97 protein-coding genes, 2 tRNA genes and 1 pseudogene (1 of these 100 only partly in view) are annotated in these 115,343 nt (G+C 41.0%); 50 read left to right on the top strand and 50 right to left on the bottom strand.

Annotated elements, in window-relative coordinates:
- Positions 1-77 precede the first annotated feature (77 nt).
- From RM347_RS15440 to RM347_RS15415, 6 genes are all read right to left on the bottom strand, one after another.
- Entirely contained in the window at positions 78-3,386 is a 3,309-nt protein-coding gene (locus RM347_RS15440; RefSeq protein WP_322716612.1) for a GAF domain-containing protein, read from the bottom strand.
- Positions 3,387-3,505: 119 nt separating this feature from the next.
- Positions 3,506-3,979, bottom strand: a complete 474-nt coding sequence (locus RM347_RS15435; RefSeq protein WP_322716613.1) for a chemotaxis protein CheW — start codon at positions 3,977-3,979, stop codon at positions 3,506-3,508.
- Between the two features lie 128 nt (positions 3,980-4,107).
- Positions 4,108-4,470, bottom strand: a complete 363-nt coding sequence (locus RM347_RS15430; protein ID WP_322716614.1) for a response regulator transcription factor — start codon at positions 4,468-4,470, stop codon at positions 4,108-4,110.
- A gap of 350 nt (positions 4,471-4,820) precedes the next feature.
- The gene (locus tag RM347_RS15425; RefSeq protein ID WP_322716615.1) at positions 4,821-6,020 is read right to left on the bottom strand and encodes a response regulator; all 1,200 of its coding nucleotides are present in this window, start codon (positions 6,018-6,020) and stop codon (positions 4,821-4,823) included.
- A 528-nt stretch (positions 6,021-6,548) separates the two neighbouring features.
- The gene (murQ, locus tag RM347_RS15420; RefSeq protein ID WP_322716616.1) at positions 6,549-7,475 is read right to left on the bottom strand and encodes an N-acetylmuramic acid 6-phosphate etherase; all 927 of its coding nucleotides are present in this window, start codon (positions 7,473-7,475) and stop codon (positions 6,549-6,551) included.
- A gap of 170 nt (positions 7,476-7,645) precedes the next feature.
- Positions 7,646-8,074 (bottom strand): DUF3110 domain-containing protein, encoded by a 429-nt coding sequence (locus RM347_RS15415; protein ID WP_322716617.1) that lies wholly within the window; start codon positions 8,072-8,074, stop codon positions 7,646-7,648.
- 265 nt (positions 8,075-8,339) lie between these two features.
- On the opposite strand from RM347_RS15415, the gene RM347_RS15410 reads away from it, so the two are divergent.
- Positions 8,340-14,315 (top strand): translocation/assembly module TamB domain-containing protein, encoded by a 5,976-nt coding sequence (locus tag RM347_RS15410; RefSeq protein ID WP_322716618.1) that lies wholly within the window; start codon positions 8,340-8,342, stop codon positions 14,313-14,315.
- 57 nt (positions 14,316-14,372) lie between these two features.
- On the opposite strand, the gene RM347_RS15405 is transcribed toward RM347_RS15410, so the two are convergent.
- On the bottom strand, positions 14,373-15,302 hold the full coding sequence (locus RM347_RS15405; RefSeq protein WP_322716619.1) for a carbohydrate ABC transporter permease: 930 nt from the start codon (positions 15,300-15,302) through the stop codon (positions 14,373-14,375).
- Positions 15,303-15,458: 156 nt separating this feature from the next.
- Here RM347_RS15405 and RM347_RS15400 point away from each other — a divergent pair, with 156 nt between their 5' ends.
- Together RM347_RS15400 and RM347_RS15395 are read left to right on the top strand one after the other, a co-directional pair.
- On the top strand, positions 15,459-16,121 hold the full coding sequence (locus RM347_RS15400) for a GIY-YIG nuclease family protein (protein WP_322716620.1): 663 nt from the start codon (positions 15,459-15,461) through the stop codon (positions 16,119-16,121).
- 236 nt (positions 16,122-16,357) lie between these two features.
- On the top strand, positions 16,358-17,026 hold the full coding sequence (locus RM347_RS15395; protein ID WP_322716621.1) for a DUF1003 domain-containing protein: 669 nt from the start codon (positions 16,358-16,360) through the stop codon (positions 17,024-17,026).
- 250 nt (positions 17,027-17,276) lie between these two features.
- On the opposite strand, the gene RM347_RS15390 is transcribed toward RM347_RS15395, so the two are convergent.
- The gene (locus RM347_RS15390; RefSeq protein ID WP_322716622.1) at positions 17,277-17,768 is read right to left on the bottom strand and encodes a cupin domain-containing protein; all 492 of its coding nucleotides are present in this window, start codon (positions 17,766-17,768) and stop codon (positions 17,277-17,279) included.
- A 180-nt stretch (positions 17,769-17,948) separates the two neighbouring features.
- On the opposite strand from RM347_RS15390, the gene RM347_RS15385 reads away from it, so the two are divergent.
- The gene (locus RM347_RS15385; protein WP_322716623.1) at positions 17,949-19,130 is read left to right on the top strand and encodes a low temperature requirement protein A; all 1,182 of its coding nucleotides are present in this window, start codon (positions 17,949-17,951) and stop codon (positions 19,128-19,130) included.
- A 402-nt stretch (positions 19,131-19,532) separates the two neighbouring features.
- On the top strand, positions 19,533-19,751 hold the full coding sequence (locus RM347_RS15380) for a hypothetical protein (RefSeq protein ID WP_322716624.1): 219 nt from the start codon (positions 19,533-19,535) through the stop codon (positions 19,749-19,751).
- Positions 19,752-20,484: 733 nt separating this feature from the next.
- Here RM347_RS15380 and ftsH3 read toward each other — a convergent pair.
- The 4 genes from ftsH3 to RM347_RS15360 all read right to left on the bottom strand — a co-directional run bounded on the left by ftsH3 (position 20,485) and on the right by RM347_RS15360 (position 24,575).
- Entirely contained in the window at positions 20,485-22,326 is a 1,842-nt protein-coding gene (gene ftsH3, locus RM347_RS15375; protein ID WP_322659564.1) for an ATP-dependent zinc metalloprotease FtsH3, read from the bottom strand.
- Positions 22,327-22,464: 138 nt separating this feature from the next.
- Positions 22,465-23,259, bottom strand: a complete 795-nt coding sequence (locus RM347_RS15370) for an aminotransferase class IV (protein ID WP_322716625.1) — start codon at positions 23,257-23,259, stop codon at positions 22,465-22,467.
- Between the two features lie 17 nt (positions 23,260-23,276).
- Entirely contained in the window at positions 23,277-23,696 is a 420-nt protein-coding gene (locus RM347_RS15365; RefSeq protein WP_322716626.1) for a GNAT family N-acetyltransferase, read from the bottom strand.
- A 93-nt stretch (positions 23,697-23,789) separates the two neighbouring features.
- The gene (locus RM347_RS15360; RefSeq protein ID WP_322716627.1) at positions 23,790-24,575 is read right to left on the bottom strand and encodes a hypothetical protein; all 786 of its coding nucleotides are present in this window, start codon (positions 24,573-24,575) and stop codon (positions 23,790-23,792) included.
- A gap of 529 nt (positions 24,576-25,104) precedes the next feature.
- Between RM347_RS15360 and RM347_RS15355 the strand changes: the two genes are divergently transcribed.
- From RM347_RS15355 to RM347_RS15345, 3 genes are all read left to right on the top strand, one after another.
- Entirely contained in the window at positions 25,105-25,611 is a 507-nt protein-coding gene (locus RM347_RS15355; protein WP_322716628.1) for a hypothetical protein, read from the top strand.
- A gap of 104 nt (positions 25,612-25,715) precedes the next feature.
- Positions 25,716-26,552, top strand: coding sequence for a hypothetical protein (locus tag RM347_RS15350; protein ID WP_322716629.1), 837 nt, complete (start codon positions 25,716-25,718; stop codon positions 26,550-26,552).
- Positions 26,539-27,510 carry a hypothetical protein gene (locus RM347_RS15345; protein WP_322716630.1) on the top strand — a complete coding sequence of 324 codons (972 nt, stop codon included), beginning with the start codon at positions 26,539-26,541 and terminating at the stop codon, positions 27,508-27,510. Before RM347_RS15350 ends, RM347_RS15345 begins: the two co-directional genes overlap by 14 nt.
- A gap of 146 nt (positions 27,511-27,656) precedes the next feature.
- Here the strand turns inward: RM347_RS15345 and RM347_RS15340 are convergent, their stop codons facing one another.
- Positions 27,657-28,886 carry an acetate kinase gene (locus tag RM347_RS15340; RefSeq protein ID WP_322716631.1) on the bottom strand — a complete coding sequence of 410 codons (1,230 nt, stop codon included), beginning with the start codon at positions 28,884-28,886 and terminating at the stop codon, positions 27,657-27,659.
- A gap of 220 nt (positions 28,887-29,106) precedes the next feature.
- Between RM347_RS15340 and RM347_RS15335 the strand changes: the two genes are divergently transcribed.
- From RM347_RS15335 to RM347_RS15285, 11 genes are all read left to right on the top strand, one after another.
- Positions 29,107-29,985 carry a M48 family metallopeptidase gene (locus RM347_RS15335; RefSeq protein WP_322716632.1) on the top strand — a complete coding sequence of 293 codons (879 nt, stop codon included), beginning with the start codon at positions 29,107-29,109 and terminating at the stop codon, positions 29,983-29,985.
- Positions 29,986-30,230: 245 nt separating this feature from the next.
- Complete coding sequence (locus RM347_RS15330) at positions 30,231-31,355, top strand: alpha-hydroxy acid oxidase (protein WP_322716633.1); 1,125 nt, start codon at positions 30,231-30,233, stop codon at positions 31,353-31,355.
- A 106-nt stretch (positions 31,356-31,461) separates the two neighbouring features.
- Positions 31,462-31,545, top strand: a tRNA-Leu gene (locus RM347_RS15325).
- Between the two features lie 33 nt (positions 31,546-31,578).
- The gene (locus RM347_RS15320) at positions 31,579-31,803 is read left to right on the top strand and encodes a hypothetical protein (RefSeq protein WP_322716634.1); all 225 of its coding nucleotides are present in this window, start codon (positions 31,579-31,581) and stop codon (positions 31,801-31,803) included.
- Positions 31,804-32,217: 414 nt separating this feature from the next.
- Positions 32,218-32,352 (top strand): hypothetical protein, encoded by a 135-nt coding sequence (locus RM347_RS15315; protein ID WP_322716635.1) that lies wholly within the window; start codon positions 32,218-32,220, stop codon positions 32,350-32,352.
- The gene (locus RM347_RS15310; RefSeq protein ID WP_322716636.1) at positions 32,324-33,121 is read left to right on the top strand and encodes a WecB/TagA/CpsF family glycosyltransferase; all 798 of its coding nucleotides are present in this window, start codon (positions 32,324-32,326) and stop codon (positions 33,119-33,121) included. Before RM347_RS15315 ends, RM347_RS15310 begins: the two co-directional genes overlap by 29 nt.
- 463 nt (positions 33,122-33,584) lie before the next feature.
- Positions 33,585-35,066, top strand: a complete 1,482-nt coding sequence (locus tag RM347_RS15305; RefSeq protein ID WP_322716637.1) for a lipopolysaccharide biosynthesis protein — start codon at positions 33,585-33,587, stop codon at positions 35,064-35,066.
- A 189-nt stretch (positions 35,067-35,255) separates the two neighbouring features.
- A complete protein-coding gene (locus tag RM347_RS15300; RefSeq protein ID WP_322716638.1) occupies positions 35,256-36,392 on the top strand; it encodes a polysaccharide pyruvyl transferase family protein in 1,137 nt (378 codons plus the stop codon).
- Between the two features lie 33 nt (positions 36,393-36,425).
- The gene (locus RM347_RS15295; RefSeq protein ID WP_322716639.1) at positions 36,426-37,271 is read left to right on the top strand and encodes an FAD-binding protein; all 846 of its coding nucleotides are present in this window, start codon (positions 36,426-36,428) and stop codon (positions 37,269-37,271) included.
- 560 nt (positions 37,272-37,831) lie between these two features.
- Entirely contained in the window at positions 37,832-38,044 is a 213-nt protein-coding gene (locus RM347_RS15290) for a hypothetical protein (protein WP_322716640.1), read from the top strand.
- Between the two features lie 130 nt (positions 38,045-38,174).
- Positions 38,175-38,246 (top strand) — tRNA-Gln (locus RM347_RS15285).
- Between the two features lie 90 nt (positions 38,247-38,336).
- Here RM347_RS15285 and RM347_RS15280 read toward each other — a convergent pair.
- Positions 38,337-38,816 (bottom strand): hypothetical protein, encoded by a 480-nt coding sequence (locus RM347_RS15280; RefSeq protein ID WP_322716641.1) that lies wholly within the window; start codon positions 38,814-38,816, stop codon positions 38,337-38,339.
- Positions 38,817-39,042: 226 nt separating this feature from the next.
- Here RM347_RS15280 and RM347_RS15275 point away from each other — a divergent pair, with 226 nt between their 5' ends.
- Positions 39,043-40,341 carry a hypothetical protein gene (locus tag RM347_RS15275; protein ID WP_322716642.1) on the top strand — a complete coding sequence of 433 codons (1,299 nt, stop codon included), beginning with the start codon at positions 39,043-39,045 and terminating at the stop codon, positions 40,339-40,341.
- Positions 40,342-40,508: 167 nt separating this feature from the next.
- Here the strand turns inward: RM347_RS15275 and RM347_RS15270 are convergent, their stop codons facing one another.
- The 14 genes from RM347_RS15270 to rppA all read right to left on the bottom strand — a co-directional run bounded on the left by RM347_RS15270 (position 40,509) and on the right by rppA (position 58,445).
- On the bottom strand, positions 40,509-41,654 hold the full coding sequence (locus tag RM347_RS15270; protein WP_322716643.1) for a SpoIID/LytB domain-containing protein: 1,146 nt from the start codon (positions 41,652-41,654) through the stop codon (positions 40,509-40,511).
- 278 nt (positions 41,655-41,932) lie between these two features.
- Positions 41,933-44,146: a GumC family protein gene (locus RM347_RS15265; RefSeq protein ID WP_322716644.1), complete on the bottom strand. Its 2,214-nt coding sequence runs from the start codon at positions 44,144-44,146 to the stop codon at positions 41,933-41,935.
- A gap of 605 nt (positions 44,147-44,751) precedes the next feature.
- Positions 44,752-45,711, bottom strand: coding sequence for a ribonuclease Z (locus RM347_RS15260; RefSeq protein WP_322716645.1), 960 nt, complete (start codon positions 45,709-45,711; stop codon positions 44,752-44,754).
- Positions 45,712-45,973: 262 nt separating this feature from the next.
- Entirely contained in the window at positions 45,974-46,363 is a 390-nt protein-coding gene (locus RM347_RS15255; protein WP_322716646.1) for a hypothetical protein, read from the bottom strand.
- Between the two features lie 453 nt (positions 46,364-46,816).
- A complete protein-coding gene (locus RM347_RS15250; protein ID WP_322716647.1) occupies positions 46,817-48,703 on the bottom strand; it encodes a CHASE2 domain-containing protein in 1,887 nt (628 codons plus the stop codon).
- A gap of 107 nt (positions 48,704-48,810) precedes the next feature.
- Positions 48,811-49,488: a response regulator transcription factor gene (locus tag RM347_RS15245; RefSeq protein ID WP_322716648.1), complete on the bottom strand. Its 678-nt coding sequence runs from the start codon at positions 49,486-49,488 to the stop codon at positions 48,811-48,813.
- Between the two features lie 147 nt (positions 49,489-49,635).
- Positions 49,636-50,295, bottom strand: a complete 660-nt coding sequence (locus RM347_RS15240; protein ID WP_322716649.1) for a hypothetical protein — start codon at positions 50,293-50,295, stop codon at positions 49,636-49,638.
- A gap of 322 nt (positions 50,296-50,617) precedes the next feature.
- Positions 50,618-52,021, bottom strand: a complete 1,404-nt coding sequence (locus RM347_RS15235) for an HlyD family secretion protein (protein WP_322716650.1) — start codon at positions 52,019-52,021, stop codon at positions 50,618-50,620.
- 24 nt (positions 52,022-52,045) lie between these two features.
- On the bottom strand, positions 52,046-54,196 hold the full coding sequence (locus RM347_RS15230; RefSeq protein WP_322716651.1) for a peptidase domain-containing ABC transporter: 2,151 nt from the start codon (positions 54,194-54,196) through the stop codon (positions 52,046-52,048).
- 120 nt (positions 54,197-54,316) lie between these two features.
- Positions 54,317-54,622, bottom strand: a complete 306-nt coding sequence (locus tag RM347_RS15225; RefSeq protein ID WP_322716652.1) for a hypothetical protein — start codon at positions 54,620-54,622, stop codon at positions 54,317-54,319.
- Positions 54,623-54,895: 273 nt separating this feature from the next.
- On the bottom strand, positions 54,896-55,141 hold the full coding sequence (locus RM347_RS15220; protein ID WP_322716653.1) for a CTB family bacteriocin: 246 nt from the start codon (positions 55,139-55,141) through the stop codon (positions 54,896-54,898).
- 158 nt (positions 55,142-55,299) lie between these two features.
- Complete coding sequence (locus RM347_RS15215; RefSeq protein WP_322716654.1) at positions 55,300-55,551, bottom strand: CTB family bacteriocin; 252 nt, start codon at positions 55,549-55,551, stop codon at positions 55,300-55,302.
- 771 nt (positions 55,552-56,322) lie between these two features.
- Positions 56,323-57,678 carry a two-component system sensor histidine kinase RppB gene (gene rppB / locus RM347_RS15210; RefSeq protein ID WP_322716655.1) on the bottom strand — a complete coding sequence of 452 codons (1,356 nt, stop codon included), beginning with the start codon at positions 57,676-57,678 and terminating at the stop codon, positions 56,323-56,325.
- Positions 57,679-57,713: 35 nt separating this feature from the next.
- Positions 57,714-58,445, bottom strand: a complete 732-nt coding sequence (gene rppA / locus RM347_RS15205) for a two-component system response regulator RppA (RefSeq protein ID WP_322716656.1) — start codon at positions 58,443-58,445, stop codon at positions 57,714-57,716.
- 542 nt (positions 58,446-58,987) lie between these two features.
- Between rppA and RM347_RS15200 the strand changes: the two genes are divergently transcribed.
- From RM347_RS15200 to RM347_RS15185, 4 genes and pseudogenes are all read left to right on the top strand, one after another.
- Positions 58,988-59,416, top strand: a complete 429-nt coding sequence (locus RM347_RS15200; RefSeq protein ID WP_322716657.1) for a fasciclin domain-containing protein — start codon at positions 58,988-58,990, stop codon at positions 59,414-59,416.
- Between the two features lie 72 nt (positions 59,417-59,488).
- Positions 59,489-59,665, top strand: a complete 177-nt coding sequence (locus RM347_RS15195; protein ID WP_428850559.1) for an Hsp70 family protein — start codon at positions 59,489-59,491, stop codon at positions 59,663-59,665.
- Positions 59,665-60,476: pseudogene (locus RM347_RS15190) on the top strand (Hsp70 family protein). Before RM347_RS15195 ends, RM347_RS15190 begins: the two are co-directional and overlap by 1 nt.
- 6 nt (positions 60,477-60,482) lie before the next feature.
- On the top strand, positions 60,483-60,734 hold the full coding sequence (locus RM347_RS15185) for a cation:proton antiporter (RefSeq protein ID WP_322716658.1): 252 nt from the start codon (positions 60,483-60,485) through the stop codon (positions 60,732-60,734).
- Between the two features lie 197 nt (positions 60,735-60,931).
- Here RM347_RS15185 and RM347_RS15180 read toward each other — a convergent pair whose 3' ends face one another.
- The 3 genes from RM347_RS15180 to RM347_RS15170 are packed head-to-tail and all read right to left on the bottom strand — an operon-like array spanning position 60,932 to position 64,279.
- Positions 60,932-63,433 (bottom strand): glycoside hydrolase family 65 protein, encoded by a 2,502-nt coding sequence (locus tag RM347_RS15180; protein WP_428850558.1) that lies wholly within the window; start codon positions 63,431-63,433, stop codon positions 60,932-60,934.
- On the bottom strand, positions 63,348-63,917 hold the full coding sequence (locus RM347_RS15175; RefSeq protein WP_322716660.1) for a PfkB family carbohydrate kinase: 570 nt from the start codon (positions 63,915-63,917) through the stop codon (positions 63,348-63,350). Before RM347_RS15175 ends, RM347_RS15180 begins: the two co-directional genes overlap by 86 nt.
- On the bottom strand, positions 63,914-64,279 hold the full coding sequence (locus RM347_RS15170; RefSeq protein ID WP_322716661.1) for a carbohydrate kinase family protein: 366 nt from the start codon (positions 64,277-64,279) through the stop codon (positions 63,914-63,916). Before RM347_RS15170 ends, RM347_RS15175 begins: the two co-directional genes overlap by 4 nt.
- A gap of 532 nt (positions 64,280-64,811) precedes the next feature.
- Between RM347_RS15170 and RM347_RS15165 the strand changes: the two genes are divergently transcribed.
- Entirely contained in the window at positions 64,812-65,135 is a 324-nt protein-coding gene (locus RM347_RS15165; RefSeq protein WP_322716662.1) for a hypothetical protein, read from the top strand.
- Between the two features lie 27 nt (positions 65,136-65,162).
- Here the strand turns inward: RM347_RS15165 and RM347_RS15160 are convergent, their stop codons facing one another.
- Together RM347_RS15160 and cobU are read right to left on the bottom strand one after the other, a co-directional pair.
- Positions 65,163-65,582: a hypothetical protein gene (locus RM347_RS15160; protein WP_322716663.1), complete on the bottom strand. Its 420-nt coding sequence runs from the start codon at positions 65,580-65,582 to the stop codon at positions 65,163-65,165.
- Positions 65,583-65,634: 52 nt separating this feature from the next.
- Positions 65,635-66,207, bottom strand: coding sequence for a bifunctional adenosylcobinamide kinase/adenosylcobinamide-phosphate guanylyltransferase (gene cobU, locus RM347_RS15155; protein ID WP_322716664.1), 573 nt, complete (start codon positions 66,205-66,207; stop codon positions 65,635-65,637).
- A gap of 214 nt (positions 66,208-66,421) precedes the next feature.
- Between cobU and RM347_RS15150 the strand changes: the two genes are divergently transcribed.
- The 6 genes from RM347_RS15150 to RM347_RS15125 all read left to right on the top strand — a co-directional run bounded on the left by RM347_RS15150 (position 66,422) and on the right by RM347_RS15125 (position 73,635).
- Positions 66,422-67,231, top strand: coding sequence for a hypothetical protein (locus RM347_RS15150; RefSeq protein ID WP_322716665.1), 810 nt, complete (start codon positions 66,422-66,424; stop codon positions 67,229-67,231).
- Between the two features lie 134 nt (positions 67,232-67,365).
- Positions 67,366-68,298: a glycosyltransferase family 2 protein gene (locus RM347_RS15145; RefSeq protein WP_322716666.1), complete on the top strand. Its 933-nt coding sequence runs from the start codon at positions 67,366-67,368 to the stop codon at positions 68,296-68,298.
- A 23-nt stretch (positions 68,299-68,321) separates the two neighbouring features.
- A complete protein-coding gene (locus RM347_RS15140) occupies positions 68,322-69,278 on the top strand; it encodes a glycosyltransferase family 2 protein (protein ID WP_322716667.1) in 957 nt (318 codons plus the stop codon).
- A gap of 67 nt (positions 69,279-69,345) precedes the next feature.
- Complete coding sequence (gene hpsU, locus RM347_RS15135) at positions 69,346-69,927, top strand: hormogonium polysaccharide biosynthesis acetyltransferase HpsU (RefSeq protein ID WP_322716668.1); 582 nt, start codon at positions 69,346-69,348, stop codon at positions 69,925-69,927.
- A gap of 604 nt (positions 69,928-70,531) precedes the next feature.
- Positions 70,532-72,928: a hybrid sensor histidine kinase/response regulator gene (locus RM347_RS15130; RefSeq protein WP_322716669.1), complete on the top strand. Its 2,397-nt coding sequence runs from the start codon at positions 70,532-70,534 to the stop codon at positions 72,926-72,928.
- 218 nt (positions 72,929-73,146) lie between these two features.
- A complete protein-coding gene (locus tag RM347_RS15125) occupies positions 73,147-73,635 on the top strand; it encodes a hypothetical protein (RefSeq protein ID WP_322716670.1) in 489 nt (162 codons plus the stop codon).
- A 136-nt stretch (positions 73,636-73,771) separates the two neighbouring features.
- On the opposite strand, the gene RM347_RS15120 is transcribed toward RM347_RS15125, so the two are convergent.
- From RM347_RS15120 to RM347_RS15110, 3 genes are all read right to left on the bottom strand, one after another.
- Positions 73,772-74,170 (bottom strand): nuclear transport factor 2 family protein, encoded by a 399-nt coding sequence (locus tag RM347_RS15120; RefSeq protein ID WP_322716671.1) that lies wholly within the window; start codon positions 74,168-74,170, stop codon positions 73,772-73,774.
- Positions 74,171-74,208: 38 nt separating this feature from the next.
- A complete protein-coding gene (locus RM347_RS15115; RefSeq protein ID WP_322716672.1) occupies positions 74,209-75,216 on the bottom strand; it encodes a zinc-binding dehydrogenase in 1,008 nt (335 codons plus the stop codon).
- A gap of 89 nt (positions 75,217-75,305) precedes the next feature.
- Complete coding sequence (locus tag RM347_RS15110; RefSeq protein WP_322716749.1) at positions 75,306-76,100, bottom strand: aspartyl/asparaginyl beta-hydroxylase domain-containing protein; 795 nt, start codon at positions 76,098-76,100, stop codon at positions 75,306-75,308.
- Between the two features lie 117 nt (positions 76,101-76,217).
- Here RM347_RS15110 and RM347_RS15105 point away from each other — a divergent pair, with 117 nt between their 5' ends.
- A complete protein-coding gene (locus RM347_RS15105) occupies positions 76,218-77,717 on the top strand; it encodes an amidohydrolase family protein (RefSeq protein ID WP_322716673.1) in 1,500 nt (499 codons plus the stop codon).
- A gap of 5 nt (positions 77,718-77,722) precedes the next feature.
- On the opposite strand, the gene RM347_RS15100 is transcribed toward RM347_RS15105, so the two are convergent.
- From RM347_RS15100 to RM347_RS15080, 5 genes are all read right to left on the bottom strand, one after another.
- The gene (locus RM347_RS15100; RefSeq protein ID WP_322716674.1) at positions 77,723-78,634 is read right to left on the bottom strand and encodes a DUF4437 domain-containing protein; all 912 of its coding nucleotides are present in this window, start codon (positions 78,632-78,634) and stop codon (positions 77,723-77,725) included.
- A gap of 106 nt (positions 78,635-78,740) precedes the next feature.
- Positions 78,741-79,040 carry a protealysin inhibitor emfourin gene (locus RM347_RS15095; protein WP_322716675.1) on the bottom strand — a complete coding sequence of 100 codons (300 nt, stop codon included), beginning with the start codon at positions 79,038-79,040 and terminating at the stop codon, positions 78,741-78,743.
- A gap of 194 nt (positions 79,041-79,234) precedes the next feature.
- Positions 79,235-80,314, bottom strand: a complete 1,080-nt coding sequence (locus tag RM347_RS15090; protein WP_322716676.1) for a M4 family metallopeptidase — start codon at positions 80,312-80,314, stop codon at positions 79,235-79,237.
- Positions 80,315-80,732: 418 nt separating this feature from the next.
- A complete protein-coding gene (locus RM347_RS15085; RefSeq protein ID WP_322716677.1) occupies positions 80,733-81,449 on the bottom strand; it encodes a class I SAM-dependent methyltransferase in 717 nt (238 codons plus the stop codon).
- 142 nt (positions 81,450-81,591) lie between these two features.
- Entirely contained in the window at positions 81,592-84,621 is a 3,030-nt protein-coding gene (locus RM347_RS15080) for a type ISP restriction/modification enzyme (RefSeq protein ID WP_322716678.1), read from the bottom strand.
- 392 nt (positions 84,622-85,013) lie between these two features.
- On the opposite strand from RM347_RS15080, the gene RM347_RS15075 reads away from it, so the two are divergent.
- A complete protein-coding gene (locus RM347_RS15075; RefSeq protein ID WP_322716679.1) occupies positions 85,014-86,210 on the top strand; it encodes a HAMP domain-containing sensor histidine kinase in 1,197 nt (398 codons plus the stop codon).
- A gap of 99 nt (positions 86,211-86,309) precedes the next feature.
- Here the strand turns inward: RM347_RS15075 and RM347_RS15070 are convergent, their stop codons facing one another.
- Positions 86,310-88,580 carry a RelA/SpoT family protein gene (locus RM347_RS15070; protein ID WP_322716680.1) on the bottom strand — a complete coding sequence of 757 codons (2,271 nt, stop codon included), beginning with the start codon at positions 88,578-88,580 and terminating at the stop codon, positions 86,310-86,312.
- Between the two features lie 291 nt (positions 88,581-88,871).
- On the opposite strand from RM347_RS15070, the gene patD reads away from it, so the two are divergent.
- Positions 88,872-89,225: a heterocyst frequency control protein PatD gene (gene patD / locus RM347_RS15065; protein ID WP_322716681.1), complete on the top strand. Its 354-nt coding sequence runs from the start codon at positions 88,872-88,874 to the stop codon at positions 89,223-89,225.
- 206 nt (positions 89,226-89,431) lie between these two features.
- On the opposite strand, the gene RM347_RS15060 is transcribed toward patD, so the two are convergent.
- Positions 89,432-90,025 carry a TetR/AcrR family transcriptional regulator gene (locus RM347_RS15060; RefSeq protein ID WP_322716682.1) on the bottom strand — a complete coding sequence of 198 codons (594 nt, stop codon included), beginning with the start codon at positions 90,023-90,025 and terminating at the stop codon, positions 89,432-89,434.
- Between the two features lie 297 nt (positions 90,026-90,322).
- Between RM347_RS15060 and RM347_RS15055 the strand changes: the two genes are divergently transcribed.
- From RM347_RS15055 to pstB, 9 genes are all read left to right on the top strand, one after another.
- Positions 90,323-91,912: a DHA2 family efflux MFS transporter permease subunit gene (locus RM347_RS15055; RefSeq protein WP_322716683.1), complete on the top strand. Its 1,590-nt coding sequence runs from the start codon at positions 90,323-90,325 to the stop codon at positions 91,910-91,912.
- 753 nt (positions 91,913-92,665) lie between these two features.
- Entirely contained in the window at positions 92,666-93,391 is a 726-nt protein-coding gene (gene cysH, locus RM347_RS15050) for a phosphoadenosine phosphosulfate reductase (RefSeq protein WP_322716684.1), read from the top strand.
- Between the two features lie 68 nt (positions 93,392-93,459).
- Positions 93,460-94,713, top strand: coding sequence for an exonuclease SbcCD subunit D (locus tag RM347_RS15045; RefSeq protein WP_322716685.1), 1,254 nt, complete (start codon positions 93,460-93,462; stop codon positions 94,711-94,713).
- Between the two features lie 325 nt (positions 94,714-95,038).
- Positions 95,039-95,176: a hypothetical protein gene (locus RM347_RS15040; RefSeq protein ID WP_322716686.1), complete on the top strand. Its 138-nt coding sequence runs from the start codon at positions 95,039-95,041 to the stop codon at positions 95,174-95,176.
- Positions 95,177-95,440: 264 nt separating this feature from the next.
- Positions 95,441-96,598: a sulfate ABC transporter substrate-binding protein gene (locus RM347_RS15035; protein WP_322716687.1), complete on the top strand. Its 1,158-nt coding sequence runs from the start codon at positions 95,441-95,443 to the stop codon at positions 96,596-96,598.
- Positions 96,599-96,686: 88 nt separating this feature from the next.
- The gene (locus RM347_RS15030; RefSeq protein ID WP_322716688.1) at positions 96,687-97,688 is read left to right on the top strand and encodes a PstS family phosphate ABC transporter substrate-binding protein; all 1,002 of its coding nucleotides are present in this window, start codon (positions 96,687-96,689) and stop codon (positions 97,686-97,688) included.
- A 49-nt stretch (positions 97,689-97,737) separates the two neighbouring features.
- Complete coding sequence (gene pstC / locus RM347_RS15025; RefSeq protein ID WP_322716689.1) at positions 97,738-98,679, top strand: phosphate ABC transporter permease subunit PstC; 942 nt, start codon at positions 97,738-97,740, stop codon at positions 98,677-98,679.
- Positions 98,680-98,684: 5 nt separating this feature from the next.
- A complete protein-coding gene (pstA, locus tag RM347_RS15020) occupies positions 98,685-99,584 on the top strand; it encodes a phosphate ABC transporter permease PstA (protein ID WP_322716690.1) in 900 nt (299 codons plus the stop codon).
- Between the two features lie 52 nt (positions 99,585-99,636).
- Positions 99,637-100,464 (top strand): phosphate ABC transporter ATP-binding protein PstB, encoded by an 828-nt coding sequence (pstB, locus tag RM347_RS15015; RefSeq protein ID WP_322716691.1) that lies wholly within the window; start codon positions 99,637-99,639, stop codon positions 100,462-100,464.
- Between the two features lie 212 nt (positions 100,465-100,676).
- Here the strand turns inward: pstB and RM347_RS15010 are convergent, their stop codons facing one another.
- On the bottom strand, positions 100,677-101,534 hold the full coding sequence (locus tag RM347_RS15010; RefSeq protein WP_322716692.1) for an Rpn family recombination-promoting nuclease/putative transposase: 858 nt from the start codon (positions 101,532-101,534) through the stop codon (positions 100,677-100,679).
- 305 nt (positions 101,535-101,839) lie between these two features.
- Between RM347_RS15010 and RM347_RS15005 the strand changes: the two genes are divergently transcribed.
- Both RM347_RS15005 and RM347_RS15000 read left to right on the top strand, forming a co-directional pair.
- A complete protein-coding gene (locus RM347_RS15005; RefSeq protein ID WP_322716693.1) occupies positions 101,840-102,265 on the top strand; it encodes a hypothetical protein in 426 nt (141 codons plus the stop codon).
- A gap of 105 nt (positions 102,266-102,370) precedes the next feature.
- Positions 102,371-104,563, top strand: a complete 2,193-nt coding sequence (locus tag RM347_RS15000; protein ID WP_322716694.1) for a single-stranded-DNA-specific exonuclease RecJ — start codon at positions 102,371-102,373, stop codon at positions 104,561-104,563.
- Between the two features lie 78 nt (positions 104,564-104,641).
- Here the strand turns inward: RM347_RS15000 and psb30 are convergent, their stop codons facing one another.
- Entirely contained in the window at positions 104,642-104,776 is a 135-nt protein-coding gene (gene psb30 / locus RM347_RS14995; protein WP_199784655.1) for a photosystem II reaction center protein Ycf12/Psb30, read from the bottom strand.
- Between the two features lie 232 nt (positions 104,777-105,008).
- On the opposite strand from psb30, the gene RM347_RS14990 reads away from it, so the two are divergent.
- The 3 genes from RM347_RS14990 to RM347_RS14980 all read left to right on the top strand — a co-directional run bounded on the left by RM347_RS14990 (position 105,009) and on the right by RM347_RS14980 (position 106,262).
- Positions 105,009-105,359, top strand: coding sequence for a YkgJ family cysteine cluster protein (locus tag RM347_RS14990; protein ID WP_322716695.1), 351 nt, complete (start codon positions 105,009-105,011; stop codon positions 105,357-105,359).
- Between the two features lie 101 nt (positions 105,360-105,460).
- Positions 105,461-105,892, top strand: coding sequence for a TMEM165/GDT1 family protein (locus tag RM347_RS14985; RefSeq protein ID WP_322716696.1), 432 nt, complete (start codon positions 105,461-105,463; stop codon positions 105,890-105,892).
- A gap of 67 nt (positions 105,893-105,959) precedes the next feature.
- The gene (locus tag RM347_RS14980) at positions 105,960-106,262 is read left to right on the top strand and encodes a TMEM165/GDT1 family protein (RefSeq protein WP_181928888.1); all 303 of its coding nucleotides are present in this window, start codon (positions 105,960-105,962) and stop codon (positions 106,260-106,262) included.
- Between the two features lie 27 nt (positions 106,263-106,289).
- Here RM347_RS14980 and RM347_RS14975 read toward each other — a convergent pair whose 3' ends face one another.
- Positions 106,290-107,216: a cobalamin-binding protein gene (locus RM347_RS14975; protein ID WP_322716697.1), complete on the bottom strand. Its 927-nt coding sequence runs from the start codon at positions 107,214-107,216 to the stop codon at positions 106,290-106,292.
- A 490-nt stretch (positions 107,217-107,706) separates the two neighbouring features.
- Here RM347_RS14975 and RM347_RS14970 point away from each other — a divergent pair, with 490 nt between their 5' ends.
- Positions 107,707-109,935, top strand: coding sequence for a hybrid sensor histidine kinase/response regulator (locus RM347_RS14970; protein WP_322716698.1), 2,229 nt, complete (start codon positions 107,707-107,709; stop codon positions 109,933-109,935).
- Positions 109,936-109,994: 59 nt separating this feature from the next.
- Here the strand turns inward: RM347_RS14970 and RM347_RS14965 are convergent, their stop codons facing one another.
- From RM347_RS14965 to RM347_RS14955, 3 genes are all read right to left on the bottom strand, one after another.
- Positions 109,995-110,438 carry a GNAT family N-acetyltransferase gene (locus RM347_RS14965; protein WP_322716699.1) on the bottom strand — a complete coding sequence of 148 codons (444 nt, stop codon included), beginning with the start codon at positions 110,436-110,438 and terminating at the stop codon, positions 109,995-109,997.
- 171 nt (positions 110,439-110,609) lie between these two features.
- Complete coding sequence (pruA, locus tag RM347_RS14960) at positions 110,610-113,666, bottom strand: L-glutamate gamma-semialdehyde dehydrogenase (protein ID WP_322716700.1); 3,057 nt, start codon at positions 113,664-113,666, stop codon at positions 110,610-110,612.
- Between the two features lie 68 nt (positions 113,667-113,734).
- Positions 113,735-113,893 (bottom strand): hypothetical protein, encoded by a 159-nt coding sequence (locus tag RM347_RS14955; protein WP_322716701.1) that lies wholly within the window; start codon positions 113,891-113,893, stop codon positions 113,735-113,737.
- A 129-nt stretch (positions 113,894-114,022) separates the two neighbouring features.
- On the opposite strand from RM347_RS14955, the gene RM347_RS14950 reads away from it, so the two are divergent.
- Positions 114,023-114,673 (top strand): HD domain-containing protein, encoded by a 651-nt coding sequence (locus RM347_RS14950; protein WP_322716702.1) that lies wholly within the window; start codon positions 114,023-114,025, stop codon positions 114,671-114,673.
- Between the two features lie 97 nt (positions 114,674-114,770).
- Here the strand turns inward: RM347_RS14950 and RM347_RS14945 are convergent, their stop codons facing one another.
- On the bottom strand, positions 114,771-115,343 hold the 3' portion of the coding sequence (locus RM347_RS14945) for a HEAT repeat domain-containing protein (RefSeq protein ID WP_322716703.1). 153 nt of this gene lie beyond the right edge of the window; 573 of the gene's 726 nt are visible here — the last part of the coding sequence; its start codon lies off the right edge, out of view; the stop codon is at positions 114,771-114,773.

Here is a 115,343-nt window from a genome sequence, read left to right as displayed (position 1 = left end):
ATTTGGAAATCAAATGGTGATTTATATAATGAATGCTTTGACCAAATAACTCCTAACTCCTAACTCCTAACTACTTTTTATTTCACTTTAAACTTACTAGCAGTTGTTAATAACTCTTGTGCCATTCCTGATAACTCTTGAAACACAGTAGCAATTTCTTGAGATTCACCAAAAGTTTTATTAGCAATTTCTGCTACATCTTGCATTGATTTAGTTACTGTTACAGATTGCGCCATTTGTTTTTGAGTCGCTGCGGTAATTCGCTCGATTAGCTGACTAATTTCGGCAGTTGCAGAAACGATCGCATTTAAGTTTTGGCGAGTGTCACTAACAAGATTTGTACCTTCTACTACCTGCTGAATACCAGTTTCCATCGCCACTGCAACTTCCCCTGTTTCTGCTTGAATCTCCTGGACTAACTTTTCAATTTCGATGCTGGCTGCTGCTGACTGGCGAGATAAAGAACGGACTTCATCAGCTACAACTGCAAAGCCTTTGCCATATTCACCGGCACGGGTGGCTTCAATGGCTGCATTCAAAGCCAGTACGTTTGTCTGTGTGGCAAAATTACCAATCAAATTCACCACTTTGGAGATTTTTTGCGAGGATTCGCTGAGGCGTTTAATCTTTTTGCTGGTTTGAGCAACGGTTTCACGAATTCCTTGGATTGCTTTGACAGTTAAGTTCATCGCAGTATCGCCTGACTCTACGGTTTGATTGGCTTGTCGTACTGCTAGTTGCACTAACTCAGCATTCGCCACTACAGCTTGAGTAGAGTCCACCATCTGTTGAATGTCACCTAAAGCTGCGGTAATTTCCTCAGATTGTTGTTGCGCCAGATTGGTTAGTCCTGCTAGTGAAGCGTCGCTATTGCTAGAGGTTTGGGCAACTTGTTGAGCAGCCCCTTGTACCTGAATAACGATTTGCCGCAGCGCTTGCAGAGTATTATTATAGGCATCGGCGATCGTGCCTAGCTCGTCTTCTGTAATCGGTGCGCGTACAGTTAAGTCGCCGTTGAGAGCGGGTCTAAGGGCTGTTAAGAGTTGAATAGAGCGTTGTTGTAGTAACTCCTTAGCTGCCTTTTCCCGTGCTGCTGCTTCTGCTAATTTTGCTGACTGCGCTTGTACTTGTTGCAAATATTCGGTATGTTGTAATGCCAGTCCTAACTGGCTGCCAATGCGTGCTAACAAAGTGACTTCCGATTCTTCCCAATCACGAATTCCCGAATTCTGATAAGCTGCCAGCAATCCCCACAATTGTTCGCCAGCAAATACAGGAACAATTACATAAGCTTTGGCTTCAAATTGCTCTAAAACTTCAATGTGACAAGGAGAATGACCTACCTGATAGATATCATTTACAACAAAGTTTTCCCCTTGGGCATATCGACCTCCCTGAGTTTCTTGTAAGTGGGTATCTTCCCAGACGGTTTTGATATCGGGGCCTACCAGTTTTACCCACAGATGGCCTGCTGACTCTGCAACAAATTCACCACTCCAGTTAGGATTGAAGCGATACACGGCAACGCGATCGCATCGCAGTAATTGCCTGACTTCTTGAGTAGTTGTTTTGAAGATTTCTTCTACATCTAAAGATTGCCGGATGCGGTTACTGATCTTGGTGAGAGCTTTCTCTTGTTCCGCTATCTGAGCTAGTTTCTCAGATTTCACCCGCACTAATTCCAAATAATCTATCTGTGATTTAGCTAGGCTAAATTGCAAGCTAGTCTGAACTAAAAAGTTCACTTCCCAGGTTTGCCATTCACGGGTGCTGGAATTTTGATACGCTGCCAGCAAACCCCACAATTTATCCCCGAAAAATATCGGAACAATTATGTAAGCTTTGGCTTCAAACTGCTCTAAAATCTCAATGTGACAGGGAGCAAGCCCTACTTGATAGATGTCATTAACGATAAAGTTTTCACCTCTGACATATCTACCTCCTTTAGTTTCTTGCAAGTAGGTATCGTCTAAAACGGTTTTAATATCAGGGCCTACCAGTTTTGTCCAACCAGTGGCCACAGACTCAGCCACAAATTCGCCGCCCCAGTCAGGGTTAAAGCGATAGACAGCGACGCGATCGCATTGCAGTGATTGACGCACTTCTTGAGTAGTAGTTTTGAAGACGCTTTCTACATCTGAAGATTGTCGGATGCGGTTGACTATCTTAGTGAAAACTTTCTCTTGTTCAACTATTTGAGCTAGTTGGTCAGATTTCGTCTGCACTTGTTCCAGATATTCCCCTTGTGAGATAGCCACACCAAATTGCAACCCAATTTGAGTTACAAAGCTTTCTTCCCAAGGTTGCCAATCACGAGGCCCAGAATTTTGGTAAGCTGCCAGCAAACCCCATAATTTTTCTCCAGCAAATATGGGTGCAATGATGTAAGCCTTCATTTCATACTGCTCTAAAATGTCAATATGACATTGAGCATGGCCCATTTGATAAATGTCATTAACCACAAAGCTTTCACCCTTGGCATAACGTCCTCCTTGAGTGTCTTGTAAGTGGCTATCTTCCCAGACCATGTAAAAATCAGGGCCGACCATTTTTATCCAACCGTTACCCACTGACTCAGCTACAAACTCGCCACTCCAGTCAGGTTTGAAGCGATAGACACCAACGCGATCGCATTTTAGTAATTGACGTACTTCTTGAGTGGTTGTTTGAAAAAGCTTATCAACATTTGATACCCGCAAAATTTTGTCGATGACTTTAGCTACCGATTTTTTTGCTAGTAGCCGCTGTTGCTGTTCTTTTTTGAATTCAAAGCTCTGCAATTTGTAGGTCAGTTCTGTTGTAATTTGAGATAGGAGACTAATTTCTACTTCTTGCCACTGTCGCATTGAGTTGCAATTATTTACTGCCAGTAACCCCCACACTTTACCTTCTACTAAAATCGGTAAACTCAAACTAGCTTTAATTTGAAATTTATCTAGCAGTTGCTTTTGATAGGGTGTAAGTTGGATCTGATTGATATCGTCAATAACTACAGATTCTATATAGTCTTGATTCGTATATAATCCAAAAGTAATTCCGGGAATATTTTCGCCTAAAGTTGGTGTCCAACCTAGTGTTCTGGATTCTGCTAAAACTTTACCTGACTCCAAGGAATTAAACTGATAAATTAAGGCGCGATCGCAGCCAATCTTTTCTCTAATCTGCGCTACAGTAATTTTGAGTAATGTGTCAAAGTCTGGCGCTTGGCGCATATGAGTCGTGATATCTTGCAACTGCCGCCGCCAGGTTTTAAATTCTTGAGCGATCGCATTTAATAAAGATATTTCATTGCTAGCAATATTCGCTATATTAGCGTTACCATTTTGATTGTCCAATTCAGAAATTAGATGTTGATTTTCATGGCTATTATTATACAAAAATGTCATGGGATTAACCTCAAAACTTGTGAAAGATAATAGTTTGATATGTGGCAGATAAGAATGAAATGGCATGTGATTTTTAAGGCTTGTCGAAATAATATGCCTAATCACCCATTAGTAAATGATCAATTATGAATTCCCCATGTGGGAGCTTGGATAATAGTTATGGCATCCAAATTAAAAAGCATCTCCTCAGAATCATTAATAAAGTATCCCTGTAAGAAAGGTGATATTTTAGGATAAAATAATTCAGCAGTTGCGGGTTTCATTTGCTTAGTATCCAGCCATTCAATATCTATAAGCTGTCGCACCAATAGTCCCAAATACTTACCCTTATTTTCTAGAATAATCGCCATCATTCTTGAAAGTAAATTTGGCCCTTGCGAAATTGGAGAATAACCTAACATCGCTTCTAAATCCACTAACCAAAGCATCTCACCGCGCCAGTTATAAATACCCAAGACGCTACTGGGCATCTGAGGAACGCCACATATTTCTGGTAATGATACTTGTAAAACTTCTGTGATGTGTTGTAACGAAATTACAGCTGTATCACTTACTCCCAAATTAAAACTTAAAAACTTTTCCTTGGTTTCCAAAGTTATTTATCCTTTGTCCTTGAATATTTATCTTTAGCCACTATTTGCAGTTATTGTTTGAGCTTGCAAAGTTATATATTAGTAATAGTGAGTTGGAGTGGTGATTGGTTTATTACACTTGTACTAAATTAACTAATCAATCGCTTTAAAATTACTACTAGTTCTTCTCGATCAATTGGTTTTGAGAGATAACCATCAGCACCCAACATATTACCCCAAATTTTATCTACATCACTATTCTTTGTAGAGCAAAAAACCACAGGTATTTTGCTAGTGTTGGGATTGTTTTTCAGCTCTCGGCAAATTTCAAATCCACTTTTACCCGGTAAAATTACGTCGAGAAATATTAAATCTGGCTTATTTTTATCTATTTTATCTTGAGCTTCTTCACTGCTTGTAGCACTAATCACAGAATAACCTGCCTGTTGTAAGTAACGGCTGATTATTTCCATATCTGTTAAGCCATCTTCAACAACTAAAACAGTATTCATAGCAATTACTCGTTAAACTTTTCTCAGCATGTAAACAAATTAGACATATAAATCCTAAATGATTCCTCAACAAAGACATGGAAGGGACTAGAGACTAGCCCTAACCCCTTTGCCCTAACCAATATTTCACAAATCAAATAGGACTGCTATAAATACAAAAAATCGTATTTATCTAATTTTGATTCAATCTTTATGTATCAACCTCAGAAGAAGTACGTAATAAACATAAATTAATATATTTCATTGACTATAAAATACTTTTATCACCTCAATATTTTTATTTTTAATGAGGTGATGAATTTAGAAATTTTAAAGAATAGTTCAAAAACAAAAATAGCTTCTAATTCTCCCTAATTACAAATCTCTAAATTAGATTTATTCTTGCCGATGGATACATTCTGTGTAGGTAAATATTTACGTACTATACCCATTACCTTATCAGCCACTACAGGTTTAGTGATAAAATCTGTAGAACCAACTACTTTGGCACGAACTCTATCTAAAAGACCATCACTGCCTGTTAATATAATTATTGGTGTGTTGGCAAAGGTAGATATTCGTCGCAACTGAGTGCAAATTTCGTAACCACTGGCAACTGGCATAATCAAATCCAAGAAAATCAGGTCTGGTTTATCCTGAATTAAGCTTGGTAGAGCTTGTATAGCATCTTGAATCTTGACAAACCTCAATCCATTGGAAGTGATGATATCCTCTAGCATTTTACATACCTGAGGGCTATCATCAACGCAAGCCACTAGTGGAGCAATCCGCTTCTTTGGTTGTGTGGTAGTAGAGTTATTGTTGACTCCAGTAACTCCTAATGGCAAGTCAGGTACTTCCACCAATTCAATGATTCCTTTCAGGATATAGGGAAGCAACGAACGGGTGAGTGGCAATACACTCTGCTTCATTTTCATGGCTAAATCTCGCAGAGTGAATTTGCCGTTGATTAAATTCACAAAGTTTTTGTAGACAGATGGACTTACCATCTGCTCAAGTTGCTCTGGTCGGCGCAGAACTGGTGCTAAGTCAGGAGAAAAATTTGCTAAACCAGCTTCTGACCAAATTTTCCACGAGTCTTGCATGTGCTTTACAGACATTTCTGCACTCGTGAAGCTCATTGGCGTTTCTAAGATAACTTCTTGGCTGCGATTGCAACTTATAGAAGCAAAGTTTCCTTGCAGAGCTAGGTCAAATAATAGCTCTGTTATCGTGTTATCGACAATAGAGTTAATCTGTTCCCGCTGGATTTTCTGTTTTTTATAGAAGATTTCTAGAAGGCGATAGTCCCAGTAATCGATTGATAGGTCTTGCAAACGCAACTGCAACTTATCAACATCAATCTGGGGACAATTCTGAGCCATATGTCTGCGCCAGCGGCGGAAGGGATGAGTTCCCCCTGTTGCCCAAACTATCCGTCCCAGCCGATAGTAAAAAGTCCATTGGCTGCCCTTTGAACTTTTAATATTTAATTTGCCATTATATTGCAGTTGGGTACAAATTTTAAATTCATTTACTAAATTATTTGAAATAAGTTCCTGATGGGGCATAGTTTGTTCCTTTATTAAAAACCCAACCCTTGAAAAACCCACTCTAGCTATATAGTGGTCAGCAGATATGTGAGGAAGTCCAAATACATTTGGTATATAGCAGTCTAAATCAAGATTATTAAAAGCAAGAAAGATGGGAAGATAGCGAAACTATTGCTAGTAAATAATTTATCTAGCATAGAGTTTTTCTTGGCAGACTTTAGTTTTCTGCTAATATTTATTACTAAAGGTGGTTGCCATAATCCACATCATAATGTATCTAGTATTGATATATTATTTTAAGAATTTTCATACTAAATTATATCCGTATAAGTTCTGAATTTTTGTTTAAAAAAGGTTAGAAATCTCTAAAGAGCTTTGCTTTAGTTATTGAGATTGACAATAAATGTTAAAAATATTTATTTAAATTTACTATTCTTAATTATGTTAGTTAATATTAGCTTTTTTAGAGAATATTATTCTTAAAAAAAGGCGTGCTACTAAGACAAGTAGCAGCCATATATAGAGTATTTATCTAGGAAAATTTTTTCAAGGTTGCTTGTGGTTTTCATAGCTGACAACAGCTGCTCTGAGATTACTTTGGTGTTCTGAAAGAAGCCGATCGCCCTCGTCTTTTTCCAAACCAGTCCAGTGCATCAATAGTGCTAGCTTAACCCATTTACCACTACGTTCTAGTAAAAAGCCAGCAGCTTCCCGACTTAAACCTGTGAGGTCTTGCAAAATTCGCAAAGCGCGATCGCGTAACTTTTGATTTGTTACTGCTACATCCACCATCCGATTGCCATAAACTTTGCCTAGTTTGACCATTACCCCACTAGAAAGAATATTTAAAGCTAATTTCGTGGCGGTACCAGCTTTCAGGCGAGTTGAGCCGGCGATTATTTCTGGCCCTGTTAATAGCCGAATGTCAATATCAGCATCAAAGCTAACTTGTTCCGCTGGAACACAAGCGATAAAAATAGTAGTGGCTCCCCGCTGCCGAGCAGCATGAAGGGCACCGTGGACATAAGGCGTTGTTCCACCAGCAGTAATACCAACTACTACATCTAGCTGGGTAATATGTCGCCCAGCGATCGCAGCCTCGCCATCTTCGATGCTATCTTCTAAATCCTCGGAACTGCGTACCAGCGCCCCAGCGCCACCAGCAATAATTCCCTGTACCAACTCTGGGGGCGTGCAAAAAGTAGGTGGACACTCAGCAGAATCTAACACCCCTAACCTGCCACTTGTGCCCGCACCAATATAAAATAGGCGTCCTCCGTGGCGCAAACGCTCTGCGGTGCGCTCAATTGCTTCAGCCAACTGAATTTTCGCCGCTGCAACCGCCTCGACTGCTTTTTGGTCTTCGCTATTAAACAGCTCCACCAATTCCAGAGAACTGAGCTGGTCTAAGTTTAGACTGTTAGGATTTACCAGCTCGGTTAAAAGATGCCCACGTTCCTGCAAGTTTGTCATTTGTCCTTTGTCCTTTGTCCTACCCTATGGGCGTCTATGTCCTTATGTCATTAGTCAGTTAGCGACCAATGACCAGTGACCAATACTTCTCTGCGAGACGCTATGCGAACGGCTACGCTCAGTACAAGTGACCAATGACCAATGACCAATGACTAATGACTAATGACTAATTACAACAATCCTTCCAATTTGCGACGCATCTTCTCTAGTTCAGAATCAGATAATTCTGGTTCTTCTAGTGGCTGTTGATTGAGAGGGAAGTTGTCTTCAACAGTATCCTCCTTCTGGGCGTTTGCTTGCCAGTCAGTTTCTTCTACGTTTAGTTCTGGGGGAGTGACAACTAAATTGCTGTTTTCTGGGATGATTTCCCATTCATATCCAGCACTTTCACAAAATTCCTTGATTTCCTCAGCATCGATCGGCTCAGGTGTAGGTGAGGGAAAATCTTGAGCTTCCAGCATCAGGGCAAAACGCGTGGCGTCGTCTTCTGACTCGAACATCAGAATTTTATTGCGATCGCCTTCCCGAATTGTGTGAATCCCCTCATTTTCCGTTCGAGCATTAAAAATTAACACAAAAACACGCATTGGTGTAATCATCTGTCTTTTTTAAGGTCTATTCATATTAAAGTTCTAGGTTGTGCCTCAAGGAAAGTCACAGGAACAATTTTCACTCTATTCAGATCAGATTTACCTGAAAACGCCAATATTATTAAGCATAAGTATTGGATCAAGCAAATACCGTAACTTAACCAATGAGGTCTTGGGTTTAGTTGGCGTATCCTGGAAATGGCATACTGAATCAGTGTGTCGGTTAATGCTTGTGTGTGCCAGCGACATCTGGCAATTAATACAGTGAAAGCAAATGACTAAATCTCCCAATCAAGATATTCTCTCCCCCTCCCCTATCCGCAAGCGTCTGTGGTTGCTGGTGTTGAGTCGGGGTAGCATTGCTTTGGGCGGACTTTTGCTGTTAGGAGTTATTGTCGGTATTTGGCGGTTGTGGACTTTTGTCCAAACAGAGTTAACACCCTTAGCACAACAAAGTCTGACTACTACACTCAATCGTCCGGTAAAACTGGGAAGAGTCACACAATTTTCGTTGACGGGAGTGCAGTTTGGCGCTTCAGCTATCCCGGCGACAGCTACAGATCCAGATCGGGCCGCAGTCGAAACTGTAGAGGTGGGTTTTGATTTGCTACAACTAATCTTTAACCGCCACCTAAAGCTAGATGTTACCTTAGTCAACCCAGATATTTACATTGACCAGGATGAGCAAGGGCGCTGGGTTTCCACTAGCATCGCATCGTCAGGTGGAGACGGTGCAATTAAAACTGATTTGGACTACCTGCGGTTTCGCAATGCCAAGCTGGCCTTAATGCCGCAGAAGAGTGCAGGGGAGGCAGCACTTCGACTCCCTTCGGCTTCGCTCAGGACAAGCCGCTCAGTGACCGGGGGAGCAGGGGAAGGAATATCTTCCGCGTCCCCCACCTCCCCCGTAACATTTTCTCAATTCAACGGTTCTGCCCAACTTTTAGCAAACAACCAGTTGATCAGGTTTGAAGTGGGGGGACAAGCAGACAGTGGTGGCAATATTTCCATTCAAGGAGAGACACGTTCTAAGGTGCTAGCAGGCAACTTTCAGTTGCAAGCCCAAGATTTGTTAGCTGCGGATATTACTCGGTTAATTAAGTTACCAGTAAGCTTACAGGCAGGCCGAGCTAATGGTGACTTGTTAGTTCGGTTGACACCAGGACAGCAGACTTTATTGTATGGCAACGCTGCTGTGCAAGGGGTAACACTTCAAATACCCAAAGTCCCGCAACTATTGAGCAATAGCCAAGGAAACCTCCGTTTTCAGGGAACGGAGTTACAGTTAAACAATGTTACTACCAACTACGGCAAAATTCCTGTAGTGGCTACGGGAATCATCGACACTCAAGCAGGCTTTAAGTTGGCAGGGCGTGTAAATGCGGTGAGTTTGGCTAATGCCCAGGAGACTCTCAAGGTAAAATTACCTGTGCCGATCGCTGGACAAGTACAAGCAGACTTACAGATTACCGGATCAACTAAAGAGCCAATTCTCTCAGGCACAGTTGCCACAATCCAAACTGCCCGGATTGATAAAGTTGATTTTAATCGCATCAGTAGTAAGTTTGAGCTTGTTACTAGTTCATCTTTAATTACCCTGAAAGATATTCAAGCTAAAGCCAAAGTTGGTGGTGACATCACGGGCGCTGGCACAATTCAACTTGGTAAAACGCCGCGACTGGATTTAAATTTCGCTGCTAAGAATGTTTCAGGGGATGCGATCGCAAAAGTTTATGAAACAACACCTACCTTTCAAATCGGCAATGTCTCAGGTACAGCTCAATTAACTGGCGCTCCTACCAATGTCCAAACTTTGGTACAGTTCCAGGCTCCTAACGGAACTTACCCTGGAACTGGTGAAGTTGCGATCGCTCCAAATCGCAACGTCTCTTTCCGCAATGTGGCTCTGAATGTAAGTGGTGGTACAGTCCGGGCAACTGGTAGTTACGCCAATGAGCGTTGGCAAGCTGTGGCTGTTGCCTCTGGGGTAAAATTGGAACCCTTTGTAGACAAAAGTCAACTGCAAAATGTCTCTTTGGCGGGGGCGCAGTTTAATGGTCGGCTCATCCTCTCAGGCAGCACAGCACCATTTAAAATTGCCACAATTCGCAGTGATGGTGCAGGAGTTCAAATTGGTGGCGGTACAGTTGCAGTTTCTAATATCCAACTGCAAGAACAAAACTTTTCTGCTCAACTTGTAGCGAATGGTGTACGGTTGGGACAAATATTGAAACAGTCTCCCCCAGCTTTAAATAATCCATTGGCGGGAACGTTCCAAATCGCAGGCAGCAGAGATGACTTCAGCCTGAAAACCATGCGTGGCAGTGGTGAAGGTAGCCTTGCTATTGGCGGTGGGACGGTTACAGCCTCTAATATCCAAGTGGGTAATGGTGTATATCAGGCGCAAGTTCAGGCTAAGAATGTGCCTGTGCAGCAGTTGGCAACAGTACCAAAGCAGTTTCAAGGGGCATTAACTGGTCAGTTCGATGTAGCGGGTTCTGTTGATTCTTTTAAGCTGCAAACTATTCAAGCCAACGGTCAAGCGCGGGTAAATGTTGCGCGTGGGACTATTACAGCCTCTAATATCCAACTTGCAAATGGTGTGTATCAGGCGCAAGTTCAGGCTAAGAATGTACCTGTGCGGCAGTTGGCAGCAGTACCGCCACAGTTCCGAGGGACGTTAACTGGTCAAGTAAACGTGGCAGGTTCTGTTGAGTCCTTCCAACCGCAAACTATCCAAGCCAGCGGTCAGGGAGAGATAAATATTGCAGGTGGAACCATTACAGCCTCTAATATCCAAGTCGGTAATGGTGTATATCAGGCGCAAGTTCAAGCAAATAATGTACCGTTGCAGCAGTTGGCAGCAGTACCACCGCAGTTCCGAGGGACGTTAACTGGTCAAGCAAACGTGGCGGGTTCTGTGGAGTCCTTCCAACCGCAAACTATCCAAGCTACTGGTCAGGGACGGTTGGATGTTGCAGGTGGAACGATCGCAGCTTCTAATATCCAATTGGCTAATGGTCGCTATCAAGCTGTAGTTAATGCTGACGGTGTGGAATTAAATCGTTTCAATCAGCAATTGCGAGGTCAGTTTGGCGGTCAGTTGCAATTAGCTGGCAATGTCGGATCGTCCAAATTAGCTGATGTACGTGCTGCTGGACAGGTGCAATTATCCCAAGGTATCCCTGGTCTTGAGCAACCTCTGACGGCTGCGATCGCTTGGAGTGGTGAAAGGCTTACCATTGAGCGAGCAACTGCTCCCGGTTTAAGTGTTACTGGTAACATATTAGCCAATGCTCAGGGAGTAGGCATACCAGAAATTACTGCCCTAAATCTCAACGTCCAAGCCCAGAATTACAACTTAAAACAGTTACCGATCAATTTTCCTAATCAGGTTGCTGTGGCGGGGAGAGTAGATTTTAATGGTCAAATTACTGGCAAGCTGCCCTTGCCAAATGTAGTAGGGCAAATCAACTTACGAGACTTAGTTGTTCAAGATATTGCTTTTGAGCCGTTGTTAACTGGAAACATCGATTCCGCACAGGGACGCGGGTTGAATTTGAACTTGGCGGGTAATAGCGATCGCCTGGCCTTTAATTTAGATGCCAATAATCGCCCGAAATCTTTCTTAGTAAAATGGCAGCAAGCATCAGCAACAGGTAATGTTCAAGGCAATGATTGGGCGCTCAAAGTTGCAAATTTCCCCTTACAACTATTGAATTTGACTCCGCCACCAATTACTCGCCTGGGTACTGGTAAGATCGCTGGCTTGTTAACTGGAGATTTGCTGTTTAATCAGCAGACATTCGCAGCTACGGGAAATTTAGCGATCGCCGATCCGCAAATTGGCCGGGTTAAAGGCGATCGAATAGCTGCTCAATTCCGCTACAGTAACGGTAAAGCCACACTCGCCAGTAGTGAATTTGTCAAAGGCAAAAGTAGCTACGCCCTTGTCGGTACTTTTGCTCAAACCCCTAAAGGCCCTCAACTACAAGGTAAACTGAACGTCAACCAGGGTGAGATCCAAGATGTTCTAGCTGTAGCACAGGTATTTGATTTACAAAATTTGCAAGGTGGTTCAGCACCAATCTACGGCACAGCAGCGGATCTAACCACCAATCCTCAAGGGTCGCAAAATGAGCCTTTATTAACCCAAATCCAAAGGTTTTCTGAAATTGAAGCTTTGGTGGCAGAACAGGAACAACAGCGACTTGATTCCACTCCCATACCGGATTTGGCAGACTTAAAGGGCACTTTCAACGGGGAAGTTGCTGTAAATACAGCTACAGCCAATGGATTATCAGTGGAATTTAATTTGAATGGACAAAACTTTGCCTGGGGTAAAAAGGAAGAACGAAATCGTTTTTATACTGCCGACAAAGTGATTGCCGAAGGCAACTTTGAAAACGGTGTTTTGAGTTTGCGACCTTTACGGCTCGAATCTCAAAACAGGCTGATTGCCTTCACGGGTAACGTTGGCGGTGATGAACAATCTGGCCAGCTACGAGTAAATAATTTTCCAGTACAAGTACTGAATAATTTTACCAAACTACCAGTTGGAATCACAGGCAATCTTAACGGTACAGCAGCTTTAGCAGGCAGCATTGCTAATCCCCAAGCTAGAGGGGAATTGCAAATCACAGAAGGAATATTAAATCAGAACAAAATAGAGTCAGCGATCGCAAGTTTCAGCTATGCCAACGGACGCTTAAACTTTGGTAGTACTGTAGCAGTTGCTGGGCCAAAACCTGTTGATATTACTGGCAGCATCCCTTATAAATTGCCTTTTGCAACCGTTGCACCAGACAGTGAGCAAATCAGTTTGGATATGAAGTTGGAAAACGAGGGATTAGCACTGTTAAACGCATTGACTAATCAAGTGGTATTTGAGAAAGGTGAAGGAGAAATAGACCTCAAGGTACGCGGAACATTGCAAAAACCCGAAGTAGATGGAATTGCTACTATCAATAATGCTACTTTTTCAGCCCAGGCATTGCCAGGTAAGCTGAGACGTGTCACAGGTAGAGTGCTGTTTAATTTTGACCGCATCTTAGTAGAAAATCTTCAGGGTAGATTTAGCCGTGGGAAAGTAGAAGCTGCTGGAGAAATTCCGATTTTTAACAATGAGAACTTGACTATCCAGAATCCCCTAACCGTTAATCTTGATCAGCTGGCGTTGAATCTCAAGGGGCTTTACTTGGGAGGCGCTAGCGGCAATTTACAGATTACTGGTTCTGCCCTTAACCCGGTAATTGGCGGTAAAGTAAATTTATTTGATGGTCAGGTATTGTTGGCAGAATCTACCGACGCGACTTCATCTGCAAATGGTGGTATTGGCGTATCACCCACAAAAGATAATAAGCAGAGTAAACCTGAAATTGGGAATGGGATGGGAAATGCATTGGCGGCACCCTTGCCGTCAGGCATCGCTAGATTTAATAATCTAGATTTAGAACTAGGTAAAAACGTCCAAATTTCCCGTCCTCCTATTCTCAACTTCCGGGCAACTGGTAATCTCATAGTTAACGGCTCAATCAATCAGCCCGTCCCCGATGGCACTATTCGGTTAGAACAAGGTGGGGTGAATTTATTTACTACGCAATTTAACCTCGCTCGTGGCTATAAACACACCGCAACTTTTAGTCCCTCTCAACCCCGTGACCCCAACTTGGATATACAGCTATTTGCCAAGGTACTGGACGTAACTCAAAGTAATGACTTCAGCCGGGTAAATTCCACAGGTTTATCAGCCTTAGAGAGTGTTCGAGTCGAAGCCACTATCAACGGTCTCGCCAGCAAACTAAATGAAAATCTAGAACTAACAAGCAGTCCGTCACGTAGTCAAACCGAAATTGTTGCTCTTTTAGGAGGTGGTTTTGTAGACACCCAAGGACGTGGCGACAGTACTTTGGGACTGATTAACATCGCAGGTTCAGCGGTGTTCAATAATTTTCAGTCAGCTTTTAACCAAATTGGGAGTACCTTTGGCTTAAGCGAACTGCGGATATTTCCAACCGTTATTTCTGAGAATCCCGAAGCTGGAAGGAGCAGTTCAACTTTGGAATTGGCAGCAGAAGCTGGAGTTGATATTTCTTCCAAGATTTCCGTTTCCAGTATCAAGATTTTGACAACAAATGATCCTTTCCAATGGGGAATTAATTACCGGATAAACGACGAGTTTCGCGTGCGTGCTTCCACTAATTTAACCGATGACAGTCGTGCAGTTGTGGAGTATCAAACGCGATTTTAACTCTGTCTAGGTTTCAGACTTTTTCTTACATCGAACTCAGGTTAAATTAAGTCAATATCAGATTGTGATATTATCGTCCCCCTGCTGATTAATAACTAATCGCAAAATCGATAACCCTAAAATTATCAAAAATAGCACTAAACCAATTGTGCAAGCATAGCTGATTTCCAAATTGGTGAAAGCTTGCTCATATAAATAATAAACAATCGTTTTCGAGCTACTGAGTGGGCCTCCTTGGGTCATAATGTATACTTCTTCAAACACTTTGGTCGCAGAAATAGCCGAAATCACCGCCACTAGTGCTAGATACGGCTTCATCAAAGGTATGGTAATATCCCAATGTTTGCTAATACCATCAGAGCCATCGATCGCAGCAGCTTCGTACACATCAGCAGGAATTGATTGCAACCCCGCTAAATAAATCACCATGTAGTAGCCTAGTCCTTTCCACACGGTGACAGCCATGACACTGGCAAGAGAAATTGGTACAATACCAAAAATTTTTGCTGGGCTAGTTAGCCAAGGAATACCTTCTGGAAAAAGGCCCAAAGCTTTCAGCAACTGATTCAGTAATCCGTTTTCTGCATACAGCCATTTCCAAGCTATTCCCGCAACTACCATTGAAATTACCACTGGGGTGTAGTATGCCGATCTAAACCAATTCATCCCCCGCAGTTTCTGATTTACCAAAATTGCCAGTACTAAGGGAGCAATTACTAAAATTGGTACTACACCCACAAGATATAGAAAAGTGTTTTCCAAGGTTTTCCAAAAAACTGCATCCTTCCAAAGCTTGAGAAAGTTGGCCAAACCTATCCATTGTGGCGGCTGGGCAATATCTTCATAGCTAGTAAAGCTGAGGTAAAACGCTTGCAGTGCAGGCCAAAAGACTGTTAACGCCAAAAGAACTAAGGCGGGTAGTAAAAATAAATAAGGGGTCAGCCGCTGTTTAATGAATATCCAATTTTTAGGTATCAATTGATTCATATAAGGTCTAATAGTTGTTTTTGCTTTCTCAGAATCCTTAAGAAGAATTTAGGGATGTGAGTAGATTTAAGCTTCAATATTCTAAAGGGATATATTTGCGTAGCGCTTCGCGCTTGCCGTTAGCATCGCTAATTAATAACTCAGAGATAAACTGCAATGGAAACTCAGCACAACCCGCCAATTGAACATCAAAATGTCCCCATAAACCACCGTGGACTACATGACTTTTTGTACAGTTCAGATGATGAACACGTTGCCACTGAGGTGAGTATAACTCTTGAATTGGCAAACAATGGTACTGAAATCATTGACCTTGAGGCTTGGTCTGCGGCTGCTCAGAACGCTAAAATTGCAGGTGTTTACGCAGTATTAGACGCAGAACGCCGCACGCAGCACATTGGCTATTCTCGGAATGTGTTGCTTTCCCTAAACGGTCATATTCGGCAAAATGGTCAGCAAAAGTGTGCTTTTGTCCGCGTGCAAGCATTCAAATTCCCGAAGCGTGAAGAAATGGAGGATTTGCGAGATGCGTGGATAGCAGAACTCGAAAGCACACCACCTGGTAATGCAACTGATCGCAGAATGTGGGCTAGCACGGTAGGGGAAGCTGCCAAGGCGGTAATGTCACAGGCGGAACGTCAAGCCTACGAGGAGAAAAAGCTAAAACTACGGAAAGCAATGGCTGACACAACTCTTTCTAAAGAGTCAGAAACAACAGATGCGAGTGAAGCCGAACGTCAGCGTCAACTTGAAGCTGCTGTGAAAAATGATGACTGGAGTGTAATTATCGACGCACAGACACAGGAAACCAAGTCTTAGGATGAGTGTTCAGTCTTCTCGTTATTTTCTCGCTTGGAGACCCCATCCCTTTACAAGATGGGGTCTCCAAGTGTTTAAATGAATGTTTTTGCTGGCTTTGGGGATCTGTCTTAAGGTAGTTTTTTGCCTATAATCACTTTTATCTATCGTTTTGAAAAGAAACAATATTTGCTCCTATCGTTCGACCAGCGTACATTAAAGGTCATCAGGATAAACACAGACCCAAGAGGTGCAATATGAATACATTAAAAAAAGTATCGTCCAACAATGTTGATGCAAAAGTAGTTCAAAAACCTCAAATTGTGGAGATACAGCCAGCAGCCCAAAACACTTCCACAGAACAACTGACTCGCGGACAACGCCTTGCCGATAAATTTGCAACGCAAGTGGGTTCTTGGGGATTTCTGATTGGGCAAAGCGCCGTTTTAGCGGGATGGGTTGGTATCAACGCCATGCCTGGGGTTCCCCACTGGGACGATTCACCGTTCATGATGCTCAACTTAGTATTTTCATTTGCCTCAGCTTACACAGCTCCCATCGTTTTGATGAGTCAAAATCGCCAGTCGGATACCGATCGGAAAAACGCCGAAATTGACCACCAAGTGAATTTGAGAGCTGGACAAAATATTGAACTGCTCCATGAAAAATTGAATGACATACATACTCAACAACTCAACGAACTAACTCAAATAATCAAAGAGCAACAGCGAGTTCTCAGTGAGCTTAAAGTTACTTTAGTGCCTACTTCCAAAGAGACTAAAGAAGTTAAGTTGAGTGTATTTTCAGGACTCCACGCCCAAAGTAACGCCAAATTCCCCAAAGAAACTTCTAGTAATAAACCCTTCGTTAGCGAACAACAACTTGGGGAAAATAACAAAGTTGTTGAAAAACTGATTCGTCAATAAGAGTGAATCACAAATGCTTTTTTTATCGCTGCGATCGCAAGAGAGCCTAAATGTTACTTTACTCTATACATTTCAAGGTTAAAGCTTAGACTCTCTCACTCTTAATCAAAACAGTCCTTTTAGGATTTTAATCAAAAAAAATATTTTATTTTATTAAGCAGCTTCAAAGAATCAAATTATACTTTGTGCGCTTAATTTAAAGCAGGCAAACCCTACAAATTGAATTGAAGATGCTACACTCCACGCTTGCTTAACTTGTCACAAATTGAACATACTTCGCGGCAATGACAACGGCTTTTTCAAAGTCGGCGGGATTCACAATGCCCAAAAGAGAGCGTTCTTCCTCATTCAAAGGTAAGTTTACAGGTTTTCCTACCTCTACAAAAAACTGCTCACCCCCTGCTGGTGTAACCCAAGTCAGCATTTTGGCAGGTTTTGACCCAATGTTCTTAAAAGTATGACATTGACCCTTAGTAAAATTCAGGAAGGTTCCGGGAGTTGCGATGATAGTCTGCTCGTCAATTTGGTACTCAACCTCTCCCTCAAGAATGTAGTGCGCTTCGTTGGTTTGGTCATGAAAGTGGGCTGGTATAGTACTTTGCGGTTGCATCACAGCCTCGAATACGCCATACTCTCCACCTGTATCTTTTCCTGTAGCCAGAATGGTATATAAGTCACCTAGCACTAAATATGTGGAACCCTTACCTGGCGGAACAAACATAGATTTAAAATTGACTGTCATAATAATTACTCTCGTTTATTTATCGTTAGTAAATTAAACTTTGCAATAGTGTTTCACAATTCGTGTCTAATTTAATTGTATTATCAGCAGCTTTTTAGCAACTTATGCAGAAACGTTTACGCACTCGCTAATGGATGACAGCTAATGGTAAAAATCAATTAGCGATTCGCAATTAGCATTATGGCAAATTTTCTCCAACCGCCAAGGTTACGCATTGGTGAGGACACCGAAGAAGAACGACACGCCACTTGGCTAGAACTTTTTTATGATTTGGTGTTTGTAGTTGCTGTTTCTCAACTCGCTCACAATCTCAATGAGGATATCTCGCTATCAGGATGGTTTGGCTTTGTAGTTCTATTTATACCCGTTTGGTGGTCATGGATTGGCACCACATTCTACGCCAACCGCTTTGACAGCGATGATGTGGGACATCGACTGCTGATTTGTATACAAATGCTGACAGCAGCAGCAATGGCTATTAATATCCACCACGGTTTAGGTGAGAGTTCCCCTGGTTTTGCGATTTCCTATGCTCTCGGTCGGGCTGTGCTTGTAATAGAATACGTCCGTGCTGGAAGACATATCTCTTCAGCGCGTCCTTTGACTACTCGCTACGCTATTGGTTTTGCGATCGCAGCCTTTATTTGGTTAATATCAGCATCTGTACCCATTCCTTGGCGGTTCGGATTCTGGACACTGGGAATCATTATTGATTTTGCTACACCCTTAACAGGACATAAGTTTCAGATCGGGTTACTCCCCCACGCCTCCCACTTACCAGAACGTTTCGGGCTATTTACCATTATTGTTTTGGGTGAAGCAATCATTGCAGTAGTCAATGGTGTTTCTGAGCAGAAATGGGATGTTTTAACGGTGATTTCCGCCGTGTTTGGTCTAATTATCGCTTTTAGCTGGTGGTGGGTTTATTTTGATAACTTGGGTGGTAAACCGATTGAGATGGCGCGAACACATGGAAAAGTTGGTGTTGTCAATCTTTGGCTCTACACTCATTTACCGTTAGTGATTGGGATTGCTGCTGCTGGAGTTGGTGTAGAACAAATTTTGTTGAGTAAACCAACTTTAGCACTACCCGATTCCCAGCGATGGCTTATCTGTGGTTCAGTAGCATTATGCTCTCTAGCTGTCAGTATCCTCCACAGATTTGGGGTGATCCGTTATTGCAAAATTCGTTCCCAGTATCGACTTGCGGGTGCAGTTGTGCTGCTAGCGATCGCCATTTTAGGCAAAGGTTTGTTACCTGTTGCAGTCATTACCCTTGTAGCTGTAGTTTCTGCTATCCAAGTCGTTCAAGATTTGTATCAGAGTCGTCCCACTACCCGTTTGGTTGACCCAGAAATCTAGCTCATAACCCAGTGGCGCACAGATAGATGTGCGCCACTACAACATATCTATGTAATTTCTATACAAAAAGCATTTTCTGAAACGCATCTATCTTATGGAGTATTTTATACTAAATATAAATAAATATTTATATAGTTATTTAAGAATAATGTAATCTCAGCATTCAAACTCGACGCTGTAAAGCTGAAAACTCAAGGTATTGCCGTCTATCAGAGGTGACACAACCAAAGGGGGAATGTCAAGGTTAGGAGATGTACCTTTTGGTAGTGAAGTCAAGTAGGTGAAATATTTATTAATATTATTAATAGGAAGTGTAAATTCAGGATCAGGAGTCAGAAAAAATTCTTAATGGCAGGTATTTCGCATCAATCACTAAATTTCTCATCAATGGAACAGAAGATCATGAAAGATCAACAAACATCAGACTCTAAGGAATTCGTCGGAAATCTCAAGAATGGGATTTGGCTGTTTGGACTCTCATCCTGGGTATTCGGCATTACCGATCGCAGTATTGCTTCATTTGCAGATGGCTATCTATCTGCTTTGGATTTGACGCAACTATTCACAGCGGCTACTTTCTTTGTGGCGTGGCTATTTTTGAAACCGACATCCAGAGTTTAAGATAGGCAACTGGTTAGTATCCAGTCACTCTTCACGCTAGTCATGTCAAAATTCGGAAAGTTATCTAAAGGAGAACACTTTTGATCGCCATAAGGGGTGCGCCACAGAATGCATAGATGTTTTTGGATTCAAAACAATCAGGCTAATTCTGAAATTTTACAGAATTAGCCTGATTCCTAGTTTTCATCAATAAACTCAAGTTGCTAGTTATGGAAGAAAACAACAGGAGATAAATATGTAAATTTTTAATCTATAGCAATCGGATTTGATTTATGAAAAAATCTAAGTTTGTGTAGTGTTACAGAAACCGTAACGCACCATCCGAAGATTTTGGTGCGTTAGCCTACGGCATAACACACCCTACATGTATTTCAAAAATTAAATACTAGTCCTATACTTGTGGTAAGTAAATTTTATCTTTTTCCTTTTTAAGTCAGAGTTATAGCTTCTTTTACTTGGGTGTATCCAGAAAAATTTTTCTAATTTTCCGGAATTGGTTATGCTCAGGTGGTAGTCTCTATCAGACTAGCGATTTATACTGAAACTCTATAACTAAACTTTGGGGAATATAACCCCATTTCGGATTAAAAGCCCGGTCTTCATGGCCGGGCTTTTGACAAGGAACTTACAGCAGAATTAAAAAAATGGGGCAACTCTGGAAAATCACAGAATTACCCCAAATTTTAAAAATTAGGAGTTAGGAATTATTCTTAACTCCTAACTACTCATTAAATTAGGCAAACGCAGCAGTTGTCACATCGTTATTTGACAGAATTTCTTGCAACTCTTCGGCGTCTACGGTTTCTTTATCAACTAGCATTTGCGCTAGCTGATCTAGAATGTGGCGGTTGCCCACTAACACTTCTTTAGCGCGTGTATAGGCTACATCTACAAGTTTACGGACTTCTTCATCAATGGCAGCGGCGGTTTCTTCAGAAAAATCACGCTCTGACATGATATCCCGTCCAAGGAACATGTTACCTTGTTGACGACCAAGGGCAACAGGGCCTAAGCGATCGCTCATCCCAAATCGGGTGATCATTTGACGGGCAACACGGGCTACTTGCTGGAGGTCATTAGAAGCACCAGTGGTAACTTCTTCTTCACCAAAGATTAATTCTTCAGCAATTCGACCACCCAAAGCCACAGCCATCTGATTTTCCAGATAAGCGCGGCTGTATAAACCAGTGTCCATCCGGTCTTCGCTGGGGGTAAACCAAGTTAAACCACCTGCACGACCGCGAGGAATGATGCTAATCTTCTGCACAGGATCGTAGTCTGGCATTAAAGCACCAACTAAGGCGTGACCAGCTTCGTGATAAGCAACCAAGGTTTTGCGCTTTTCGCTCATTACCCGGTCTTTTTTCTCTGGGCCAGCTAATACGCGATCAATTGCGTCGTTGATTTCATCCATTGAAATTTCAGTCAAATTCCGGCGTGCTGCCAGAATTGCGGCTTCATTCAGCAGGTTGGATAAATCTGCGCCAGTGAAACCAGGGGTACGACGGGCAATTTTATCCAAGTCCACATCTTTCGCCAAGGTCTTGCCACGGGCGTGTACCTTGAGGATTTCGCTGCGTCCGGCATAGTCGGGACGGTCTACCACAACTTGACGGTCAAAGCGACCTGGACGCAACAGGGCTGCATCTAGGACATCAGGACGGTTGGTAGCAGCAATAATGATGATGCCAGTATTACCTTCAAAGCCGTCCATTTCTGTAAGCAACTGGTTGAGGGTTTGTTCCCGCTCATCGTTACCACCACCTAAACCTGCACCCCTTTGACGACCTACGGCGTCAATTTCATCGATGAAGACGATACAAGGAGCATTGGTCTTAGCTTGTTCAAACAAATCGCGGACGCGGGATGCACCCACACCTACGAACATTTCCACAAATTCTGAACCGGAGATCGAGAAGAAGGGTACACCTGCTTCGCCTGCTACGGCACGAGCTAGGAGGGTTTTACCTGTACCAGGAGGGCCAACTAACAGTACACCTTTAGGAATTTTTGCACCAACGGCGGTAAAGCGATCGGCGTTTTTCAGAAAGTCTACGACTTCGTTTAATTCCAACTTGGCTTGGTCAATACCAGCAACATCGCCAAATGTCACCTGAGTTTGTGGTTCCATTTGGACTCTGGCTTTGGATTTGCCAAAGTTCATCGCTTGGCTGCCTGGGCCACTTTGAGCGCGACGTAGTAAGAAGAATAAGCCAACCAAAAGCAATACAGGGAAAAATAAGCTGCTCAGTGCCTTAAACCAAAATCCTTCGTCGGTTTGGGGCAAAACAGAAATATCAACGCCTTTAGAAGTCAGAGTATTGATCAAGTCTGGATCGTTGACTAAGGTAACAATCCGTTTAGCTGGGTCATATTTGGGTGTAACCAGTGCTGTGGAGCGATCTGCACTCAAACTGACTTTTTCTACTCTGCCTTGTTGAACTTCTTGAATAAAGCGACTGTATCGCCATGTCTCTCTGCTTTGAGGTTGTTTGTCAAAAAATGCTGTTCCCAGCGCAATGACGACAATAAACAGCAACGCGTACAGCCCTGCATTTCTCCATCTTTTATTCACTAAGGTCTATCCTCCCGAATTTTTTGCCCGTTGCTCTAAGCCGGCGCTTTGCGCCATCGCCTAGCGTTTCTGATCACAGAGGTGATTATTAAGAATTATGTTAACTTATCTTAAGATATAACAAATTTGGCGTGGCTGTCATGCTAAAAAAAGCCCTCTTATTTGCTGAAAACTAGGATGGTAGGGATTATATTGTAGCGACCCTGAAGGCTGATAAACGGTATGAATGGGAATAATTTCTACCACACTATTAGTGTAGGCGATCGCTTCAAATCTTTGGACTAACTCCACGCTCCAAGGTTCCTCTCGCACCGACTGCTGGTGGTTTTGCAACCAGTTTAGAAGTTGCGATCGCACAATTCCTGGCAAAATTCCGGCTGTTAAAGGCGGCGTGTACCAACTGCGATCGCACCATCCCCAAAGGTTGCCTGTACTGGTTTCTAGCCAATTTCCTTGGGCATCAACTAATATTACTTCTTGGGCATCGAAGCTAGTTCTTGCCAGCCAAGCACTCAAATAGTTTCCAGTTTTATGAGAGGGGAGAGAGCGAGAAAATTCTGAACTAGCAACGGCACACACAACGCCAGTGTTTTGTTTTTCTGTCAAATTTTGTGGTAGAAATCTGCCAGTTATCCACTCTCGTCCATCGGGAAAGACGGTAATTCTGAGAACGGGGAAGTGTACGAGGAGGATTTGAGCGCCTTGACGCAGACGCTTCCAGTCTGGTTGCTGCCAACCAAAAGTTTGTAGTGAGAAAAGTAGGCGATCGCAGTGTGCTTGCCAATTAGTTAAATTACTATCTAGCGAGTTCTGATAAACCCGCAATGTTGTAAAAACAGTCGCCCCATAAAGTAAACCCGGATCGTTAATATCTAATTCTAGGGTTTGGGAGTAAATTAATTTACCGTCATACCAAAAAATATTATTTGTCACAACCAGATTACTTGTCGCTACAACTCCATTGAAAAGTGATGACTTGTAATGCTCATACGCTGCATGAGATAAAATCTATGAGCGGCAAATCGCTGAACACCAGAATCTAGACTCAGGTGTTCACAGTTATGATTTTTTGCATATTCAATTAGCCACTGAAATAACTGTTGACCATAGCTATGTGACCGTTTCAATTCATCAACAACTAAATCATCAATGTATAAAAACTTCCCCGACGCTAAACACGTAGAAATGCGAAATCCAGTCACTGCTACAGCTTGCTTATCAACTTCCAAGAATGCAAGTTGATATCCTTCTTTCATTTGATATCGAACTTGTTCTACAAACTTAGCCTGCTCAAGGTGAGGGCGCAACTGCGAGATAACAGGAAAACAACCTAATATTTGAAAGTCAGTTTTTGCCAATTGTATTGACATCAGTATTACCTTACTCAATCATGACAAATTTGGAAACAATTAGGCTAATATAATTGGCTATTACACTTCCAGTAAACCAGAATTACTAATAATTTAATCTTTTGGTGGAAATATAATTTTTTGAGTCCCTTCAGGAGTTGTAATTACTTTTCCTCCCAAAGCTTCGATTTCCCTAATTGCTCGTTTAGTAGTTTTCTCATCAACTTGATTATTTAAAACCATTGTCCAGGTAGAAATTTGAGCATATTTACTGTTAGGATTTCGACTCAAAAACTCAGCAGTTCTTTGGGAAGTTTGTGCTATAAACTGACTCTCTGCATCTGAAAAATTACTAGCCCAGCTTGCCGCCATTGCAAAAGATTCTTGGGCAGCTTTAGCGTTGCCTAAAAATAACAACTCATCAACTCCTTTATATCGCCACGCGTAATAAGACTTTTCCGGAACCGAGGGAGATAAAGATTTTAAGCCTTTCTCTGACAATGCGATCGCGCGTTCTGGCATAGCAGCATACAATGAAGTACTGATAGAAAGACTCTGATATGCTGCTAAAAATCGCGGGTCACGTTCTAAAATGACTTCAAAATATTCTGGACTTAAACTGTAACCTGTTTTATCCCGAATTTCATTATCTCCAAAATATTGTAAAAAATTGAGATATACAAAATCTGCTATGAAGTTTTCATAACCAAAACTAGGCATTCTTTGTAGAAAATCAAGACGAAGATTTTCGGATTTTATTTCTTTCTCTAGAGTTTCTAAAGAGGCAGATTGTTTGCTATTTATTAATTTTTGCAATTGGGGGAATTGAATCAACCCTACTCCTAATATACATACACAAGCTACTAAAGGTGTAGTAAAAGCTTGACGATATAGCAACATATTTTTCTTGTCTTTATCAGCATAGTTATATTATTATATACATAGTGCTATAGGAAGAGTTGGCCAGCACTTGCGCCTCTAAGCTTTGCTAGGCAAAATATAAAATAGGTTGACTTAAATAAATTGATTAAAGTTTTAGTACTATATTATACCTATAAAATAAATTTTACTCTGAGATATATTTAGGCTTCTTTGTCTAAAACTAGGATCTAATTTATACAGATTGGAACGAAACGCCCAAAAGCTAATTAAATAATTTTTTCAGAATCACGCGACTGGGGACAACGGGGAAACCCCTACCGCAGTGCTGGACTCTCTGCAACGCAGTGGCTCCAAAATCTAAAATGTATTATTCTTTTTCTAAGATAAATTTGGTTTTGAAAAATTATAACTTTTCTCTAGGAAAAGTTTCTTAGATTATTAAGTTGTTTTGACTTTAGTTACTTTTTTTAAGTAAAAGCCTTAAAAGTTTTGACATCACCTAAAATTGTATTTTGTTTATATTTAAATCTGTAACCTCCAAAATATCATGGTGAATAACACTGTTAGCGAAAACACAGAAATTAACGGTCAAGCTAGCGAAAATGGGGAAAATAATAGTCAATTTAACAAACCAAGTAGTGAATTTAAAAGAAAAGTCAAGAAGCTGAATACAAAGGGAGAAGGATTCAATATTGATGACGTTATTGATGCTATTCAAACAGCAATAGTTGAAGTTGTCGAGTTAGAAATTACCACTTGGGTTCCAGAGTCATCTAATCAGTTTGAAGAACTACAAAGGCAACAAATTGCTAAACCAGGTAATCGAATGTACACCGTAATAAATCTAATTGATGGTGATATAAACAATGAAGTTGGTAGTGAATTTGTTGGTAGTGGCCCATATACAGAACTTCGCGAATTTCATCTAAGTCAAATCAAAGAAAGTCGGGAGATCATGCAAAAAAATATAGAGAGTTTGCAAAAGTTGTATGGATTTATTATAGAAATTATTAAATCTCGTAAAACTTCACAACAATCATTATCCCGTCCATAGTAGTCGTTATTTATTAATAGTCATACTAAAATACCTACAGCAATTTTCGATAATCTGTAGGTTAATTTGCTTTTTTGTTTACTTAAAATTCAGAAGTTATTACTATGTCTAATGATATTCAAAAGCAAGCCAAAGATTTATTAAATAAATTAGTATTGTCTGTAAATGGATTAGTCGATGATATTACAGCTTTAGAAGTGAATACGATGGTTGTGGAGCAAATTACTGGCGCAAAGTTTAATGCTTGGCAAGCATACGAAGAGATTTATTCAATAAATGACAAAGACTACTTTGATGCCAAAGGAATTCCAAATCCAGGCAATTTACCAGAACCAGAAAAAACTCAAGCTCAAGAGCTACGCAAGCGTTATACGAGTTTATTTTCACAACTAGAAAGAGAATATTTTTACATTCTCCTTGAACAAAGTACTGAGACTAGTGAGCCAGACCCCAGGATAATACAATATCAGGAGCGTCTTAAATATGAGGTGGAACATAAAGCAAATATTGTTCCAGATGATCCGGTATATATAAAGCTAGCTCGACCAATATTGCCTGCTCCAGCTCCTGTTGCAGATAAAGAAGATAATAAAAAAAGTTTGCAACAAAGATGGCAAGAGATTGAAGAACTTTTGAATAATGGTAAATTTATTCGGACGCTGCGAAAAATGTCTGAACTTAAAGCTGCACTTAATAGTGGTCAGATTACCAGCGTAGATATTGATATTATTTATGCTCAAACTGTTATGCAGTTAGATGGAGATATTATCAGCCGTTACCATAAAAACCTATTTCAATTACCTGAAGGGGATAGAGATTTAATCTTAAAAATACATCATGAAGGGGTAGTTGCTGGAGAGAAACAGTGGCGTGGAACACTAGATTTCCTGATTGGTATTGTACAAAATATCGCAAAATTATCCCGAAATGAACGCTTATAATACACACACAGATCATCAAGCTAATGTTCAACTCTCTTTCTTTCTGCAAATCCCTGAAAGCACTCCTATTGAACTTGAAATTAAGGTTGAGCCAGGACAGTATACTTTTTATCTCAATAAAGCAGTTTTAAAAAAAATTGAGCAAGCGCGAGAAATAGGCTGTTATCTGTACATTCCGCCAAAATTACTAGCTTATCTTTGGTACTACAACTGCTTTAGCGATGATATTTGCTTTAGTAAAAATATTGTGCAATATAAGAAATTACTAATTACTAAAAAATACTTTAAAATTTTTGAAAATAAACTTTTTGACAATACTTTTATAGTAAATTTTATCAAATTATTGTGGAGTAAATCATTACTAAAAAAATCACCCTTACAGCATGGACTTACTTTTAATTTTTATTATAGAGAAGATACATCAGGTTTATATTTTTGGAAAGAACAAGATATTGTTTTACAAAGTAATGTCTTATTTAATGGCGATATAATTCACAAAATCAGGAATGATTTTATCCAAAATCCTGAGTGTTTAAATATTGTTTATGTACATTATTGGCTTATTGAACAATTACTAAGCTATCTTCGGACTAAATTAAATCTATTATCTTGGGAGCTAGCTTCGCTTTTCCCTGCTACTTTTTTAGCTTGGAAACTATATTTATTACAATCACTTACAGTTATATTATCAATACTTGCTGGGCTAGTAACATCTTTTGTATTTGCTACTATTCGCTATTGGTTTGTTAATCAACTTCCCAGATGGACTTATATCAGATATCAATATCGAAATTGGCTGGCGTGGGGAGTAACTTGTGTCACTCCTAGCATTTTTCTTACTCCCACTGATTTCTTCATTTTGCTGTTTTTGTCACTAATTGGTCCGCTATTACAATGGGTTTTTAGTTTGATACTGGGGCAAGTTGGTAAAGGTTTTATGCGTTGGTTACTAGCTTAAAAATCGGGCATGAGGTATTGAAAAAGAGATTTTCGCGTCAAAGACTGTTTTCATAAAAAGGCTAGTGGTATCGAGGTGTGACAGTATAAGGAAACTGCATATTCAAACAATGTTACCCAGATTAAATCAACCTTTCTAATTACGAATTACATATTACGAACTTTTTTCAATAGTTGCCAACATTGCCCGGCGATCGCCCAATCTTCTTGAGTATGAATAACCAATACCCGTACTGCTGAATCGGGTGTAGCAATATCCTCATCAACAGGCTGCTGTTGATTTTTCTCAAGGTCAAGTTTCAATCCCAAAAAACCAAATGCTTCACAGGCAGCTTGGCGAATTTCTGGAGAGTGTTCACCCACGCCTGCTGTGAACACTAAAGTATCTAATCCCCCCAAACTGGTTAACATTGCACCAATACCACAACGTAGGCGATGTATATAGATATCCCACGCCAGTTGAGCGCGGGAATTACCTTGAGCGATCGCTTTTCTGATCTCACGCATATCGCTAGATACACCCGAAATTCCTTTTAACCCAGAAGCTTTATTTAATAGATAATCCAACCTTTCGACGGAGTAATTGCAGTACTGCAACAAGTAAATCAAAATTCCCGGATCAACTGAACCAGAACGACTACCCATCATTAATCCTTCTAGGGGCGTGAATCCCATAGTGGTATCAATACTGCAACCATTTTTAATTGCTGCTAAAGAGCAGCCATTGCCCAGATGGCAGGTAATTAACCGCTCAGATGCAACATCTCGATCAAGAATTTGGGCAGCACGTTGAGAACAGTATTGGTGACTGATACCATGAAATCCGTAGCGACGAATACCTTGCTCTACCCACTGATATGGGCCGGGATAGATTGCTGCTGCATCGGGTAGAGTGGCATGAAATCCAGTATCAAAAACTGCTACTTGAGTGACATCTTTTAAGATTTTTTCAATTGCTTCTATTCCTTCCACAGCGGCTGGATTATGTTCTGGAGCAAGGTTAGACAGACGAGCGATCGCATTTTTCACATCCCCCGTAATTACCACGCTATCTCGATAATCCTGGCCACCATGTACTATCCGATGCCCTACCACATCGATTTCTGACAACTGATCAATTACCTTGGTAGCACCATGACTAAGGGTATGGAGCATATAGGTGAGGTGTTCCTGTCGGGAGTCACCAGGGATTGATTCTTGCAGCGTTGCACCCGTAGCACTTTTCACCTCAATTTCTGCCACACCCCGATCTTGAGTCCAGTCGATTTTGCCTTCCCAAAGGGGTTGGAGTGCTTGGGTGGGAAAAGTTTCATCTGCAATTTGATACAGACAGCTCTTTTGGCTGCTCGATCCGGCATTCAGCACCAATATTTTCATATAACAACATAAAAACATGATCTCCTTTGATCATGTCATTAAGTCTAGCCTCATGCTTAATTTTCTCAACAATGGATAAGGGTTTCAGAGTATGCGATCGCGAGAAAGTAAAAATACTGCTCCCCCTGCTCCCCCTACTTAAATCGTTATACTAACTGTGGGAGGCTGTTTATCTATCCAGCCTGATTCCATAGTTGTGTTTTTTATAGCTTGCTGCACTATGTCCTTCTTTAAAACCCCGCTGATTGGTTTAAAAGCTGACTCATTTCGTCATCCATTAGACCTGGAAGCTACCAGAACGCTCAAGCAGATACCAGGCATAGATATGTTGGTGCGAAATTGGCTTGGCCCAATGGCAGAGCAGGTTTTCTATGTGGAAAATATTGCCTCTAGTATTCTGGTGGGTGAAAAGCAACTGCCCGATTTATACAAGCTGTTGTTAGACGCCTGTAAAATCCTGGATATAGATCCTCCCCAGTTGTACGTCCGGCAACATCCGGCTCCCAACGCCTATACTTTTGCGGTGCGGGGTAAACAGCCCTTTGTTGTGCTACACACTTCCCTAATTGATATCCTCACACCGGAAGAAATACAGGCAGTAATCGCCCACGAGTTGGGGCATCTCAAGTGCGATCATAGTGTTTATTTGACTCCTGTAAACTTATTAATATTAGCTGCGGCGATCGTGCCCAATGTCGGAACCTTCGTTGCCCAAGCCATACAGGCGCAACTTTTGGAATGGGTACGTTGTGCTGAGTTTACCTGCGATCGCGCCGCATTACTAGCAACCCAAGACCCCAAAGTTGTCATGTCAGTGTTGATGAAGTTGGCAGGTGGTTCTCCCACCTTAGCGCCACAACTGAATCTTGATGCCTTTGTTGCCCAAGCCCGCGCTTACGATGATATTAGTAAGACAGAACTGGGTGAAATGGTCAAAGCTGCTCGTACAGCCCAATTAACCCATCCAGTACCAGTGCTACGGGCGCGAGAAATTGACCGTTGGGCAAGCAGCACAGAATATCAAACTCTGTTGCAAAGTCACGGACTTAAGTCTACTAATAATGAAGTTGCACCCAAAGGCGGGTGGCGCAATTGGTAGAGCTAATGTTCACAACCGCTTTTATACTTTGTTGACGGGAAAGCGAGATCCTTCCCATGCACTAGACATTTCCAGAAATCAAATATGCCTTATCCAGAATTCTTGTAGAGACGTAGCACTGCTATGTCTCTACATTCTTTTTCACCAGAGAGCAAATGCTTTTAGTCAGCGGCTCTAGCCATTTAAAATCTTATCAAGAACGATAAATTGCTGACTACGAACAAAAGTTTTACTTACATTTAATTATGTCTACGTACTTATCCGACGACAATCGCTTTCAACCCATTAACCTTTTTGAGTACGAAAAGTTAGCAACAGGGCGTCTGTCTCAAACGACACTTGATTACTATAGTAGTGGTGCTTGGGACGAAATCACATTGCGAGATAATCGTGCTGCCTTTGAGCGAGTCAAGCTGCGACCTCGGATATTAGTCGATGTGAGCGATCGCAATCTAACTACCTCCATTTTAGGACAACCCCTACAATTACCTTTGTTAATTGCGCCGATGGCTTTTCAATGTCTAGCCCATCCAGACGGAGAAGTTGCCACGGCCATAGCTGCCGCATCAGCTGGTGTGGGTATGGTGTTAAGTACAATGGCAACAAAGAGCATTGAAGAAGTAGCGACTGCATGTAATCAGTTTCCAGATTCTCTGCGATGGTTCCAGCTTTACATTCATAAAGATCGGGGATTGACTCGTGCTTTGGTGGAAAAAGCGTATAAAGCAGGCTACAAAGCACTTTGTCTCACTGTAGATGCACCTGTTCTCGGACAGCGAGAGAGAGATAAACGTAACGAGTTTGCCTTACCCCTAGACTTACATCTGGCTAATCTTGCCACCATCTCAGGACTAGATATTTCCCATGAAAAAGGCGAATCTGGGCTATTTACCTATTTTGCCCAACAGCTAAACCCAGCAGTAACTTGGCACGATTTGGAGTGGTTGCAGTCTTTATCTCCACTGCCTTTAGTCATCAAAGGAATTTTACGCCCAGATGATGCTGTTCGGGCTGTAGAATATGGAGCCAAAGCAATTGTTGTTTCTAATCATGGTGGCAGACAACTCGATGGTGCGATCGCTTCTTTAGATGCTCTAGCTGAAATAGTAGCAGCAGTGGATGGTAAAGTAGAAGTCCTATTGGATGGAGGCATTCGTAGGGGTACAGACATTCTCAAAGCTCTGGCATTAGGAGCAAAAGCAGTACTGATCGGACGACCTATTTTGTGGGGGCTAGCGGTAGCAGGACAAATCGGCGTATCTCATGTCATCTCACTCCTAGAAGATGAGTTAAATGTGGGAATGGCACTTAGCGGCTGTGCCAAACTACAGGATATTGACCCTAGTTTATTGACCCTGCCACGCCTTTAAGCCGGAGAATTATTAGAGCTATTATTCCAGCAAAACTTGGAAAATTAATTTTTAGGCTTGTTACAAAATCACTTAATTAGAGTATACTAGTAAAGATTGGATATAAGGGCGGGTGGCGAAATTGGTAGACGCACCACACTCAAAATGTGGCGGCCTTGCGGTCATAGGAGTTCGATTCTCCTCCTGCCCACTAGCAAACAAGTGTTAGAGAGGTTAAAAACTTATGCGCCTGAAAAGATGGGAATCTCCCCGTAAAGAAGGCAGGAATGACAAAGGTAGAGGTGGTTCTGCCAGGAAGCGCCAACTCAAAAAGCAAAGGCAAATGTTACGACAAAGACTCAAGGAAAATAACAAAGCAGATAATAACAAAAATAATAGAGTGGGGGAAGATAAGTTTATCTTCCCCTTATTTTTTGGCCTTTTATTTCAGAAAAAAATAAAAATTTAGGTATTTTTCAATACATAGACTAAATTACATTTGTAATAAATTTGGAAAGTTATAAGAAAAAAATATTAGCCATTCTTTAAAAGATACTAATTTGAATTAAACCTCTTAAACGAATATTTACGTATCAAAATCGGCAGACTGAGCGTCTGACATTTTACTTTGCTACGTAAATAGTCTAAGTTATAAATGCTACTTTTAAAAATCAATATCTATAGGAATTTCTTGCAATTGTAATGCTTGCATGAACCAATCAAAAATTAATTATGAAGGAAGTATGAATTTTGTCAACCAGCGTCTGAAATCCCTAGCTTAAAACAGTAAGCTAGGACACAACAGGAAATAATTATAGTGTTAGCGATTAAGCTAAAAGTATATTAAGAACGCAATTGCACCTCCATGTGTTAACTTCCAACGATGACACAAGCCTACAAACAGTCAGGAGTAATCCAATCCGAATTATTGAATATTCGGAATGGTATAGGTAATCTACGGATTTTTTTCTTGGACACAGGAGTTATTGATGGTGGCGAGAGTGCTTCTACCTACTAAAAAAGTGCTTGATTTTCCTATTACTGCTTTACGCTTTGACGAGCAGATACAGACAATACTTAAATGGGCAAGTAGGCGTGAGAGTAAAACTGTATATGTAGCCAATGTACACATGCTCATTGAAGCTCATTGGAATCCAGAGTTTGCCACCGTATTGCGAAATGCAGATATAGTTACTCCTGATGGTATGCCTCTCGTATGGATGATGCGAAAAATGGGAGCGCTTTACCAAGACCGTGTGGCAGGGATGGATATTTTCTTAGCATTGTGTCAGCTAACTCAAACACAAAATCTTAGTATTTTCTTTGTGGGTTCCCAAACAGAAATTCTTTCTAGAATGGGAAAAAGGTTAGAGCAGGAATTTCCACAGATGAAGATTGCGGCGATGGAACCTTTACCCTTTCGTCCCCTGACTGAAACTGAGGACGCAGCTTTGATTCAAAAGATTAATTCTAGTGGTGCTAGCGCCGTCTTAGTGTCTTTGGGATGCCCCAAACAGGAGAATTGGATAGCTCAACATAAGGGTAAAATACAAGCTGTAATGATTGGGTTGGGTGGAGTTTTCCCTGTTTATGCAGGAATTCATAAGCGTGCACCCCGCATAGTTCGAGACTTAGGACTTGAATGGCTGTATCGATGGATTCAAGAACCACGCCGACTTTGTGGTCGCTATGCTAAAACCATTCCACTATTTATATGGCTCGCTACTAAGCAACTACTATCATCAAGTCGTATAGCAGCTGTCTTCCTTCAAGAAACTGGAGATTAAAGAAAAGGAATATGTGTTCTGTAGAGCACAACATTGTTGATAATATGTCAACTGTAATCATCGAAAAAATTCAAAAAATTATGTTATTTTAACAAAACAATTATCAAAGTGATATTCCATCCAAAGCTTAAAAATTTAAGCAACAAGCATTTTGTATAAAAATCCAATAGGTTCATCAATAAATTTTCTCTTAAAAGTACCTTGAATGGTTACCAATTTGCAAAAAGATTGTGGTAGACTCTTTTAGAAGTAATTACTTAACATAAAGATTTTTTTTCGTAATCTTACACTAATCATTGTTATATAGACTTTATACGCCATTTTTGCAGTAGAAACCTTTAATGGTAATCAGAACTTAAAAAAATAGGGTGAGACTAAGTGGCGTTAAAAAATAATCCAGCGACCTAAAGCTGGGAGCATCAAAACTACATCTACTTTAGATTCTTTTATCGGTAAACTCTTAATGGAATCACCTCAAAACTCATCAAATTTACGAGAAAAAGCTGTTAAAAGCGTATTTTGGACTGCTATTGAAAGTTGGGGACGCCAAGCAATCTCTTTAGTTGTTTTCTTTATTCTAGCTCGTTTACTTAGTCCAGAAACTTTTGGTTTAATTGCTCTAGCTTATGTTTTTATTGAATTTGTACAAATTTTTGTTGACCAAGGATTCTCTGTAGCGATTATCCAGCGTCAGGAGATAGATGCAGAGCACTTAGACACTGCATTCTGGACAACTTTAGGAATTAGTATACTCTTGACCGTCTTAAGTATTGCTGGCGCTGGATTAGCAGCTGATTTATTTAAACAACCCCAGTTAATACCAATTATTCAATGCTTATCTATAAGCTTTGCGCTTAGTGGATTGAGCAGTGTGCAGCAAGCGATTCTGGAACGTCGGTTCGCTTTTAAAAGTTTAGCAATACGCTCACTATTAGCAGTGATCGTAGGCGGTATAGTTGGCGTAGTGATGGCTTTTTTACACTTTGGCGTTTGGAGTCTTGTAGGTCAACAAATATCCAGTAGTTTAGTGCAGGTTTTAGTCTTATGGCGAGTTAGCGATTGGCGACCAGGATTCAAATTTTCTGCCATACATGCTAAAGAACTTTTTACCTTTGGAATTAATATATCTGCGTTTAATATAATTAACTTTTTCAATCGCCGAGCCGATGACTTACTAATTGGCTACTTTTTAGGACTAGTCGCATTAGGTTATTACTCGGTTGCTTACAAATTGCTTCAAGTAATGATGCAAGTTTTGATCGCTACTACAACTAAGGTTGCACTACCAATATTTTCTCGGTTACAGGGAGAACCAGAACGGTTACTAAATGCTTTCTATAGTGCTACTCAGTTCACAAGTCTCCTTGTGTTTCCAGTATTTCTGTGTGTACCAGTGTTGGCAACTGAATTTATAAAAGTCTTTTTTGGCGAACAGTGGGTTCAGAGCATTCCAGTATTACAAATACTATCGCTTATAGGTCCTATTCACCTAATTTTCTTCTATAATAATTCTGTAATTCTGGCACTAGGTAAACCTTCATGGAGGCTATGGATACAAGTGATAAATACAGTTACTAATGTCGTCGCTTTTGCTCTGGTAGTCAAATGGGGCATCGTAGCTGTTGCATCTGCTTATGTAGTTCGTGGTTACGTGCTCTTACCTATTTCGTTATTAGCTATAAACAAAATTATTAAAATTAATTTAACTAATTATCTGCGTTTATATATAGTACCTTTAGTAGCTTCTGTAGCAATGGTTGCAACTATATTAGCGACTAAATACTTCTTGGGAACATTTCTCGAAGCATGGATGTTACTAGCTACTTCATTGTTATTTGGTATTTTTATTTATATTTTTATTTTATCAGTAATATCGCCAAAGCTTTTCAGAAAGGTACTTGACTTAGCAGAAAGTTTGAATATCAAAATAAAAAAGAAAGTGTAAGCTGTATTATGTATAAATAATCAAGTAATTAAGTTTTTTAAATTTTCTAAATTAATTCAATTTAGTTAGATTATGATAATTTATATTAAAAAAACAGATTTATTCAAACTTATAAAATTAGTTAGCAAAAAATGTTAGCTGTCATAATTAACGCCATACTCATAGTTTAGTTTATCAGAGATAGGAAAGATGAAAATCGGAATTCTAACTTTTCACCACGTAGACAATTACGGAGCAACATTGCAAGCTTATGCTCTCTGGAATTTTCTTAACAGCCAAGGGTATGATGTTGAAATAATAGATTATCGACCTCTTAAGATAGCATGGATATATTTTAGGCCTTTACTTCCTATCAAAAGGGTAAGATTTAGCATTAATGAAAGTAAAAAAGAAATTAAAAAAATTCGGTTTAATGAAAAATATTTAATCTATATTTCAAGAGCTTGGAAAATGAGACGATTTCTACTTTCTAATGTTAAGTTAAGCAACAGAAAAGTTTATGATAAAAAAGCTTTGAAATACTATCATGACAAATACGATCTAATAATATGTGGCAGTGACCAAATATGGTGTCTAGATTCTTTTAGAGGATATAATTCTTCTTTCTTTTTGGATTTTGTTAACAATAAAACTACTCGTAAGATAAGCTATGCAGCAAGTTTTGGTAACACCATAAAATTAGGAAATTATCATCAAGAAATATCTACCTTAATTAATCAGTTTCAAAGTATTTCAGTTCGTGATTCTAATAGTTTAAAAATTATTAGCAATGAATGCAACAAAGAAGCTGTAAAGGTTTTAGATCCTACTTTTCTAATTAAGTATGATGCACTTAAAAGTCTTCCCAAAACACAAGATAAATATCTTTTGTTATATATTCAAGCTGATATAGAACCAGAAGAAGAAAATTTTATTAAATTACTGGCAAAAGAGAAAAACCTCACTATAATTTCAGTTGGTAAATATAATCCATTGGCACAAATAAATTTAGAAGCTGCGAGTCCAAAAGAATGGATTGGATTATATAGCCAAGCATCTTACATCGTAACTAATACTTATCACGGTGCTGTGTTTTCCATTATATTTAAAAAACTTTTTAACGTATTTGTTCCTAATGATAAATCGAACAAAGTAACAGATTTACTTAATGATTTAGGTTTGGTAAATCGGATATTCTCGGATAAACTAAAATCTCAAATACTGAACAACCAAATCTTTGATATTGATTATGAAGCAGTATCTGAAATCCTAGAATCAAAAATCATAGAATCCAAAAATTATTTAGTTGAAGCGATTTTACAAGGAGTAGTTGATAATCGAACGTAACGCTGAATGCAATAAGGAGTAGAAAGGGTTAAGATGTCTAATTTGAAGATTGAGTCTTTAACATCAAACAGTCTTTCACACTATAGAACTCAACATCACTTTGAGCGAGTAGGAGAGATTAATAGTGTAGATGACCTTCAGAAGTACTGTAACTGGGCCAAAGAAAACAAAGTAAATGTTTACATAATTGGAAATGGCTCTAACACGTTGTTTGTGAGAAAGAATATCCAATCATTGATATTGAAAAATAAACTGCCTAAGTACACAAATCCTCTACCTGAAAATAGACTAGAAGTATCCTCTTCTGTTTCAGTTATGGAAGTACTAAAGTACTGTTACCAAAACTCCATGAATTCTTTTTATTATCTTGCGTCTGTACCGGCAACTATTGGTGGTGCATTAGCAATGAATGCTGGTAGAGGAAGACAACATGAATGTACAATATATGACTTTGTTGAAAGTGTAACTTTCTTTGAGGATGGATGTGTAAAAACACTTCAAAATAGTCAAATTGCCCGAGATTATCGTGAAACTATATTTACTGGTATGCACTCGAAACTTATATTGAGTGCAGTTTTCAAGTTTGAACGTACAGAATTTACCGAAAATCCTCTAATTTCAAGACAAATTTGGGCAAAAGAACATCAAGATAATACAGCACCTAACTGTGGATCGGTATTCAAAACTGCTAATTATCGCATACTTCAAAAGCTCAGAGGTATGTCTATAGGTAAAGCTATGTTTTCTACTAAAACGAGTAACTGGATACTCAGTAAATCCCAAAATAGTTATTCAATAATTATACTGATTAAAATAGCTAAAATTTTCCATTTTCTAACTAGACAAAAAATAGCTCTCGAACTAATTACAATTGATTAATTATTTGCTTGTCAAAAACACTATAAAATTCCTGAAGTGGGAGTTTTTTTATCAGAACAGTTACAGGCAAAAGTGTAGAATACTGTTTATTCTTGACAGGCTCAAGAAATGGCATTTTTGTAAAGTACATATCTAAAAAAAATTGATAAATCCCGTTAAAAAAAGGCTTTTGGAGAAATTTGACCACTGCTAAATCTTGATTTTCTTTAGCAGTAAAATACTTGATTAGGCCTTCTGCGTTACTTTTGTCACAAGCAACGTTGAAACGGTGTAGACCTAGATATAGCTGTAGCCTAATGATATTAGGACATAGATTATAAAAATCCTTGTAGTCTGTGCGCGATCTCCAATAGCTAAACCCTATAGTTATGACTTCCAGCAAAAGGTGAACTAAGCGATTGAATTGGATGGTCTCAAGAAAAGCAAAGCAAGTGAACTGTTCAACATCAGTTGCAACAAGATTAATCTATGGTTCCAGCGCAAAGCCAAAAAGGAACATGTACGCTCACTGTCGAAGCAAGGGACAAAAGATCGCCGATAGGGAAAAGTTTTGGGCGTTTGTGAACGAGCGCGGAGATAAGATCGAAGCGAAGATAGGGCAACTGTGGGAAGACGAGATTAGTAAGCGCAGGATTTCACGGGCATTGCAGAAGATTGGATTTACGACCCCAAGGCGTTCACCATCAGGTAAAGCAGATTTTAGATGCAAAGGAATTGCGATCGCAAAATTTAGTGCCTTAACCACGAAGATTCAAGAGTTCACCCCAAACTGATGAAAGAGGCTAAGTGCAAGCATTCCGACCAATCAATATCTTGCTGTAAAAACCCATTATCTGAAATCAACTATTAAAGTACTTGACATTAACCCAGGATTAACTGCTATATTAACTAGAGTAAAGTTGTTGGGGCGTAGCCAAGTGGTAAGGCAGCGGGTTTTGGTCCCGCCATCCCTAGGTTCGAATCCTAGCGCCCCAGTAAATCTAAAAGACAGGCTGTTATGCCTGTCTTTTAGAGTATTTAATTACATTTTCAAGATGCATCTCAATACATCTGACTCTGTAAATGTTATTTGTCAGGCGATTTAAGAGCTTGATCCAGAGTTTGCCGAGCCTGTTCTGCTTTAGATCGCGCTTCCTGGTAACGCACATTAGCTTGGGCAAAATTCTTGAGAACTTTAAAACCTTCCTTGAGTCGAGTAATTTCCTCTTCCGTCACGGACTCGTCGGTGAACAAAACATCAACCGCTTTGCGAATTTCTAGCGCTTCAGCTCGTGATTCCTGAACTTTCAGCTTGAGCGTGGCCAGGTTACTCAGAACCTGGACAGCTTGTGTAATCGTATCCTCACCGCTAGCAGTATCAATAGTTGACTCTTTAACCTCAATTAATTGTTGAGGGCCAAATCCTTCTTCCAGTTCCGTGGGTAGCTTACCTGCATCCATCAGCTCCATCAGCTGATCCATTGCTTTATCACGAGCTTTGGCTGAATCTTTTCCAGAAACAGTAAGGATAATTTCTGGGCTTTGAGCGAGAGTGTACTGAACCATATTTGAGCAGAAAATTTGCTGGTTAACCAAGCTGAGGGAAACAATTATAACATACTGGGCGTAAGGTCATTTGTTGGTTTATCGACTTGGTGTCGGTTTGCCAAATTCATGTGATTTATATATATATTTCATGATTTCATGCTTTAATCCTGGGCCTGCCAAGTCGCTCAAAATAAAACTTTATACTTAATAAAAGGGGAATAAGTTTCAACAGGAGGCGAGAGCAATGGCTCCTAGTCCCACCATCATGCAAGCTGTGGAACAACTGGGTTACCGTGTCACCGTTGGTGATGTGGCAACTCAGGCAGGATTGAACGTCGCTGAAGCTAACCAAAGTTTGTTAGCCCTGGCATCTGATGCTGGGGGACATTTGCAAGTAGCGGATTCAGGTGATATAGTTTACCTTTTTCCACAAAACTTTCGAGCAATTTTGCGTAATAAATACTTTCGGCTCCGATTGCAAGAATGGTGGAAAAAAGTCTGGAGTGTTCTGTTTTACCTGATTCGCATTTCTTTTGGAATTTTCTTAACTGTTTCCATTGCCCTGATAACTGTTACCATCTTCATTATCATTACCTCTCTCAATTCAGACCGTGACGGCGACAATCGGGGCAGTAATTTTGGCGGTGGGGGGTTCTTCTATTTTCCAAATTTATTCTGGTATCTTACCCCAAATTATGACACTCACTACCAGGAACGGCGACGTGAAAGCCGAGAAGAAAGCAATCTAAATTTCTTTGAAGCTGTGTTTTCGTTTTTGTTTGGCGATGGTAATCCTAATGCCAACTTAGAAGAACGTCGCTGGCAAGAAATTGCTACAGTGATTCGGATTAACCGTGGCGCAGTGGTAGCAGAACAAATTGCCCCATATTTGGATGATATTGGCGAGGGATATACAAGAGAGTACGAAGATTATATGTTGCCTGTTCTGATGCGATTTAATGGGCAACCGACGGTAAGTTCAGAAGGGCAAATTGTTTATTACTTCCCAGAGTTGCAGGTGAGTGCAACTAAAAAGCGCCGTCATGCAATATCAGATCACTTGGAGGAATTTCCCTGGCGTTTTAGTGCCGCCAGTTCTGGGCAAATTATGCTGAGTGCCGGCTTGGGGGTACTAAATTTTGTTGGTGCTTTAGTGCTGGGAAGTTTGTTGAGAGATGGCACAGTAGCCGTCCAATTAGGTGGACTGGTAGCTTTTGTCCAAGGAATTTATTGGTTGCTATTGGCTTACGGAGGAGGTTTTTTAAGCATACCGTTATTGCGTTATTTCTGGATTCGGTGGCGTAATCGCAAAATAGGCGATCGCAACCGCGATCGCCTTTCCAGAGCAAGGCTATTGGCAAGTCCTGATGCACCTTTGCAACAAAAAATCGACTATGCCCAACAATTTGCGACAGAAAAAGTCATCCGCAACGAAGATTTAGTCTATTCTAGCGAAACTGACTTACTCGACCAGGAAGTTGAGCGTTCTGCACAAATTGACGCTGAATGGCAAAAACGCTTGGAACGCGGGAGTGGAGAATAGGAGCAAAGGAGTAGAGGAGCAGGGGAGGCAGGGGGAGCAGAGGAAGAAGAACTATTGATCCCTGCCCAATACCCAATACAACTCTTGGAGAGGCTGCGCCCTAAGCGTAGCTATGCCGCAGGCTTTACGGCTCCGCTCAGTACAAGTGCCCCATGCCCAGTCCCTGATTACTTCGCCTGAATTGGTGTTAGGGCTACACCTTGATAATAATGTCCCAAAATTTGCAGGTGGTTTACTCCTTGCCGAGCCAGATTGTACGCCCCCCACTGACTCATGCCTAAACCATGACCGAAGCCAAGCCCTTGCAGTACAAAACTACCATCGGCTCCCTTGGCGACGCTAAAGCGGGTACTTTTTAACTTAAGGGCTGTTCGCACTTCCTCGCCTTGTAGCACCTTTGTACCCTTGTTGCCGACAATTTTCAAGACTTTAACACTGCGGAAAGGTGAGTATGTTTCTGGAATCATCGCCGTCACACTGCCTACCTCAGGAAATTTAGCGCTAATCTCACTGGGCGAGAAGGTTTTCACCCAATTACACTCGCGGACATTTTGATCGTAGTCTTGAACAGCACGCAGGTAAGGGAGGGTATTCCCCCAAACATCTTCGACGTTTTCGGTGTGTCCTCCAGAACAAGCGTGGAAGACTGAGAGAATAATTCGGTTTTTGTAAGTTAGGACCTGACCTAGTGTGGAATCCACTGCGGCATAAGTGGCAGGAGATTCACTGATGACCCCTTTGTAAATTTGCCAGCGATCTGGGGTATTGCCTAAATCGTAAACGGGATTATTTCGTTGTTTTTCTCGTTCGTAGAGGGCATAGGTGCGGGCTGCGATCGCTTGGGCTTTTAAAGCTTCTTGGGGCCAGCTAGCATCCATTTCGCCACCGAGAACACTGTAGAGATACTCTTGGTCATCAACCCAGTTAACAGCGGTTAAGCCTTTGTCTGTGGGGACAACCAGAGTTCTGCCCCGATACCAGCGATCGCCAATATAAACAAATCCTTTACCAGTTGGCTCAATCCAAAATAAACCAGACTGCCATTTATCTAAAGCAACTCCACCAGGAACGGACTGGGCATAATATGCACTCATCGCTGGTAACTGTCCGAGAGTCCGGCCAGTACTATCCTTGACGATCCCAGTGGTGGAACTGCCCACTTTTACCTGATTAACTCCCTTCTCAATTGCCACGCGCAGGATTACTGATGCTTGAGCGGGAGCAACCAAAGCTATCCACAACAAGACACCGACCCACCAATGACGTACTTTAATCTGGGAAAATAAAGAGCCTAAATAAAGTTGGAATTTCATGCTGATCATCTAATCACACTAGTATCTAATTGACGCTCTAGATTATGGCGTCTACTACTTTAAGATGAGACACTTCTCCAACGCAGGAGGTTGCCACCTCCTACTAATTATGCATTTTGCTTTAGCTATAAGGTAGAAATCAGGTGAAGGGGGCAGGAGGTAAGAGGTTGGAATTTATATGAGACTTCAACCCCATTAATTGCAAGCCACTTAATCGGAGATTTTTCTTCTCTGCCTCTTTCCAATGCCCAGTGCCCAATGCCCCCTACTTCTTCACTCTACGATGCCAATACCTTTTGAGAATTGCTCACTTCGTTAGCAATAATTCCAATTAAATTCAACTTACTCAAAATTTCTGTTGCTTGAGTCAGTTCAGTTCGAGTCACTTTCCCCATGCGCTCTACCATCACAATACCATTGCAAAAAGATGCCACAATCCTGGCATCAACCGTGCCTAAAATAGGTGGAGCATCTATCAGTACTAGGTCATAACTTTGCTCAAACAACTCTATTAGTTCTTTCATCCGTTGAGAACTGAGCAACTTCACCGTGTCTTCTGGTTCCGGCCCAGCAGTCAAAATATCAATGGAGGGGTGAATGGGCTGGATGTAATCTTGAAAATCAGTAGTTGTCTCATCAACTAATAACAAAGATAATCCCCAGTCATTGGATAGTTCCAAGATTTTGTGCAGGCTCGGATTCTGCAAATTAGCATCAATCACTAATACTCGTCGATGCATCCGGGTAGCGCTAGCTACAAGCCCTAAGACTAAGGTTGTCTTCCCTTCTCCTGGTAGTGCTGAAGTAAACATCAGCGACTTGAAGGGTAAGGGATATTTTAATATTTGAATATTTTGGTAGATCATGTCCAAGGTTTCATGGACAGGCAATTTAGTACTGGCTTCTATTACAGAAGAATCTGAGCTTCGCCGCCCATTCCAAGGCAGTCCCAGCCGCGGCTTTTTGACGCCACGCGATGGTAGTTTTGGTACTGACCCTAGTACACGTAGGTTCGTCAGTTTCTTTAAATCTCCGGCACTATAAATAGCGTCATTAAATTTTTCTAAAATTAGGGCTGCTAAGATACCTAAAATCGGCCCAATTACGGCTCCTCCAACCAAAAGTAATAATCTGTTGTTCCCCATATAAGTTCCTGGAGAAGGTTCTGCCAAAACTTGCCAGTTATATCCTTCCTGAGAAATTTTCAGTCCCAAGGACTGTTGCGCCTGGAGTAGTTGTTCAAGGCTTTTGCGACTAGTTTCTACCTTTGGCAGCAAACGATTATACTCTGCTATTAAACTTGGGTATTTGTTTAGCTCAGAGCGGATTCGCTGTTCTGACTCGGCTAGATTCTTTTCATTGGCAGTTAGTCCTAAAACAGTTGTCTGTACCAAAATAAACTCATCTAATAGCGTTGGATCAACCCCTACCATTTGTCCTTGGAATAGCGGTTTTTCCTTACTGCTATTAGTAATAATTTTCACCTCTTGTCGTAATAGCGACAGTTGACTTTGGCGTTGCTGCTTTAGTTTTTGTACCGATGGGTAATCGTCTGTATAGCGGAGTCGCTCCTTAGCCAACGCTAGTTCAGTCTTTTGAATTTCACTTAATAATGCTTGATAGCGGCTTGACTGATTTAAACGAGAATAAATTAGTGTATTCTGCTGAGACGAAGTCGCTATTAGTTGCTCTAGGTTATCGTAGCGAGCGTTTACATCTTGAAGGTTTGCACGAGTGGTTTGTAGCTGTTGTTGAATATCGGCTAGAGATTCTAGCAAAATTTTACTTTGGACTTGGGGATCGAGTAATTTATGTTTCTTGCGAAACTGTTCCAAATTTTTATCAGCTTTACTCACTTCTTTTTTTATCTCAGGTAGGCGAGCATTTACAAAAGCCATTCCCTGATTCAAACGTTCTTTTTGTTGATCTTTGTTGTACTTTTGATAGACTTTTTGTAGAGATTGAAGTACTCTTTGTGCTTTGACTGGATCGCCATCCGTGAAAGAAACTTTAAATACTTGATTAAAAACTTTATTAGCTCCTATACCTCCCTCTTCTGGTGTCACTTGTAAAGGTGCTTTTTTGTTCTGTTCTGTTTGGCCATTAATATCCCCTAAGGTAATATCAGGATAATCAGAATGAAGTAAATCTACGGCTTTCTGAAGCAACTTAGAACTCAGCATGAGTTTCATCTGAGTAGTGGAATCAACAACTTGAGAATTGGAATCAGTAACCTGAGTATCTGCCCCTACTGGGATATTATTTGATTGTGCCCCTTCAGATAAATTAGAATTCACCAATATCTGCATATTGCTCTGGTAAGTAGGTTTGGCAATTACAGCCAGGAGGCTAGCAGCTGACATAACTACACAGGAAACCCCAAAGATCAGAAGGCGTCGACGAAGCAAAATAGTAGATAATTGTCTGATGTCATCTGCACTTTGTGCTGAAGTAGTAACCTGTTGCTCTTGATTCAGACTAGTCTTAGCCACTATCAAACTCCTCTAATATCGAAACACTATATTTATTTGGAAGATTTATGAAAAATGTGAAATGATTTTTTTACACCTAATAGCCGCAATAGCATACTTAATTTTTCTTCCAACAATGACAAGCTCACTTGGCACAATATTATGCCAACTGGCGCTTTCATGTTCATCAATTCATGCATATAAATTCTTAATCAGTGTTGGAAGAATAAATTTTTAATAAAAATTTTATTTAAGTAAGAAAAATCTTGACGAAAAATTAATTATTTTTCCTAAGTATTTGAGTAAAAAATTCTTTGATTCCCGACATTTTTATATATTAAAGTTCTTTTGGTAACTTGTAATCTAAAAAACAGATTAAGAAAAATATTTAAACCATACTATTTGTATATTATTGATACACTTAGTTAACCGTAAATTGTTGGTTAACTAGTTGACTTACTCGCAAAACTCAACTGCTGTCTATTTGCTGGACGTTATGATTGGGACTACTAAACTCCAAAATAGAGCCTGGTTAATTTTAGATTTTAGATTAGAAGGGTTCAATAAGAAATCTAAAATCTAAAATCGTCCGACTGAGCGTAGTGTTCTGCAAGAAAGTCCAAAATTTAAACGCTTACCTTGGTTAACTCTACTTCCCGTCGCCTGGGTACTTCATGAATCATGAAATCGTAGGCCATATCAGTACGGGGAAAAATAGCACGGGCTTCCTTGAGGAGATCCTTCAACTCCAAGGTGTTTCCGGGAGCATAGCGGGGACTAAAATGACTCATAATCAGTCGATGTGCTCCAGCGGCTAAAGCTGTTTGCGCTGCCATTGTGGTTGTGGAATGCAATCGCTGAAAAGCCATGTCTGCATCTTGATGGGCAAAAGTTGCTTCGTGAATTAAAACATCTGCATCATGAGCTAATTCCACTGCACCATCACAATAAATTGTGTCTGTACAATAGGCAATCTTTCGACCAATTTCTGTAGGGCCGCATAATTGAGTGCCATCAATCACCCGTCCATCAGCAAGGGTAACTGTTTCACCGCGCTTGAGTTGACCGTAAATCCGACCAGGAGGAATTTGCAACGCCTTGGCTTTTTCTATATCAAAGCGTCCCGATCGGTCTTTTTCGGCTACGCGGTAGCCAAAAGCTGTAATCCGGTGATGTAAATTACCGCAGCTAACGGTGAAGTCCTCGTCTTCATAAATTACCCCTGGACGGATAGCGTGAACTTTGATTGGATAAGAAAAGTGCGTGTAGGAGTAACGTGAAGCGGATTGAATGTAATCATTTAATCCAGGTGGCCCATAGATATCAATTCGCTCCACATTGCCAGCCAAGCCGCAAGTAGCAAGAAGTCCCATCAAGCCAAAGATGTGGTCGCCGTGCATGTGGGTGATAAAAATTCGGGAGAGTTGACTGATTTTCAGTTCACTCCGCATAATTTGATGCTGGGTGCCTTCGCCACAATCAAATAACCATAGTTCTGCTCTTTGGGGTAATCTCAGAGCGACACTGGAAACATTGCGCGATCGCGTGGGTACACCGGAACTCGTCCCTAAGAATGTTATCTGCACAGTGTTCTTTAGTCTTCCTATTGCTCAATTTGCAGCTCTGTTTTCTATAGTGGCACGGTTAATGAGCAAAATATTTAGGACTTAGGCAGGTCAATGAAAAAGTAGGGGATTGGGGAACTCGGGGCCCCTCTGGGGATAAGGGGCAATGGGGATTGAGTATGTGGAAGAGAACAAGGGGAAAGGCTTGTTAAAAATTCTCACTCAATATCTTATTATCTGTGTTATTACTGCGCTTATTCGGAGTAATTATGTAATAAAAAGTTCAAGTTAGTACTTGATTGCCCCAAAAAGCTAGTTGGCTTTTAAGAGTGCTGATATGGATAACATGACGTTCCATTAAGGTTTTTAGTTGTCGTGCCCTTGCAGTATAAATTTGTTTATAGGCTAGTGCCTGACGAACCTGTTCTTCGTTGGAGTTGCTTAAGGCAATTTGCATTTGTTTTTCGCAAGCGATCGCAAGAGCTTGGACTTTTTCGTAATCTCTTTGAGCCATTTGCTTGGCTGTATTTAACTCAGCAATAGCTTCATGTAAAGTTTTGAGGTAATGACTCCAGGTGTCTGCTAAAGCCTCAACATTTTTGTCATCTGGTTGGGCATTTTCTAAATCTGAACGTGGTTCAAATTGGGTAAACAAGTAATTTAATCCTACCATGTTTTTACCCCTATTAATATTAAGTTAACTAATTATTGATTTGCCTCATATTCCCGAACAGTCTAAAAATTTGGGAATCATGTTATTCAATATATAAAAATTAACTAATAAATTCATTAGTTTTTTATGACATCTTAATTACATAGTTGAGGAGAAAAATCTATAGGTTTATGAAGCCAGCTATTTCCGAAAAATACATGTATTAGAGCTAGGGTAATTAACAATTCAAAATTGTACTCTCACAGGGAAGCAAGCTACGCGCAGCGTCTTGTACAGAAGAGAGTTTCAGACAGTAATTTAAACCTCGACTGAAACTGAACGGAGTCGGAGTCACTCCACCTCTGAGCTACGTGTAGACGTTTGCATAGCGTCTCGTAAACAAGGAGGGATGCCCAAAGGGCTATAGTTAGCATGGTTGATTTTTCAATCATTCTAAATGATGACTTCTTCAAATTATTTATTACCGAACCAAAATTTGCCTACAGGCCAAGACAATTCACAAATAGTTCCTCTAGAAGAAAGGGGGACTCGTTGAAATTTACCTTTGAGTTGTCTTGCTAAATTTCTAAATTGTTGTGTACCGCGACCTTCCCTAGATGAGTTGATACCCAACCCATCATCTATAATGCTCAAAGTGTACCAACCTTCAGATGAAAAGCAAGCGACTTCGAGACGGGTTACTCCCGTCGCATGTTTGCCGACATTGCACAAAGCTTCTTCTAAAAATCGGCAGAGTCCTTGCTTTTGTTCAATGCTCAAGCATCGCTCATCTATAGGCCCAAAGCTACGGATTTTAATTTTAATGGTTCTAAAGCAAGGAAAGTCTCGCGCTAGAGTATAACTGTAAACTTGATAGAGAATTTCGTGAAGAGGGTCTTGCAAATTCAATACTAGAGTATTTCCTAAATAAAGACTACTATCTTGAGTTGGAGGTTCTCGTTGTAAAAATTCATAAATTCCCCGGAGTTCGTGGTTTAATTTATCAAGTTCTTTTTCCAATTCTGGGAGCAATTCTTTGATTGGCAATTCTTGGGATCGAACCAGTTTCAAAACTTTAGCCAGACTTTGTAGTGGTCCATTGTGAATTGTTTCAAATGTGCGTTCAATAACATCTTGCCTAGCTTTAAGTCCCGATCGCAAAACTTTATCACATTGATATAAAGCAGTAAGTTCTATACCATTTACAGCTAAAACAAGAATTGTTGGTATTACTGGAACCCACCAACCCCAAGTTAAGAGTAAATAACTAGTGACCACTAGGCTAGCACTAGTAATACCAACAACTATTAGATTTGCCAAAGGAGATTTAGTCAATCGAGCGATCGCAATTCCTAAAAAACCCCAGGCAAAAATCCACAGATATTCCCATCCATCTTCCCAAGTGTCTAAGAGTGGTCTATCGTCAACCACTGCACTAACAAGTTGGCTAACAGCATGTGCTTGGATTTCCGCTCCATAAACTTGCCCTTTTGTAAGTTGCTTAGATGTAGTTACGAAGTCTTTACGACTAGGGCTAGTTATGCCAATAATGACAATGCGATCGCGCACCCAGTCTGAATTAAATTTGTCGCTTTTAATATCATTTAAAGATATAGTTCTAAATCTTTCTCGACCACTACGAAAATTGAGCAGTATCTGAACTGTGGCTGCATCGGTTTGTACATAGCCTTCATTGGCGAAAAATCTTGGTAGTACAGTATTGCCAAGCTTTATAGTAGTGCGATCGGCAATACCATTTTTTAAGGTAATATCTTCATGAGTTAAATAAGCTTCTGCTAAACGTAGAGATAACGATAACTTGTATCCTTGAGATGTTGATATTGCCAATAAGCTTCGCCTTAGTTTACCGTCACCATCTGTAATTTGATCGGCAAAGCCTATTTGTTCAGGGAATGATCCTGGTGGCGCAGCAATTTGCTTAGGCAATACTTTTTCAATAGCAATTAAATTTTTGATATTTTTAAAAGCTGCAACTAGTTCTGGATGACCAGGGTCAACTGCTAAATCTCTATAAATATCAAGACCGATAACTCTGGGTTTATACACGTGTAGTTTCCACAACAATGCTGCCAAATCTCTATCTGATATTGAAGAATCTGTTAGATAATCTTTCTGAGAGCGAATATCATCTTCATTAATTCCCACAAGCACGATTCGTTCATCTATAGGTTCTTCAGGACGCAGACGGAGAAGACTATCAAAAGCTAGCCACTCTAAAGATTGCATTGAACCACTAAAATGAGCAATTATCACTAATCCAATAACTACAATTCCTGGTAATACACCTACACGCCAAACGCTAATTTCTTTTTTGATTATTTTCCAAAGCCCAGGCTGCATAAACCTTTCTCCTAGTCTTTAGGTATAAGTAAATCTTCAATTTAATATATAAAAATTAAATTTTACTAAATATTCCTGACATAAAGCCCTTAATGATTAATGATCAACTAATCAATTAAACCTTCTTCTCTAGCCCGTATTTCAGTTTGAATACGAATATTTTTCCCCTCGTCAGGATAAACATTTAAAGCGTCTTGTAGTTTACTCCAGTAATGACGCACCATTCGTTCAGATATACACATTCGTTCGGCAATAGTTTTATCTTGTAATCCTTCCTCAAATGCGAGAGTTAGCACTCTAAGCCACTCTGGTTTAAACTCTAATGCTGAATAGATTCCTTTGATATCTTTCGTATGAGTTAATCCCTGCAATGCCCAATCAACTCTAGTCAACATTTCTTGGGTAGAAAGACTTTTATCCGCCACTGTGAAACCTCCTTTATGACTATCAATATCAGGTCTAATTCTTACTAGTGTTCTGACATGAGCGGTTTGGACAATAATATTTAAGTTGGGATGGTGTTTCATCAAAGTTCTGAGAAGTTGAACACCTGTATCAGGCCGCGCCGTCATCCCATAATCTTCTGGAATAGAAAGATCCATGACCACAAGGTCTAAGTTAGAGTTAATAACTTGATTGAGAGCATTATTAGCATTTATGGCAGTAACAACTTCAGCACCGGGGTAATGTTTTTGTAGGATGTCTACCGTTCCACCTAAAACTGATTCATGGTCATCAATTACCAAAATTTTCAGCAATGCCTTATTGGATAGCTCTTGTTTCATAATTAACAGCCTGCTGATTGAGTACACAACTATAAAGTTTCTCTTATCATCTACATTAGCTAATTATTTGTGGATAGATTATATTAGTTCTATGGGAATTATATGGATAATATTTAAAGGGTAGATGAACAAAAACAATGGTATTAACTACCAATAAAAGTACCAAGTAATCTTTAAGTTTTTACTATGTCTAAAGCATTTGCCTGAGGTTAATAAACGAAAGCTTTCACAAAGATATTTTAGTTCTGGTATTCTAGAATAAAGGACAAATGTAGCCATATTAGGATAAGTAATTTCTACAACTAATTGCCCGATATCTTTTTGTTCTTTCAAATTGATATAAATTGATGTCGGTGCCAAAATTTCTGGTAAAGATATGGTCAGCAACTCATTTAAAGCCGTTAAAACAATCAGACTGCGTTCAGCTGGCTCATGTCGCCAATAGATTGGCATATCGATTTGAAAATATAACTGGCGATTGGATGCTAGCCAAGGTTCTAATAAGCACTCAATAGCTAGCGGAAAGCTATCTTGAAGGGATACTGGAAATAAGCGATCGCTCAATTGCACTAAAGAATGATGAAAATTATCAATGTGATTTAAGCATTCTTGAATTCTATTGCCTGATAAATTTAGGTTATCTACTGATAACAAATCTAAGTTGCGACGTATTGTAAAAGAGTCTTGTAATAAATCATCCCGAATTTTCTCTGCTTCTAAAAACAGCTTAATTGACTGCCTATAAGACCACCACTGCAATGCTTGTTGAAGACTATGGTAAGATGTCAGAAACCGAACAAGGGACATAACTTAGACAATTAAAAGTATAATTTGCGTACACAATTCTATGCTCACATAATTTTGTTATGTCAGCTATTTTAGTAGCATAAGAGAAAAGTTATATGCAACCCACGGCATATTTATGCCAAAAAAAACTGTCAACGTGTACAAAATAATTGCCAAAAAGTGCCATGATGATTTCCGAAAACTTCACAGTGAATCATTAACGTATTTTATGTGAGATTTCTCGCCATTGCTAAATATAAAAAGGACAAAATTATCTTCCTCATCTATGCCAGTAAAGAAGAAGTTTTGGTGGGTAAACACTAGAGATTACATTCATATCTGCTCATAGATCAGTGATTAGCCTGGCCTTTCTCAGCATAAATTGCAGCGCTGTCTCTTCTTGGGAGATAATATTAGCTTTTGCATCCATACCTGATTGGATATGACACTGATGAGCGCTACTGCCAAATGTCAGCAATTCAGGTTGAATAGTTGCTTCAAAATACCCAGCTGCAGGAGTTGATATAGATGCGTTAATATTGTTACTTTGGGTTGTCATTACATCGGGAGAAATGGCGCTAACAACAGCTTTGAGAGTACCATAATCAGGATATGGGCAGGCATCGACTCGTAATTGCACTTTTTGACCAACTGCAACTTTTTTAATCTCTGCGGTGGGAATCATTGCTTTAATCACCAGAGGAGTATTCTGAGGAACAATCTCAGCAATAGATTCGCTAGCACGCACAACTTGACCAGGATTTCGCAAATTGAGCTTGAGAATGATACCGTCACTAGTGGCGCGAATAATGCTATTTTGCAGTTGAGTTTCAACTTGTTGAAGTTGTTTTTGATATTGCTTGAGTTGGGTTTGCATTTCAACTTGTCGCTGCATCAAAGCTTGTTTTTCTTTGTTTAAAGTAGCAATGGTTGCTTCACCTCTAGCAATTTCTTGGGCAATGCGTTCTTGAGCGATCGCAATTATTGCCATACTGGGATTGACCACAACTTTAGCTGATTGCAATTTAGCTTGAGCAATTTCAATAGATATTCTTTCAGCTTCAAGTATTAATTTACTCTGCTCAACAACTAATTTTTTCTGCTCAAATTCACGCCGACTGATTGCGCCAACTTGTGCTAATTGCTCATAGCGATCGCTATCCATCTTAGCAAAGTCTAAATCAGCTTGAGCTTTTTGTAAATTTGCCCTGGCTTTTTGCAAACTTGCTTTGGAAACCAGAAATTCGCTTTCGGTAGTAACTTGTTTTTCTTGATACTCACGTTGATTGCGTGCCAAATCTGCTTTTGCAGAAGAAACACTCCGCTCGATGAATCTTTTTTCAGCCAGGATTTGAGTATCTAAAGTGCCGATTTGGGCATCAATTTGAATTAGTTGCAATCTACCCTGTTCAATATTGCCTTGCAGTTGGCTTTTTTTGATTTGCAGTTGCTCCGTATCGAGACGAGCGATCGCTTCTCCCTTTTTGACAATCTGATTTTCTTTTACAAAGATACTTTCAACAGTTCCTTCCATTTCTGGTTGCACTAGCTTGGTATCGCCTATGGGACGAACAGTCGCAGCAGTTTCCACCATGACATTGTATTTAACCCGTGAAGAGAGAGCGATCGCCGAACCAACAGTCCCGACAAGAAATATTCCAGCTAATGATGTCCAAGCACTAATAGGAGGAAGAAACTCATCCTTTTGAATTGATGGTAGAAATTTTTGATTATGCGTATAAAGCATGTTTCTCCGAATAATTGAAAATATTTAAGGAATTAAAAAGTCTATATGATCTCCCGGTTTTGTTCGCAACTCTTCCAAAGAACCTTGAAGTTTCAACTTACCTTGATCTAGCAATACGATCCAATCAGCGCGATTCACTACCTTAGGACGGTGAGTAATTAAAATCGTAGTTTTACCCCAGCGATGCTTAAATAATTTATCCAAAACTTGCGCTTCACTTACTGGGTCAAGCCCACCAGTAGATTCATCCAAAATGAGAACTGGTGGATCTGTAACAATGGCTCTTGCTATTGCCAATCTCTGACGTTGCCCACCAGAAAGATTTGCGCCAAATTCACCTAAAACAGTTTGATATTTGTCAGGTAACTTACTGATAAATTCATCAGCTTCTGCAACTTGGCAAGCTCTTACAATCTGCTCAAAATTAACCTGGGGTGCGCCTAAGCGGAAGTTTTCCACAATAGAACGACTCCAAAAATGAGGCTCTTGGGGAACAAGAACTACCTGCTGACGCAGACAATCAAGAGAAAGGTCTTGGAGGTTATAAAGTCCAATCTGAAGATTGCCAGATTGTAATGGATATAAGCCAGCAATTAATTTAGCTAGAGTACTTTTACCACAACCTGATTTGCCGATAATAGCAATAACTTTTCCACCAGGAATGGTTAAAGAAAAGTCATCGATTAAATCAAGTCGACCAGCATAGTGAAAGTTAATATTTGTACAAAGTATATCAGCATCACCGGGAATTTCTGCAAAAGGCTTTATCTCATCGCCCTCATTTTCGGAAGTAGCGTCTATAACTTCTGTGAGGCGTTGTGTGGCTGTTTTTGCCCGAGTGAATTCCTCAACAAAACTGATTAAAGTCGCAATTAAACCCAGAAAGTTTCCATTCATGGAGTTAAAAGCAAGTAATTGCCCAATACTCAGATGTTCCGCTGGGTTAATCACTAAATTTCCACCGAACCAAAGCAAAATAACGCCACCAATACTGGCAACAAAGCCAGAGAAAGTATTATTGATAATCCCAATTTGAATCGTACTAAATGTTACATTAGCAAGACGAGCAAATCGGCTTTGGAATTCGTCCCAAAATTGCGGTCTAGATGTAGTAGTTTTGAGAGTAAGAGCACCTTTAAATGTTTCTACTAAAACCCCTTGGGTTTCGGCTTCCTGGACTAAAAGTTCACGAGTTTTTTGGCGCAAAGTAGGCTGGAATACTACCGTAGAGATGCTCATAACTACAGCAATAATTACAGCCACTGCTGTAAGTTTCCAGCTATAAAAAGTCATGAAACCAAAAGAAATCAGGGCAATAAAAAATTGGCTGGGTAGACTGATAATTAAATGAGCAACTAATTGATTAATTTGGTCAATATCTCGCAGGCGGCTAACGATTTCACCACTGCGACGGGCTTCGTAATAAGAGAGAGGTAATCGCAGAATTTGCCGCCCAAATTCTAGAACTAGCCCTAATTGTAGACGTTGTGCAAAATGAGCTATTAAGTTAGACTGTACAAACGACAGACTACGCGAAACAACATTCATCACTACAACTGCGATCGCTACAGTCGTGAGTAATTTTGTATCACCTCGAACTAGCACATCATCAGTCAGAATTTGCAGCAGAAAAGGAGAAGCTAAAGACAGCAAACCCAACATCATATTAAGAGGCAAAACTTGAGCGAGAATGGCGCGATAAATCCAAACGCGCTTGAAGAAACGCCAAAAACCGCCAACTTTCTCATCCTTTTGGGCAAAAAATCGTATTGGATCGGGTTCCAATAAAAGTATCAACCAATCTGTCCAACCTTCTGCTATCTCTTGTTGAGAAAGATAGCGGACGCCTACAGCCGGATCTGCAACTAAACATTTTTTGCCTTTCTTACCATATAAAACAACCCAATGATTGCCTTTCCAGTGAATAATTGCCGGTAAAGGCGCTTCATTCATTCGGTTGAAAAGTTCTGGGGAAGTTTTCACTGGACGAGCATTAAAACCAAGTGTTTCTGCTCCACGCTTCAACCCCAATAAAGTAGTTCCAAATTGCCCAGTACCTACAGCTTCACGGATGCGGCTGAGAGTAAAAGTACGTCCATAATATTTGGCAATAGCAGCAAGACAAGCAGCTCCGCAGTCTTCTTCACTATGCTGTTTAACAAACTGGTATTTCATCGATAAATTACCTTACATAATGACAACTACTACCCTAAAATGTTGTCAATCTGTTGCGATATTTTTGAATTAATAAACACTGTTAACTTCAGATACTCTCAACCAAGTAAGTAGTTTTCACTATAATAAAAATATCAAAAATAATTTATCGCAGAAGCTTAGGCTACTTCGTCTACCACCTTGTCCACTAAATCCAATCGTGGTTTGCGAAAGCGCATATCCAGTTTCTTGCTTAGTAGAAAAACTATAATCTCCGTCAGAAATATTACTTTCATTAATAGCGAAAGTTTCTATATTTGTCCTTTGGACGAAAAACCCATCGTTATTAAGTGAAGAAAATAAACTTCCAGCAGACACAACCTCTTGATCTTCTTCAGATAAATCAATGAATAATTCAGCATTTTGGTTTTTGATATCGTTAGACATAGTATTAGTTCGTCTCTACAGTTTGCAACAACACGAACAGCAAAATAATCAACTATTTTATTTAGTAACGTTGTAAGCACCCAAAGATGATCAACCTTGAATACCACAAAACTACAACAGCGGAATGTCAAATACTACTTTGGAACAAAAGATGACCCATATAATCGTCTTATTATGGGTCACCTGTAGAATCTTTAGTACCAAATTGCTTTCAAGTGTGCCGCTAATGTTCCCAATGCTGGCGTTTTAAATAACGCCTCCGTGGATTATTTTTCAGTGGTAGTCTAAAAGGTCAGGAATGTGATTAGCATCTAAGCCTAAGAAAGCTAGTCCAGCAGTCTTAATATTTTTAGACTTACCATTAGAATCAGCTGTGCTGCCATGTGGTCCTGAAGAACTGCTACCATTTAGAATATTTTCATTAGCGTTGTAAAAAGTAGCATCTATTTGAAAATCGGTACCACCAGCTACAACTTCTTGTTGCTCATCGGATAAATCTGTAAACAATTCGTAAGACATAGCCGCAAACCTCCTAATTTTGTTTTGATGAACTTTTAGAATGAGCTACATGAGTTCGCGATTGAGGGTTGAAAGGTTGATTGTTCTAATTCTTTCATTGTCAAATTATTTTCATCGAACTCATGTATTAGTTTCTTGCCGTTTTTTAACTATTCAACTTAATAGCTGTATACTTTTGAAATATCGGGAACATCATGAGCACCCAAGCCTAAAAAAGCTACTCCAGCAGTCTTAATATCTGTAGAATTCCCGTTAGAGCAAGCATTGCTGCCACTAGGATCAGAACTGCTATCGCCATTGAGAACATTTTCGTCTGCTGCGAAAAAACTCACATCTAGTTGAAAATCAGCACCACCAGCTACAACTTCTTGTTGCTCATTGGATAAATCTGTAAACAATTCGGGAGACATAGTTACAAACCTCGTCATTTTGATTTTAGTAACCTTTAGTATTAGCTACATGAGTTGGCGACGGAGAATTAAAAGGTCAATTTTGTCGTAATAAATTAGAGGATTTCTCTCTAATTTATTGCTTGATAAACTCTATCGGACTCATGTATTAATTGATTGCTCTTTTTTAGCTGCTCAACTTAATGGCCGTATCCTTGTGAAATATCGGGAACGTCACTAGCACCCAAACCTAAAAAAGCTAGTCCGGCAGTTGCAATCTCTGTAGACCGTTGGATAATTCGGTAAACAATACGTGATACATAATTACAAACCTCTTAATTTAGATGAGTTTTTAGCTATTAGTTGATTGCTCTTTTTGCGCCTCAACTCGTCGTTTGTTAATACAATATAGGCAAGCAACTAGCGGAGTCATTTGCTTTTTATGCAAACTTAATTTCCATGTTTATAAAATTTTTTTGCACGATTAAGCCAGTAGGATGTCTGAAAAATACGTATGTATAAAGGTCTGCTAATTTACTCTATCTTGAGAATGAAAAATCACAATAGGATGTTAATAATAAGGTAAAAAAATAAACTTTGGCCCAATTATCCGCAGGAAAATATATAGCGTTTTTCGTTTGTATGCAATACGCTTATTTCCGCCGTGCTGTACTAGTACCGCAAGGCGGAAGTCAAAAGTCAAAAGTATTATGGAATAGACTTTTTAGGGATTTTAGATGGTTGCTCTATTTACGCCGTGGCGTACTAGATAGCAACATTTATTTCCAGAAATCACGGTAAAAGAGGAAGTCGAACTGTAAATGTACTACCTAGCCCAGGTTGGCTTTGAACGTGAATATTGCCTTTGTGTGCTTGGACGATCGCGATCGCTATGGCTAATCCCAATCCCGAACCGCCAGACGTGCGAGAGCGTAGGCACAGCCCGCCGTAGGCATCGCGATCGACTCGGTAGAAGCGATCAAAAATTCGCAGTTGATGTTCTGGGGCAATACCAATTCCTGTATCTTCAACTTTAATCATGGCGTAAAGCTCACTTTTATCCAAAAAAATCGTGACTTTTCCACCGCTAGATGTGGCTTGAATTGCATTGACAATTAAGTTAGAAATTAAGCGATAAAGTTGTTCTTCATTTCCCACAATGTACAGTTTCTCTGAGACTTGTACCTGTTTAGAGAGATTGACTTTAGTTTCTACTGCCAAAAATGCTAATTCCTCAGTTAAATCGCTAATTAAATCATTCAAACAGCAAGGCTGATATTCTCCTGTTAGTTGTTTTTGGTCTATCCTCGTTAATAGCAACAAATCTCCAACTAATTGTGATAAGCGGCGATTTTGGCGTTTCAGTACATCTAAAATTCCACCATTGGCTTTTGGTTCTTGCTGTAACTTGATAGCAGCCTCAATAGTAGAGTACATTGCTGCTAAAGGTGTGCGAAACTCATGGGCAGCATCAGCAGTAAATTGTTGCATTTGTTGGTAGGAAAGATATACAGGTTGCATTGCCCTTCCTGCCAACCACCAACTAGACAAACCAACAAAAATCATGGAAATTGACAATCCCAACACTAAAATTAATCTTAAATAAGTAAGATGTTGTTCTAAATCAGTGATACTACGCGCCACTTGTAGATAACCCGAAACCCGGTTTTGAGTATACAAAGGTAAAGTGATTTCGCGGTATCGAGTACCAGAGGAATCTGTTAATATTTGCCAATGCTCTAATGCTGAGGTAATCGAGAAACTGTTAAATTCCATGCCTCCACTGGCAAAAATTTTTCCTGAGCGATCCAATAAGCGTATATAGTAATTAACTGGATTCGCCGCCTCTGTTATTGATTTTTTAATGGATGTTGTTTTAGGCAAACAATTTGTCTGAGCCACACATAATTCTAAAGAAAATTCTTTATTCAGGCGTTGTAATTGTCCAGGTTGTTGCCAAGCTGGTTCAATACTTTTATGGAGTGCGTTTGCGACTGATTGCAATCCCTGGTCTATGGTTTCACGATAAGCATGGGCAACCACACTATAAACCCCCAAGCTAGATAGCCCTAAAATACCGCCCATGACGAGGGTATACCAAGCTGCCAGCCGCAACCGAGTCTGGTGGAAAATGGGATTGCGTTCCATGTTTCTAAAACCTTGCTCAAAGTGTTGCTGTCAAGTTAGCAAAAATCAGCAGTATGAATGTTTAGGCGATAGCCCACGCCATAAATAGTTTCAATCAAAGATTCGCTGTCTTCTTCTCCTAATTTACGTCTCAATAAGCGAATTTGTGCCGCTACTACATTGCTAACTGGTTCTGCACCAATTTCCCAAAGCTGATTTATAATTTGGTCACGGCTGATAATTTGGTTAGGATGCCTCATGAAATATTCCAATAATTGAAATTCTTTGACAGTTAAAGAGAATACTTGATTTTCTCTGTTACTATACTGATGAGTAAGTTCATGAGTGCTGTAATTGAGGGTCAGGCAACCTACTTGTAAGCGTCGGGGTTGGACTTGAGGTGTCAGCGTTGCTCCTACGTAAGAGGCTCGCCGTTGTAATGCTCGCAATCTTGCCAGCAGTTCTGCCATATCAAAGGGTTTAACCAAATAATCATCTGCACCGCTATCTAAACCGATAATCTTTTCTTCCATCCGGTCTTTAGCCGTTAGCATCAACACAGGTAAAGTTAATTGGCGCGATCGCAACCATTTACACAACTCTATCCCTGAAACTCCAGGCAGCATCCAATCAAAAATCGCAAGTGTGTACTCAGTCCAGCCAGTTTCTAGATATTGCCATGCCTGAGTACCATCTAGAAACCAGTCAACTATATACGCCTCATGGCTCAGGACTTGTTTGATTGCTGCACCTAAATCTGCTTCATCCTCAACTAATATAAGTCGCATAGTCAACCCAGTGCTAAAAGCCTTCTTTAAATACGCTTTCACGGAAAAGTGAAATAATTATGAAATTTTCATTCTACTTAAGAAATAAATACTGATGTTTGCAGCTAAGTAAAAATTGCACGCCTTGAACGCAGTGGACAAATCAGTGTCATTTCTGCTGCTCGCGAACCACAGGTAATAGAGGTGAAAGTGGAAGATGGAGTGCAGACGGTGCAGGTGAAGCTAGATTATCCAGAGCAGAGAGAAAGGTACTGAGAAACTTCGAGCGATCCCCCAGAATTCAATTCTGAATTCTGGCGACTGACGCCTTTATTCTTTGTTTTAGATCGTTGAATGTATAACTCACAACGTTAATGCCAAAAATAATTATATATACTGGATACTTTTTTGTCTTTCTATCGGTTGATGCACAGAAAATTTCTAAATAGTTTCTTTAAAGAAGAAGAACAACGCAAATATCAAAAAACCTTCTATAAACCAGATTAACGAACACTAGCAATTTAATTGATTGAAAAAACAATAATAACAAGGGAGGATGAGACATGGCTGACATTGTAGATACACTGATAAACGACGGTCGATTTACCACCTTAGTTGAAGCAATTAATCGGGCGAGTCTATTGCAGGGGTTAATGGAGCCTGCATCGATTACGCTATTTGCACCGACTGATGAAGCATTTTCCAAGTTGCCATCGGGAACGGTAGGAATTTTTCTTGACAATCCGCCTGAGTTAGAAAAACTCTTGACATACCATGTGATTGCTTCGCGCATTCCATCCACCGATGCTGATGCTTTGAGTTCAGCCCCAACTGTAGAAGGTTCGACGCTGGCGATCGATACCTCTGACGGCATTAAAGTCAATGATGCCAAAGTTATTGAACCAGATATCGAATCAGATAACGGAATCATTCATATTATTGATACCGTTCTGATCCCACAATCTATCGGAGAACTGTTGGTTACAAGTTGAGCTGTTAATACTACTGAAGTTTCTTAGAACTAGAATCAGCACATCAAAATCTGATGAAAGGAATCGAAGGTTATGGCAAAAGTTGTTGGAATTGATTTAGGGACAACTAACTCTTGTATTGCAGTCATCGAAGGCGGGCAACCGCTCGTAATTGCCAATGCAGAAGGACAACGCATCACTCCCTCTGTAGTTGCATATACAAAACAGGCGAACGTCTGGTTGGTCAAATTGCTCGACGACAGGCGGTAATGAATCCAGAGAACACGTTCTACTCGGTCAACGGTTTATCGGACGCAAACACGATGAAATCACCCACGAAGCGAGTGAAGTTTCTTACAAAGTCGTCTGCGATCGCAATGGCAACGTCAAACTCGATTGTCCGGCGCTGAAAAAACAATTCGCGCCTGAAGAAATTTCTGCTCAAGTTTTGCGAAAACTTACAGATGATGCCAGCAAATATCTGGGAGAACCCATTACCCAAGCAGTGATTACTGTGCCTGCTTACTTCAATGATTCGCAACGACAAGCGACCAAAGATGCAGGCAAAATTGCCGGGTTAGAAGTACTCCGCATCATTAACGAACCTACGGCGGCAGCACTTGCTTATGGTTTAGACAAAAAAGGCAACGAAACAATTCTAGTTTTTGACTTAGGGGGCGGCACGTTCGACGTTTCGATTTTAGAAGTTGGAGAAGGTGTGTTTGAAGTCAAAGCCACGAGTGGAGATACCCATTTAGGCGGCGATGACTTTGATAAAAAGATTATCGATTATGTTGCAAATGATTTTCAGCGCAACGAAGGTATTGATTTACGCAAAGATAAGCAAGCCCTGCAACGGTTAACTGAAGCCGCAGAAAAAGCCAAAATTGAACTCTCTAGCGCCACCCAAACGGCGATTAATCTCCCCTTCATCACGGCAACTCAAGAGGGGCTAAAGAACCTGGATATAACGTTAACTAGGGCGGAGTTTGAGAAACTCTGCGCTGACTTGCTCGATCGCTGCCGCATCCCAGTTGAGCAAGCTCTCAACGATGCCAATCTCAGTCTCACAATAGGTTAGTGGCTCTTGGATGAACTGAATATTTTAATCACAGCGATCGGTGCGATCGTTCTATTGGCAGTTCTGTTGGGGTTAGTCATGCCTATGATGTGGGCGATCAGTGGTTTGCTCGTTTATTGGATCTTAAAAATACCTTTTTGGGAGGCAATGCTGGTTGGGACAGCGATTACGCCTACTGACCCCATTGTCTCCACTTCAATTGTGACTGGTGTTGTCGCCGAAGATAATCTCCCTGAACGCTTACGAAAAATTAAGTAGATAAAATTTTCCTGGCTGGGGTTTTTCAAAAATATCAATCATCTGAGTCACATGTGCGGAATGTGGGATTTAAGGTACTTACCATCCTACGGAAGCAGTAGTGCGTAGGCGCAGCCCGCCGTAGGCATCGCGTCTTCCTAGTGAAAGAGAACAACTGTGTATTTGAGAGTCATTAATAGAACATCTACCTCTCAAGTTCAATGGCTCTTAACTGAGGAAACCGAATGTAGCAGGTTAATAGTAATTGAAGTACCAGGTTGTAAATCCATCACATCACCCCGACAAATAATTTGGACGGATGATGAGTTAATTGGCGATGCTATTACATTTAGATTACTATCGATAACTTCAATTTCTAAATCATTCCCTTGATGCTGAAGGCTAACGCGAAATCGGTTTAGTGAAGTTGGAAGGTATGGATCGAGACAAATCTTACCACCGTAAGCGTGTAACCCAAGGTAATGGTGCTGAAGGAGATGAAGTGTGCCTGCCATTGCTCCTAAGTGAATGCCATTTTTTGTCTCTTCACTACTTGCCCCCGATAAATCGGCAAACAGTGTTTCCATGAATAGCTGCCAGGATTTTTCGCAATCGCATCTAGCAACTGCTCCAGCATACACAAGTCGGGAAAGGCTGGACTCATGCACCGTATGCTGGAGATGATGAGCGATCGTCCTCTGCATTTGTGTTCGATTAAAGAAATAACCATTCCGCTCTAGTAATGTTGCCAATTCTGCTTCAGACAGTAAAAAGAACAGCATCGCGGTATCTGCTTGCTTGCTAACCTGATAGCGATTGACATCATCCCCTTTTGCCTCCAGGATTAAATTAACCTGCTGATTATAGAATGGCTGCACATCAAATTCTTGCAAGCGATCAAACCCTTCGTACTGGCTTAAAATACCGTCGTCGTCAAAAACTACGTGCATCTTTCGGCTCACAGTATCCCAATGGTTGATTTCTTCTTGGCTCAGGTTGAGGCGAGTGTAAAATTCACGACAACACGAAGGTGGCAATAGATTGAGGACTTCCTGTGTTTTACAGAGCGTCCAGACTGCCATGACGTTTGTGTAGGTATTGTTGTCGATGCCGGGAGTTTCGGCATCTAGATAAGCGGTATGATACTCATCTGGCCCCATTACCCCGCAAATTTCGTAGCGATCGAGGTCAGGATTATAGGTGGCAATACTCGCCCAAAAGCGGGTAATCTCAACCATCATCTCTGCTCCGTAGTCCATTAGGAAGGCAAGATCGTTCGTGAGATTGTAGTAGCGCCACAGATTACAAGCAATGATAGCGTTGATGTGATGCTGCAAGTTTGTGCGATCGCGCATCCAATGTCCTGAAAGCAGGCTGAACTGAAAACGGGGTGTTTCTTCACGCCCGGTACTGGCACTGCGCCAAGGAAACATTGCTCCTTTGTAGCCGTGTTGACGGGCGAGAATTTTTGCTGCACCGAGGCGACGGTAACGATATAGCAGCATCGATCGCGCGATTTCTGGAAAGCGACAGGCAAGAAACGGTAGCACAAAGGTTTCATCCCAGAAAATGTGTCCGCGATAATCCTCCCCGTGCCACCCCCGCGCCGGGACTCCCACATCTAAATCTGCTGTATGAGGCGAAACTGTTTGCAGGATATGAAAGATATGCAACCGTAACGCCCGTAAATTTTCCACTGGCTCAAGCTCAATATCACAGCGCATCCAGAGCCGTTCCCAAGCACATCGATGAGCAGTTAGCAATTTGGCAAAGCTGGGAGCATCCTGGATTGCCTGCCTTGCTGCTTCAGCACTTTCGCTCATCGCGTGGTCACGGGAGGTATAGAGGGCAGCAATTTTCTCAATTTGGATTGCTGCACCCCGATCGACCTGAAGCCGCAACCGTTCCCCAATTTGTGCAGTTTCGCGATCGACAGTTCGGGACTTTACTTCATGGCTATCCACAAAAACACGGGTACGCGTTGCCACAGCTATCTCGATTCGAGACTGCTTGGTTCGTACCATCAACCAGATGCCCTCTGGTTGAATGGTTTCAGTTGTTAATGGCTCCAGATGTTGCTGATTGTAAGGTTCGTAGCGTTTGACATTGTTGTTCGTCACCCGTCCGTCGATCGCTGAACAAATTTCCAGTTCACCCGACCAGTTTTCGGCAGTTAGCTGAAGTTGCAATCCAGCAAGGTGGGGTTGAGCCATGCTGACAAACCGTTGCTCGTGCAGTTTCGTTTGTCGTCCCTGCAAATCGCGAAATTGGATCTCACGATGCAGAACCCCGCCTTTGAGATCCAGTGTTTTGCGGTAAGTCAGAATTTCAACCGCATCAATAGAAAACCAGTTTCCGCCATCAATACGAAATGTTAGCGGCAGCCAGTTGGGTAAATTGACAAGGGATTCATCATCGGACGCTTCACCTTCAATACATGTTACCAAGCGGTTATAAATACCTGCTCGGTAGGTTCCAGGATAGTGGATCTCGTCGGCTGTTGCCTCAATCGCTGCCGCACGAGTGACAAAATAGCCATTGCCCAGCGCACAGAGTGCTTCCCGATGCCCTTCATCCTTTGGATCGTACCCGTCAAAAACAAGGCTCCAGGCATCTTTGGAGTCGTAAGTGTTGTTATGAGAGAACATAAGCTTGGGGTGTGAGTCGTTGAAACATGGCATCAATTTCCGATCGCGTCGGATAGGCTGGTTGAGAACCATACCGGGTTACTGTAACGTGGGAAGCCGCCGTTGCGAAACAGGCAGCGTCCTGAAGCGATCGCTTTTCCAGTACCGCCACAGCCAGTGCGCCTGCAAACGCATCCCCCGCTCCTGTTGCATCGACAACATCCACGGGAACGGGGGGAATATGCAGTGTTTGCTCGTGGTTTATCAGCACGCAGCCTCCGTCTTTCAGCTTCACACAAGTATTCTTGACTCCTCGATCTAAAAAATGATGTGCGGCTTGAATTGAACAATCCACCGAATTAATCTTGATTCCACTTAACTTCTCTGCTTCCCCTGCATCTGGAACCAGATAAGTCACTTGTGAAAACAAATTTTGCTCCACCCGATCGGCTGGAGATGGATCGAGAATTACCGGAAAATCTCGCTCGCAGGCAGCATTAATCGCAGGTTCAACAATAAATGGCGCAATCTCGTAATCGACTACCAGTACTGAACCAGAAGGCGCCTTGGCGATCACATCTCGGACAATGGCAATATCCTCCTTTGTCCAATAATTCCCTTTTTGCCATCGGGGGGCACGGTAATCATGGAAACACCCGTCGGTTTGCCCTTGATCGCATTTACATATTTCAGGTCTACCTCAATCTCCCGGAGGGGTTTGAGCGCCTGTTCTGCCAGCGTATCAGCACCGACATGAGCAATAAGCATAGCAGGAAGACCCAGTTTGCGAGCGAGATAGGCAACATTGGCTGCCTTACCTCCACTCAGTTGCAGAAAATCACTAGCAAGAAGCGTTTCACTTAGGTCTGGACGGCGATCGACTCGTACCTGAAAATCTGCATTAACGCTACCGAGAGATATTATGCTTCCCTGACTCATGATGTCTTGTGTTTTTAGATTCGATAGGAGATTGTCAGCCGCCAGACTGCGAAGACAATCTCACTAGTTGCATTAAAGCCTTTTGTATCAATACAAGCATCTAACTTAAGTTAACTCCCAAGCACCCGCGATGCCTACGGCGGGCTGCGCCTACGCAAACTGTTTCTTATACCAATTCAGATTTAAGCCAAAAGGTAGGGCAATTCTTTGAGTATTGCACTTATGCTAAAGAAGTCTTTAAACCGAATTTTATAGCTTTTTGACTTTTTCTGATGTCAATTTTATGCTCATCTGCTTAACCGTCCATTGCTTATTATCTTGCCTGAAATCAAACAAATTAAGAGTTTTTTGAAGCATGGTTATAAATATTGCTTAAATCTACCGTCAACGTTGGACTATCGAAACGTTATTTCAGATATTAACTGATATCTTCAATTCTGAAATTAAGGCTCTTGGTTATCCTAAAGCTGCTCTCTTCGCTTTCTGCATTGCCTTAGTTTCCTACAATATCCTTTCTGTTGTACTAGCTGCTTTGAAAAGTATTCACGGTATTAATGAAGTCTCTCAAGAGGTTTCGAGCTATTATCTAGTCGATGAAATTCGCGGAATTTATCGTGGCATGATGATTGCTATTTCTTCCAAAGAATGGAAAGTTTTTGAACAGATGAATTTGATTGAATTAATTAATGTCCTTCAGAAACTGGCGACTTTAGTTAATTTAAACGTTTTTTTATCTCATCCCCGCTCCATCAAAAAGACTAGGAGGCGGTTAAAACGCACTCTTCCTGCCAAGAAACCTCATGTTTCTACAGCTAAAATTCTATCCCAAAATAAGATCCAAAAACAGATATCTTGAAAGGGCTGGTCCTAATTGGTTGTTTATTTATGCAATATTATCCATAAGCCGATCGCGAATTGTTTTGAGTTGGTCTTGAGTCTTAATTGGCTCTCGCGGTGCTGGTAATTCCGTATTAGGCCAGTTAGGTAAACTATTGCAGGGGCATAACAACGCCGGCATCCCGACGTTTCGCGCGGCTACTGGCATACTACATCGGCTGCAAGGTAGCATATCCCATGCTGGTGTCAACAGTTCAGCAATGGTTTCATGTGTACCCTCTAGGTAACAATCACCCGATTCTGGTGAGAGAATTTTTTGCCAACACTGTTCAAATTCTTCACTATAGCGATCGCCATCTAGCACCGATTGGGGCAAAAAGCTTGCCTTACCGTTGCCCGTAATCACTTTCTTACCTAACTGAAACCAGTAGGCAAGGTATCCTCTAACTTCTTGTTTGGTTGCCATATTACAATTTTAGATTTTAGATTTTAGATTTTGGATTAATTTGAATCAAGAGTTAAGAATCTTGACTCCTCACTTCTCCTTCCCCTCTATTTGGCAATGGCGAACCAAGGACGCCCAGATTGAGGACATGACCACCAGTAACTAAATATACAGTTTCGCTGAGTGCACTTAGCTGGCGCACCAGAGAACCCAGGCGATCGCGGAACGTCCTCCCAAGAGGATAAGCTGGTACTATACCCCAACCCACCTCTTCTGCTACAAACAGCATATCAGCAGCAACCAAATCCACCGTCTCTAACAACTCTGCAAGGATGTTTCCCCAGCTATATTCGTCCTGTTCCAGGAGATTAGCAACCCAAGTTCCTAAAGAATCTATTAAAAGGCAGGTATAGGGTTTAGCATCAGCAAGGGTAGCAGACAGTTCCATAGGTACAGATAAAGTTACCCAGTTTTGGGGACGACGTTGTTGGTGTTCTAAAATGCGTTGATGCCACTCCCGATCGTCTGGATTATCGGTGGCTGTTGCTACGTAAATAACTGCTTTTCCTGACTGCATGGCCAAAGTTTCCGCCCATTCACTTTTACCAGATCGTGCTGGCCCTGTTACTAAAATGATTTTACCCAAAGTCGTTTCCTGAGTATTTTAACAATATGCCTACGATTGCAATTTATCACCGCAGTTTTTTACTTCAACTGTGAGATTTTTGGTTTCAAATAACTTTTAAGGGATAAAATTAGCACCAGCATCATTGATGCCACAATTGGCAAAAGCCGAAAATCCCAACAACCCCATTATTAATTATTCAACACCATCGGGGACAGCATAAAAGGATGTCTTTATGAACGCAGGATTAAAACGTATTGAAGCAACTCTACACGATTTAGGGAATCGCGGCACTGCCTCTGCCGCTGAAACAGGTGATTCGACGACAAAACGGCCTTTCTCTTTTAGAATCAGCGTCGGAGCCAACGAACCCACAGAAAGTACACAAACTCCATCCTCTCAGGAAGAACAAACAGTTGACTTGGACGTAGATACTGAGAGTGATTATCCTTCTGAACAAAATTTCTTTCCTCACCATGACTCTGTGCAGACCTTTCAAGCACAAGAGAATGGTAACAAAACACCCAGCCTACCCAAGTTGAAAACTCCAAGCTTTAGTAGCCATCGTCACGGAGCTAATCCAGCATTGGCGATGAATCTATTGCAAGAAATTCAGGAGACTGTTGCCGGTTGGCAAACAGAACTGCAAAATATTTTGAAGCAAATTCAGGATATTTACTTAGAAGGTCCAATTGTCAATGGCTGGTTAGAATCCAATCCCACCGAACCAGAACCAGCAGGAACCGCAACACTACGCCATGCAGAAGTTGACCGCCTGATGAACTACGTAGAAGAAATTTGCGCTAGTGGTGGGAAAGTATCCTATCAATCATCTATTACTGGCTACCGCCTCTGTGGTGTGGACGATGCTGGTAAAGTCTGGTCTCGCCCATGTCCACCGGATCAGGTTCCCAATGTTAGTATGGCGATCGCTCGTTACCAAAAGTTACGTCAACTGTTGGGGCGCAAGCAATCTTTGGAAACCCGTCTGAGTCAACTGGCCCAAACTCTTGTAGTTTTACACAGTCATATTCAACAAACGTGAAGTTTTGAAGATTATTTCCGAAGAAACTCGGTTGGTGGGTCAGTAATTTTTGGTTTAGATTAACTCTCAGCAGGTGTGCGTTGGATTTAAGATTTTTATCTAAAATCCCAAATCTCAAATCCAAAATAAAATCTATGCCAGACACCCAAATCTCTGCAATTATCTGTACCCACAATCGAGATACGTATCTAGGGGCTGCAATTGATAGTCTTTTAGCGCAGGATTTTGCTGCTGACTTTGAAATTGTGGTAGTTGATAATGGGTCTAGCGATCGCACCCGTGAGGTTGTAGAACAAAGGGCCCACAATCCGCGCCTGAAGTATGTTTTTGAACCCACCATTGGTTTATCTGTCGCCCGCAACACGGGTGCAAAAGTAGCTAGTGGTGATATTCTTGCTTATCTAGATGACGATGCCGTTGCCTGCCCTTGCTGGCTACAAGTTTTATATTTTGCCTATTACAATAATTCTAAACTAGCGATCGCAGGTGGCAAAGTCACTCTCATCTGGCCCCCAGGAATCCAACAACCACGATGGCTATCTCCAGGGCTAGCTGCAAATCTGGGTGCATACGATTTGGGTGACAGTAACATCTACATCGAGCAACCTGGCTCAACACCCAGAGGCTTAAATTACTCTATCCGTCGCAGTTTCCTAAAAGAAATTGGCGGTTTTGATCCTCATCTCGGTCGAGTGGGGAAAAATCTATTATCAAATGAAGAACTGCAAATGACCGAATTTGCCCTACAGCGTGGTTGGCAAGTCGCTTATCTTCCCGAAGCGCTAGTTGCTCATAACGTTGCCCCAGAGCGCCTCCAACGCTCCTGGTTTTTAAACCGAGGCTGGTGGCAAGGTATCAGTGAATGCTATCGAGAACAACTCGCTGGTAAAGCTGGGATCGCTCAATTGCAGCGAGGTAGCGAACGGTTTGTACGCGGCTTGTATAAAGCATTGCAATATTTCTCTGATCCAGCAGAACGGTTTGACAAACTTGTGTATGCTTACGGTCAGATTGGTTACTTAAATGCTGCTATTCAAGGTCTTTTATCTACATCAAATAAGAAATAACCAATAACCTAATTTATACTCTTATGTCATCTAAAATACCAGTTTCAGTACTAATTCCGGCAAAAAACGAACAAGCAAACTTGCCAGCCTGCCTCGCCAGCCTCGCCAGAGCAGATGAAATATTTGTAGTAGATTCTCAAAGTACCGACAACAGCATTGAAATTGCTAAAAATCACGGTGTAAATGTCGTGCAATTCAACTTCAATGGACGCTGGCCCAAAAAGAAAAATTGGTCTTTAGATAATCTACCTTTTCGCAACGAATGGGTACTAATTGTAGATTGCGATGAGCGCATCACCCCCGAACTTTGGGAAGAAATTGACCAAGCAATTCAAAACAATGAGTATACAGGTTATTATCTCAACCGCCGCGTATTTTTCTTAGGAAAATGGATTCGTTATGGTGGTAAGTATCCTGATTGGAATCTACGTTTATTTCAACATAAAAAAGGTCGCTACGAAAATCTAAATACAGAAGATATTCCCAATACTGGTGATAACGAAGTTCACGAACACGTGATTTTGCAGGGGAAAGTTGGGTATCTCAAAAATGATATGCTCCACGAAGACTTCCGCGACCTCTACCACTGGTTAGAACGACACAACCGCTATTCCAACTGGGAAGCCAGTGTTTATTTTAATATTCTCACAGGTAAAGATGATAGCGGTACTATCGGCGCTAATCTATTTGGTGATGCCGTGCAACGCAAGCGATTTTTGAAAAAAGTGTGGGTACACCTGCCATTTAAACCCATTTTACGGTTTGTTTTGTTTTATATTATTCAACGCGGTTTTTTGGATGGCAAAGCAGGATATATCTATGCACGCTTGCTGAGTCAATATGAATATCAAATTGGCGTTAAACTTTACGAATTACGCAACTGTGGTGGTCACTTAAATACTGCAACGACCTCAAAGGAACAAGCAGGGGAGCAAGGGAACACAGGAGTAAAGGGAAAGTTATTGACGATTGACTCCTGATAAATGACTAATGACCATTGTACAGACGCGATTAATCGCGTCTGTACTGATTAATGACTAATGACTAATGACTAATGACCAACCTTTCGTAGATTTACGCAAATATGACCAATCTTGGTTTGATCGGGGGCGTCCAAGTTGGTATGTATTATTATGGTGGTTTGTACAAGCGATCGCCTTTCCTCTCACTCCTCAACCGTTAAATATTCTGCGTTGTGCTCTACTACGATTATTTGGCGCTCGTATCGGCAAAGGTGTATTAATTCGACCCACCGCCCGCTTCACCTACCCTTGGAAAGTTACCATTGGCAACTACAGTTGGATTGGAGATAACGTAGTTTTATACAGCCTCGATCAAATCCATATCGGAGAACACTGCGTAATTTCCCAAAAAAGTTACCTATGTACTGGTAGTCACGATCTCCAAGATCCTGCCTTTGGGTTGAAAACAGCGAGTATCACCATTGAGAATGGTGCATGGGTAGCGGCAGATTGTTTCGTTGGGCCGGGAGTGCAAATCGGGGCTAATGCTGTGATTGGTGCTCGTAGTAGTGTTTTTACTAATATGCCCTCTGGGCAGGTTTGTTGGGGAAGCCCTTGTCGTCCCAAAACGGTTCGGATAAAACTTGATCCGCCCACAAACCCATGATTTCATAGATAAACATAGTAGGGGCGCACAGTTAGCTGTGCGCCTCTACTTTTTCCACATATTTATTTGTTTATTTGTTTTTGGGAAAAGAATAAAAGTGCGATCGCTATATGGTTAAAGTGCTTACTCTCATAATAAGTTAAGCACTTGTCAAAATCGGTAATTATTACATTCAGAAGATTTTGATTGATCGGCAAGCTAAAATTGCAAGTAGCGTAGGCTAGCAAAAACCGCAGGCATCGCTGATATCGAACCTTCAACTTACAGTGCTCTAACCCAGAGGCTATGTACTTTTTACACATATAGCTGGTGTCTATGTTTTCTACCTATAAGGTCTACTTTATAGATGTAGGGATTTCTGGAGATAGTTTACTTTTAATTAAATCTTTTTGCTTTCAAGTTCAAAATTCGCACATATCTAAGAAATTTGGCAGAAGATGTGATATATAAAATCAGCCAGTAGATAGTCGAATTAGCAAATTTTTTGTCATTCCAACAAGTAGGTGATAAAGTGCATTTGCCACCCCTGCTCATCAACTTTCCAAAAATTTTCAAGGCAAACATATTCAAGAAATTTTAGAATAATTTTAATTCAGAGGTAATTATGAATTTTAATAAAAATGAGAAATCTGTCATTTTAATAGTTGATGATACTCCGATTAATTTCGAATTATTATTCGATTTATTAAAGTATTACGACTTTAAAGTTTTAGTAGCTGAAAATGGTAAAAGTGCACTTGAGATGGCAGAATATGCCTCACCTGACCTGATTTTATTGGATATATTAATGCCAGGAATTGATGGATTTGAAACTTGTAGACGTTTAAAAGCAAATCCAGCCACTCAAGATATTCCCGTAATATTCATAACTGCCATGACTGAAAATGTAGATAAAGTCAAAGGCTTGAATATTGGCGCAGTAGATTACATTACCAAACCTCTAGAAAATGAAGAGGTTTTAGCTAGGGTAAATACGCATTTACGTTTAGGAAACCTCACAAAAAAACTCACACAGCAAAATAAACGTTTAGAGATGGAAATCTTGGAGCGCCAGCGGGTAGAGGAAAAACTGCGATGTCATTCAGCTGTATTAGACGAGTGGAACAATCGCTATCAAGCACTAATTCAAGCGAGTGGTCAGATTCTCTACGACTGGAACCTGCATACCAACGAGATCAAATATGCTGGCAATGTAGAGCGAATATTAGGTTACTCTATGCCTGAGATGTTAGGAGGTTTGAACCGTTGGCTAGAGTTGGTTCATCCTGAGGATAAAAACTTATTTATCGAAGAGATTAACCGTGTTTTATCCACAAAAGAACGATTCCACCTTGAATTTCGTGTATGTCGCAAAGATGGCACTTACATCACAGTTGAAGACAACGGGTATATCTTTTTAGACTCTACAGGCAAGATTGCTCGGATGGCGGGCTTTGTAATTGATATTACTGAACAGCAAGCTGCGCTACGCGATCGCAAAGACGCAGAACAGAAAATCCGTGAGCAAGCTGCTTTGCTCGACATAACCACAGACGCGATTATCGTTCAAAATTTGGTTAACCAAATTCAATTTTGGAATAAAGGGGCTGAACATCTCTACGGTTGGATGGCAGAAGAAGCACAAGGCAAGAATGCCAATCAGCTTTTGTATCGAAAGCAAAATTTTTGCCAACTGAAAAACATCCAGAAAACTCTAGCTGAGAGCGGTTCATGGCAAGGTGAGTTACATCAAGTCACAAAACAAGGCAAAGAGATGATCGTTGCTAGCCGCTGGACACTGGTAAATGACGATCGGGGACAAGCCAAATCCATCCTAATTGTCAACTCCGACATTACAGAAAAAAAACAACTCGAAGCGCAGTTTCTCCGGGCCCAGCGCATGGAGAGTCTTGGCACTTTAGCAAGTGGCATCGCCCACGATCTCAATAATGCACTGACACCCATGATGATGACAGTACAACTGTTGGAGGCAAGACTCCCAGATGAGAAAAGTCAGCAATGGCTGACAATTATGGAAACAAATGTTAAACGTGCGGCAGATTTAGTTAAACAAGTGCTGTGGTTTTCACGCGGATCTGTAGGCAACTTTAAAACCTTAGATGTACGGTATTTAATTTCAGAAATTGAAAAAATTATTAAACAAACATTTTCCAGAGCGATTGAAATCCGAATTGATGTTCCTGGGCAAAACCTGTGGAATATCTTTGGCGATGCTACTCAGCTACACCAGGTGCTGATGAATCTCTGTATTAATGCTCGTGATGCCATGCCTCATGGCGGTATCCTCAAGATTTCTGCGAAGAATTTCTGGGTTGATAGCCACTATGCCCGAATGAATATTGATGCTAACGTAGGTTCTTACGTGATGATTAGTGTCTGTGATACAGGTATAGGAATTAAGAGAGAAATAGTAGATAGAATTTTTGAGCCATTTTTCACAACAAAGGAAGTGGGTAAAGGCACAGGGCTTGGTCTTTCAACAGTGCTTGGTATCATCAAAAGCCATAGCGGTTTTGTGAATGTAGTTACTGAAGTGGGCAAAGGCACAGAGTTTCAAGTTTGCTTACCTGTCACGCAGACAATCGATACAGATGGGAAATTAGCTGGAGATGATGAATTACCAGCAGGGCATGGAGAATTGATTCTTGTTGTAGATGATGAAGATTCAATTCGAGAGGTAACTCAAGCCTGGTTAGAAAAAAATGCCTATAAAGTTTTAGTAGCTAGTGATGGTATTGATGCGATCGCACTATATACAAAACACCAACAAGAAATTAGTGTAGTGTTGATTGATATGATGATGCCATTCATGGATGGGCCAACAACTATCAATGTATTGAAAAAAATTGATCCAGACATCAAAATTATTGGTGTTAGTGGATTAGCCTCCAATCATGAAATGATTAAAAGCCTTGGTAATAATGTCAAAACTCTTTTGTCCAAGCCCTACACCTCAAGCGACTTGTTAAGAAATTTACAGATGGTGATTAATACAAAGTAGAGTTAGTCATTAGTCATTAGTTATTAGTCATTTGTTCAAAGTAAATAACTAATGCCCAATACTTCGCCTTACCTCGGCTTCTCTGCGAGACGCTACGCGTTAGCGGAGCTTTCGCTTTAGCGATACGCTCGGCACGAGTCGCTCAGTACAAGTGCCCAATCAAAATGGTAAGTAGCAGTGGTAAGATGTTTTCATGGCTGCTCTAATTCTTGCTATTGATGAACAAACTATTGGATGAGACGCTGTCAATCAAGATTGCTGAACAGATAAACAGCAGAGCTAGCACCCCGTTTGATAATGCTTACAAAGCAGCATTGTCCACTGAGGGAGCAAGATATATTCAGGGATTTTTAGCTTTTGCTGGAAAGCCATATAGACCGATTGAACACAGTTGGATTGAGCTAGGCGATACCTCGGATAATGACTCCCTTGTACGCATTATCGATCCCACATTACCGCACCTGAATAAAAATCCCCAAGAACTCTGGTATTTTGCAGCACAAAGGCTGACCATTAAAAAACTCAAAGCCATCATTGAAGAATCGAAAGAAGATTATCCAGAAGACGATCCCTTGCCAATCTATGGCGATCCACCTTATGAATATTACGGTGATGTGATGTTGGGTGGTCAAGACTACTTGGCAGCATATCAAGCCGCAGAGGCTAAATGTAGAGAAATCAACGAACAAAACCCTGAGAGGAACTAAGAAAAGTAAATTAAATAATTCGTAACTACGTTAGCAAAGCGGTAGCGAGTCCGCGTACTCTTACAGAGAAGCAAGCTACGCGCTGCGTCTGTCTGCGACACGCTGCGCGAACAAAGAGAGCGTCATTACGAATTATTTAATACGATTTTCCATCGCTGCCAAAGTATTCTCTATAGCCACAAATTTTGTCTCCACGTACATCAAAGGAAACTGCTACCCGATTTTTGTACGGCTGTCCGAACAAAAGTCCCTCATCCCGAAATTCAAAGACAGCCGTTGTTTCATTGCTAGTAACACGGTCTAGACCAGTTAGGTTTAAACCAGGATTGAAGGATTCAAAAACGTACTCGAAAAATTCTCTAGCTCGCTCTTTTCCGACATTTAAACCGTGGAATTTTCCCATTGGAAACCAAAGGGTGAAATCTTCTGTGAGCATATCTAACAATGCTTGCCACTCTCCTGTTGCCATACCATGTGTAAGATTCTCAAATGCCTGTTGAGCAACTTTTAAAGTATTTTCTGAATTTTGTGTCATTCTCACCCCCGACTGGATATAAACTAATACCGTGTTACTTAAAACCTCACAACCACTTTGCCACAATTCTGACCACTGAGGAGATATTCTACAGCGTCGGGTACTGATTCTATGCCTAGAAACTGTGTTGGGTCAATGGCAACTTTGAGCTTGTCTGTGTAGAACAGGTTTAAGAGGCGATCGCGTGCCTCTACCATATATTCTTTATAATGAGACATGAGAAAGCCTTTCACAGAAGCTGCTTTCCAAAATAGCTGATGATAAATGCGTGGTTGTGTAATTTGCTCTACATTATTTGCGTATTCGGAGATAAAACCAACCACTACTAAGCGTCCCCGCACTGCCAAGTTTTCAACGCAGGTATCAAATACAGTTTTACCTACACAGTCGAAAATTAAATTAATCCCATTGGGGTATTCTTGCTTGAGGACTTGATTGAGATTTTCTGTACGATAGTTGATAATGCGATCGCACCCTAATTCTCTGAGTAACTTTGCTTTCGCCTCAGAACTGCAAGTACCAATGACATGATTCCCAGCTAACTTTGCCAATTGCACCGCAATATGACCAGTTCCCCCTGCTGCTGCTGTCACTAAAACCACTTCATTACTTTTCATTTCCCCCACTTGTTCCAATGCAACCAAAGCTGATATACCTGTAGGCATTAGTGTTAGCAACTCTGGTGTTGCTTCCCGCACCTTCACCGCTAAGTTTGCATCGATAACCTGATATTCTCGATAGCCACCACCACGCCAAGTTGTTACTACAGCATCACCTATTTGAAAATCTTTGACATTTTCACCCATAGCCACAACTCTTCCTACAGCTTCCACACCTAAATCAAAGGGAGGAATTGAGTTGATATAAGGAACATCACCACGACAAAGTAAGGTGTCAAAGCCACCGTTAACGCCAGCAAATTTATTTTGAATCACAACTTCACTAGCAGTAGGTTTGTCAATAGGAATTTCGACAATTTCAACAGCATATTTAAAATCTTGATTAAGTTGCTTTACTATTAACTTTCTGTAGGTTTTTGCGTTCATTTACCAATCTTATTTAAGAAATATAAATCTAGGTGCGTTAGCTGAAAGGATAACGCACTATCAACAATCTAAGATGCATTACATTAGGCTTATAAAGCTTTGTCCCACTCTAATTGATGAGCTAAACCATACTTGATAAAATCTTCTTCTTTAGCTTTATCACTTTTACCAAAAACACCTAAGCTGTAAGGATTATCTTGCATCCGTTGTGTAACTTGCTCTTTCTCAAATTGGATAACTTCCTCTCTAGGTTTATCCGGTTTAAAAAAGTCTACAACTAAGACAGTTCTATCATAATTAGTGTAATTATGCGGACAGTGTGGATAGCTGTGATCTAAAACCAGAAATTTTCCTTCATGCCAATAAAGCTGGTCATGACATATTTTCATAGCCACATCCCCCTCTGGCACAATTAATCCTAGATAGCCACGATTCATGTGAGGGTTATAGTTCACATGTAGCTTGATATCCAAGCCTGGATGGAAAGTACCATAATACACGTTTCTAATTATCTCATCATCGCTAAAGTTAACTTTTTCTATTACCTTAGACAAATTTGAGAAATATTTCTCTCTTAATGCGAGTGCTTTTTGCGATGCATAATCTGACCCATAATCAGGATATTGTATTTGATGCACCTGAATATATTTTTCAATAAACATACCTTGAAATAAAATACCAAAAGCGCTGTATTTGGCATCACCCTTGGTTTTAATCGTTTTACTTTTAGGTCCCAAAATCTCATAAGTGAGTTTTAACTCCTCATGAGATGCATCCTTAATAAAGCGGGTAAACTCATCTCTAATCACTTGCCAGTTCTCTTCAAAACTTTTGAGAAAAGTAAATTCCTTTGGGTCTAGATGATACTCATTAAAACTTTCCATTGTCTTTTCTCCTGAAGATGATTTCATAAAAAACCGTTATATAATTATGGGATTTGGTCTTCGCCCCGATTCGATGTTGGAATTCCTGACTAAACTCATTTTAGTGCGAGGTCTACTGTGTCTGAAACTCCCCTATTAGATCAAATTATCAAAAATGTGCGGGTAGTTCGTCCCCATCAGGATGCAATCGAACTACTCGATTTAGGAATTAAGGATGGGAAATTTGCTCAGATTGCCCCTAATATTAGCGCAGACACAGGCAAAGAGGTATTTGATGGCAAAAACTTGCTGGGCTTTCCTGGGGTCGTGGATGCCCACATGCACATCGGCATTTATCAATCCCTCGACAAAGATGCTGTGACTGAAACTAAAGCAGCCGCAATGGGAGGCGTGACTACCAGCTTAAATTACATCCGTACAGGACAGTATTATTTGAACAAAGGCGGCTCCTACCGCGATTTTTTTCCAGAGGTGTTGGCCTTATCGGCAGGTAATTTTTTTGTAGATTACAGCTATCACATTGCACCTATAGCTAGCCAGCATATCGACGAAATACCTTTATTGTTTGAAGAACACGGTGTATCTTCGTTTAAAATTTTCATGTTTTATGGTGGATATGGGCTGCATGGTTTGTCAGACCAGCAAAACCTCTTTTTAATGATTAATAAAGATGAACGGTACGATTTTGCTCATTTTGAATTTATTATGCGTGGTCTAACTCGCTTGATGGCAGAACATCCAGAAGCGCGAGATACTATCAGCTTGAGTTTGCACTGCGAAGTTGCAGAAATTCTCAACGCCTATACCAAAATAGTTGAAAACGATTCAACTCTTAGCGGATTACACGCCTATAGTGCAGCACGTCCACCTCATTCCGAAGGTTTAGCAATTTGCATTGCTTCTTATTTAGCGCATGAGACTAACTGTGCAAATATCAATTTGTTGCACCTAAGTTCGCGTAAAGCAATGGAAGCAGCTTTGACTATGCAAACTGCTTTTCCTCATATCAACTTTCGGCGAGAAGTTACTGTTGGGCATTTGCTATTAGATGTCGATACTCCTAATACAATTTGGGCAAAGGTAAACCCCCCTATCCGTCCCCGTGCTGATGTGGAATACTTATGGCAAGCAGTATTGAACAATCAAGTAGATTGGATAGTTAGTGACCATGCTTGCTGTTCTGCTGAACAAAAAAGAAGTGCTAAAGACCCGAATAATATTTGGTTAGCAAAGTCTGGTTTTGGTGGTACAGAATATTTACTTTCTGGTGTATTTAGTGAAGGTAGTAAGCGGGGAATGTCTTACAACCAGATGGCTAAGTTGCTGTCTTGGAATCCATCTCGGCGCTTTGGTTTGTTAGAAAAAGGTGATATTGCTATTGGTTATGATGCTGATTTGGTGTTGGTAGACCCCAATGAAAGCTTTGTGGTACATGCTGCTGAGTCGGAATCACAACAAGGTTATACACCCTTTGAAGGAGTAGAGTTAACTGGGCGAGTAAAGAGTACCTTTTTGCGTGGAAATCTTATTTACAACAACGGACAGGTTTTGGGTTCACCCACTGGACGTTATTTAAAAAGACCTTCTAGTAATCCACATGGAAACCTCGCTGCTTAAAAAAGCTACGTGTCTTGGGGTATATATGACAAGACTGTTGCAACTTGTGATAAATCTCTATCAACGCGGATAAAGAATAAGGAACCATCATCTGTTCTGTGCCAAGGAGAGGTGGTAAAGGTGGGAATATAACCAAAGTAATCCTTTACAAATCGGTAGTCTCCAATATCACAGTATCCAGCTAGGCAATACCCTTCCTCGTTATAACATTGAATCATTGGGGAATTGCCATCATAATGTGGCAAGATAGCAAGCAGCCAGACTCCACCCCCGTTACTATCTCTCCTTAGCCACTTCTTATGTGCTTGTACAAATTGAACTGTTTCTGTATCGCCCCACGGTAGCAATTTGCTATCCAATGCTGGGATGAAGCCACTTAACTTAGCATCTGGATGATCGTTTAGCGCATATTTATACTTGAGAGAGCCGTTTTCCATCCAGAGGATTTCCACTTCCTCATCACCTAGCACTTTCCAAGGGCCTACTCTGACTCCTGCGGGGATAAAGGAGTAGCCATGCTTGCTTAAGTGCCACTCTCCCACTTGGATTGCACCCCTAAGCACGAAAATCTCCAAATCAGAAGTAAAGAAGCCAGACGGTGCTTCAAACTGCCGTGGTATTACAACTCTTGAGGTTGATGCACCACTATCATGCCAAGTAAGTAATCGACGGCTTCCAGCTACTACATCCTCTGGCATTCCACTGATGCGCCATGCGTGTTCTTCTGGTAACTCATTCGTATCAAAGTACTGGTACTGGCGAGGTACATACTCTTTGGAGATTGCTGTGCGCCTTCCCGATAGGTTCATGCGCCCTCTACCGTCTCCACCCCAATCCTCTTTTATAGATGCTACATGCAAAAAATCATTACTTTGGTTTTTTTCTGCGGAATTAAAATTGATATTTTCTTCGCCCACGACTTCACATTCTCCTGGTTATATGCTTCTCCTTAGGCATTCAATTTTATATTGATATTGTGTTGACTGGATTTTCCTCTCAAAATTCAATTGTTAATTCCGCAAATTACCTTTTTTGTGAGATGTTCTGTAGCCATTCAATCAGGGGCCTTAAGGTTCCTGGTAATGCTGCTTCACTGACAGTCACTGTATGCTGCTTGCCGTTATCTTCTACTGTCAACTTATACTGAAAGCGATCGCTCTGGGGATTTGGCGAAGTAATATGTTCAGGTAGCCTAAATAAATCAGCAGCTTCTACCAATCGGGGAAGTGTGCTGGCTTCGTTTGGCGGGAGAGTGTCTGTATCAACGGTTGTTTTCTTGGTAATCCCAGCAAAGCCGCCCGTGCGTTCTAACGATATCCGCATTTTTTTGCTCTCCGTTGTGCTACTTAGTTAGGAGAAATACAAAGACTGGGAGATGATAGTTTTCACCTCCCAGTTTAGCAACAACAAGTAGTACATCTAAAAGTTAAGAGTTAAGAATTAGGTGTTAGAAGTTAAGAAAAAACTCCTAACTCTTGTACAGACGCGATTAATCGCGTCTCTCCTAACTCCTAATTCTAAATAACTCCTACCTTTTGCCAAGCGTTCTGCACAGCTTTTTGCTCATGACTGTCATTACCGTAGAGTTCGCCAGCAATTTGAATCGTGACGTTGGCAGCTTTTTTAAAATCTGCTTTGGCACGCAAGCGATCGCGTAAAGCTATGTACCATATTTTACCTGTTTTTTCCCAGGCATAGCCACCAATCTCAACAGCCGCTAGATAAAAGGCATGGTTAGGGATTCCTGAGTTGATATGCACCCCAGCATTATCTTCAACACCTGTATATTTATCTTTCACATGGGCTGGTTGGGGATCTTTACCCAATACTGGATCATCGTATGCTGTTCCTGGTGCTTTCATCGAGCGGAGGGCAACACCTTTGACAGTCGGTACCAAAAGACCTTCGCCAATCAGCCAATCTGCCTCTTGTGCAGTCTGATTTTTGGTCTTTTGTTTCACCAAGGAACCAAAGACATCAGAAAATGATTCATTCAGCGCCCCAGGTTCGCCATAATACTGTAAACCTGCTTCGTATTGAGTTATACCATGAGCTAGTTCATGCCCAATCACATCTATTGACTTGGTGAAGCGTTGAAACAGTTCTCCGTCGCCATCACCATAAACCATTTGGTCGCCGTTCCAAAAGGCGTTGTCATATTTAACGCCATAATGCACGGTGGAATCTAAACGTAGTCCTTTGTCGTCAATCGAATTGCGATCGAATATTTCATAAAATAAATCATAAGTAGCACCAGCACCATCGTAGGCTTCATTCACCGTTGCATCACTGCTTGGTGGCTCTCCCTCACCGCGCACTAGTGTACCAGGAAGTTGCTGCCCACTTTTCGCATCGTAGATGGTGCGGCGCTTCTCACCCGGAGAAGGTGCAAATGAGATAGTACCTACAACGTCTCTGCGTCCACGAAACTGTGCTGAAACATTTAATGTATGAAAAGCCCAACTCCGCTGCTGGGGATTCCCATTCACCACGACATTTTCCAGCATGTGGGGCGGGACAATACAACATATAGGGCATCTAGAGTAAAGTGGATGCTCATACTTGAACCCGGCTGATTTCTTTTTATTTCGAGCCATCCAAGATATTCTCCTTTTGAAACTAAGTGATGGCAAACAGTGGCTTTAACTCCACTTTTGAAACGAGCAGAAAAACGAATCTAAATCGCGTGTCTCTGGTTTCTTTATGATTAAAATTTTCTACTCTGTATTTTCGGATAGGTCTGTGGAGGATTGATAGTACCCTCACGGGTACTTCTGATGTGGAAATATTGTATAAAAATACAAAGCTAGCTTAATTACCGCAAGTTATAGCCAAAAACCTTGCGTGAGTTAGCAAGTCCTCCTTTACAGACCTAATGCGTTTATATATTAGTTCTGATCAAGAGAAATAATGTTATTTATTGCTGTTTTGTTACTATCAAGCTGTTAATGCTATAAATACCCACCAGAGACAGGTGAATCCCAAATCTAGACATCCATCCAAAACCTCAAATTTTCACAGCCAGCCACCAAACACCGCCAGTCCATAATATTTCCAAGGTACTGCAACTGTCTTAAATCCAGCTTTGCTCAACATTTCTAAATGAGCATCCAAGCTAGCTAGCTGGTCTTGACTGGAGTAACCTTGGGTGCTGCTTGCGCCAAGCTTGGCGCGAATCTCTGTTAAACTAGTTCCCTGTTGAACTGACCATTCCTCTCGTGCCGCTTTGTAAACTTCTGCTAAGGCTGGTGATTCTGGTAAAGTAGGGTCTGCATTCCAAAAACAGCCGTCTTGAGTCAGGCTAGCAACAATTCGCTCAAATAACTTCAATTTCATCTCATCCTGGAGATGGTGGATTGCCAAGGATGAAACACAAGTATCAAATTCGCTACCAATATTCAAGTTATCTGGATTATTTGCCCAGTCGCCAAAATCTGCTTGAATACCAACCCACCGTTTTTGATATCCAACTTCGGTGATTTTATCTTGGGCAAATTGCAGCATTCGAGGTGAGTAATCTAAGGCAATTACTTGGGCATCTGGAAAGCGGTTGAGTATCTTGAGACTAAGTTCTCCTGTACCACAACCTAATTCTAAAATACGCCGACTTGTGGAAGGTAGACAACGGGCAATTACCTCCAACATCTCATCGTATCGCGGTAACAGTTGGCGAATACCAGTGTCAAAATCAGCAGTGTTGGCGAATACCTCTCCAGGAAATAACTGTTGCATGGGGATTGGAACTAATATATACACTAATCAATATTAATCATCCATCATTACCGAGATACCTTTATGGATAGCCATATAATTTTTTCTCTATGCACTCTTGGTATTGATACTAAAAAGTATAACGCTGATTGCTGCTTTATCCTTACATCTGTTGAAGAATCTGCATTGTTTCCACGCTGACAGTGCAAACTCTTTGTAATAAATCTATCACTTGTTCTTTGTAATCTGCAAAGCGATATGTATTGAATTTTTCCGCAATTGTAGGGTCTTTAAGTTTCTTTTCTTTGTATTGATCTAAAATCCATTCTAAAGCACAACGGTTGCCAAGGCGATATTCCCAAGTAATATTAGGGATGCCTTCTAGAGTTGTAACATCATCTAAAATTATGGTTCCTTTCGTTATATCGCTTTTGAGTCTTGCCTTTGGTGTCTTGTTATTACCTTTAGCCAAAGGCAAATCAATTCGTTTTAAAGGATAGGGTTCGATAGTTTCATAATTGATGTGCAAATACATCAACTCTTTACCCCAGTTAACCCATTGGTGAAAGTCATCGTACAAGGGTAAGCGGGGAAATTCTCGTTTCAGATTAAGTTCGTATTTAGTACGGTAGGCAGGATTGTGCAAGACTGCGTAAGTATAGTGGAAAATATCTAATTTGGTAATTGTAGAGTCGTTGTAGTGAGTTTGGAATTGTGCTAATCCCCAGTCAGTGATGTTGTCGATGCGGTTCCCTTCTTTGTCGTAGCGGTAGAGGGGAAGACATTGTACCATATCTAATGAATAAATTGCATAGTCAGGCAAGATGTTTGAAGCAATAGCTGCAAAATTTAATCTACTTCCAGCAGTAAACAAAATTGCTTTATTATCAACATTTTGACCGAATATTTGGCTCTGCTGATATTGTATTTCATTTAAATTCTTATTAAAATAAAGTTTTCTTTTTACAAATGGTCTGTATAAAGCATCTATAAAACAACTTTCTTTAAAGCTATATTTTTCACCTTTTATCAAATCTTTCTTAACAGCTCTGCTCCACTTAATACTAGAATCAATAGCTACAGTTTTATACTGATGTAATTTTCCATAATATTTCTCAACATCTTGATTATAAACCTGAATTAGATATTGGATTTTTTTCTCCAGATTTTCAAAGCAATCGTCATAAACCCACTCATCTCTTGCAGTAACAACACCCAACGAAAACAACTTAAAAACAGCATACTCATCTTTCTTGCTTTTACCAAGTTTAGTTTCCTTGTTAGCTAATGGGAACAAGCTATCAAAATCATTATCAGTAAAGTTTATCCAGTTGTTCCTTTTATCTGGTGTAATGTGTTCAAAATTAATTTGAGATAACTTAGTTTCTGCCAGAAACCTTAGCTTATCCTCTGCTGTTTCAAATTCTGATCTATGGCTGAAAAAAATTTTACACGCTCCGCTACTTCTTTCCTTTTTCTTTACCATAAAGCTAACAGCAATGCCAGCTTGAATTCCAAAAACATTATGCTTAGTTCCTGATATTTTAGGATTGGCTCTTACATCCCCACCTAAATCAATAATATAAATTTCGCTGAAGTCATCATTAACAGCTTTTCTAAATCCATCAAAAGTTTTCGCATTGATAAAAGATGAGTTTGTAATAAAAGCCAAAATACCATTTTCATTTAACTTGTTTGTTGCCCAGCGAAAGAAACGGGCATACATATCATAAACTTTGGTTTTTTGGGCATTACTATATTTGACGTAACTATCTTTAATTAACTTGTCTATTTCTGGATATAAGCGATTTTTATTATTATCATTTTCATTCGCTTGATTTGCATTGTAAGGCGGATTACCAATAATCACTGATATTTTACTTTCATTCTGCCGTTTAATTCTCTCTGTATTTTCTACACTCAGCGAAAGCAAATTCATCTGCTTGCCTGCAAATGATGTATGTTCCAACGTATCGACAAAACAAATATTTTCAAACTCTTGATATTCACCCATCTTTTGCTTATAGGTGTATTCAATATTCAAATTAGCGATGTAATAAGGTAAAATCGCCACCTCATTACAATGAATTTCATGCTTATATTTATATTCCAGATTATTTTTAGGCAAATAATCAATTAATTCAGTAATGAAAGTGCCAGTTCCTGTAGCCGGATCTAAAATTTCTACATCTTTATCAGCTAGCAGCTTACCAAAATTTTTATGAACTAAATAATCTACACTTTCAATCATGAAGCGTACAATTTCATTCGGCGTATAGACAATACCTAGCCTGTCAGCCGCTTTCGGATTATATGCTTTATAGAAATTCTCATAAAGCACTTTTAAAAACTTCTGCTTTTCATGATGATTATAAATATTCGCAGCAGTTCTTCTAATGACTCCATAGTAACGCTCAATAGTACCAAGAGTATTTTTTTTAGTACTACCTGTAAAAAAGGTATCGATGATAGTTTTTAATTCACGAGCAATATTATTTTCTCGATGAAACTGAGATTCATTGAAGATGCTGATAAAGATATCTTCAGTTAAAATATGCTGAATCATCATTTCTCTAACATCCAGCAAAGTAACTTCAGGATTAATTGATTCTTTGCAGATATTCCAAAATTTAGCTCTCGCTGTTTGAAAAGCTGCGTTTGTTTCGATTTGACTATCAATTAAGTCACGCAAAGCATTTAAAACAGTCGGTAAGTCTTTTTTAAAAGTTTCAATCGCCTCACGAAAATCTTTAACTTCCGGGCGAACATAGTTAATAAAATATGTAATTATTCCATCCAGTGCGTCAGGATCTTTCATCGGGACGCGCATGGTTTCTTGTCCACCCTGAATTAAAACCGCTGTTTGCGAGTCTTCAAATAGAATGTTACTATCTGGATAGCCTTTTATAAGCTTTTTCTCAATTTCTTGGTCTAAATTATCATATTCATCTTTACTTTCCCAGTAGCCCCAATCCAAACGCAAAGCATCTTTAACTGTGCCATCTGGATAAACAAGTTTGCCGCTAGGTGTTTTATAATCTAGTTCGGGGATAAGTCTAAATTCTCTAGGTTTGCAATATTCATTGACTAAGTTTTGAAATGCAACCCGAATCGATGTTTCTTTACGTGAACCGCCATACTGTATGATTCTTTCTACTTCTGTGTGATATTGACTAACCAGAAGTTTGGACATACTTTATCAAATTTTTATAATTTTCTAATCTGCCCAATTTAGCTGCTATATCACTTAGCCACATCAGAATATATAACGAAGAAAAATTAAAGTTATTTTGGGATGTCCGTAAAAACTAAGAGACGCGATTAATCACGTCTCTGCAAAATATATTTATATAAATACACTGGCAATTTTATTAATAGTCTTGAGTTGTACTACTATGTCTGTAACCACAATCTACTTGGTTAAGCGATCGCTTTTGCATTTATGGTGAAATAAGCTAAAGTGATTAGTTCAGCAAGAAGCTGTCTTTTCATTAACCTCTATCTTCTGTCAGGTGCGAACTTGACATTAAACGTACTAATCTACCTCTAGTGGAAAAGGCTTCGCTGTGTTTGGTTGGGCAAAAGATGGATTTTAGTCAGACTCTAATTGCAAAAAGTGATGCCATTCTCGATCAATGGGTAGAAGCGGTTTACCAGGATCAACAAATTGAAGCTACTAATGAACTTACTTTCAAAGCTGTACGGGATAGCTTACCCCGCGTTTTAAAAGCGTTAGCAACAGTACTTTCTGAATCTGCAACGAGCGATTTGCAGACAGTAGTAGATGCAAGTTTAGAACACGGCACACTTCGCGCCCAACAGGGATTTGAACCAGCGGAAATTGCGCGAGAATATCGTTTACTGCGGTTTGTGATTTTTTCCTTTTTAGAAGACGATTTATTACAGGGATCTGCACAAGAGGTGCTAAGGGCTGTTCGCCTGATCGATACAGTAATTGATGAAGCGATCGCTCGTTGCTTTAACAGTTATACTCAAGGACGATTACAAGAGCTTAAACAACTCCAAAGTCAGTTGCGGTTGACTAACCAAGAGCTAACTCGTTTGGTTCGCGCTAATAAAGATAGTCTCTCTCATTTGGCTCATGAACTGAAAACGCCCCTCACTTCAATCATCGGTTACGCAGACTTATTTCTGCGCCAGCAGCGTCAACAACCAGAACTCAAGGACACCTATGCAAATCTTGAAAGTATCGAGCGAGTTCTCAAGAGCGGTAGACTTCTTGTCCGGTTAATTAACGATACTCTGGAAATTTCGCGCTATGATGCCGGACAGATGAAATTGCAGCCTACTTTAACCGATGTGCGTAGTTTAATCAACTTTGTTTTAGAGATGATTGAGCCATTAGCGCGTGCTAAAGAATTATCCTTGGTTGTTGAATGCGAACGCGCTCCAAGTCAAGTTATCACAGATCCTCTTCGGCTTCAGCAAATTCTGACAAATCTGCTGAGTAACGCAATTCGCTACACACAATCTGGTTCAATTTATTTGGAGTGCTGGACGATATCTCAACAGCAGTGGGCTATCTCCGTTACCGATAGTGGTATTGGTATTTCTCTAGATGCTCAAGCACAAATCTTCAATCCCTATTTTCGTGAAGTAACTGCTCCTCAAGTGAAAAGTTCTGATGGTACAGGATTAGGTTTAGCAATAGTCTCTCGATTGGTTCAGTTAATGGATGGTGAAATCAAAGTAGATTCACAGCTAGGAAAAGGGTCTACATTTACAGTAATTTTGCCATTAGAAACAATTGCTCAGGTATGACTGTCGCTTTGCTACAACTGAAAATTTAAAACTTGAGAGTAAAATTGCAACTTAAATTGGTGCGTTATACTGCGTTAACGCACCTACCAATTGGGACACCTACTCGTCAATTTGACCAACGCGGCGGATATTCAAAATGTCAGTCATTTTCTTAATTTGGACGAACACTTGCTCTAGTTGAGAGCGATCGCGTATATCTATTCCTAAGTCGATCAATGCAGGTTGACCAGTAGAGGTTTTCACCTGGGCATGGCGGACATTGATTCCTTGGTCACTTAACCGTGACAAAATATCTTTTAGCACCCCTACGCGGTCAAGAGCTTCAATTTGAACATCCACTGGGTAAGTGTGCGGACGACCACTATTTTCGGCGGCTGGGTTCCATCTAACTGGTACTAAGCGCTCATACTCCACAGTCTCTAGATTATGGCAGCCTTGGCGATGAATTGAAATCCCCCTACCTCGCGTCACCACACCAATAATCGGTTCGCCAGGAATCGGGGTACAACACCCAGCTAAATAATATACCAAACCTTCAACCCCAAAAATTGGCGAATCTACGGTGCGAGAAGTGGTTGGAGGTGCATCTCGCAAAGCTTTTGATGTAGTTGATTCTTTGGGGACAAATAGCGGCACAGTGGAAACTGGTTGTTGTCCCTTCGCTACTTCTCGCCAGCGATTTAATACTAGGTTTAACGTTACTTCACCGTAACCCAAACCAGCGAGTAAATCTTCCACGCTGTGGTAGTTACATTTTTCGGCAACAGTCTCCATCGCATCCGACTTCAACAAACTTTCAAAACCAGTTTTCCCAAGTTCCTTTTCTAACAATTCCCGTCCACGGGCGACATTTTCTTCCCGGCGCGATCGCTTGTACCATTGTTTTATCCGATATTTCGCCGCCGAAGTTCTGACGAAGTTCAACCAATCCAAACTCGGATGGCAATTCTTTTGGGTTAGAACCTCTACAATATCGCCATTTTGCAGCCGCGTTGACAGTGGCACCATTCGCCCATTCACCCGCGCCCCTGCACAATGGTTCCCCACTTCCGTATGAATGCGATAAGCAAAATCTACAGTGGTAGCACCAGGACTTAAAGGAACAACATCCCCCTTAGGGGTGAAGACATAGACATCATCTTCAAATAGATTATCTTTTACACTGTCAAGATATTCTTGTGCATCCTTGAGATCGGTTTGCCATTCCAGCAGCTGCCGCAGCCAAGTAAACTTGTCATCTGTCGCTGTCAAATGGCTAATACTAGAACCTCCTGTTTCTTTGTACTTCCAATGGGCGGCAATCCCGTACTCGGCGATATGATGCATTTCGATTGTCCGAATTTGCACCTCTAAAGGACGGCCTGTTAGTCCAATCACCCCAGTATGCAACGACTGGTAACGGTTAGGCTTTGGCAATCCAATGTAGTCCTTAAATCTCCCAGGAATTGGGCGAAAAGCATCATGAACCACCGCCAACGCCCGATAGCATTCCTCATTGGTTTGGACAATAATCCGCAGCGCCGCCAAATCGTAAATTTCATGAAATTCCTTTTGCTGTCGGTGCATTTTTTGGTAAATGCTATAAAGGTGTTTGGGACGACCGCTGATATCCTGAAATTGGATTCCAGCTTGCTGCAAACGTTCCCGCAAAATATCTGTAGCTTTGGCCAATTTCTCTTCTCGCGCCGTCCGTTTTTCGGAAACATGCTCTTGCATTTGGCGGAAAGCTTCCGGTTCCAAATATTTAAAAGCCAAATCTTCCAGTTCCCATTTAATCCGCCAGATCCCCAAGCGATTTGCTAAGGGTGCAAAGATATCTCGCGTTTCTTGAGCACTGCGGCGGCGGCTGGCCTCTGACATGTATTGTAAAGTTCGCATATTATGCAAACGATCTGCCAATTTCACCACAATTACCCGAATATCTTGCGCCATTGCCAAAAACATCCGCCGGAAGTTTTCGGCTTGGCTTTCGGTTTTGCTGGTGAAATTGATTTTAGAAAGCTTGGTAACACCTTCGACCAATTGCCGTACTTCTGGGCCAAAACGTTCTTCTATTTCTTGACTTGTAACTTCTGTATCTTCAACTACATCATGGAGAAATCCAGCTGCTATCATAGCAGCACTACCTCCCAAGTCACGCAGCAATTCAGCCACAGCAATGGGATGAGCAATGTATGGTTCTCCCGATTTGCGGTATTGACCTTGATGCAGTTGATAAGCAAATTCAAACGCGCGACCAATCAAGACTGTATCACTATGCCTTCGGTCATCTTCCGCTGCGCCGCTATTTGTGGATGACTCCTTTAAACATTTTTTTAACCATTCCGGAATGGCTAGTTCAACTGATGAATTTATAGCTAGACTGCTCATACTATTGGGTTTGGATAGGATCGGTAGATAAGTGAATGATAAATAAAATTGGCAGCATCAACCTAAGAAGATGCTGTCGCCCAGAAACGGGTAGAAAAAAGTGTAAGGATGATTCTCCAATTGCCAATGGTAGTCATCCAGTTTGAGTTTCAAGGATCATAAAAGAAAATCCATTGATGGCAAACAAAGCCTCAAACCATGATTTGAGGCTTTTAGTGCTGATAAGTCTTTAAGAAAGTTTATTGTAGAAGAAAAATTACTTGACATTAATACTATCTTAACTAGCACTGGATGTCTTTAAACCGTGAGAAATATCTAGCACTCGTAACCTTGCTAGAGCAATTACGCTCCGATGCCACAACTACCCCAATCGTTGCGCCCGAACTGCGACAGCGTGTAGCCTCGTTGCAGCAATTTTTTGGTCAGCAGATTGTGCCTTTGGCTGATGAAAACTGGCAAGTGCAGTCTTATCAAACGGAGATGAGCAAGCAATTGCGCTTGTTGCAAATAGATGTGATGTTTTTGCAAGGAGCGCGGCAAGCATCTACTGCACAAACGAGACTTCAAACGATTAGCGATCGCTTGACAACCCTCATTCAATACTGTGATGCTATTCTGCAACCAGAAGCGGAAGGAGAAAAATAACAATTGTTCACCTTTTTCTCTAATTACTCCATCATCTCATTTATGACCTGTACTGAAAAGTTATTTTGCTAACAAGTTGGGAGTAGGGAGTGGGGAAGAGGCAGAGGGGCAGGGAGCAGGGAGCAGAGGTGAAAGAGGTAATTTTTATTCTCCCCCTTGCCCCCTGCCCCCTGCTCCCCTGCTTCTTCCCAATTCTCAATGCCCCTTTAAGTAATGCCAATGCCTTTGAGGAGAAGATTCATTGTACGGCGCATGTATGCTTCTACTGGCTCGGTTGTGGGTTTGAAGATCAGTGCATAATATAGTGACCCACTCACAAGATCGATAATTAAGTCTACGTCTGCATCCTTGTGAATTTCACCTCTGGACATGGCACGCTCAAGTACTTTAGCAAAGGCTTCACGTCGGAGTTTTGTATACTTTGTCCAATAGACCTCTGCAAACTGAGGATTGCTAGACGCTGTACTAATGATTAGGGCGAGTGTCTGACGACCAAGGGGACTATCTATTTTTTTGGCGGCATTATTTATCAAAATATCCATGTCTCCCCAAAAGCTGCCAGTATCGGGGATCGCTAAATCATCTCTGAGACTTTCTATAGCGTCTGCAACTAGTTCTTCTTTGGAAGTGTAACGCCGATAGATGGTCGTTTTACCAACTCCAGCACGGGAAGCGATCGCTTCTATACTCATGCTTTCATATCCTACCTCTGCAAGCAAATCTAAGGTCGCTTGCAGGATAGCTTGGTCGGCGTGGATGCTGCGTGGGCGTCCAGAGGTGCTGTTGATTTGCTTACTCATAAAATATCATCCCCAAGCAATATCTTCTTGGTCATTTGCTCCTACTTTTGGGCATAAAACATACCCTACGGGGAATAAATCAGTCCAGAACTTATTTCCTAAGCACTAAAACAGCAGCAATGACCATCCATCTTTAGCATAGGTATTTCTGCCACTTTTCATTAAAAACTCTCTTGACCGTTCTTATATGATACGCTACCGTAGCGTATATATACAATATTTAATTTTAGCTTTGGCGCAAGCGTAGCCCAACCAAGGCATTGCTTGACATCTGCCAAATATTACTTGTGCTAAATAATGGCTACCAACATTAAACGTTCTAGTTTTGACCAATTTGGTTATGTCCACGGGCCATTGAAGTGGGCGATCGCTTTTACGGCTTCCCTTGGTGCAATCTTAGAAGTAATTGATACCAGTATTGTCAACGTTGCCCTGACAGATATCCAAGCCAGCCTTGGTGCAACTGTCAGTGAAGTGGGTTGGGTAGTAACTGGATATGCGATCGCAAATGTTGTCTTAATTCCCTTATCTGCATGGCTGGGAGATTACTTTGGACGCAAAACCTACTTTATTTTCTCGTTGATTGGCTTTACCCTGGCCTCGGTTTTATGCGGTTTGGCATTTAATTTACCAATGCTAGTTATTTCCCGAATTCTTCAAGGTTTGTGTGGTGGCGGATTGCTAGCTAAAGCCCAAGCGATTTTGTTCGAGACTTTTCCACCTGCTGAACAAGGTCTGGCACAGGCAGTTTTTGGAGTAGGTGTAATTGCCGGGCCAGCCATTGGCCCAACTTTAGGAGGATTCTTGGTAGATGGTTTAGGCTGGCGGTGGATTTTCTTTGTTAATATCCCCTTCGGGATCGTTGCAGTGGCAATGTCATTGGCATTTTTGCCAAAAGACAAAGACAAAAGTGAGACACAAAGCCAAGCCGTCGATTGGTTTGGGATCGGGTTTTTGGTTATTGCTATTGGCTGTATGCAAACTTTGTTAGAGGAAGGAGAGAAAGAAGACTGGTTTTCCTCCAGTTTCATCACCACGTTAGCGATCGCCAGTATTATCGGTTTGGGGTTGTTTATTTGGCGAGAAGTGAAAACAGATCACCCTGCTGTGGATTTGAGAGTTTTGCGTCACCGTTCTTTAGCTGCGGGAAGCGTTCTCTCAGCAGTGGTGGGTATGGGGCTTTATGGCACACTCTTTGCTGTGCCGATATTTGCTCAGAGTGTGCTGCACTTTACGGCAACGCAGACAGGACTATTGTTAGCGCCTGGTGCTTTAGCATCTGCGATCGTTATGGTTTTATTAGGCAAACTGTCTAGTAAAATTGATGCCCGATTTTTAATTGCAATGGGCGCTGTTGGATCATCTGGAGTCATGTTTCAACTAGCAGCAATTACCCCACAAACTGGCATAGATGATTTATTTTGGCCATTGGTATGGCGTGGGGCTTTTACTGTATTTATGTTTCTCCCTTTGAGTTTGGCAGTTTTAGGCCCCTTACCCAAACAGGATATTTCTGCTGGCTCTGGTTTCTACAACCTCACCCGACAACTGGGTGGTAGCATCGGCATTGCCCTACTCACCACTTTGCTTGACCGACGAGAAGCTTTTCATCGAGCCATCCTATTAGCAAAACTTAGTCCTTATGACCCAGAAACCAGTCAGCGCCTCGATGCACTCAACGGGGCACTCCAAGGTCAAGGCATGGATGCGACAACCGCTCAACAACAAGCACTAGCTTTATTAAGTCAAACAGTAGATACTCAAGCTGCGGTTTTGTCTTACGCAGATTGCTTTCGAGTGGTAGGGGTAGGGTTCCTTTGCTCATTACCTTTGTTGCTATTTCTGGGTAAAGGCGGTGCAGGAGCGAAAGCGCCAGTCGGTCACTAGGAGTAATAACGTGTTCGGGTAAAGACTTATCATTTAGACCGCAGGGGGCAAGGGGCAGGGAGCAGGGGGCAGGGAGCAGGGGGAAAGAGGCTTTTACGATTTTTGCACAGATGTGGTAATCATAAGTGATTAACCGGACTTGATATAAGGTAAATAGCGATCGCATCCCTATTTGAAATTCTCTGATTGCAAAACTACGTAAAAACACGGCTTCCAAATTATTTTCTGCCGCAATTCATAGAAGAAAGTTAATATACACGGATTTATCTGGATAATAAAAGTAAAAGCCCCACTCAGTTTTGAGCAGGACTATGTGAAGTCTTATTGCTAGAATTAGAAATCTTTATCTTAGAAAAAGTTCATTATTGTAATAATGCCAACGCTGGTTAACATCATTAAAGCGCCCATAATTATAGATTGGCCTAGTGGATTGCTGAATTTTGAATTGTTCATTTAAGTAAAATCCTTTTTATTAATTGTTCCTTAACCATATCAAAATCAGTATAAATATCTATATAACCATTGTAAAACTTAAATTACCGTAAAGTTTCTTAGTAAAAACTTCATTTGTACTGAGGTGCTAATTTTTACTTACAATGGGTTAATCTCCCGATCTCCCCACTCCCCATTCTCCAGTTCCACAATGTAGTAATTTCCGAACAGAATAATTACCTTATCTCCGAGCGGAATACGCGCCTTTATGGGGTAAAATAAATTTTAGTCAAGGTAAAAATATTTGAACAGAAGATTATCATGACAGTTTCCACGGCATCTAGAAACCAAACGATCGCTTTTGACTTAGAAAAATTAAATCAACAATTTGAAACTGCCACTCCCAAAGAAATACTGGCATGGTCTATAGAGAATATCCCAACGGGACTGGTGCAAACAAGCGCCTTTAACGTGGATGACATGATAATTACCCATATTCTTTACAGTGAACTGAAGCATCCCGTTCCTGTGATCTTTCTCGACACCTTGCACCACTTCCCTGAAAGCCTAGAGTTAGTAGCCAAAGCCATACAAATCTACAACCTGGATCTGCAAACTTTCAAAACTCCAGACCTAGACACCCGCGAAGCCTTTGAAGCCAAATATGGTGACAAACTTTGGGACAAGGATATTGCAAAATTCCACCACATTACAAAAATTGAACCACTGCTACGGGGTCTAGACGAACTCAACAGCGTCGCTTGGATCACTGGACGCCGCCGTGACCAAGCAGTAACCCGTGCGAATATGCCCATATTTGAATTAGATGGTAAAGGTCGGCTAAAAGTAAATCCTATCGCTACCTGGACACGCCAAGACAGTTGGGTTTACGTGGCTGAACATGGAGTCATCTACAACCCTCTACACGACAAAGGTTATCCCAGCATAGGCGACGAACCCATCACCACCAAAGTAGGGGAAGGCGAAGACGAACGCGCCGGACGTTGGCGGGGAAGTGATAAAACAGAATGTGGAATTCATATTTAGTCATTGGTCATTAGTCATTAGTCATTAGTATTAAACAAAGGACAAATGACTAAGGACTAAGGACAAATATGATTAAAATCCTCCATCTCTCCGACATCCACATGGGAAGCGGCTTCTCCCACGGACGAATTAATCCCGCGACTGGATTAAATACACGACTGGAGGATTTTGTCAATACCTTGTCTATATGTATTGACCGAGCGCTGACAGATGCTGTTGATATGGTGATATTTGGTGGCGATGCTTTCCCGGATGCTACACCACCGCCTTATGTACAACAAGCTTTTGCCAGCCAATTTCGTCGTCTCATGGATGCCAATATTCCAACAGTGCTGTTGGTAGGCAACCATGACCAACACTCCCAAGGACAGGGAGGCGCGAGTTTAAATATTTACCGCACTTTGGGAGTGCCAGGATTTGTTGTTGGTGACACATTAACTACTCACTGCATCGAAACCCGCAATGGTAAAGTGCAAGTAATTACCCTCCCTTGGCTGACCCGTTCCACGCTGATGACTCGCCAAGAGACTGAAGGTTTGTCTTTGGCGGAAGTCAACCAACTGTTAACAGAACGCCTGCGAGTTGTTCTAGAAGGGGAAGTTCGCCGTCTTGACCCCAATGTGCCAACTGTGCTTTTGGCTCACTTGATGTCTGACAATGCTACCTTGGGCGCAGAACGCTTTCTGGCAGTAGGTAAAGGCTTTACTCTACCCCTATCTTTGCTGACGCGACCTTGTTTTGATTATGTAGCGTTGGGACACGTCCACCGCCACCAGAACCTGAATAAATCCAACAAACCACCGGTGATTTATCCAGGGAGTATTGAGCGAGTAGATTTTAGTGAAGAAAAAGAAGACAAAGGCTATGTGATGCTGGAACTGGAGCGGGGGAAGGCTGAGTGGGAATTTTGTCCCTTAACAGTTCGGACTTTCCGCACCATTGAGGTGGATGTCTCAAAAGCAGATGAGCCGCAAGCGTTGTTAATGAAAGCGATCGCTAAGTATGATATTCAAGATGCTGTAGTGCGGCTAATTTACAAACTCCGCTCTGAACAGATGGATTTAATTGATAGTTCCTCTCTACATACTGCTTTAAGTCCTGCTCATACTTACACTATTCAAGCAGAATTAGTGAGTCAATTAGCTAGACCCCGCATTCCTGAATTGAGTGCAAGTAGCAGCATCGACCCAATGGAAGCGTTGAAAACTTACTTGAACAATCGCGAAGACCTCAAAGACATAGCAGTATCAATGATGGACGCAGCACAGAAGTTGCTAGCAGATGATGTGGAAGTCTGGCTGGAAGCAGCAACTAATGAATAGGATAAATGCCAATTATCTTTTCATGTTTTAGGTACAGCGTCTCATTAATTCGTGGCGAATTTTCTTTGAAAATACTCCGCGTACCTTTGCGTAACTTTGAGTTTAAAAACGCTACGATTTAATGCAAAGTTGGACTAAATATTACTAGATAACTCGTGAGAAATTTAGAATGGTTTTATGAGAGTTAATGATTTCAAATTTAGTGCTGACCGACTCTATGAAGGTATGAACATCAATGGGTTAAAGGTTTAACGCCCGCGACAATGGGCACGTTGAAAGCATTGGGGGCGATTGAAGACTCGGTGGTGTCAGAATTTGGAGTTTAATGTACTACTTGATCTCAGGTGCGATCGCATTTCAATTCCCATTATATTCTGATTCAGTAATGAGCGCGATCGCTAAATATCATATTCAAGATTCTGTGGTGCGGCTACTTTGTTTTCAAAACAGCTTTACAAGGTAAAAAAAGTCGACTTTCTCCTACTATTTGGTATTACTCATCACATATTATTTAGCAAAAATTATGTATGGATGCAATCAGATTTTTTCGCTTTCCAGCAGAAAAAAGCCGTTTTTTGAAATTCCTTGGTAAATCAGATTTTTTGCTACTATTGCTCACTTAGTAAAAAAAATTGAAGCCAGATGATAAATATTATTCTCTATACTCTATAATTCTCTTAATTACGGTATCCGTCTAGAAATACCGTAGATTTAGGGGTAAATTCTGATGAGCAAGTGGCAACAAGCGACACAATTAAGTAAATTCCTAAGTGAGGGGATGCAGGCTTATGTTATGAAAGCTTTGCAGAGCATAAAACTCTCCTATCAACACACAATTAGCAATTGGTTGAATGGAAAAGGTGTACAAAGCTTTGTAAGTCTGTTTTTAATAGGTATTTTTTTGAGTATAGCAGTTGCCTCCTGTTCTGGAAGCAGTTCAGCTAGCAAAAATGATGTTAAGTTAAAACTTGTTTCTTTCTCTGTCACCAAAGCCGCTCATGACCAGATAATTCCCAAATTTGTCGAAAAGTGGAAGCAAGAACATAACCAAAACGTTACATTTGAGCAAAGTTATGGTGGTTCTGGCGCTCAAACGGCTGCTGTCATTAACGGTTCGCAAGAAGCAGATATAGTACATTTGGCACTTCCCCTGGATGTCAACAAAATTCAGCAAGCAGGTTTGATTAAAACAGGTTGGGAAACCAAAGCTCCGAGAAGTGGTATCGTTAGTAGATCGGTTGCTGCGATCGTAACTCGCGAAGGTAACCCCAAAGGCATCCAGACTTGGGCAGACTTGGCAAAAGATGGCGTGAAAGTGATTGCAGCTAACCCAAAAACTTCTGGTATTGCTATCTGGGAATTCTTAGCTTTCTGGGGTTCGGTAACTCTAACAGGCGGTGATGAGGCGACAGCGCTAGATTATGTCACCAAAGTTTATAAAAACACCCCTATTTTAACGAAAGATGCCCGTGAGGCTAGCGATTTATTCTTCCAAAAAGGTGAGGGAGATGTCTTAATTAACTACGAAAATGAAGTAATTTTGGCGGGGAAAAATGGGACGAAGTTGCCTTATGTTGTACCCCAAGTCAATATTTCCATTGATAATCCTGTAGCGGTAGTCGATAAAAACGTTGATAAACACCGTACTAGAGAAGTTGCACAAGCATTTGTTGATTTTCTTTACTCAACAGAAGCTCAACGGGAATTTGCAAAATTACAATATCGTCCTGTTAACCCCACTGTAACCCAAGAAGTAGCATCACAACATCCGCCAATTAAAACTTTATTCACATCTCAAGATTTAGGTGGTTGGGAGATTATCCAGAAAAAGTTTTTTGGAGATGGGGCAATTTTTGACAAAGTTCAAGCTGCGAGCAAAGCATGATATCTCTTTTTTTCATGCCACATTCTCTACAGTTTGCAAATAGCCAAGTATAAGGAATTCTCAGTCACTTTATCTCAATTGATAATTTATGAGCTTTCGTAGCCGATTTCAGAATAGCTTTTTTATAACATCTTTAATGCTTATTACCAGCAGCATTACTGCTTGTAACAGCGGACAAGAATTGAAAAGTCAGGTGAGTATTGATGGTGCTGCTGTTGGGTTTCCTGTTTCTTTAGCAGTCGCAGAAGAATACGGCAGAAGTAAGCCTGAAGCTAAAGTTAGTGTGGCCTCAAGTGGTACTGGTGGTGGTTTCAGTAAATTTTGTAATGGCGATATTGATATAGCTGGTGCTTCTCGTACTATTCGAGATGAAGAAATCAAAAAATGTAAAAGTAAGAATATTGAATTTGTCGAGTTGCCTATAGCTTTAGACGGCATCGCCGTGATTGCTAACCGTCAAAATAACTTCGCCAAATGTCTAACTATTAAGGAACTTGGCAAAATTTGGGGTGCTAAATCAGATGGTAAAATCTTGACTTGGAATCAAGTGAATCCCAAATTCCCCAACCAAAAACTGAAGCTCTATGCTCCAGCTTCTGATACTGGAACATTTGATTATATGACTCAAGCTGTTACTGGCAAAGCCAAGAATGGCCGTACAGATTACACTCCTAGTCACAATCAAAACCTTCTGGTACAAGGTGTGTCAGGTGATGTATCAGCCTTGGGTTACGTCGGGATATCTTATTACATTCAAAATCAGGAAAAACTCAATTTAGTTGCTGTAGAAAGTCCTACAGGAAAATGTGAAAAACCAGTTCCTGTGGATAATGTCATCAAAAATATCTACACACCTTTATCTCGACCTCTGTTCATCTATGTCAGTAAAAAGTCCTTAGATACAAAGCCAGCAGTCAAAGAATTTGTAGATTTTTATCTAGAAAATTCTTGGAAGTGGGTAGATAGTGTTGGTTATGTGGCATTACCTGATGAAGCTTATGTCAAGGTCAAACAAAAATTTGCTACTGGTGAAACTGGGACAAAATTCAAAAAAGCAAAGCCAGGCGAACCAATCACAAACTTTATTTAAATAAAGTCACAGCCATTGTAGTCTGAGTGTAGTTAAAACTTAATTGTTTATGCAAAACCTCAATTCTCAAGATGATCCTTATCTACTATCTAGACAGTCACTGGATAAAAATCCATCTGAAGATATTTCTGAAAAGATTGTTGCCGTAATTTTATTTGCTTGTGCTTTAGTTTCGGTTTTGACTACTTTTGGTATTGTCGTAATTATCTTTCAGGAGGCATTTGGTTTTTTCCAAGAAGTTTCCTTTGCCCAATTCTTTCTTGATACTAAATGGACACCTCTATTTGCAGATAGACATTTTGGCATTTGGCCCTTAATTAATGGCACTTTTTTAACTACAGCTATTGCAATGGCAGTTGCTATTCCTTTGGGTTTATCTTCTGCCATTTATTTGAGTGAGTATGCTGAACCCAAAGTAGCAGCAATTTTACGTCCAGCAGTAGAACTTTTGGCAGGAATACCAACAGTAGTATATGGTTACTTTGCGCTGTTGTTTGTCACACCGTTGCTACGGAATTTTATCCCTGTGGAAATATTCAACGCCTTGAGTGCAGGGTTAATGATGGGGGTAATGATTACTCCTACTGTTGGTTCTATCAGCTTAGATGCTATTCGAGCGGTTCCACGCTCCTTGCGAGAAGGATCTTATGCTTTAGGTATCACTAAACTAGAAACCATTTTTAAAGTAGTTCTCCCAGCCGCGCTTTCTGGAATCATCGCCTCGATTATATTGGGCATTTCTCGCGCTGTGGGTGAAACAATGACTGTTCTTATCGCCGCCGGACAGCAGCCCAAACTAACTATTAACTTTGCGGAATCAGTAGAAACGATGACAGCTTACATGGCACAAATTTCTGGGGGAGATAGTCCGCGTGGTAGTCTCAATTTCCAGACATTATATGCTGTGGGCGCTGTTTTATTTCTACTTACCCTAGCTTTGAATATTGTTAGTTACTGGGTTGCTAATCGCTTTAAAGAAAAATACGAGTAATAGGTATGGTTACAAGTTATCAACAAGATGATTCTTTAAATTCTACGGCAGAATTTACCGATAATGTTGAAAGTAGAGAGACATTAGGGAAAGTATTTGAAGTACTTTTTTTGTTAGGATTACTGATTGGTTTATTTATCCTAGCATTGCTACTTTTTGATATTTTTCGAGACGGATTAGGCAGATTTTTATCACCCGGCTTTCTTACGGATACTCCTTCTCGTTTTCCTGACCAAGGTGGTATTCGTCCTGCAATTATCAGCAGCGTTCTTTTAGGAACTGTTGTAATTTTGGTTACTGTACCCATTGGCGTTGGAGCAGCTTTATATCTAGAAGAGTATGCACCTAAAGCTTGGTGGACAGCGATTATTGAGATTAATATCAGTAATCTGGCGGGTGTACCTTCTATTGTTTATGGATTGCTGGGTTTAGGAGTTTTCAACTATCTGCTTGGGTTTGGCCCCGCTTTGATTTCTGGTGCATTGACTTTATCTTTGTTGTCTTTACCAGTAATTATTGTGACAGCTAGAGAAGCAATTCGCGCTGTACCAGATTCTCTGAGAAATGCTTCTTACGGCTTAGGTGTCACCAAATGGCAAACTATCAGCAGTCACGTTTTACCTTATGCTATTCCCGGTATTTTGACTGGGGTAATTATCTCTGTATCCCGTGCTATTGGTGATGCAGCATCTCTAATTGTTGTTGGTGCTGTGGGTTTTCTCACCTTTGACCCTGGTTTGTTCCAGAGATTTATGGCATTACCCATTCAAATTTACAGTTACATCACTCGTCCTGAACCAGGTTTTGCTGATGCAGCCGCAGCAACAATTATTGCGTTGTTACTCTTGATTTTAGTTTTAAATGGAGTAGCAATTTATATCAGACAACGCTTCTCAGTACGTTAGGTAATTAAATATCTAATTGGATACATTCACAGATATTAGGAGATACGCTTTCATGACTTATAGCAATAGTAGAAGTAAATCAGATAGTGCCACAATCGACCAAGATAATGGCGTCTTTAATGTTGAAGGTGTGAAGGTCTACTATGGGGGATTTTTGGCACTTTTAGATGTTTATCTAAAGATTCCTGATAAACAAATTGTTGCTTTTATTGGGCCTTCAGGATGTGGTAAAAGCACCTTACTGCGTTGCTTCAACCGCATGAATGATTTAATCCCTGGAGCGAAGGTAGAGGGTAGACTGAATTACCGCGGTCGCAACATTTACGATCCGAAGATAAATTCTGTAAAATTACGCCGTCAAGTCGGAATGGTTTTTCAAAGACCGAATCCTTTCCCCAAGTCCATATACGAAAATATTTCCTTTGGGCCGCGTGCTAACGGTTATAAAGGTAACATCGATGAATTGGTGGAAGATTCCCTCAGACGCGCTGCTATCTGGGATGAAGTCAAAGACAAACTCAAAGAGAAGGGAACTGCATTATCTGGCGGACAACAGCAACGGCTTTGTATTGCCCGTGCGATCGCAATGAAGCCAGATGTATTATTAATGGATGAACCATGTTCTGCTCTCGACCCAATTTCTAGCCGCCAAGTAGAAGAACTCTGCTTAGAACTCAAGGAGCAATACACCATCATCATGGTGACTCACAATATGCAGCAAGCTTCTAGAGTGGCAGATTTCACCGCTTTCTTCAATACAGAAATTGATGAGCATGGCAAACGTCGTGGCAAATTAGTTGAGTTTAATCCTACCGCGCAAATGTTCAGTTCACCTCAAACCAAAGAAGCCGAGGATTATATCAGTGGACGCTTCGGTTAAAGAGGCATCACAGCAGAAGGGGAAAGGTAAAAGCCAAGTTCAGTTATGAACGACTATTATCAAAACCTTTCCCTTTCCTCTAAATCTAGTCAACTCAATGTCCCCTTAAAAAATCCTTCTGTCTACTGGAATTTATACCTGGAAACAAATCACCCAACTTTTGCAGTCTGCTAATTCTTTACAATTTATATCTGAGTTTTACCTAACTTTGATTACAAAATATCCTGCAATTCTTCGATTGTATTTGCCACAACAATGTTACGTAAAATTTCTTTCAAAGGCTCTAAATCAGAAATTTGGTCTATTTGCGATATTAATTCTAAACCATCGCTGCCAAATTTCACCTCTAAACTCATTTCAATGTTAGATAAAATTTCCTCTCGCCGTCCGCGTTCTTCACCGATGCGTATACCACGCTGTTCAATTTCTTGATACCAAGGCGACTCACGTAACACAGCCATATCCCACCTCATAATCTCCTGAACTAACGTACTCTCTAGCACAAACGTAGCAAAAAAGGGCAGTACCGTCTCCAGTTGATTTAACTGTTCATCAGCACGCAAAATTCGCAGTGCTTCTCTAATTGTAGACTCGTTCTCCCCGCCTTGAAGAATCGGTACAAACGGCAGCAACGAGGGTAATGGTTGCTCAAAGACAATTTTTACATCAACCTCCCACAAATTAATCACACGATAATCTTGACGTGCTTGTAAACCAGCAATATTTGATGCAAATCTATTAGGTATTTCCTCATCACCAATTTTCAAAATATTAATTAATACTGGGTAAGTTGGTAACTTATATTTCTCTTCCGCCAGGGCTGTATACGCACGCATCCGTCGCGGCATTTCTGATGAAGGACGCAATTGTAATTCGTTGAGAACCAAAAATTCACCGTACTGTTTACTTTCAACACGAATTAAAACATCACTTTCTCTGCTAATCCACTGAAATTCTGAATTGAGAATTTCTCCAACCACAATATCGGAAATCTGTGTTACCCATTTCACCCAGTTATCGGGTGCAAGACTAATTAACTTTTTGGTGCTGACATCTGCGGGTTTTGCCATCCTATAGCTAATTCTTTAATACTTGCCTTTTACTATTTTGGGTGAGAACAGGTTTATCTTAGACAAGTTTTACCAACACTAAAAGATTTTCGGCGTTGCATAATTGTGGGATGATTTTGAAATTTACATAGAAAATAATGACCGTGTCTGTGCGTCAGCCTTAATCATCCCCTTATTCAGCAACGCCAGATTTTCTTTATCTCTGCAACTTGCCCATTAACAGTTCTGTAATTCTGGAAAATATGCTGAGGCTTGACAGTACTTAATTAAAGTAAAATTTCAGTTTAGTACTTATACTGTGTATTATGTTTAAGCCTCTGTCATTTGCTTTAGTTGCAGCTACCGTTTTAGTTGCATCAATCAATAATCCCAGTGCTACCTTAGCTCGAACTTGTGCCTCTAAGTGTGGGTCGCACCCAATTCAGTTTACACCTGGGCAACATATCCGGGTTGAAGTCGTAAATAGCACACCCAACCTGATAAAAATCCAAAAACCCTCTGGGACTGATGCAATATCCCTGAGTCCAGGGCAGAAATTGAGTTTAGAAGAAATAGAGGGTACGGAGCCAAATACATCTCTGATATTTTGGAGCGAAACGGGTTTATCACTACAAGCAATTGTCTCGAAACCTAACTTTGGCACATTGCGACTGGAACTCCGTCCGACTTGGCGCTCTCCTGGCGATCGCTCTTTGTACATCATGGATGATGGTAGAATAAACGTGTTTTAGATAGCAAATAATGTTATTAGTTATGAGTTAAGAAACAACTTTGAATTCAACACTCATAACAGACGCGATTAATCGCGTCTCTACTCCTAACTCCTAACTTGTATTGTGCTAGACCGACCTGTACCTGAATTATCAAAGCCTCGCAGGCGCTTACCCAATCAGCGCTGGCAAATTTATCCACAAAAACCAGAATTTGCCCAAAATTTGGCAGCTTTGACAAATCTTTCACCCATTGTCAGCCAGTTGTTGATTAATCGGGGTATGGAAACACCAGAACAGGCGCAAGCATTTTTAGATCCAGAGTCTTTAGTTTTGCCTTCGCCGTTGGAAGATTTCCCAGATTTGGCGATTAGTTTGGAGTTGTTGCAAAATGCGATCGCTTCTCAAACAAAAATTGCTATTTGTGGTGATTACGATGCTGATGGAATGACCAGCACTGCTCTACTTTTACGTAGTCTCCGCACTTTAGGTGCACAAGTAGATTATGCTATTCCCAGCCGAATGCATGAAGGCTACGGTATTAATAAACGCATAGTTGAAGAATTTCACAGCGAAGGTGTAGGACTAATTCTCACTGTCGATAATGGCATCTCTGCGTTTGAACCAGTTGCTAGAGCTAGAGAACTTGGCCTTGTAGTTATTATCACCGACCATCATGATATTCCTCAAAAATTACCCCCAGCTAATGCGATCCTCAACCCTAAACTAATAGCAGAATCCTCACCCTATCGAGGTGTTGCTGGTGTTGGTGTAGCATACATTTTGGCAGTGTCTCTAGCACAACAGCTAGGGGAAACTAAGGGCTTAATTAAACCGATGTTAGCACTGTTTACACTGGGAACGATCGCAGATTTAGCTCCCTTAACTGGGGTAAATCGCCGCTGGGTGAAACGTGGTTTACAGCATTTACCCAAATCTAACTTAGCTGGGATACAGGCGTTAATTCAAGTAGGTGGTGTGCAGGCGAGGGGAGATGAGGGAGCAGGGGAGCAGGGGAGCAGGGGAGCAGGGGAGCAGGGGAGCAGGGGAGCAGAGGAGAAAATTCCTAATACTTCTCTACGAGAGGCTACGCCAACGACTTCGCTCAGTACAAGTCCAAAATCCAAAATTCAAAATCCAAAATCTCTAAAGCCTGAAGATATCGGGTTTCGCTTGGGGCCGCGAATTAATGCTATCGGTCGAATTGGTAATCCCCAGACTGTGATTGAATTGCTGACTACAGATGATATGGGGGTGGCGCTGGAAAGAGCAATGCAGTGCGAACAAATCAACGCTTCTCGCCAAGAGATGTGTCAGCAAATTGAACAAGAAGCGATCGCTTATGTGGAGGCAGAATTTGTTACATCTCTACAAAAAGACCGTGTATTAATTGTTGTTCAACCCAATTGGCATCATGGCGTTATTGGGATTGTCGCCTCCCGCCTGGTGGAACGCTACGGTGTTCCCGTGTTCATCGGGACTTATGAAGATGAGAGACATATACGTGGTTCTGCACGTTCAATTCCAGAGTTTCATGTGTTTGAAGCTTTAGAATATTGTCACGATTTACTAGGAAAATTTGGCGGACACAAAGCCGCCGGGGGATTCTCTCTACCAGCAGAGAATTTACAGGTGTTGCGATCGCGTTTGATTGAGTTTGCTAACCAGTGTCTTGAACCCCAGCATCTCAAGCCTCTGCTCAAAATTGATGCCGAAGTCAACCTCGATCATATCAATCAGCAGCTTTACCAACAGCTTAATGCTCTACACCCCTGTGGTATGGATAACCCCGATCCAGTTTTCTGGACACCTAGTGTCCAAGTGGTTGAGCAAAAAATTGTTGGTAAGGGTCATATTAAACTGACAATTGCCCAAACTATCGATAATCAAGAGTACAGAATTAAAGCGATCGCTTGGCGTTGGGGTGACTACTTCCGCTTACCGCCGCGAGTGGATGTAGCCTACAAACTGCGAGAAAATTATTTTAACGGTAATACCACTATCGAGCTAGAGCTAATAGGAGTCAGACTGCCAATTCAGCTTCAACAATTTTTTGTTTCGCCACCTACCCCGTCAAGCACCACTTTTGAATACAACCAGCGACAGTATACTTGTGGTTTCTATAAAAACGGTATTGAAGCAGAATTAAGAATCAAAAATTCTGAAGGCAAAGTCTTAGCCATGCAGCCAGGACATATAATCGGTTTACTGGGCACTAATCGTCAAAACGCCAAAGAAGTTGATATCTCTCGGCCACAGTATGACTGTATTATTCAAGCTGCCCTTCAGGCGTTATCAGTACTGAGTGCTGAGTTATGAGTTATGAGTTATGAATTCTTAATTAACTTCTCACTCTTAACTCTTAACTGTTAACTCCTTAGTCAGCACTCAGCACTCTTATAGGTTACCGTTGCGAAATGCCAGCAAAAAGATTACCACTGGCCCAGCAATCACAATTAGCGCCACGGACAGCAATTGGAAAATAACTTCCCAATTGATACTGGTAAAAGCGTTAAACAAAGAGTCAAACATTTTTCCTTTTCTCCTCCCAATAGTCTTAAAAAATTCAATAACTTAATTAGAAAACCCGAAATCGATCATATCTGGCTATGGCCTGTTAGATTTAATTTACTTAACAAAATTATAAGAAAAGACATAAAAACGTAAAATACTAAAATGGGGCATTGGGCATTGATTATTAATTTATTCTCCCTGCTCCCTGCTCCCTGCTCCCTGCTCCCCAATCCCCAATCCCTTATTCAAAATGGCAACTTGGCAATGTGTAAAGCAATGTGGAGCCTGCTGTAATCTCGATCCAGCAGATCGTCCAGATTTGGATGAGTATCTCTCTCCACCAGAACTAGAACTCTACCTCAGCATGGTAGGCGAAGGCGGATGGTGCGTTAATTTCGACCATACCACGCGCGAATGTCGCATCTACTCAGATCGTCCTCGTTTCTGCCGCGTGGAATCAGAGGTTTTTCAAGATATGTATGGGGTTGAACCTGAAGAAGTCAACGATTTTGCTATTGACTGTTGTCGCCAGCAAATAGAGGGAGTGTATGGCGATCGCAGTCTGGAAATACTACGCTTCAATAAAGCTGTGGGGCTGTGACACTCCCAATACTAGTTTTAGTCTGTGTAGTTGCAATTTATTACAATAATCTGAGAATATGATAGAAATATGAAAGCAACCTAGCAACAAAACTACTGCCTGTGAAACTTGACTCTGCTCCTTTGGACATTTCTGGCATATCTGAGACTGAGATTGAGCTAGAACTGAAAGACAGTACTGATTTTAACTTAACGCCTGCGATCGTTGAGCCAGTTCAGCCTGGAGTTGCCGATAGTCCTCAAAAGCAGCAATCAGCACTAGTAGTTTTTGGTACAACTTTTGTAACCATTTTTCTAGCAGAAATTGGAGATAAAACTCAGCTATCCACTCTGTTAATGAGTGCAGAATCACATTCGCCGTGGGTGGTATTTATCGGATCTGCGGCGGCACTCATAACCACGAGTTTATTAGGTGTACTTTTAGGCAGTTGGATAGCTAGCAGACTCAGCCCTAAAACTGTAGAAAAATCAGCAGGTGTGATGTTATTGATGATTTCCCTAATGCTATTTTGGGATGTATTTATTGGTCATTAGTCATTAGTCATTGGTCATTGGTCATTAATCTCTCCCACTCCTCATTCCCCACTTACCCATAAATAATATGGATTGGCATCTTTTAGGACTGAGCTTTATTACAGTTTTTTTATCAGAATTGGGTGACAAAAGTCAGCTAGCGGCGATCGCACTTTCAGGGCGTTGTAATTCTCCGCGTGCAGTATTTTTCGGTGCAGCAGGCGCATTGCTGTTGACAAGCCTATTGGGATCGTTAGCAGGGGGTGCAGTAGCAGAATTATTACCTACACGCGTGTTAAAAGCGATCGCTGCTGTGGGATTTGCCATCCTCGCTGCACGCCTGCTGTTATTTAACAATGAACCATCAGCAGATTCTGAACAAACGCCATAACCAAATCACCTGGATTGAAACCAGGTATTACAAAGGTTCCCAACCAGTTCCTTTGTAGCCGTATTGAAAAATTTCTGGATGCAAGATTTCTGCCAAAATTTCTAGAGAATCTACCAGTCGAGGCCCTGGACGATTGAAATAAGAATTGCCATCAGTGATGTAGACCCTACCAGCTTTGGTTGCGTGCAGTTTTTCCCACTCTGAACGTTGAGTTAACAAATTGGCTTCTTGGCGAGTGCGATTTAAATCAAAGCCACAAGGCATAAAAACAATTACATCTGGATTAGTTGTTAATAGCGTTTCCCACGGCAAGATAGGAGAAGGCTGACCTGTAACACAAAATAGAGACTGTCCTCCCGCTAAGTTAACTAATTCAGGAATCCAATTAGCAGCAACCATCAAAGGATCAGTCCACTCGATACAGGCGACAGTAGGCAGTTCATTTAAAGAAAGTCCTTGGATTCTTTGCTGACAAATTTTGACGCGAGCTTCTAAATTTTCTATGACTTTTACCGAGTCTACGCCAAAGGTGTTGCCGACTCGCTCAATGTCAGCCCACATATCCTGGAGAATATTGGGTTGTAGAGAAATAATCTCGGGTTTGCTGTCAATAAGTGTGGCAACAGCCTTTTCAACTTCGTGTAAGCTGACAGCACAAACATCACACTGGTCTTGAGTGAGAATATGGGTAGGCTGCAACTGCTCTAAAACATTTGTTTTGATTTGATAAATACTAAGAGCAGATTGCAATAAATTGTTCACTTCATCGTTAATTTGGCTGCTAGAGGCATTGGAATTTAAGCGTGCTTGGGTACAAATAGGGCGATTGTGGATTTCTGGAGGGTAATCGCATTCGTGCGATCGCCCCACAATAGCATCAACTAACCCTAGTGTCGCTAAAATTTCTGTTCCACCGGGAATCAAGGAAACAATTCTCACATTACTATCCGTCATCGCTCCACCTCCACAAAAGCTGCCATTTACTTAATTCTTGCAAAATTTAAGTCTTTAGGCATCTTTCTCTAGGAGAATCAAGGGCGTTTTGGTACTCAGCACTTAGCAATAAATTTAACTGGGGATTGGAGACTGGGGATTAAAGATTAAGAATTAAGGGTTAAAGATTAAGGAAACTTTTTCCCAGTCCCAGACCTAAATTCAAAATATTATACTAATTAACAGGATCTTTACTTTAACGTAGAATTACTTGATAGTAGAATTCTTTTAAATGTTAATTATACCCTGGAAAAAAACATTGGCATGAAGTAACGGAAGTGATGTGCAAAATCTAGGTTAGAACTCATTATCCAGAATTACTAAGATTTGATTATAAAAATTATCCTTTCCGGTTAGGAAAAACCATATCAAGTAACTGTAGTTATACAAAGACAGTTCTACTTTTTTCGTAGAAGTGCAAGGCAAAGTTATTTCTTCTTGAGGTCAACTAATGCAGGTGGTGTCAGCTAGAGATATTACAGAGCACAACCAGGCCCAAGAGGCTTTACAAATCAGAGAAGATAGTCGGCGAAAACAAAGCCAGACGCTGGTGCAACTGGCAAGAAGCAAGACATTTCAGCAAGGTAATCTCAATGCGGTGTTGAGGGAAATCACAGAAACTGCTGCTCGGACGCTCTTAGTAGAGCGAGTTGGCGTATGGTTATATAATGAAGAACATTCAAAAATTGAATGCATTGATTTGTATGATGTGAGGACTAAGGAGCATACCTTTGGTAACTCGCTTTTAAAAACAAATTTTCCTGCTTATTTCCAGGCTTTAGAAGAGGAACGTAGCATTGCCGCGCATGATGCCAGAAACGATACCAGAACTCAAGAATTATTCGAGTCTTATCTTTCAGTTTTGGGCATCACATCCTTGCTGGATGCACCGATTTGGCTAGAGGGTCGTTTGGTAGGCGTAGTGTGTCACGAACACATAGGCGAAAATCGCCAATGGACTTTGGAAGAAGAGACTTTTGCTGGCTCGATTGCAGATTTCGTGACACTGGCTATAGAAGCGAACGAGCGAAACATCGTACAGGAAGCACTGCGACAGAGTGAAGCGCAATTTCGGGCGATTTTTGAGCGTTCTTCTATCGGCATTGGACTTATAAATATGAAAGCGCAGATAGTCGATACTAATCTGGCACTGTGCGAGATTTTAGGATACAGCCGAGAAGAGTTATACGGCAAGCGCTTTGCAGATTACATTCTCATAGAAAGGGGAGATTTAAAACTTTACAAACAACTGATGTCAGGAATTCGCACAGACTTAAAGAGAACTTCGAGGGCCGGTTTACAACCCTCCAAACATCAGAAACAGCTTGTCGAAAGACATCGTATTGAGATGGAAAGACGCTGCCTGCATCAAAATGGTAGCTTAGTTTGGACTCATATCTCTGTTTCTGTTATACCAGGCAGCAATGGTGAACCTGAGTTTTTTCTAGCGATGATTGAGGATATTACTGAACGCAAGCAAACAGAATTGAAACTACGTGCCTCTCAAGAAGCAGCAGAAGCTGCCAGTCGGGCAAAAAGTGAATTTTTAGCAACTATGAGCCATGAGTTGCGGACGCCTCTAAATGCGATTATGGGTTTGTCGCAGTTGCTGCAACAAGAAATAGTTGGATCTCTCAATGAAAAGCAGAACGAATATGTAAGTTGTATATATAGTAGTGGCGAACATCTGCTGGCACTGATTAACGATATCCTTGACTTATCTAAGGTAGAAGCAGGCAAAGAGGAACTGTTACTCTCACCTTTGCCAGTGTCAGATTTATGTAATTATGCCATCTGGACAGTGCGCGATCGCGCCTTAGAAAAGGGATTACAACTCACATATCAAATTGACCTAGAAGCGAATATTTGTATTGCTGATGAACGGCGCATCAAGCAAATGCTACTCAACCTACTCACCAATGCCATTAAATTCACCCCAGCCGGTCAGGTATCGCTGGTAGTCAAAAAAGTACCGCAAGGGATAACGTTTACAGTTTCAGATACTGGAATTGGTATAGACTCAAATCAGTTTCAATTTCTATTTGAACCGTTTAAACAGCTTGACAGTCGGTTAAATCGGCAGTACGAAGGTACTGGTTTGGGTTTAGCTTTAACACGCAAATTAGCGCGTTTGCATGGTGGAGATGTTACCGTGACATCTACTTTGGGAGAAGGTAGTCAGTTCACTCTGTTTCTACCAAATCCAGTGCATTCAGGAGATTGGGGAGATGATACAGATGAGATAGATGATACAGAGGAGGGAGGAAATTTTACCTTGTCCTCCTTGTTCTCCTCTTCCCCAGTCATCCACAGCAATAAAACCATTTTGCTTGTGGAAGAACAGGAAAATACTGCCACAGTGTTGCAAGATTATCTCCACACAATTGGCTACCAAGTCAAGTGGATAGATAATGGGAACGACTTTTTAAAACAGGTGCAAAACCTCCAACCGGATTTAGTTTTTTTCGATTTCCAGTTAATCAGGGATGATCGGATATTGAATTTGCTGAATATCCTTAGACAAGAGCCTTATTGGGAAGATTTGCCGATTGTAATGATGACCTTTAGCGAACCTTTAGAAGAGGAAATTACCAAGCTGCCAGTTAATGTTAATGACTATCTGATCAAGCCAATTCGGATAATCCAGCTAGAGTCAATATTGATGCGATATTTGAGTTAGTTGTTCATAACAGTACCTTTTTTTCATGAACAATTAGTGAAAAAATATATAGTATATTTTTACTTTGACTGTGAGAACTTTTTCCTCATTGTCACATGGGGAATACTGCCTTCTTCAAATATTTCTCCTTCTTCTACAAAATGCAATTTTTTGTATAAATCTTTTACATATTCTTGGGCGTGAATCACTACTTCTGAAATATTTTTGTTAGCTATCACCTGTAGGGCATTTTCCATAATTTTCTTACCAATACCCTTCCCTCTAACTGTAGATAAAACAGCAAGCCTTTCTACTTTGGCAGTTTTATCATCTAAATATCTAATTCTGGCAGTAGCCACAGCTTGTACATTTACAGCAATTAGATGATCGGATATTTCATCTTTGCCATCAAATTCTAAAGCGGGATCTACCCCTTGTTCATCTTGAAAAACTGATTTTCTAATTGCTTTAATTGCGGTAAATTCTTCAGGTAATTCAGCAATTTTTATAACTAAATTACTCATTAAACTCTCTCTATGCTTCCTATCTATTGTAGTTTGACGTGAGTTCGACGAACCTGTCCCTGCCTTGAACTAAACATCCCTCTCCGAGTTAGAGAGGGATGTTTTTACTTAGTAAAATCAGGGAGAGGTGTTTTAGACGGACACTATATGAGCCGTCGAATTCAGATTAGTCTAATCTGCACCTTCAATTGGTGCAAAACCTTGGCGCTGAATATTTTCTGTCACCGCCCGTGGTTCGAGGAATTGCAGGAGGTAATCAGGGCCGCCTGCTTTAGAACCTACTCCAGAAAGTTTGAATCCACCAAAGGGTTGGCGTCCAACGATCGCTCCTGTAATATTGCGGTTGATATACAAATTCCCGACTTCAAATTCTGTCTGCGCCTGCTGAATGTGCGAAGGTGTTCTAGAGTAAAGTCCTCCAGTCAAAGCGTAGTTAGTTCCATTGGCGACTGCTAAAGCTTCCTGGAAATCTTTCACCCGAATTACCGCCAGCACAGGGCCAAAAATTTCTTGTTGGGAAATTACCGCATTTGGCGATACTTCACTAAAGATGACAGGGCCGATAAAATATCCTTGTTCGGGTGCGGGTAATTCCAAGGCTACCTCTGCTTCTGCCTTACCCTTCTCAATATACTCGCGGATGCGATCGCGGGCATTAGCATCAATCACCGGCCCAACTTGTGTACTCGGTAACTCTGCTTCCCCAATGTTCAAGGATTTTGTCGCTTGTGCCAACCGCTCCACAAAGGTATCATAAATCGGTTGCAGCACAATCACCCTGGAGGCGGCAGAACATTTTTGGCCGCTGTAACCAAACGCCGACTGCACTACCCCCACAACTGCTTGATCTAAATCAGCACTTTCATCCACGATAATGGCATTCTTGCCGCCCATTTCAGCAATCACCCGTTTCATGTGCTTTTGTCCGGGTTTTAAGATTGCCGCCTCTGCGTAGATTCTACAGCCGACTTCCTGAGAACCTGTAAAAGCAATTACATGAGTATCTGGATGATTTACCAAATAAGCGCCGACTTGCGAACCCTTACCAGGTACGTATTGAAATACACCTTTGGGAAACCCAGCATCTACCAAAATTTCTGTGAGTTTCGCTGCAATCACAGAAGATGTTTCCGCAGGTTTGAGGAGAGTGCAATTGCCTGAAACCAAAGCTGCAACCGTCATTCCACAAGCGATCGCTAGCGGGAAATTCCAGGGAGAAATTACTACAGCAATGCCTCGTGGCTGATAGATATAATGATTAGTTTCACCAGGAATGTCATAACTAACACCTTTATCTAACCGTTCTATCTCGTCAGCGTAGTACCGACAGAAGTCTATCGCTTCGGAAACCTCTCCATCAGCTTCCTTAACTGGTTTCCCAACTTCCAAAACTATCCAAGCTGAAAGTTCAGCGCGGCGGAGTTCCATCAAATCACCCGCTTTCCGCAAAATATCAGCGCGTTGTTTAGCTGGGGTTTTCTTCCACCCAGGAAACGCCGCTTTGGCAGCTTGCATCGCCTGTTCTGCTTGTTCAACGCTAATCAACCCAACTTTACCAACTACCTCACTGAAATTAGAAGGATTGAGAGAATCAACAAATTCCGGTGTATTGACATATTCCCCATTAATCAGTGGCAAATAAGTTTTACCCAACTGTTGGCGAACACTTTGGAAAGCTTGAGCAGATTTTCTTCTCGTCTCTTCCTCAGCATAATCGGTATCAGCCGCACCAGAGAAATGAGAGTGAGGAGTTTGGAGAGACGGGACGCCAGTCGCTACAACGGGGGGAACCCCCGCAACGCGCTGGCTCATTAATCGCGTCTGTACGTTAGGAGTTGCAGAGTTCTTCTCCTCTTTGACAATCGGCGGCGCTAATAATTCCTCAATCGGACGATTTTCGAGATTTTGCCGGAGAAAAGAACTATTAGCCGTATTTTCCAACAACCGCCGAATTAAATACGCCATTCCAGGTAATAATTCACCGTAAGGACAGTAAACTCTCACCCGATAACCCTTGTCAACCAATGCCTTGGCAACTTTATCACCCATACCGTAGAGGACTTGCAATTCAAAGCGACGGCGGGGGACATTTAAACTTTCAGCTATGGCAATGGCGCGAGAGTGCGATCGCACATTATGGCTACCAATGGCAGAATACACATATTGATGATTTTCTAGCAATAACTGAGTGATGGTTTCAAAGTTAGCATCAGTTGCCGCTTTGTCGTTGTAAACTGGCTGTGGCCAATGCTTTTGGGCTGCTTTGATAGTTTCCTGATCCCAATAAGCGCCTTTCACCAAGCGAATTGTCAGGGGATAACCACGTTCTTTCAACCAAGAAATTAGGTCTTTGGTATCTTGCTCACTATCACGCAGATATGCTTGAATTGTCATCCCAACATCTGTGCGTTGCCGAAACTCTTCTTCTAGTAAGAGCTTTTTCAAGATGCTGAAAGTTATGTCTTTGTAGGCATACTGTTCCATATCAAAATGGACAGCTGCGCCTAATTCTTTAGCACGACGTAGGAGAATACGAATGCGATCGCTAACTCGCTCCTCACTACCTTTAGCATCTAGAGGGTCAAATTGGGAATAAAACGCTGTTAACTTAACAGAAACCTGAACTTTTGGTATTGGTTCGCCATCAGCCTCATCAATAGCCGGGATAGCTGACCAATTCTTCGATGCTTCCACCAATTGTTGCATTAGTTCTAGATAGCGTTCTAGATAAGACTGCGCTTCGGCTTCGGTAATTACCGCTTCACCAAGTAAGTCGATGGTGAAAGCCATTTTCTCTTTTCGCAGTCGTTCAACTGTTTTGATGACTTGTTTAATATTTTCCCCAGAAATATATTTATGGGCAAGAGTCTCAACTGCTGTACCAACAGTTGTAGCAGCAACTTGTCCTGGCATAGAATCGGGGTTAGCAAAGTTTAGCATTCCCTTCAAAGCTGCCGGCAATTCTACAGATTCATCTCCTAGATATTCTTGTAAATGTGAGGCAATTTCTGATTTACTGTGCAAAGCAGGTAGCGTATCTATAAAGCGAAATAGTTGCACTCGCAACCCAGGATTACTCATCGCCCAAGCTAGTAATTTATCGTCCCACCGCATTTGATCCCGCAGGGAAGAAAAAAACGAACGATTTTCCTGCGTTGCTGCTAGAAGTTGTTTAGCAATTTCTTGGGTTTTAGCTTCGTAGGTGCTTGTTTGTACTTGTAATACCACTGATAATAAACTCCGTTAATCAAGGCAAGGCTTTTTGTACAAAGCCTGTGTCTTCTATTTTGACGCTTTCATTTAGCTGTCACCATATCTAGAACGTAGGATGGTTCAGTGGATGGTTCAGTTTTTGCCTGGAGGATATTTGAACACGGTGTGAAATAGCCAACGCCAGTTTGTGCTGGACAATTTTTAGTTAAGGGAATCGACAAGAAAGCTATCGAAACAAGCAACAGGAGGAAAATGTTTCCCCTCTTTCTCCTAGCAAAGTTTGAAGATGAGGTTCTACCTGAAGTCTTCTACTGCTGTTTTAACAGGATGTACTTGTTTTTTCCAATACTAAGAATGGGTATACTGCCTCTATGCCTACAGAAAACTTTATGGATATTTTATTTTCTAACTGGCAACACACACTCCAACCCTTTGGAGTTGACCAGGTAGCGGCTGAGAAAGCCTTTCATGACTTGGTTGCAGCTTACTCTACCTCTGGTCGCTACTACCATACACTGAAACACATTGATCGCGTCCTCAGCACAATTGAGATTTTGCAAGGCTACACCAACAACCTAGCTGCTGTTCAACTTGCTGCCTGGTTTCACGATGTAGTTTATGACACTCAAGCTCAAAATAATGAAGAACGAAGCGCAGACTATGCTTTTAAATTGCTGAGTAATTTGGGTATTCCAGAAAGTACTATAACTACTGTCACCCGTCTCATTCTAAATACTAAAGACCACCAAGCTGCGGTGGATGACTATGATAGCCAAGTCCTACTTGATGCAGATTTAGCGATTTTGGCTACTAACCAAGTGGAGTATGGAGAATATGCCCATGCCATTCGTCAGGAATATGGCTGGGTGGCAAAGGCAGATTATATCACAGGTCGTCAGCAGGTTTTAGAAAGATTTTTACAGCGATCGCGTATCTACTTTACGCCTTTAATGTTGGAGTTCGCCGAACCATCTGCCCGTGGCAATATCCAGGGAGAAATTCAGTTTTTATTGTCTGGTTAGTTTTACAGTGATTTTTATTTAGATGCAACACCCGCTAGGGGCGCACAGCGATGCACCCCTACGACAAACTTGTATTCCGTTATAAATTTGGAATTGCTTAACGTCTGCCACCACCACGATGAGGCACTTCAATTTCAGTCTCTTGTAGCTTTCTTCTAGGTGCAAACACTTCTTGATCTTGCTGCTGCTGAATTTTTTCCTGTGCAAACTTGACACGGGTACGAACTCCCAGATCAACATCTGTATCAAGCATTTGCTGAAGTTGATTTGTAATCCGTGATGCTTGATCGGGTAAAGTGACTGCTATGGCAATGGCTAGTGTTTCTAAACTCGTCACTACTGCATAGCGCACTATCCACTCTGGATCTTGAGAAATTAGTAATAGTGCCTCTAATACCTGAGTCTGAATAGATTCTAGTTTCTCAGGCGGTACTTGATGCCAGCGCAAAGTGCCTAATCCCCTAGCAGCCGCTCGTCGCACACTTAAGGAAAAATCAGTTTTTGCTGCCTCTAACAAGGTATCTAGCGCTCGGACATCGCCAATTCCCGCTAAGGCACGAATAGCCCAGGCTCTAGCACTGTAGTTATAGTCATCAATTAGTTCCAATAGTGACGGTACTGCGGCTTCTCCGATCGCAATCAGCCCATCTACTGCCGCCACTGCCGCCCC

Source organism: Nostoc sp. ChiQUE02, assembly GCF_034531305.2.
In the GTDB taxonomy this organism is placed as follows: domain Bacteria; phylum Cyanobacteriota; class Cyanobacteriia; order Cyanobacteriales; family Nostocaceae; genus Nostoc.
Note: the sequence above shows the minus strand (reverse complement) of the source record. Positions and strands in the feature narration are given on the sequence as shown.

What these genes read in the sequence shown, in the direction of transcription:
- RM347_RS15250 (WP_322716647.1), bottom strand. Translation starts at nt 48,703, where the DNA reads ATGCAGCCTGGGCTTTGGAAAATAATCAAAAAAGAAATTAGCGTTTGG.
- RM347_RS15415 (WP_322716617.1), bottom strand. Translation starts at nt 8,074, where the DNA reads ATGATTACACCAATGCGTGTTTTTGTGTTAATTTTTAATGCTCGAACG.
- cysH (WP_322716684.1), top strand. Translation starts at nt 92,666, where the DNA reads ATGACAGTTTCCACGGCATCTAGAAACCAAACGATCGCTTTTGACTTA.
- RM347_RS15030 (WP_322716688.1), top strand. Translation starts at nt 96,687, where the DNA reads ATGAGCTTTCGTAGCCGATTTCAGAATAGCTTTTTTATAACATCTTTA.
- RM347_RS14990 (WP_322716695.1), top strand. Translation starts at nt 105,009, where the DNA reads ATGGCAACTTGGCAATGTGTAAAGCAATGTGGAGCCTGCTGTAATCTC.
- RM347_RS15220 (WP_322716653.1), bottom strand. Translation starts at nt 55,141, where the DNA reads ATGTCTTACGAATTGTTTACAGATTTATCCGATGAGCAACAAGAAGTT.
- RM347_RS14965 (WP_322716699.1), bottom strand. Translation starts at nt 110,438, where the DNA reads ATGAGTAATTTAGTTATAAAAATTGCTGAATTACCTGAAGAATTTACC.
- RM347_RS15010 (WP_322716692.1), bottom strand. Translation starts at nt 101,534, where the DNA reads ATGGCAAAACCCGCAGATGTCAGCACCAAAAAGTTAATTAGTCTTGCA.
- RM347_RS15350 (WP_322716629.1), top strand. Translation starts at nt 25,716, where the DNA reads ATGTCTAATGATATTCAAAAGCAAGCCAAAGATTTATTAAATAAATTA.
- RM347_RS15315 (WP_322716635.1), top strand. Translation starts at nt 32,218, where the DNA reads ATGACACAAGCCTACAAACAGTCAGGAGTAATCCAATCCGAATTATTG.
- RM347_RS15400 (WP_322716620.1), top strand. Translation starts at nt 15,459, where the DNA reads ATGGAAACTCAGCACAACCCGCCAATTGAACATCAAAATGTCCCCATA.
- RM347_RS15150 (WP_322716665.1), top strand. Translation starts at nt 66,422, where the DNA reads ATGAACGCAGGATTAAAACGTATTGAAGCAACTCTACACGATTTAGGG.
- RM347_RS15005 (WP_322716693.1), top strand. Translation starts at nt 101,840, where the DNA reads ATGTTTAAGCCTCTGTCATTTGCTTTAGTTGCAGCTACCGTTTTAGTT.
- RM347_RS15270 (WP_322716643.1), bottom strand. Translation starts at nt 41,654, where the DNA reads ATGAAATTCCAACTTTATTTAGGCTCTTTATTTTCCCAGATTAAAGTA.
- RM347_RS15180 (WP_428850558.1), bottom strand. Translation starts at nt 63,433, where the DNA reads ATGGTTCTCAACCAGCCTATCCGACGCGATCGGAAATTGATGCCATGT.
- RM347_RS14975 (WP_322716697.1), bottom strand. Translation starts at nt 107,216, where the DNA reads ATGACGGATAGTAATGTGAGAATTGTTTCCTTGATTCCCGGTGGAACA.
- murQ (WP_322716616.1), bottom strand. Translation starts at nt 7,475, where the DNA reads ATGACAAACTTGCAGGAACGTGGGCATCTTTTAACCGAGCTGGTAAAT.
- RM347_RS15225 (WP_322716652.1), bottom strand. Translation starts at nt 54,622, where the DNA reads ATGTCTAACGATATCAAAAACCAAAATGCTGAATTATTCATTGATTTA.
- RM347_RS15055 (WP_322716683.1), top strand. Translation starts at nt 90,323, where the DNA reads ATGGCTACCAACATTAAACGTTCTAGTTTTGACCAATTTGGTTATGTC.
- RM347_RS15060 (WP_322716682.1), bottom strand. Translation starts at nt 90,025, where the DNA reads ATGAGTAAGCAAATCAACAGCACCTCTGGACGCCCACGCAGCATCCAC.
- RM347_RS15255 (WP_322716646.1), bottom strand. Translation starts at nt 46,363, where the DNA reads ATGGTAGGATTAAATTACTTGTTTACCCAATTTGAACCACGTTCAGAT.
- RM347_RS15170 (WP_322716661.1), bottom strand. Translation starts at nt 64,279, where the DNA reads ATGAGTCAGGGAAGCATAATATCTCTCGGTAGCGTTAATGCAGATTTT.
- RM347_RS15405 (WP_322716619.1), bottom strand. Translation starts at nt 15,302, where the DNA reads ATGAATCAATTGATACCTAAAAATTGGATATTCATTAAACAGCGGCTG.
- RM347_RS15305 (WP_322716637.1), top strand. Translation starts at nt 33,585, where the DNA reads ATGGAATCACCTCAAAACTCATCAAATTTACGAGAAAAAGCTGTTAAA.
- pstB (WP_322716691.1), top strand. Translation starts at nt 99,637, where the DNA reads ATGACTTATAGCAATAGTAGAAGTAAATCAGATAGTGCCACAATCGAC.
- RM347_RS15235 (WP_322716650.1), bottom strand. Translation starts at nt 52,021, where the DNA reads ATGCTTTATACGCATAATCAAAAATTTCTACCATCAATTCAAAAGGAT.
- rppA (WP_322716656.1), bottom strand. Translation starts at nt 58,445, where the DNA reads ATGCGACTTATATTAGTTGAGGATGAAGCAGATTTAGGTGCAGCAATC.
- RM347_RS15215 (WP_322716654.1), bottom strand. Translation starts at nt 55,551, where the DNA reads ATGTCTCCCGAATTGTTTACAGATTTATCCAATGAGCAACAAGAAGTT.
- psb30 (WP_199784655.1), bottom strand. Translation starts at nt 104,776, where the DNA reads ATGTTTGACTCTTTGTTTAACGCTTTTACCAGTATCAATTGGGAAGTT.
- RM347_RS15140 (WP_322716667.1), top strand. Translation starts at nt 68,322, where the DNA reads ATGTCATCTAAAATACCAGTTTCAGTACTAATTCCGGCAAAAAACGAA.
- RM347_RS15040 (WP_322716686.1), top strand. Translation starts at nt 95,039, where the DNA reads ATGTACTACTTGATCTCAGGTGCGATCGCATTTCAATTCCCATTATAT.
- RM347_RS15280 (WP_322716641.1), bottom strand. Translation starts at nt 38,816, where the DNA reads ATGGTTCAGTACACTCTCGCTCAAAGCCCAGAAATTATCCTTACTGTT.
- RM347_RS15440 (WP_322716612.1), bottom strand. Translation starts at nt 3,386, where the DNA reads ATGACATTTTTGTATAATAATAGCCATGAAAATCAACATCTAATTTCT.
- RM347_RS15360 (WP_322716627.1), bottom strand. Translation starts at nt 24,575, where the DNA reads ATGTTGCTATATCGTCAAGCTTTTACTACACCTTTAGTAGCTTGTGTA.
- RM347_RS15330 (WP_322716633.1), top strand. Translation starts at nt 30,231, where the DNA reads ATGTCTACGTACTTATCCGACGACAATCGCTTTCAACCCATTAACCTT.
- RM347_RS15160 (WP_322716663.1), bottom strand. Translation starts at nt 65,582, where the DNA reads ATGGCAACCAAACAAGAAGTTAGAGGATACCTTGCCTACTGGTTTCAG.
- RM347_RS15070 (WP_322716680.1), bottom strand. Translation starts at nt 88,580, where the DNA reads ATGAGCAGTCTAGCTATAAATTCATCAGTTGAACTAGCCATTCCGGAA.
- RM347_RS15310 (WP_322716636.1), top strand. Translation starts at nt 32,324, where the DNA reads ATGGTGGCGAGAGTGCTTCTACCTACTAAAAAAGTGCTTGATTTTCCT.
- RM347_RS15395 (WP_322716621.1), top strand. Translation starts at nt 16,358, where the DNA reads ATGAATACATTAAAAAAAGTATCGTCCAACAATGTTGATGCAAAAGTA.
- RM347_RS15425 (WP_322716615.1), bottom strand. Translation starts at nt 6,020, where the DNA reads ATGCCCCATCAGGAACTTATTTCAAATAATTTAGTAAATGAATTTAAA.
- RM347_RS15230 (WP_322716651.1), bottom strand. Translation starts at nt 54,196, where the DNA reads ATGAAATACCAGTTTGTTAAACAGCATAGTGAAGAAGACTGCGGAGCT.
- RM347_RS14980 (WP_181928888.1), top strand. Translation starts at nt 105,960, where the DNA reads ATGGATTGGCATCTTTTAGGACTGAGCTTTATTACAGTTTTTTTATCA.
- RM347_RS15085 (WP_322716677.1), bottom strand. Translation starts at nt 81,449, where the DNA reads ATGCAACAGTTATTTCCTGGAGAGGTATTCGCCAACACTGCTGATTTT.
- RM347_RS15300 (WP_322716638.1), top strand. Translation starts at nt 35,256, where the DNA reads ATGAAAATCGGAATTCTAACTTTTCACCACGTAGACAATTACGGAGCA.
- RM347_RS15200 (WP_322716657.1), top strand. Translation starts at nt 58,988, where the DNA reads ATGGCTGACATTGTAGATACACTGATAAACGACGGTCGATTTACCACC.
- RM347_RS15240 (WP_322716649.1), bottom strand. Translation starts at nt 50,295, where the DNA reads ATGTCCCTTGTTCGGTTTCTGACATCTTACCATAGTCTTCAACAAGCA.
- RM347_RS15095 (WP_322716675.1), bottom strand. Translation starts at nt 79,040, where the DNA reads ATGCGGATATCGTTAGAACGCACGGGCGGCTTTGCTGGGATTACCAAG.
- rppB (WP_322716655.1), bottom strand. Translation starts at nt 57,678, where the DNA reads ATGGAACGCAATCCCATTTTCCACCAGACTCGGTTGCGGCTGGCAGCT.
- RM347_RS15335 (WP_322716632.1), top strand. Translation starts at nt 29,107, where the DNA reads ATGTCCTTCTTTAAAACCCCGCTGATTGGTTTAAAAGCTGACTCATTT.
- RM347_RS15120 (WP_322716671.1), bottom strand. Translation starts at nt 74,170, where the DNA reads ATGACACAAAATTCAGAAAATACTTTAAAAGTTGCTCAACAGGCATTT.
- patD (WP_322716681.1), top strand. Translation starts at nt 88,872, where the DNA reads ATGTCTTTAAACCGTGAGAAATATCTAGCACTCGTAACCTTGCTAGAG.
- RM347_RS15345 (WP_322716630.1), top strand. Translation starts at nt 26,539, where the DNA reads ATGAACGCTTATAATACACACACAGATCATCAAGCTAATGTTCAACTC.
- RM347_RS15130 (WP_322716669.1), top strand. Translation starts at nt 70,532, where the DNA reads ATGAATTTTAATAAAAATGAGAAATCTGTCATTTTAATAGTTGATGAT.
- RM347_RS15320 (WP_322716634.1), top strand. Translation starts at nt 31,579, where the DNA reads ATGCGCCTGAAAAGATGGGAATCTCCCCGTAAAGAAGGCAGGAATGAC.
- RM347_RS15115 (WP_322716672.1), bottom strand. Translation starts at nt 75,216, where the DNA reads ATGAACGCAAAAACCTACAGAAAGTTAATAGTAAAGCAACTTAATCAA.
- pstC (WP_322716689.1), top strand. Translation starts at nt 97,738, where the DNA reads ATGCAAAACCTCAATTCTCAAGATGATCCTTATCTACTATCTAGACAG.
- pstA (WP_322716690.1), top strand. Translation starts at nt 98,685, where the DNA reads ATGGTTACAAGTTATCAACAAGATGATTCTTTAAATTCTACGGCAGAA.
- RM347_RS15340 (WP_322716631.1), bottom strand. Translation starts at nt 28,886, where the DNA reads ATGAAAATATTGGTGCTGAATGCCGGATCGAGCAGCCAAAAGAGCTGT.
- RM347_RS15035 (WP_322716687.1), top strand. Translation starts at nt 95,441, where the DNA reads ATGAGCAAGTGGCAACAAGCGACACAATTAAGTAAATTCCTAAGTGAG.
- RM347_RS14970 (WP_322716698.1), top strand. Translation starts at nt 107,707, where the DNA reads ATGCAGGTGGTGTCAGCTAGAGATATTACAGAGCACAACCAGGCCCAA.
- RM347_RS15380 (WP_322716624.1), top strand. Translation starts at nt 19,533, where the DNA reads ATGAAAGATCAACAAACATCAGACTCTAAGGAATTCGTCGGAAATCTC.
- RM347_RS15275 (WP_322716642.1), top strand. Translation starts at nt 39,043, where the DNA reads ATGGCTCCTAGTCCCACCATCATGCAAGCTGTGGAACAACTGGGTTAC.
- RM347_RS15365 (WP_322716626.1), bottom strand. Translation starts at nt 23,696, where the DNA reads ATGTCAATACAATTGGCAAAAACTGACTTTCAAATATTAGGTTGTTTT.
- RM347_RS15295 (WP_322716639.1), top strand. Translation starts at nt 36,426, where the DNA reads ATGTCTAATTTGAAGATTGAGTCTTTAACATCAAACAGTCTTTCACAC.
- RM347_RS14950 (WP_322716702.1), top strand. Translation starts at nt 114,023, where the DNA reads ATGCCTACAGAAAACTTTATGGATATTTTATTTTCTAACTGGCAACAC.
- hpsU (WP_322716668.1), top strand. Translation starts at nt 69,346, where the DNA reads ATGACTAATGACCAACCTTTCGTAGATTTACGCAAATATGACCAATCT.
- RM347_RS15110 (WP_322716749.1), bottom strand. Translation starts at nt 76,100, where the DNA reads ATGGAAAGTTTTAATGAGTATCATCTAGACCCAAAGGAATTTACTTTT.
- RM347_RS15090 (WP_322716676.1), bottom strand. Translation starts at nt 80,314, where the DNA reads ATGGCTCGAAATAAAAAGAAATCAGCCGGGTTCAAGTATGAGCATCCA.
- RM347_RS15080 (WP_322716678.1), bottom strand. Translation starts at nt 84,621, where the DNA reads ATGTCCAAACTTCTGGTTAGTCAATATCACACAGAAGTAGAAAGAATC.
- RM347_RS15410 (WP_322716618.1), top strand. Translation starts at nt 8,340, where the DNA reads ATGACTAAATCTCCCAATCAAGATATTCTCTCCCCCTCCCCTATCCGC.
- RM347_RS15145 (WP_322716666.1), top strand. Translation starts at nt 67,366, where the DNA reads ATGCCAGACACCCAAATCTCTGCAATTATCTGTACCCACAATCGAGAT.
- RM347_RS15125 (WP_322716670.1), top strand. Translation starts at nt 73,147, where the DNA reads ATGAACAAACTATTGGATGAGACGCTGTCAATCAAGATTGCTGAACAG.
- RM347_RS15075 (WP_322716679.1), top strand. Translation starts at nt 85,014, where the DNA reads ATGGATTTTAGTCAGACTCTAATTGCAAAAAGTGATGCCATTCTCGAT.
- RM347_RS15245 (WP_322716648.1), bottom strand. Translation starts at nt 49,488, where the DNA reads ATGAAACAAGAGCTATCCAATAAGGCATTGCTGAAAATTTTGGTAATT.
- RM347_RS15385 (WP_322716623.1), top strand. Translation starts at nt 17,949, where the DNA reads ATGGCAAATTTTCTCCAACCGCCAAGGTTACGCATTGGTGAGGACACC.
- RM347_RS15430 (WP_322716614.1), bottom strand. Translation starts at nt 4,470, where the DNA reads ATGAATACTGTTTTAGTTGTTGAAGATGGCTTAACAGATATGGAAATA.
- RM347_RS15355 (WP_322716628.1), top strand. Translation starts at nt 25,105, where the DNA reads ATGGTGAATAACACTGTTAGCGAAAACACAGAAATTAACGGTCAAGCT.
- RM347_RS15045 (WP_322716685.1), top strand. Translation starts at nt 93,460, where the DNA reads ATGATTAAAATCCTCCATCTCTCCGACATCCACATGGGAAGCGGCTTC.
- RM347_RS15390 (WP_322716622.1), bottom strand. Translation starts at nt 17,768, where the DNA reads ATGACAGTCAATTTTAAATCTATGTTTGTTCCGCCAGGTAAGGGTTCC.
- RM347_RS15195 (WP_428850559.1), top strand. Translation starts at nt 59,489, where the DNA reads ATGGCAAAAGTTGTTGGAATTGATTTAGGGACAACTAACTCTTGTATT.